96 protein-coding genes and 1 tRNA gene (1 of these 97 running past the window's edge) are annotated in these 115343 nt (G+C 30.6%); 24 read left to right on the forward strand and 73 right to left on the reverse strand.

Going from position 1 to position 115343, the window contains the following annotated elements:
• Nucleotides 1-58 precede the first annotated feature (58 nt).
• From CHB67_RS03490 to CHB67_RS03515, 6 genes are all read left to right on the forward strand, one after another.
• Nucleotides 59-808, forward strand: coding sequence for a polyphosphate polymerase domain-containing protein (locus CHB67_RS03490; RefSeq protein ID WP_089380365.1), 750 nt, complete (start codon nt 59-61; stop codon nt 806-808).
• A gap of 12 nt (nt 809-820) precedes the next feature.
• Nucleotides 821-1417 (forward strand): DUF4956 domain-containing protein, encoded by a 597-nt coding sequence (locus CHB67_RS03495; RefSeq protein ID WP_089380366.1) that lies wholly within the window; start codon nt 821-823, stop codon nt 1415-1417.
• Nucleotides 1418-1428: 11 nt separating this feature from the next.
• Nucleotides 1429-2130: a DUF2490 domain-containing protein gene (locus CHB67_RS03500; protein WP_089380367.1), complete on the forward strand. Its 702-nt coding sequence runs from the start codon at nt 1429-1431 to the stop codon at nt 2128-2130.
• Between the two features lie 217 nt (nt 2131-2347).
• Nucleotides 2348-3805: a CotH kinase family protein gene (locus tag CHB67_RS03505; protein WP_089380368.1), complete on the forward strand. Its 1458-nt coding sequence runs from the start codon at nt 2348-2350 to the stop codon at nt 3803-3805.
• A 95-nt stretch (nt 3806-3900) separates the two neighbouring features.
• A complete protein-coding gene (locus CHB67_RS03510; protein WP_089380369.1) occupies nt 3901-5013 on the forward strand; it encodes a sensor histidine kinase in 1113 nt (370 codons plus the stop codon).
• On the forward strand, nt 5010-5723 hold the full coding sequence (locus tag CHB67_RS03515; RefSeq protein ID WP_089380370.1) for a LytR/AlgR family response regulator transcription factor: 714 nt from the start codon (nt 5010-5012) through the stop codon (nt 5721-5723). Before CHB67_RS03510 ends, CHB67_RS03515 begins: the two co-directional genes overlap by 4 nt.
• 55 nt (nt 5724-5778) lie before the next feature.
• On the opposite strand, the gene CHB67_RS03520 is transcribed toward CHB67_RS03515, so the two are convergent.
• From CHB67_RS03520 to hflX, 7 genes are all read right to left on the reverse strand, one after another.
• Nucleotides 5779-6543, reverse strand: a complete 765-nt coding sequence (locus CHB67_RS03520; RefSeq protein ID WP_176461203.1) for a lamin tail domain-containing protein — start codon at nt 6541-6543, stop codon at nt 5779-5781.
• Nucleotides 6544-6554: 11 nt separating this feature from the next.
• Nucleotides 6555-7841 carry a hypothetical protein gene (locus tag CHB67_RS03525; protein ID WP_089380372.1) on the reverse strand — a complete coding sequence of 429 codons (1287 nt, stop codon included), beginning with the start codon at nt 7839-7841 and terminating at the stop codon, nt 6555-6557.
• Between the two features lie 5 nt (nt 7842-7846).
• Entirely contained in the window at nt 7847-9382 is a 1536-nt protein-coding gene (locus CHB67_RS03530) for a M14 family zinc carboxypeptidase (RefSeq protein ID WP_089380373.1), read from the reverse strand.
• Between the two features lie 2 nt (nt 9383-9384).
• Complete coding sequence (locus CHB67_RS03535) at nt 9385-10752, reverse strand: porin (RefSeq protein WP_089380374.1); 1368 nt, start codon at nt 10750-10752, stop codon at nt 9385-9387.
• A 20-nt stretch (nt 10753-10772) separates the two neighbouring features.
• Entirely contained in the window at nt 10773-11927 is a 1155-nt protein-coding gene (gene iadA, locus CHB67_RS03540) for a beta-aspartyl-peptidase (protein ID WP_089380375.1), read from the reverse strand.
• Between the two features lie 7 nt (nt 11928-11934).
• Nucleotides 11935-13299 carry a C4-dicarboxylate transporter DcuC gene (gene dcuC / locus CHB67_RS03545; RefSeq protein ID WP_089380376.1) on the reverse strand — a complete coding sequence of 455 codons (1365 nt, stop codon included), beginning with the start codon at nt 13297-13299 and terminating at the stop codon, nt 11935-11937.
• Nucleotides 13300-13440: 141 nt separating this feature from the next.
• Nucleotides 13441-14655 (reverse strand): GTPase HflX, encoded by a 1215-nt coding sequence (hflX, locus tag CHB67_RS03550; RefSeq protein ID WP_089380377.1) that lies wholly within the window; start codon nt 14653-14655, stop codon nt 13441-13443.
• 104 nt (nt 14656-14759) lie between these two features.
• Here hflX and CHB67_RS03555 point away from each other — a divergent pair, with 104 nt between their 5' ends.
• Nucleotides 14760-15731: an endonuclease/exonuclease/phosphatase family protein gene (locus tag CHB67_RS03555; protein ID WP_089380378.1), complete on the forward strand. Its 972-nt coding sequence runs from the start codon at nt 14760-14762 to the stop codon at nt 15729-15731.
• Nucleotides 15732-15774: 43 nt separating this feature from the next.
• Here the strand turns inward: CHB67_RS03555 and CHB67_RS03560 are convergent, their stop codons facing one another.
• The 6 genes from CHB67_RS03560 to CHB67_RS03585 form a co-directional block, all read right to left on the reverse strand.
• Nucleotides 15775-16107 carry a hypothetical protein gene (locus CHB67_RS03560; protein ID WP_089380379.1) on the reverse strand — a complete coding sequence of 111 codons (333 nt, stop codon included), beginning with the start codon at nt 16105-16107 and terminating at the stop codon, nt 15775-15777.
• A 231-nt stretch (nt 16108-16338) separates the two neighbouring features.
• Nucleotides 16339-16785, reverse strand: a complete 447-nt coding sequence (locus tag CHB67_RS03565; protein ID WP_089380380.1) for a hypothetical protein — start codon at nt 16783-16785, stop codon at nt 16339-16341.
• A 231-nt stretch (nt 16786-17016) separates the two neighbouring features.
• Nucleotides 17017-17343 carry a hypothetical protein gene (locus tag CHB67_RS03570; protein WP_089380381.1) on the reverse strand — a complete coding sequence of 109 codons (327 nt, stop codon included), beginning with the start codon at nt 17341-17343 and terminating at the stop codon, nt 17017-17019.
• A gap of 189 nt (nt 17344-17532) precedes the next feature.
• Nucleotides 17533-19599, reverse strand: coding sequence for a DUF5689 domain-containing protein (locus tag CHB67_RS03575; protein WP_089380382.1), 2067 nt, complete (start codon nt 19597-19599; stop codon nt 17533-17535).
• Nucleotides 19600-19611: 12 nt separating this feature from the next.
• Nucleotides 19612-22365, reverse strand: a complete 2754-nt coding sequence (locus tag CHB67_RS03580) for a TonB-dependent receptor (protein ID WP_089380661.1) — start codon at nt 22363-22365, stop codon at nt 19612-19614.
• Nucleotides 22366-22415: 50 nt separating this feature from the next.
• The gene (locus CHB67_RS03585) at nt 22416-25319 is read right to left on the reverse strand and encodes a lamin tail domain-containing protein (RefSeq protein WP_141119674.1); all 2904 of its coding nucleotides are present in this window, start codon (nt 25317-25319) and stop codon (nt 22416-22418) included.
• Nucleotides 25320-25496: 177 nt separating this feature from the next.
• Between CHB67_RS03585 and CHB67_RS03590 the strand changes: the two genes are divergently transcribed.
• Nucleotides 25497-26543 carry an endonuclease/exonuclease/phosphatase family protein gene (locus CHB67_RS03590; RefSeq protein WP_089380384.1) on the forward strand — a complete coding sequence of 349 codons (1047 nt, stop codon included), beginning with the start codon at nt 25497-25499 and terminating at the stop codon, nt 26541-26543.
• A gap of 110 nt (nt 26544-26653) precedes the next feature.
• Here CHB67_RS03590 and recJ read toward each other — a convergent pair whose 3' ends face one another.
• Entirely contained in the window at nt 26654-28351 is a 1698-nt protein-coding gene (recJ, locus tag CHB67_RS03595) for a single-stranded-DNA-specific exonuclease RecJ (RefSeq protein WP_089380385.1), read from the reverse strand.
• 150 nt (nt 28352-28501) lie between these two features.
• A complete protein-coding gene (locus CHB67_RS03600; protein ID WP_089380386.1) occupies nt 28502-28921 on the reverse strand; it encodes an OsmC family protein in 420 nt (139 codons plus the stop codon).
• A gap of 190 nt (nt 28922-29111) precedes the next feature.
• Between CHB67_RS03600 and CHB67_RS03605 the strand changes: the two genes are divergently transcribed.
• Genes CHB67_RS03605 through ppnP form a run of 5 tightly spaced genes read left to right on the forward strand, consistent with a single transcriptional unit; the run spans nt 29112 to nt 32445 of the window.
• A complete protein-coding gene (locus tag CHB67_RS03605; protein ID WP_089380387.1) occupies nt 29112-29690 on the forward strand; it encodes a hypothetical protein in 579 nt (192 codons plus the stop codon).
• A gap of 9 nt (nt 29691-29699) precedes the next feature.
• Complete coding sequence (locus CHB67_RS03610) at nt 29700-31343, forward strand: flotillin family protein (RefSeq protein ID WP_089380388.1); 1644 nt, start codon at nt 29700-29702, stop codon at nt 31341-31343.
• A gap of 57 nt (nt 31344-31400) precedes the next feature.
• Nucleotides 31401-31844: a hypothetical protein gene (locus tag CHB67_RS03615; protein WP_089380389.1), complete on the forward strand. Its 444-nt coding sequence runs from the start codon at nt 31401-31403 to the stop codon at nt 31842-31844.
• A 2-nt stretch (nt 31845-31846) separates the two neighbouring features.
• On the forward strand, nt 31847-32128 hold the full coding sequence (locus CHB67_RS03620; protein ID WP_089380390.1) for a hypothetical protein: 282 nt from the start codon (nt 31847-31849) through the stop codon (nt 32126-32128).
• A gap of 35 nt (nt 32129-32163) precedes the next feature.
• Nucleotides 32164-32445: a pyrimidine/purine nucleoside phosphorylase gene (ppnP, locus tag CHB67_RS03625; RefSeq protein ID WP_089380391.1), complete on the forward strand. Its 282-nt coding sequence runs from the start codon at nt 32164-32166 to the stop codon at nt 32443-32445.
• A gap of 136 nt (nt 32446-32581) precedes the next feature.
• Here the strand turns inward: ppnP and CHB67_RS03630 are convergent, their stop codons facing one another.
• The 4 genes from CHB67_RS03630 to CHB67_RS03645 all read right to left on the reverse strand — a co-directional run bounded on the left by CHB67_RS03630 (nt 32582) and on the right by CHB67_RS03645 (nt 37171).
• Nucleotides 32582-34711, reverse strand: coding sequence for a Tex family protein (locus CHB67_RS03630; RefSeq protein ID WP_089380392.1), 2130 nt, complete (start codon nt 34709-34711; stop codon nt 32582-32584).
• Between the two features lie 109 nt (nt 34712-34820).
• Entirely contained in the window at nt 34821-35882 is a 1062-nt protein-coding gene (locus CHB67_RS03635) for a hypothetical protein (protein ID WP_089380393.1), read from the reverse strand.
• A gap of 16 nt (nt 35883-35898) precedes the next feature.
• Nucleotides 35899-36621 carry a hypothetical protein gene (locus CHB67_RS03640; protein ID WP_089380394.1) on the reverse strand — a complete coding sequence of 241 codons (723 nt, stop codon included), beginning with the start codon at nt 36619-36621 and terminating at the stop codon, nt 35899-35901.
• On the reverse strand, nt 36608-37171 hold the full coding sequence (locus CHB67_RS03645; protein WP_317045687.1) for an RNA polymerase sigma factor: 564 nt from the start codon (nt 37169-37171) through the stop codon (nt 36608-36610). Before CHB67_RS03645 ends, CHB67_RS03640 begins: the two co-directional genes overlap by 14 nt.
• Nucleotides 37172-37353: 182 nt before the next feature.
• On the opposite strand from CHB67_RS03645, the gene CHB67_RS03650 reads away from it, so the two are divergent.
• A complete protein-coding gene (locus tag CHB67_RS03650) occupies nt 37354-37905 on the forward strand; it encodes a hypothetical protein (RefSeq protein WP_089380663.1) in 552 nt (183 codons plus the stop codon).
• 179 nt (nt 37906-38084) lie between these two features.
• Here the strand turns inward: CHB67_RS03650 and gdhA are convergent, their stop codons facing one another.
• From gdhA to metG, 3 genes are all read right to left on the reverse strand, one after another.
• Complete coding sequence (gene gdhA, locus CHB67_RS03655; protein WP_089380395.1) at nt 38085-39422, reverse strand: NADP-specific glutamate dehydrogenase; 1338 nt, start codon at nt 39420-39422, stop codon at nt 38085-38087.
• A 131-nt stretch (nt 39423-39553) separates the two neighbouring features.
• On the reverse strand, nt 39554-42598 hold the full coding sequence (locus CHB67_RS03660) for a PEP/pyruvate-binding domain-containing protein (RefSeq protein ID WP_245813414.1): 3045 nt from the start codon (nt 42596-42598) through the stop codon (nt 39554-39556).
• A 113-nt stretch (nt 42599-42711) separates the two neighbouring features.
• Nucleotides 42712-44769: a methionine--tRNA ligase gene (gene metG, locus CHB67_RS03665; RefSeq protein ID WP_089380397.1), complete on the reverse strand. Its 2058-nt coding sequence runs from the start codon at nt 44767-44769 to the stop codon at nt 42712-42714.
• A 101-nt stretch (nt 44770-44870) separates the two neighbouring features.
• Between metG and CHB67_RS03670 the strand changes: the two genes are divergently transcribed.
• The gene (locus CHB67_RS03670) at nt 44871-45764 is read left to right on the forward strand and encodes a S66 peptidase family protein (RefSeq protein ID WP_089380664.1); all 894 of its coding nucleotides are present in this window, start codon (nt 44871-44873) and stop codon (nt 45762-45764) included.
• 114 nt (nt 45765-45878) lie between these two features.
• On the forward strand, nt 45879-46238 hold the full coding sequence (locus tag CHB67_RS03675; RefSeq protein WP_089380665.1) for a YraN family protein: 360 nt from the start codon (nt 45879-45881) through the stop codon (nt 46236-46238).
• Here the strand turns inward: CHB67_RS03675 and CHB67_RS03680 are convergent.
• A complete protein-coding gene (locus CHB67_RS03680) occupies nt 46235-47581 on the reverse strand; it encodes a TlpA family protein disulfide reductase (RefSeq protein WP_089380398.1) in 1347 nt (448 codons plus the stop codon). The two genes, CHB67_RS03675 and CHB67_RS03680, sit on opposite strands and share 4 nt — an antisense overlap.
• A gap of 72 nt (nt 47582-47653) precedes the next feature.
• Nucleotides 47654-48007, reverse strand: a complete 354-nt coding sequence (locus tag CHB67_RS03685) for a hypothetical protein (RefSeq protein ID WP_089380399.1) — start codon at nt 48005-48007, stop codon at nt 47654-47656.
• 64 nt (nt 48008-48071) lie between these two features.
• On the opposite strand from CHB67_RS03685, the gene CHB67_RS03690 reads away from it, so the two are divergent.
• Both CHB67_RS03690 and CHB67_RS03695 read left to right on the forward strand, forming a co-directional pair.
• Nucleotides 48072-48590, forward strand: coding sequence for a CvpA family protein (locus tag CHB67_RS03690; protein WP_089380666.1), 519 nt, complete (start codon nt 48072-48074; stop codon nt 48588-48590).
• A 53-nt stretch (nt 48591-48643) separates the two neighbouring features.
• Nucleotides 48644-49759: a TlpA family protein disulfide reductase gene (locus CHB67_RS03695; protein ID WP_089380400.1), complete on the forward strand. Its 1116-nt coding sequence runs from the start codon at nt 48644-48646 to the stop codon at nt 49757-49759.
• A gap of 17 nt (nt 49760-49776) precedes the next feature.
• Here CHB67_RS03695 and CHB67_RS03700 read toward each other — a convergent pair whose 3' ends face one another.
• The 18 genes from CHB67_RS03700 to CHB67_RS03780 form a co-directional block, all read right to left on the reverse strand.
• Entirely contained in the window at nt 49777-50529 is a 753-nt protein-coding gene (locus CHB67_RS03700) for a tetratricopeptide repeat protein (RefSeq protein ID WP_089380401.1), read from the reverse strand.
• A gap of 1 nt (nt 50530) precedes the next feature.
• Entirely contained in the window at nt 50531-52297 is a 1767-nt protein-coding gene (locus tag CHB67_RS03705; protein WP_089380402.1) for a BatD family protein, read from the reverse strand.
• Between the two features lie 6 nt (nt 52298-52303).
• Nucleotides 52304-53101, reverse strand: coding sequence for a tetratricopeptide repeat protein (locus CHB67_RS03710; RefSeq protein ID WP_089380403.1), 798 nt, complete (start codon nt 53099-53101; stop codon nt 52304-52306).
• Nucleotides 53091-54140, reverse strand: a complete 1050-nt coding sequence (locus CHB67_RS03715; protein WP_089380404.1) for a VWA domain-containing protein — start codon at nt 54138-54140, stop codon at nt 53091-53093. Before CHB67_RS03715 ends, CHB67_RS03710 begins: the two co-directional genes overlap by 11 nt.
• 123 nt (nt 54141-54263) lie before the next feature.
• Nucleotides 54264-55268 (reverse strand): vWA domain-containing protein, encoded by a 1005-nt coding sequence (locus CHB67_RS03720; protein ID WP_089380405.1) that lies wholly within the window; start codon nt 55266-55268, stop codon nt 54264-54266.
• Nucleotides 55258-56187 carry a hypothetical protein gene (locus CHB67_RS03725; protein WP_089380667.1) on the reverse strand — a complete coding sequence of 310 codons (930 nt, stop codon included), beginning with the start codon at nt 56185-56187 and terminating at the stop codon, nt 55258-55260. Before CHB67_RS03725 ends, CHB67_RS03720 begins: the two co-directional genes overlap by 11 nt.
• Nucleotides 56188-56220: 33 nt before the next feature.
• On the reverse strand, nt 56221-57093 hold the full coding sequence (locus CHB67_RS03730; protein WP_089380406.1) for a DUF58 domain-containing protein: 873 nt from the start codon (nt 57091-57093) through the stop codon (nt 56221-56223).
• A gap of 85 nt (nt 57094-57178) precedes the next feature.
• Nucleotides 57179-58183, reverse strand: a complete 1005-nt coding sequence (locus tag CHB67_RS03735; protein ID WP_089380407.1) for an AAA family ATPase — start codon at nt 58181-58183, stop codon at nt 57179-57181.
• Nucleotides 58184-58298: 115 nt separating this feature from the next.
• Nucleotides 58299-59045 (reverse strand): UDP-2,3-diacylglucosamine diphosphatase, encoded by a 747-nt coding sequence (locus tag CHB67_RS03740; protein ID WP_089380408.1) that lies wholly within the window; start codon nt 59043-59045, stop codon nt 58299-58301.
• A 35-nt stretch (nt 59046-59080) separates the two neighbouring features.
• A complete protein-coding gene (locus tag CHB67_RS03745) occupies nt 59081-60715 on the reverse strand; it encodes a S41 family peptidase (protein WP_089380409.1) in 1635 nt (544 codons plus the stop codon).
• A complete protein-coding gene (locus CHB67_RS03750) occupies nt 60715-61140 on the reverse strand; it encodes a deoxycytidylate deaminase (RefSeq protein WP_089380410.1) in 426 nt (141 codons plus the stop codon). The genes CHB67_RS03745 and CHB67_RS03750 overlap by 1 nt, the downstream gene beginning before the upstream one ends.
• 55 nt (nt 61141-61195) lie before the next feature.
• Nucleotides 61196-61780, reverse strand: coding sequence for a HupE/UreJ family protein (locus tag CHB67_RS03755; protein ID WP_089380411.1), 585 nt, complete (start codon nt 61778-61780; stop codon nt 61196-61198).
• Nucleotides 61781-61831: 51 nt separating this feature from the next.
• Nucleotides 61832-63316, reverse strand: a complete 1485-nt coding sequence (locus tag CHB67_RS03760; protein ID WP_089380412.1) for an aminotransferase class V-fold PLP-dependent enzyme — start codon at nt 63314-63316, stop codon at nt 61832-61834.
• Between the two features lie 14 nt (nt 63317-63330).
• Nucleotides 63331-65295, reverse strand: coding sequence for a protein-disulfide reductase DsbD family protein (locus CHB67_RS03765; protein ID WP_089380413.1), 1965 nt, complete (start codon nt 65293-65295; stop codon nt 63331-63333).
• Nucleotides 65296-65645: 350 nt separating this feature from the next.
• Nucleotides 65646-66323 (reverse strand): response regulator, encoded by a 678-nt coding sequence (locus CHB67_RS03770; protein ID WP_089380414.1) that lies wholly within the window; start codon nt 66321-66323, stop codon nt 65646-65648.
• Nucleotides 66316-68361, reverse strand: a complete 2046-nt coding sequence (locus CHB67_RS03775; protein ID WP_089380415.1) for a tetratricopeptide repeat-containing sensor histidine kinase — start codon at nt 68359-68361, stop codon at nt 66316-66318. The genes CHB67_RS03770 and CHB67_RS03775 overlap by 8 nt, the downstream gene beginning before the upstream one ends.
• A 90-nt stretch (nt 68362-68451) precedes the next feature.
• A complete protein-coding gene (locus tag CHB67_RS17145) occupies nt 68452-68613 on the reverse strand; it encodes a hypothetical protein (RefSeq protein ID WP_176461204.1) in 162 nt (53 codons plus the stop codon).
• Nucleotides 68614-68836: 223 nt separating this feature from the next.
• Nucleotides 68837-69595: a LytR/AlgR family response regulator transcription factor gene (locus CHB67_RS03780; protein WP_245813416.1), complete on the reverse strand. Its 759-nt coding sequence runs from the start codon at nt 69593-69595 to the stop codon at nt 68837-68839.
• A gap of 204 nt (nt 69596-69799) precedes the next feature.
• Between CHB67_RS03780 and CHB67_RS17150 the strand changes: the two genes are divergently transcribed.
• Nucleotides 69800-69964, forward strand: coding sequence for a hypothetical protein (locus tag CHB67_RS17150; RefSeq protein ID WP_176461205.1), 165 nt, complete (start codon nt 69800-69802; stop codon nt 69962-69964).
• 348 nt (nt 69965-70312) lie between these two features.
• Here CHB67_RS17150 and CHB67_RS03785 read toward each other — a convergent pair whose 3' ends face one another.
• Nucleotides 70313-78049, reverse strand: a complete 7737-nt coding sequence (locus tag CHB67_RS03785) for a SusF/SusE family outer membrane protein (protein ID WP_141119675.1) — start codon at nt 78047-78049, stop codon at nt 70313-70315.
• 385 nt (nt 78050-78434) lie between these two features.
• Here CHB67_RS03785 and CHB67_RS03790 point away from each other — a divergent pair, with 385 nt between their 5' ends.
• Both CHB67_RS03790 and CHB67_RS03795 read left to right on the forward strand, forming a co-directional pair.
• Nucleotides 78435-81365, forward strand: a complete 2931-nt coding sequence (locus CHB67_RS03790) for a ligand-binding sensor domain-containing protein (protein ID WP_176461206.1) — start codon at nt 78435-78437, stop codon at nt 81363-81365.
• Nucleotides 81366-81405: 40 nt separating this feature from the next.
• Nucleotides 81406-82023, forward strand: coding sequence for a DNA-binding response regulator (locus CHB67_RS03795; protein WP_089380418.1), 618 nt, complete (start codon nt 81406-81408; stop codon nt 82021-82023).
• A gap of 452 nt (nt 82024-82475) precedes the next feature.
• Here the strand turns inward: CHB67_RS03795 and CHB67_RS03800 are convergent, their stop codons facing one another.
• From CHB67_RS03800 to CHB67_RS03900, 22 genes are all read right to left on the reverse strand, one after another.
• Nucleotides 82476-83000, reverse strand: coding sequence for a GNAT family N-acetyltransferase (locus tag CHB67_RS03800; protein WP_089380419.1), 525 nt, complete (start codon nt 82998-83000; stop codon nt 82476-82478).
• A gap of 28 nt (nt 83001-83028) precedes the next feature.
• Entirely contained in the window at nt 83029-85254 is a 2226-nt protein-coding gene (locus tag CHB67_RS03805; protein WP_217900249.1) for a CocE/NonD family hydrolase, read from the reverse strand.
• Nucleotides 85255-85286: 32 nt separating this feature from the next.
• Complete coding sequence (locus tag CHB67_RS03810; protein ID WP_089380420.1) at nt 85287-85907, reverse strand: hypothetical protein; 621 nt, start codon at nt 85905-85907, stop codon at nt 85287-85289.
• Between the two features lie 118 nt (nt 85908-86025).
• Complete coding sequence (locus CHB67_RS03815) at nt 86026-86751, reverse strand: LytR/AlgR family response regulator transcription factor (RefSeq protein WP_317045688.1); 726 nt, start codon at nt 86749-86751, stop codon at nt 86026-86028.
• On the reverse strand, nt 86735-87826 hold the full coding sequence (locus tag CHB67_RS03820) for a sensor histidine kinase (protein ID WP_089380421.1): 1092 nt from the start codon (nt 87824-87826) through the stop codon (nt 86735-86737). The genes CHB67_RS03815 and CHB67_RS03820 overlap by 17 nt, the downstream gene beginning before the upstream one ends.
• A gap of 193 nt (nt 87827-88019) precedes the next feature.
• Nucleotides 88020-88616 (reverse strand): hypothetical protein, encoded by a 597-nt coding sequence (locus CHB67_RS03825; RefSeq protein WP_089380422.1) that lies wholly within the window; start codon nt 88614-88616, stop codon nt 88020-88022.
• 118 nt (nt 88617-88734) lie between these two features.
• Complete coding sequence (locus CHB67_RS03830; protein WP_089380423.1) at nt 88735-89304, reverse strand: hypothetical protein; 570 nt, start codon at nt 89302-89304, stop codon at nt 88735-88737.
• A 21-nt stretch (nt 89305-89325) separates the two neighbouring features.
• Entirely contained in the window at nt 89326-89472 is a 147-nt protein-coding gene (locus tag CHB67_RS17155; protein ID WP_176461207.1) for a hypothetical protein, read from the reverse strand.
• Nucleotides 89473-89524: 52 nt separating this feature from the next.
• Complete coding sequence (locus tag CHB67_RS03835) at nt 89525-90226, reverse strand: hypothetical protein (RefSeq protein WP_089380424.1); 702 nt, start codon at nt 90224-90226, stop codon at nt 89525-89527.
• A gap of 11 nt (nt 90227-90237) precedes the next feature.
• On the reverse strand, nt 90238-90966 hold the full coding sequence (locus CHB67_RS03840) for an alpha/beta fold hydrolase (protein ID WP_317045692.1): 729 nt from the start codon (nt 90964-90966) through the stop codon (nt 90238-90240).
• Between the two features lie 144 nt (nt 90967-91110).
• Complete coding sequence (locus tag CHB67_RS03845) at nt 91111-91842, reverse strand: NAD(P)-dependent oxidoreductase (RefSeq protein WP_089380425.1); 732 nt, start codon at nt 91840-91842, stop codon at nt 91111-91113.
• 62 nt (nt 91843-91904) lie between these two features.
• Nucleotides 91905-92525: a CatB-related O-acetyltransferase gene (locus CHB67_RS03850; protein ID WP_089380426.1), complete on the reverse strand. Its 621-nt coding sequence runs from the start codon at nt 92523-92525 to the stop codon at nt 91905-91907.
• Between the two features lie 20 nt (nt 92526-92545).
• Nucleotides 92546-93424 carry a leucine-rich repeat domain-containing protein gene (locus CHB67_RS03855; protein WP_245813418.1) on the reverse strand — a complete coding sequence of 293 codons (879 nt, stop codon included), beginning with the start codon at nt 93422-93424 and terminating at the stop codon, nt 92546-92548.
• 801 nt (nt 93425-94225) lie between these two features.
• Nucleotides 94226-95317: an ImmA/IrrE family metallo-endopeptidase gene (locus CHB67_RS03860; RefSeq protein ID WP_089380428.1), complete on the reverse strand. Its 1092-nt coding sequence runs from the start codon at nt 95315-95317 to the stop codon at nt 94226-94228.
• Nucleotides 95318-95327: 10 nt separating this feature from the next.
• A complete protein-coding gene (locus tag CHB67_RS03865; RefSeq protein WP_089380429.1) occupies nt 95328-95660 on the reverse strand; it encodes a type II toxin-antitoxin system RelE/ParE family toxin in 333 nt (110 codons plus the stop codon).
• 111 nt (nt 95661-95771) lie between these two features.
• Nucleotides 95772-100070: a DEAD/DEAH box helicase gene (locus CHB67_RS03870; RefSeq protein ID WP_089380430.1), complete on the reverse strand. Its 4299-nt coding sequence runs from the start codon at nt 100068-100070 to the stop codon at nt 95772-95774.
• Nucleotides 100071-100896: 826 nt separating this feature from the next.
• Entirely contained in the window at nt 100897-102099 is a 1203-nt protein-coding gene (locus CHB67_RS03875) for a primase-helicase family protein (RefSeq protein WP_089380671.1), read from the reverse strand.
• Nucleotides 102083-102427: a hypothetical protein gene (locus CHB67_RS03880; RefSeq protein WP_089380431.1), complete on the reverse strand. Its 345-nt coding sequence runs from the start codon at nt 102425-102427 to the stop codon at nt 102083-102085. The genes CHB67_RS03875 and CHB67_RS03880 overlap by 17 nt, the downstream gene beginning before the upstream one ends.
• A 4-nt stretch (nt 102428-102431) precedes the next feature.
• Nucleotides 102432-102713 carry a helix-turn-helix domain-containing protein gene (locus tag CHB67_RS03885; protein ID WP_089380432.1) on the reverse strand — a complete coding sequence of 94 codons (282 nt, stop codon included), beginning with the start codon at nt 102711-102713 and terminating at the stop codon, nt 102432-102434.
• A gap of 136 nt (nt 102714-102849) precedes the next feature.
• A complete protein-coding gene (locus tag CHB67_RS03890; RefSeq protein ID WP_089380433.1) occupies nt 102850-103773 on the reverse strand; it encodes a DUF6617 family protein in 924 nt (307 codons plus the stop codon).
• A 3-nt stretch (nt 103774-103776) separates the two neighbouring features.
• Nucleotides 103777-104856 carry a tyrosine-type recombinase/integrase gene (locus CHB67_RS03895; RefSeq protein WP_089380434.1) on the reverse strand — a complete coding sequence of 360 codons (1080 nt, stop codon included), beginning with the start codon at nt 104854-104856 and terminating at the stop codon, nt 103777-103779.
• 145 nt (nt 104857-105001) lie between these two features.
• A tRNA-Leu gene (locus tag CHB67_RS03900) sits at nt 105002-105083 on the reverse strand.
• Between the two features lie 151 nt (nt 105084-105234).
• Here CHB67_RS03900 and CHB67_RS03905 point away from each other — a divergent pair.
• The 3 genes from CHB67_RS03905 (at nt 105235) to pth (ending at nt 107516) form a co-directional block, all read left to right on the forward strand.
• Nucleotides 105235-106176, forward strand: a complete 942-nt coding sequence (locus CHB67_RS03905; RefSeq protein ID WP_089380435.1) for a ribose-phosphate pyrophosphokinase — start codon at nt 105235-105237, stop codon at nt 106174-106176.
• A gap of 21 nt (nt 106177-106197) precedes the next feature.
• Nucleotides 106198-106809 (forward strand): 50S ribosomal protein L25/general stress protein Ctc, encoded by a 612-nt coding sequence (locus CHB67_RS03910; protein WP_089380436.1) that lies wholly within the window; start codon nt 106198-106200, stop codon nt 106807-106809.
• A gap of 77 nt (nt 106810-106886) precedes the next feature.
• Entirely contained in the window at nt 106887-107516 is a 630-nt protein-coding gene (gene pth, locus CHB67_RS03915) for an aminoacyl-tRNA hydrolase (RefSeq protein ID WP_176461219.1), read from the forward strand.
• 1 nt (nt 107517) lies between these two features.
• On the opposite strand, the gene CHB67_RS03920 is transcribed toward pth, so the two are convergent.
• The 8 genes from CHB67_RS03920 to CHB67_RS03955 form a co-directional block, all read right to left on the reverse strand.
• Entirely contained in the window at nt 107518-107970 is a 453-nt protein-coding gene (locus CHB67_RS03920) for a 6-pyruvoyl trahydropterin synthase family protein (RefSeq protein ID WP_089380437.1), read from the reverse strand.
• A 9-nt stretch (nt 107971-107979) separates the two neighbouring features.
• On the reverse strand, nt 107980-108162 hold the full coding sequence (locus CHB67_RS03925; RefSeq protein ID WP_089380438.1) for a hypothetical protein: 183 nt from the start codon (nt 108160-108162) through the stop codon (nt 107980-107982).
• A gap of 3 nt (nt 108163-108165) precedes the next feature.
• A complete protein-coding gene (locus tag CHB67_RS03930) occupies nt 108166-108921 on the reverse strand; it encodes an enoyl-CoA hydratase/isomerase family protein (RefSeq protein ID WP_089380439.1) in 756 nt (251 codons plus the stop codon).
• 12 nt (nt 108922-108933) lie between these two features.
• On the reverse strand, nt 108934-110268 hold the full coding sequence (locus tag CHB67_RS03935) for an MATE family efflux transporter (RefSeq protein ID WP_089380440.1): 1335 nt from the start codon (nt 110266-110268) through the stop codon (nt 108934-108936).
• Nucleotides 110261-110698 carry a GNAT family N-acetyltransferase gene (locus CHB67_RS03940; RefSeq protein WP_317045689.1) on the reverse strand — a complete coding sequence of 146 codons (438 nt, stop codon included), beginning with the start codon at nt 110696-110698 and terminating at the stop codon, nt 110261-110263. Before CHB67_RS03940 ends, CHB67_RS03935 begins: the two co-directional genes overlap by 8 nt.
• Nucleotides 110699-110783: 85 nt before the next feature.
• Nucleotides 110784-111632, reverse strand: a complete 849-nt coding sequence (locus CHB67_RS03945) for an alpha/beta hydrolase family protein (RefSeq protein ID WP_089380442.1) — start codon at nt 111630-111632, stop codon at nt 110784-110786.
• Between the two features lie 9 nt (nt 111633-111641).
• Nucleotides 111642-114377 carry a PD-(D/E)XK nuclease family protein gene (locus CHB67_RS03950; protein ID WP_089380443.1) on the reverse strand — a complete coding sequence of 912 codons (2736 nt, stop codon included), beginning with the start codon at nt 114375-114377 and terminating at the stop codon, nt 111642-111644.
• Nucleotides 114378-114452: 75 nt separating this feature from the next.
• Nucleotides 114453-115343: the 3' portion of an OmpA family protein gene (locus tag CHB67_RS03955; protein ID WP_089380444.1), read on the reverse strand. 525 nt of this gene lie beyond the right edge of the window; only the last 891 of its 1416 coding nucleotides appear in the window; its start codon lies off the right edge, out of view; the stop codon is at nt 114453-114455.

A 115343-nucleotide genomic window follows, 5' to 3' on the forward strand; every position in this document is an offset into this window, starting at 1 on the left:
ACCCAGTTCATTGATTTTATTTCTTTATAAACCTTAATCCTAGTTTCTTTACTTCACAATGAAACAACAAATAGCACAAATCGTAAATAACTTAGATCCTATTTCTTTAAACGAAATGGATGGAGTTTCATTAATGAAAAGAACCGACACAAAATTTATAATACATCAACAACAATTAATTGAAGTATTAAAAACGATTACCAATCAATATAAAGTTCTTGAAATTAATAAAAATAGATTGCTTACCTATTCATCATTATACTTTGACACTGAAAATAAAAAATTTTATCACGATCACCATAATGGTAAAGTAAATAGAACTAAAGTAAGAATGAGAAAATATATGGAATCTAATAGCTGTTTTCTTGAAATTAAACAAAAAGACGGTAAAGGAAAAACCACTAAATCTAGAATTCAAATAAAAGATTTTGAAACAGAACTATCACAAAATCTTGTAGAATTCATTAATAGTAAAACTTCAGAAAAATTCAACCTTAAACCAAGTATATGGAACAAATTTGACCGAATTACACTGGTAAACAAACATGCTATGGAACGACTTACCATCGATTTAAATCTAGAATTCAACATGGAGACTTCTTCAAAATCTTATAAGAATCTGGCAATTATTGAAGTAAAACAACAACGTTTTGACCGTACTTCACCAGTAGTAAAATCACTAAAAAAAATTGGTATAAACCCTTACAGCATGAGTAAATATTGCATTGGAATGACCAACATATATCCTGAATTAAAATACAATAGATTCAAAAGAAAAATAATAAAAATTAATAAAATAACAGCTTAAAACCAACACCCAATGGAATTCTTAGACATCCCCTTTTTTGATGATGATTTTTTTAAAATGATCTTTAGATTTACACTTAATTTTATATTCCTAACCGTTATCATTCGGTTTATATATTACCCAGATTCTAAAAGAAAAGATTACGTTTTCACCTATTATTTAATAAGTATCATTGTATTTTTCTTGTGCTTTACCCTTAAAAAATACGAAATGGATATTGGAATGGCACTGGGGCTTTTTGCAATTTTCGGAATCATTCGTTACCGAACAAATCCAGTTGACATTAAAGAAATGACCTATTTATTTGTAGTTATAGGTGTATCTATCATCAACTCATTAGCAAATAAAAAAATGAGTTATGCTGAAATTCTTACAGCCAATGCCGTTATTATTTTTGTTCTACTATTCATTGAAAAATACTGGGCTTTAAAACAAGTAGTTTCCAAATCGGTAATCTATGAAAACATTCAGAATATAAAACCTGAAAATTACCACCTTTTAAAAGACGATCTTGAAAAAAGAACAGGTTTAGAAATTAACAAAGTAAAAATTGGAGATGTAGATTTTTTAAAAGATACAGCCAAGGTAACTATCTTCTATTTTAATTAAACCCTTCAAAAATGAACAAAAAAACAGCACTTATAGCATTGGTTTTAACCCTTTTATTTTTCCAGAAAAACTATGCGCAAGAAGAAGACCTAAATGATTGGGAAAGTTGGAATTCAATAGGAATAAAATACAAATTAAACAAAAAATGGACCTTTGAATTAGAGCAACATGTTCGCTTAAAAGAAAACATTTCAGAGATAGACAAATACTTTACAGAGTTAGGTGCAAAATATAGTATTACCAAACAATTTAAAGTTGGCGCTGCTGCCAGATACATTTCTAAAAATGATAACACTGGAAATATTCAAGGCTATGAAGACTATTTTAGATTTCATTTAGACGCAATATACAAACATGAAATTCAGGATTTTACGTTAGAATACAGACTGAGATATCAAAATAAAAATGAATTAGGTGTAAGCTCTTCAGAAGGAGATTATGCCAATCAACATCTTCGTTTTAAAGCAAGCGTTGGTTATAATATTAAGAACTGGAAATTAGATCCAGAAGCCTCTGCTGAACTATTTAATCATTTTGAAAAAGGAGAAACAAACGGTTTTGACAAGTATAGAGTTACTATTGGAACCGAATACAACATGAAAAAATACGGAAAAGTTAAATTATACTATCGATACAAAAAGCAGCTAAATGAAACCTTTCCTGAAACCAAAAATATTATAGGGCTAAAATACACCTACACCATTAAAAAATAAATAAAATCAGTTGACAAAACAAACAGACTAAAACCTGTCATTCTGAATTTATTTCAGAATTTCATCATATACATATAATCAAATTTACTCACAGATAATGGCTATTAATAAAACCAATTGGTAGATAAAATAAGCTAGTTCATTGATTCCTTTTTCATGAAAAAAGTAAAACAAGTTATTTTGAATATTATTAAACACCTATTAAATTAAGAATCTTATGAAAAACCCACGTATTAAAATTTCAATCCTACTGTTCATAGCATCAGTATTTCTATTTATAAATTGTTCTAATGATGATGTTAGTACAAACGACTCAACAGACGATACAACAAATGAAACAGGAACAACTCCAGTTCTTGATGATTCTGATTTTGTTGCAACCGATTGGACTACGGAAACACACAGTAAAGATGCCGACCCTAATTTTACCGAAGTTTTTAGCAACACTGAAGTAAAACGATTAGATTTTGTTATTTCAGAAGCAAACTGGAATGTAATGTTAAACGATATGACCAATTTATACGGAACTTTTGGTGGTTCAAGTAACGGTTCTGGTGGTGGTCCTGGTGCGGGTGGCGGAACAAGTTTTTCTGATGAAGACCCTGTTTTTGTGCCAGGATCCGTTTTTTACAATGGTAAAGAATGGTATAAAGTAGGTTTGCGCTTCAAAGGAAACTCTAGCTTAAAAAGTTCTTGGGAATCAGGAACCTTAAAATTAGCTTTTAAATTAGATTTTGATGAATATGAAGATGATTATCCACAAATAAAAAATCAACGTTTTTATGGCTTTAAAAAGTTTAGCTTAAAAAATAATTATGCTGACAAATCTATGCTTAGAGAAAAAGTAGCTGCTGAAGTATTTAAAAACGCTGGTTTAGCAGTTTCAAATACGGCATTTTATACTTTGTATGTTGACCACGGAAATGGACCAGAATATTTTGGATTGTACACTTTGGTTGAAGAAGTTGATAATACGGTAATTAAAACTCAATTTTCTAGTAATGATGGTAACTTATACAAGCCCGAAGATTATGGATCAAGCTTTGCTTACGGAACTTTTAATGAAGATGGTTTTGAGAAAAAAACCAATGAAGATGAAGCAGACTGGACGGATATTAAAAATTTATTTACAGCCTTACATGCAACTACAAGAACAAGCGACCCAGCAACTTGGAGAACTAATTTAGAAGCCGTTTTAGATGTAGATAATTTTTTAAATTATTTAGCGGTAAACACGATTGTACAAAACTGGGATACCTACGGAAGAATGGAGCACAATTATTATTTATACAACAACCCAGATAACAACTTATTAACTTGGATTCCTTGGGATAATAATGAAGCGTTACAAGACGGAAAAAGAGAAGGTTCGTTAAACTTAAACTTCTCCGATCTTAGTAGTGACGATTGGCCATTAATTGAATATTTATACGAAGATGAGGTTTACAAAGCGAAGTACAACACTTATGTAAAAACAACAATTGACGGACCTTTTGAAACAAGTTCTATACAAGGCATTTACGATACCTACTCAAATTTAGTTGAACCTTATGCAACTACTGAAATACCTGGTTATACATTTTTAAATAGTAGTAGCGATTTTTATTCAGCAATCTCAACGCTTAAATCACATGCGTCAAGCCGTTCAACGGCTGTTCAAAACTATTTAGATTAGTTTAGTTTTAATATCTTTGTTTGTACTGCTTATTTTTTGGTATAAACAAAGATATTTTTTTGTTAAAATATAGATATGCTAGTAACACATAAAAAATGAAACTTATAAAAAAACATTACAATTTCACCTCTTTTGAACCTTTTATAATTATTGCTTTTTGGGCATTATTATTTACCTCTCCATTATTATTTGGACGCTTTGAAGAACAAATTGATTGGAACCACATTACGATAGTTTGGCTTAAATATGTACCACTATTGGCCGTTTTTTTTATAAACCGATTTGTTTTATTACCAAAATTATTTTTTGCGAAAAAAAAAGGCATTTACTTTATTGCTACAGGCTTAATTATAGTACTAACAACCTTAGCTTTTTATACTTTTGACAACAATTCTGGGCAATTACAACAAAATAATAGACCTGAAAGAGTTGAACGTTTTGATGCTCCAGAACCGCCACCAAGATTTTCAGAAAATAGACCGCCACCAAACAGGCAAAGACCTATAGGACCTAAACCAATTCCTGCATATGCTAATTTTTTAATTCTTGCATTTTTACTGGTTGGTTTTGATACTGGTCTACAAATATCCATGCGTTGGGCAAATTTGGAACAAGAAAAATTCAAACTTCAAAAGGAAAATGTAGAAAATCAATTGGCATTTTTAAAAAATCAAGTGAGTCCGCATTTTTTTATGAATACTTTAAATAACATTCATGCACTGGTTGATATAGATACTGAAGAAGCAAAAAATGCCATTATAAAATTATCAAATTTAATGCGTCATTTATTGTATGATTCCGAAGGGAAAACAAATCCTATTAAAAAAGAAATTGAATTTATTGAAAGTTATATTGAATTAATGCGCCTTCGTTTTAGCAATAAAGTTAAAATTAAGGTTGAAATTCCTTCAACAATACCCGATAAATCAATTCCTCCGTTACTGTTTACTTCCTTATTAGAAAATGCTTTTAAACACGGAATTAGTTACAAATCTGAATCTTTTATACATGTTTCTCTTTCTTTTACCGAAAAGAATTTGAATTTTGAAATTGAAAATAGTAATCATCCAAAAGTTGCTGAAGAAGCTTCTGGAATTGGCATAGAAAACACCAAAAAAAGATTAGATTTACTTTATAAAGACACGTATTCTTTTAATGTTATGGAAAACGAACAAACATTTAAGGTTCATTTAAATTTACCCATATGATTAAATGCATTGCCATAGACGACGAGCCTTTAGCTTTAAAACAAATTGAAAGCTATATACATAAAACACCTTTTTTAAAGCTTTTGGAAAGTTTTGAAAGTCCGCTTGAAGCAATTTCATATTTGCAAGAAACGGATGTGGCGCTTATGTTTGTTGATATAAATATGCCCGATTTAAATGGATTAGATTTTGTAAAATCGTTAGAAAATCCACCAAAAATAATTTTCACAACCGCTTATAGCGAATATGCTGTTGAAGGATTTAGAGTTGATGCCATTGATTATTTATTGAAACCTATTGATTATGCAACCTTTTTAAAAGCATCAAATAAAGCAAAATCTTGGTTTGATGTTCACGAAAAACAACCCGAACAACTACAAAGCAATGAAGATTTTTTATTCATTAAATCTGAATACAAAATAGTTCGTATAAAACTTGATGATATTAGATATATTGAAGGTATGCGTGAATATATTCGCATTCATTTAACCAATGAAAAACCAATTATGACGCTTTTAAGTATGAAGGCAATGGAAGCACAATTAGCTAACAAAAACTTTATGCGCGTACACCGATCTTATATTGTGAATTTGAACAAAATTACCACTATTGAACGCAACAGAATTGTTTTTGATAAAGTGTACATTCCGGTAAGCGACCTATACAAAGAGAAATTTCAACAATTTGTTGAAGGCAATTTTTTATCTTAATTACATTTTTTGTGGCTAAACTAGCGTAAAGCCACAAATTAATATCATATATAAATTAGAAACCTGTAAACAAACCAACGTTTGAGTAATCCCAAGCTCTATCATCAGTTAATATCCATTGAGAACTTACAGGATCTTCACCTTTAGATGTTACCCAATCTGTTGTAGGCTCTTTTGTATCTGATTTTCTCCAAAAAGTTCTATTCCGAACGTTTGTTTCACCTGCAACTGTCCAGTTAAAATTATTTCTTGAACTACTAGAACCTGAAGCTGTAATTCTAGCAACATTTGGATCACCAAAAACATCAATTATAGAATATGCTGTTCCACTTAAAGTGTATGCGCCTTCAGTATCTTTTTTCAATAAGGCAATAGCACTATTTCCACTTAACTGAAGCGGAATACTCGCATTGGCATTGGCAGAGCTTGTTGTTCCCCACTCAATATCACTTGGTACTTTTGTGGCATTGGCTATTGGTGAAGCTATTACATAAGCTGTATTTGCTTCTAACAATGCATCAAAAAGTAAAAAATTATTTTCATCAGAGAAATCCCAATCTGTTAAAGTGTCTTCATCAAAAACAGCATGATAGCCAATGGCATATTCCGATAAGTCTACCACGTCAGGTGTTCCGTTGTACAATTCAACATAATGGTTTCTATCTCCATCATCGGTGTTTACACCTGTTGAAATTTCTGAAATAATCATATCTGAGATACCAACCTCTGGTGGAATAATAGGTTCGTCAAAGCTAATTTCAGAAGAGCACCCTATTGCAAATACTATTGCAAATAATCCTATATATAATTTATTTTTCATGAGAGTAATTTTTAAAATATTAGTTGTACAGCTATGTTGGTTGACCATTTAGTTGTATTTCCTGTTTCATATTCATAATCTATGTAAGAAGTGTTTACACCAACTTTTAAGGCGTTGTTTTTAATAAATTGATTTACCCCAAATGTGTACCAATTTTGATTTTGAATGATAGAATCTTCTATATCAAATTCTGGCTTTATATTAGAATAGCGAAAATCAATTGCTAAACCTTTTTTAAATATATATGAAGCCTGTACATTATAAGCTTCACCTACACTATATTTAGTACTTGCCTCCTCTGCAGTTAATTGCACAGTAGCCAAACTATTTGAATATAAATTTTCACCCTTAATAGTTCCGTTCATATATTCACCAACTAACGAAAAACCATCTTTTTTCAACATAAAATCTACAATAAACTTTCTGTAATCGGCAAAAGTTTCCTCTCCATCTTCATCATAAATGCCTGCTACATTTTCAATTCCATTACCCATTAAATTATTGGTTTTTACATTGTAACTACCTGCTACACCAATAGCTAATTTCAGCTTTTCTTCTCGGTATAAATCGTGCGCTATGTATGCATTGTTCTTTTTAAAATCACCTAAAGGCATTATATCTAAACGACCACCATATTTAAAATCAGTATTATTTTGTTCATCAAAAAAAGCTTGACCATTACCTGTTGTTACCGACAACATTGGATAAATTCGGAAATTATTAATAGAGAAGTTTGTTTCTAAATAAATACCTCCTTCACGTGTAGCGCCTACAAAATTCTGCATTAATCCACCGTAAACAATCCCATCAGTAGAACTTCCTGAGATGCTTTGACTAAGGAATTGAGAAAACCGTTCATCAGCCATAGCTAAACGATTATTGGTATGCGTTTGTCGTTCCCCTAAAATAACTTTCATTCTTTTTTCCCAGAAAGACAAGCCTACATAAGCTTCTAAAATTCCAACTGTTCCTGTAAAATCACTTACAACACCCATTGTAAGATTATCATTGTAAAAAGAACCTGTTATTCCTAACCTAACTAAATTCATAGACATTCTTGAAGAAGTTTCTTTACTACTTCCATCATCAATACTGCTGAATTGTAAGCCAGACTGAACCGCTGCTAATATATTTAAGCTAGACGGTTGTTTGTTTCCGAAATTAATAAAAGTTCCTTCACCGTTTACATAAACAAATGTCGAATCTATTTTTTTGACTTTTTGGTCGTATAATTGTGCCTTTACATTTGTTGAGAAAACAAAAAGGGCGGCTATTGTAAGTATGAGTAGCTTTTGCATAATAATTATTTTATATTTTGTAATTGCAACAGTTGGTTTTTATTAATTCTAAATAATCCTATTAAATCTGTTCCTTTGATTTTTTTTAATGTTTTATTAGCCACCAAAGAGTTGCTAAGTTCGGGTTCTAAAAGATCCACTAATAAATTCCCCATTTTTTGTTTTGTGTTGATTATAATTGCTCCTGCTGGTAGTTTAAATGGTGTGGAAATTAAATAGGGTACATTTTTATTGTCTAATTTATACGCTTGTAACTCTAAAAGCGTTGGTTTAGCTAACTTACTCATTACAATTCCAGAATTTTGAAGCACCTCCACTACATGTTTATTTTTTGAAACTAAAACATAGCCTGCTGCCCTTTCTCTTGTTTTTACAGCTGTGTGTTTCAAATTATTCTTTGTTTCAAAATAAATAATTTCAGTTTCATTGGTACAGGTATTTACAAATCTATAAGATCCTTCAATTATTTCAGCATTTGATGAAACTACTATAGGTCGCATATTATTTATAGTAGCCTCGTTTGCATCTACTACTGTTTTTTTAATTTCATGGGCTTTCTTATTTACAATCGACAAATAAGAAGTTGCTGCTAAAAACGATGTTTCAATTCTTCTTTTTACCATTTTTTCTCTCTCAGTAACTCCTCGTAACTCCATTAAAATAGAAATTCTATTTTGTAATGCATAGTTTGTAGCACTTGATCTAGAGGAAATGGCTCCTAAGTTAAGGTGAAGGCTTTGCCCACTCCAAAATGTAGATGAATAGTTGGCAACAGTTCTATTGTTGTTTTTTAGAACCAATTTAGTTGGTTCAACAAAATCTGTTTCAATCATTTCTCTAATTCCAGGAGCTACATTCAAATTTCCTGTAAATAAAAACTGAGCATCAATTCCTGAAGTTAAACAATCATTCATTTCTTTGAAATCTTTTCTACTAGGATTAAACTCATGAAAATCTACTACCACTTGAGGATCAAATAAATTAATTGCATTTCTTAAGTTTACAGTCTCAGGAACACTTAACATGTTTAAATTTCTGTTGAGATCTGTACCATTATTTGAAGCTCTAGAATTAATACTGCGCCCATCAACATTAACAATAGGTAGTACTTGTAAAATTACTTTTTCTAGTAACTGTTTGTATTCATCTTTTTCAATTAATTCATGAATTAAATAAAGCAACCCATCTGAACTTATAGGCTCATTTCCGTGAACACCTGCAATATAAGTAACTCTTATTTTCTCAGCGTCTGGTATGTCATTTTTTAGAGATAACATAACCATAGGAATTTTTTTACCTCTTTGGGTTTCACCTATATTCGATATTTTTATAATATCAGGATGTTTTTCAGCCAGCACAGCTAAAAAGTTATTCGCATTTTTATAACTTGTATAAAATTTTTGAGCCTTTTGACCTTCTAAATACGGAACTGGAATTTCTTTATCTGGATCAGAAAAAAAGGTATCATAAATTGTTTTTTCTTCTTGAGCAAAAACAGTAAGCGATATAAAACATACGATTATTAAACTATATTTTTTCATAATTATAATTGTAATGTTAACATTATTTGGCCATAGAAAATACCTTTTGGTCCGTTAGGTTCTTGAACTATTCTGTTTTCTTGATAATCTATTTCAGCTTGAATTTTAAAATTATTCTTATTGAAATATTTAGTAGTAATTATAGAATATTCTTTATCTTGAGTTGCAAAATCCGCAGCATTTTCTTCAGGATCTAAAGTAGTGTACCTTGCGGCAAAAGACCAATTAGAAGGTAATACATACCCGGCTTGGATATTAAACCCACTCCCTGTATTTAACCTACTCATCACAGTATTTTCAATTTCTTCTGGAGTATCATTATAAGGAGCCCAATCACCATTTAATTTAAATTCTCCTGCAATTCCATCAGGAATATATGCTTGAGCTTTCACGTAGCTACCCATAGAATAAAATCCTTGGTATTTAAAGAAATATTCTAATGTGAATTTACCATAATCAGGTAGTAACTCATCTTCATTACTATCACCATAAATATATCTCCCTCCATTAGTTCCTTTTGCTGAAGTTGTACCTACATTATAACTATAAACACCACCAATAATTAATTTTGGTCTTTTTTCTCTATAAATATCTTCTACATAAAATTCACCACCTCCAGCAAATTTTCCAAAAGGAAAATAATCTAAACGAGCTCCGTATTTAAAGCCTCCGTAGTTTTTTTGCAAACTAGCATTACCATCTCCTGAAGTAATTGAAAGATAGGGCTTGATTAAATGATTGTTTTTAATAGAAACTTCTCCTTGATAACGAATCCCGTAGTCAAAAATAGCATCATAAGCACTTGAAATTAAACTCCTATCTATTAAACCTAGTAATTCCCCTTCAATTCGAACTTCTCTAGAGTCAACATAATCGGCTCTTAACCCAAAATTAAATCGATGTTTACCATTAGCTGATCGGTATTCTGCATAAGCATCTTGTAAAACATTATTAAATGATCTTGTACCGCTTGTGGCACTTTGAAATTTAGAAACTAAATTCAATCTAAGTCTAAAATAAACACGATTATCAAATAACGTTCCTGTCATTTTAAATCTTGCTCGTCTAACTCTAAATTGTGAATTTGTAGTTTCAAAATCATCTGCAGAATTAAAAATATATAGTAGCTGTATTGACTGTGCAAAATTAATTTTTGTGCTTTGTGAAATTAAAGTCAACCCATCACCTAAGTTATAGTTTTTCTTTAATCTTAGTCTATCTATTTCACCTGTGATATTTCCGCTTTCTTCTAAATCTATATATTCACCCTCTTCAGATTCTATATAATCATCCTCTTGTGCATTTGCACTTGTATAAAAGAGGATGCTTAATATAACAACAGCAATTGTTTTTATTTGAAATTTTTTCATACTGAATAGCAATTAATCGTCTAATTTAAAATATTTTCAAAATTTCCATACACAATAACTTCAGAATTTTTCATAAGTTGCTTTCCTCTTGAAAAAACATCGGTTAAATTTAAATCTGTATCAAAAACGCAAATATCTGCATCAAAACCAACTTTTACATGTCCTTTTTGTTTTAAAGCTAAGTTTTTTGCAGGATTTGAAGTGATTAGTTTAAACGCTTCTTCTATAGGTAATTTTCCTTCTTTAATTAATAATTTTACTTGCTCTAAATTTAAATGAATTGGTGCTTTTTTAAACCCAACTGTAGCACCATTAGCATCCATAATACCTATTCCTGCATTTCCATCACTACTAAAGGTCATATTATCAATTGAAACTCCTTTTTCCAAAGCATATAAAACAGATTTGTACGGATCGGTATATTTTGTTCCACCAGAAGTAATATCAATCATTCCTCCTAATTTAGCAAATTCAATTGCCTGTTCAAACAGAGGAAGCGTACGACCCACATGTGTTGGGCTAATATGCTCGATTGGAAACCCATGCTCTTTTACAATTTTTAATAAAATTTCCATTTTACTTGATAACGAACCAAGATGAATGTGTAAAATACCTTTTTTACCTGCAATCAATCCGCCAACTCTTACTTGCTTTAATTGTCGAAGCAAATCTGTTTCTAAAGGATAAGAGGATCGCTCATCACTAATAGCCACTTTACAACCCAAAACCTTATCAATAAAAATCATATCATCTTGTATTGATTCGGTAAAAGTAACCGCGTCTAATCCAAAATAACTGGTATAGATGTATGCTGATAAGCCTTCAGATTCTAAAGATTTGGATTTAGCGTATAAGGTTTTAATACTTCTGGCACTACCATCGGTTCCTAACAAACCTACTACGGTGGTTGTTCCACATTTAATAAATTCACTAAGCATAATTTCAGGAGTCATAGAACCAAAACCATGTTTACCACCAGCACCAATAATATGTACATGTTGATCTATTAAACCCGAAGTTACAATACTACCTTTTAAGTCTATTACTTCTGAAATGGTTTCCGTAATTTCAATACGATCTTCTATCGCTACAATTTTTTCACCTGCAAATAATATATCTTTTTTACCAATATAACTTGTTGAATAAATAGAAGCATTTTGTAATATTTTAAGCATAATTTTTTTATATAAAATGAGTAATAAGCATCACAATTATTGCGCAAACAAAAGGGATGGCATTTCTTTTAGCAATGTCAAAAGGAGAAACTTTAGCAATTTCGGAAGAGGCGAGCAAAACGCCTGATATTGGAGAAACAGTTCGCCCCATTGAAGCTGCATATTCCATAGGCAACACCATAGAAGTAGTTGAAATACCTAAATTACCTGTAATTTTAGGCACTAACGGACCAAATGCAAAGAAAGCTGCATTTCCACTCCCCATTAATATTGCTGCCATAAAAATCATTAGTGCCATAACAATACTGATACCAACACCACCTAAACCTAGACTTTGAGATGAATCTATTAAACCTTCAATAAACATTAAGCTAATTAATCCTTTTGCAAAAATTTCGGCAGCAATAATTAATGTAACTACCGATTTAAATATATTGCCCATTCCGTTAAAAAACAGTTGTAAATTTTGAAAAACAACCTTAATATCTCTGGTACGAATCAATTCAAAAACCAAGCCTACTATGACACAAAATATCATAACTGTGGTTGTTCCAACATCAACATCTGTTGTGAAAAAGTTAAAAACATCAGAAAAAAGTAATAATATAATTAGGGGTAAAATTGGAATTATTGCATAAATAAGTGGCACTTTAAGTTCTATCTCTTTCTCTTCTATATGCTTTATCTCAGGCGTAGAGTTCTTTCCATCGAAATATTTATTAACTATAAAAAAAACAATCATTAACGTTAAAGTTAATGGTAACATAAGCGGTATTTGTGAATCAAAAAAATGTGAAACGGAGTCTGTTCCAATTATTTGAGAAGATTTAGCGGTTATAACGGATGCAGGACCAACTCCAAAAGCCGTACAAGCAGTAATTACAGATACCGCAGATAAACGACTTACGCCTAAATTTACCATAATTGGAAATACGGAGGCCATTAACAACAATCCTAATCCTGCGGCTGAAGGAATACAAATAAATAAAAACTGGCCGATAGGAATTACTAATGAAGCTAATATATACGGGTATTTCTTAAAAAACGACAAAGGTTTTAGCGCTAAATACACCAAAGCATCTGACGCCCCTATTTTATCAATAAACGCTACAAAACCTCCAATAGCCATAATCATTAACCCAACACCGGCATTGGTTTCGCTAAAAGCAACCTTTACATATTCAAACAAATCAAAAAAACCACTGTTAGTAGATTTCTCTATAAATGGCATTTCAAAACCAAAAATATAGGAAATGCAAAGCATAAAAATACCACTAAAAAGCAGTACTGCATGTGGGTAAATTTTTTTCAATAATAGTTTTGCAACAATCACTATAAAAATGATTGAAATAATAGAACCAACTAAAACCATAAGCTTAAATATCTTAAAGTATAAGTTCTAAAAATAACTATTTTTTTTTAAGTATAGATTTCTTAATTAAATATAAAATACTTTAAGCCATTTAAGTAACTCTTTTCACTGTTAAAAACACTGCTATATCTAGTGTTTTTTTCAACTATCCTCTTCAGTATATTCTTCGTATAAAAAGTCGTTGTAAGGAAAACGAGTAATATGAATTTTCTTTACTTCTTCAAAAACCTTTACTCTAAAATCTTCTAAATTTTCTTTATTCAAGGCTGAAATAAAAATACAATTGTTATTTAATTTATTCATCCAAGTTTTTTCCCATTCAGCTAATGTAAAATGAACTTTTGTTTTTTCAGTAACTAAATCATCCTCATCAATGGTTTCATGTTGGTATGCATCAATTTTATTAAAAACCATCAAGGTAGGTTTATCTAAACTTTTAATTTCGTCTAAAATTTTATTTACCGAAGCAATATGATCTTCAAAATTAGGGTGCGAAATATCAACTACATGCAATAATAAATCTGCTTCACGAACCTCATCTAAAGTAGATTTAAACGACTCTACCAGCTGCGTTGGCAATTTTCTAATAAACCCAACGGTATCAGTTAATAAAAAAGGAATGTTTTTTATTACTACTTTCCTAACAGTAGTATCTAATGTTGCAAATAACTTGTTTTCAGCAAAAACATCACTTTTACTGACCACATTCATTAATGTAGATTTTCCAACATTTGTATAACCAACCAACGCAACACGCACCATTTTTCCACGGTTTTTACGTTGCACAGCCATCTGCTTATCAATAATCTTTAATTTCTTTTTAAGCAAGGTAATTTTATCTCGAATAATACGTCTATCCGTTTCAATTTCTGTTTCACCAGGTCCACGCATTCCAATTCCCCCTTTTTGACGTTCTAAATGCGTCCAAAGTCGGGTTAAACGTGGCAATAAATATTGACATTGCGCCAATTCAACTTGAGTTCTAGCATAACTAGTTTGCGCTCTACTTGCAAAAATATCAAGAATTAAATTGGTTCTATCTAATACCTTACAATCCAATACTTTTTCAATATTACGTAATTGAGATGATGATAGTTCATCATCAAAAATAGCCGTCTCAATATGATGCGCCTCCATATAAGCACGTACATCTTCCAACTTACCAGCACCAATAAAGGTTTTAGGGTTTGGCATTTCTAATTTTTGAGTAAATCGCTTTACTGCCTCACCGCCGGCTGTTAGTGTTAAAAATTCCAACTCATCTAAATATTCATTTGATTGTTGTTCATCTTGATGTTGAGTTACAACACCAATTAAAACCGCTTTTTCAGATGATACTTTTCTTTCTTCAATCATATTTTTTTAGCTTTTCGAAATACTTTTTCTTCAAGTATGGATACAAAGATACGAATACAATGTTTAATTCTAATTTCGTATTTTCGAGTTTTTAAAAATAATATATGTTTTCATATTTCAAATCTAAAGGGAAAAATAATCACGCTTATACAGTTGCTTTTTATAACCTTGAAAATTTATTCGACACGAAAAATGATCCAACTATTTTAGATGATGATTTTACACCTAAAGGAAAAAAAAATTGGAACCATAAACGTTATAATAACAAGGTTAAAAAACTAGGTCGCGTAATTTCACAATTAGGTTCTGAAAAATCTTTTCACTCACCTGCTATTGTTGGTGTTGTTGAAGTTGAAAATAAAACTGTTTTAGAAGATTTAGTACAAACAAATGCTTTAAGAAGTCATAATTATGGCTTTGTTCATTATGATTCACCCGACGAACGTGGTATTGATGTTGCCCTGTTGTATAAAAAGGAATTGTTTGAATTAATGAGTTCTGAAATTTTTCCGTTATATGTAAATGGAAGTAATGGAGAAAGAGATTACACCCGTGATATTTTATTGGTAAAAGGTAATTTAAACGGAGAGTTTATACACATTTTAGTAAACCATTGGCCTTCAAGAAGAAGTGGTTTTGATGAAACCGAAGAAAAGAGAATAAAAGCAGCTCAATTCGTGTATGAAATCGCTGAAAATATAACTACTGAAACTCCTAATTCTAAAATAATTATAATGGGAGATTTCAATGACGACCCTACAAGTACAAGTGTAAAAGATCATCTGGTAAATGACACTTTTTACAACCCTATGGAGCGCTTAATTAATACAGGAAACGGAACTTTAAATTACAGAGGCACCTGGCACTTATTTGATCAAATAATTTTTTCGAAGAATTTTTTCAATCTTGAAAAAGACACACACACATTTAAATATGCTGAAGTGTTTGACAAACATTTTTTAAAAGCATGGAAAGGAAAACACAAAGGAAATCCGTTTAGAACTTATGCTGGAAAATGGTATTTAGGAGGATTTAGTGATCATTTTCCCGTACATGTATATTTAAAGAAAAATTAGAAAAAAACTCAAACAATTAAGTTTGATTTTTTTTCTAATTCTTTTATGCAGCTTTTATTTTTAAAGGCACCGTATAAATTTTATCTCTTTCTCCAGGGTTTTTAAATTTCTTATGATTTAAATTTTCTCTGATATAATCAATAATTTCTCGGTCTTTACATCCCGCACATAAAACAACAATTTCCCCCTCTGAATTAAACGTAAATTTTATAACTACATTCATTTCACTAGTGATTGTAAAATCGGGTGTTTGTAACAATTTCACAAGTTCATTTCTCATTTGATTTTCAGGACCAACTAAAGTAGTTGAATTCATTGCAAATAAACTAGCAGTTCCAATAACGAAGGCAAAAGCCAATAATTTAAATTTTCTCATAATAAGTGATTTTAGTTTGTATCTCAAAATTATCAAGAAAACCTTTTCAAACCACTTTGAAACAAGCAGTTAACAAACAATTAACTACAGATTTTTTACAACATTATTTAAAAGAAATAATGTACATACCCTAAAAAGAGTCTGTTTTTAAAAAGAATCTAAAATTAGCATACTTTAATTTTTAGAATTTTAACTTAAATTATGTTAAAATGGATTTTATTTCAAAAAAAATTAGATAAGCGGCATAGGACCAATCGACATATTATTACTTGAAGTTCCAATAATTACACCAACAATTATAACTGCAATAACTATAGGACCCGCAATAGATATAACTCTTGATAATGTTTTATTGTACAAATATATTTCCTTTATCGTATGTTCGTTCAGTTTAATTTTAGCAATCTTACCATCTAAGGTGCACCCAACCATTAAAGTATCTAAACTTGTTGCAGCAGCAGAATTAATTTTAGTAATTCCATACAATTGCTCCTGTTTATAAATCAGCTTACAAAAAGCATACTTTTCATTATTCAATAAAACTACCCTCACTTTCTTTTCAGAAGAAACAGCTTCATTTATTGTTACATTTTGCTTATGATATACTTTACAACTTTGAAATAGTATTGACATAGCTATTGCAGTAGCTAAAAACCTAAAAAATACAGATGTTTTCATTTCTACAGAATAAAATCAAAGTTTAAAAAAAATACAATGTTAAAATAAAGGAGTGAAGTTTTGTTATTTTAACACCAATAGCATCAGAAGAAAGATTCTTCAGTAGTGTATTAAACTGACTATTAAGTTACTGAAAATAATAGAAATTTACAACTTTAATAAAGAAAACATAAAAGCAAAAAAAAGCTCAAACCTTAAAAGATTTGAGCTTTTATTACAATTTAAAAAAATCTACTTTATTACAATTGGCATTGTAAAATTTCTGTTAGCTCTTCCTGGATTTTCAAGTATTTTACTATTGATATTCTCGCGAATAAAAGCTAAAACTTCCTTATCTGTAGAACTTACTTTTTTTACTATAATTTCACCTGAAGTACTAAAAGTAAAAGTTACATTTACAGTAACCTGGTTATCAATCGTGTTAACAGAATGTTGAACTAATTCAATAATTTGTTGTCTAATTTCATCTTTTGAAACTTCTGGGTTTACTATGTTATTTGCAAATAAACTTGTTGTTCCTAATACGAAGGCAATTGCCAATAATTTAAATTTATTCATGGTTTGATGTTTAAAATTTTTACTTTGTTTTAATACTCAAATTTACTGTAAATTTATATTGAATTTCACCTTCTTGAATTTTTAAAAACTTTGAATCAAAAATTTAACAATTTTGCGTTATTCGTAAAATTAAAACGTTTTCGTTGATTAAATGTGTAATATTTAAGTGTTTTGATCTTTTAAATTATGTTATCTATAATTAGGAGAGAGGTCGTTTGGAGCATTTTTCGGCGTATTTGGGTAAGAAATCAACATATTATTTGCATTTGAAGAAACAATCCATTCATTTATATTGAAGCTATTATTAGCGTTATTTACATCTAACTTACGAACTGCACTTCCATCTAAATATTCCCAATTTGTTCCATTTCCATCTTCGCCAATTACACCAAAAATATCAATGGTTTTTCCTGAATTATCAATCAACTCATAAACATCGTCTCCATTTCCAGAAATATAGGTTGTTTCAATAGTTGGTGTAATTCCAAAAATAGTTGCAAAACCTGTATTGGCAATTATCACAAACCTTTTTGAAGGAATTTTAATTCCCGTTAAATCAACAGCAGTTCCAGAAACAGACGAAGCTCCGTTTACATATTTATTCAACTTCCAACCCGTTAAATTAATAGTAGCTGAACCCGCGTTGTACAATTCAACAAAACGAGATGTTGTACTATTTTTTGGATCTGCTACTTCTGTAATTAGAATATTGGGAATAATTACTGGGCAAATTTCATACTGTCCTGTAAACTGAACATCGTCAAGATATCTAATTTCAATGTTTGAATTTAAAATCCCTGTAATACTTCCTTTTCCTTCAGGAAATAATTCATTGGAAAACGTTGCATTTCCATTAGTAAAAACAGTTAACTTATTAGTTTCATTACAAGTTTCTATAGCTCTAATACCATCGTCCGTTCCTGTGAAGTAAGTAAATGCCGAACCCAATTCATTTTCAACCAATTGTACATTTAATACTTTTACCAAAATACTTTCTAATAACGGATTGTTAATTTCAGACAACGTTATTTCTTTTGGGTGCATTTGAAAATTTTCACCGGTATTATAAATATACGCACTAACTGCTTCCTCTTCAATTTCTGTAATTTCATCATTCTTTGGAAAACCAATAGTTAAAACATCATCATTTTCATTCATATATAATTTATTCAGCGTCACAAAAACTTTATCACCTATATTATAATGTTCAAATGACATTTCTTTTTCAATTAAGAGATGTATTCCTGCGGAAGGATTTTCAATAGCATCTTGAATAACAAGTTTACCCTCAAAATTACCTTGCTCATCACTTGAGACAACATAACCTTCAATAACATATTTAGTTTCCACGCCAAATTCTACCATTGAACCTGTATACATTTCTCGCACTTCTTTTATTGAAATTGTTGGTATTAATGCATTTGAATAATCGCAGCGATCTTCTGTTAAATTCACATCATCTACACTTCTAATGTAGAGTTGAAAATCATCGTAATAATTAGATAAAATTGCATTGATGGTTCCTTTTCCTTCAGGCAATAATTCATTTTTAAAATCGGCAAAACCACTATTTCTTAATTTGATATTATTTAACAAATTACAATCATTATTAAAACTTTCAAGTACTCTTTCAACCGTTGATGAGTTATCTAAATTCCCGTAGGATTGTCCCAATTCATTTGTTGCAAATTGCACATTTTCTAGTTGGATGAACATTTCTAAGAAATCTTCATTCAATTCTGAAATTTTCACCTTCTTCGGAACAATTTCAACCACTTCACATGAACGGGCTATGTAATTATTTACCTCAGTGAGCGGAATTCGAACAAGTTCTTTACCATTTGCTTTTCCTATTTGAAAACTTCCATAACTATAGCCAACCGCCAAGCCTTTTAATTTTACATATATTTTTCTACCCAAGTTGTACTTTGTGTACAAATCGGTTTTATCAATTGAAATTTTTATTGCTGCTGTTGGGTTTTCAGGTTTATCTTGAATAGAAAGTGTTTTGTAAATATTTCCAGCTTCATCGTTTGAAACTACATAACCTTCAATAACAACATCGGTTTCAATAACCGTAGCACCACCAAATCGGTACATTTCTTTTACCTGCTGAATAGTGTTTGTTACCCTAATTTCAGGCTCACTACATTCAATTGTTGGTGTTGAAAAATCCTGATCTTTTACACAGGCCGAAAAAAGACAAAATAAGAAGAGTAGTTTTAGGTATTTATAAATTGATTTAGTTGTTTTCATTGCTGTTTTTTTTTAAAATCGTGCGTATACATTTATGTAGTATGAAGTTTTATTTCCATACCAATATTTAGGTCCAAAAATAGGTTTGCTTAATTTTTTATCTTCCTTTAATTCTGGGTAATTGGCATTTCTAGATTGTTCAAATCCGCCAGTTTTAAACAACTCTCCAAAAACATTATTCACACCAATAAAAAATCCAATATACCTATGATTCACAAACCAAGATTTACCACCAACCATATTCACTAAAAAGGCATCGTCAAACTTTTCTTGTGTTAATAAAGAATTTACTTGCGTTTGCGTTACCTCAACACCTGTTTCATCATCCACAAAAGGAACTCCATCGTTATCTAAATAAAAATTATCCGTGCGCAATAAAGGTGAAATATCTAAATAATTATTTGTAAGCAAATTGGTGTTGATTTGAAACCACCAATACTTTGGATCTCTGTATTCAAAACCTAAAGAATAGGCTCGCTGTGGTGTTCCCGAAACACGGTAGTTTTTTAAATACGTTGTTCCAAAATCACTCTTTAAATCTAAAAAACTTTCAGACTGTAAATATAAATGCGGATTGTTATTGTACGTAAATTGTCCGAAAGAACCAGCCGCCAACACATTTATTGTTGAAGTAGCATGATATATTGCACTTAACTCAACGCCCATATTTAATTTATCAACTCCTGTCACAATTTCACTTACAAAATCGGCCTGATCACCAAGCAACCCTTCTGCAAAAAAGAAACCCGTTTCAACAGCATCGCTAAATTGTGTGTAAAACCCTGTAAGTCTTCCTTCTAATTTGGGCGAACGATATATATAGGAAATATCACCAGATACAATTTTTTCACTTTTTAAATCGGGAACTATATTGTTATTTACTCGTGCATTTGAAAATGAATTTCGAATGGTTGGAGCATTTGACAAATAACCCGCATTCAAATTCAATAAATGCCTACCCGTAAACTTATAAGTTATACCAGCTTTTGCGCTAACATCTGCAAATGAGGGTTGTTCACTTTTCCTTAAAGAATTATCAGGATATGTGCCGTTTTTATAAAAACCTTCTCTTTGATAATTGATGTTTTCAAAATTAACTCCTATAAAATAGTCAACCTTATTTCCTATATTTTGTAATTGTGCAAACGCTCCAAATACTGCGGCCTTTATATTGTAATTGTATTGAAATTTATCGCCTTCAAAAATAGCTCTATTCGGATTATTTAAATCGTTTTGACGTGCATCGCCTTGAGCGTACTGATCTAAATCTACAAATTCACTTCCACCTAACAAATCCAACATATTTCCGTAATTTTCTGAAGTTAAATTCCGATAAGAAATACCTGCGTTTAAACTTAACTTATCTGAAATATTTGTGTTTAAATTAGAGTTTATGGAAATTTGCGAATCATCAACCCTGTCTTCATACAAATAATACAAGGCGTTTCCTTTAGCTGTATTTACCTCATACAAATTAGTCCAATTTAACTGACCATTATTTATAAATTCTTGCTCGGATAAATAGGCATTCTCATAATCTAAATTATCCTGAAAACGCAAATAATTACTCGGTAAATATTTCCAATAAGTAGGGGCAGGATTTGGTGCATTAAAATATCCCAAGCGACTATTACCAATATGACCAAATTGATAAGAAACTGTAGTTTTTACCGAAGTTTTATTCACATCAAAAAAATGACTTAACATTACAACTGGCTCTACAATTTCTTTCATTCTTGAATTGCGCTTATCTCCTTGCTGATTTCCCCAATACGAATTGTACTGATACCCTTTTAAATCAAAAACTTCCTGTGTATTTGGTGACGATTTCCCACGGCGATTTGACGCAACAAAAGCAGTTAAGTTTAAACTATGATGACTATTTATTCGTTTTTCAATAGCTAAAAATCCAGACCACGAATTGTATGAAGTCCCTTCAAAATACCCCTCTTGTGCAAATCGATATGACGCCGATGCTACAAAAGCCCAGTTATTTGAGTTCAAACCAGAAGCATACGTTGCCATAACACGCCCCACATAACTTCTGTTGGCAGAAGAAATAGAAACTTTACTTCCTTGCTGATGGTTAGATGCGCGAGTACTAAAATTATTGGTTCCCAAAACACCCCCAAAAGCATACGTAGCTGGCGCTAGCCCGGTTGTAAATTCCTGATTTCGAAAAGCATCATTCAACCCACCCCAATTACTCCATTGCGGTCTTCCATCAAACAATTTATTCATTTCAACACCATTAATTAAAATAGATCCGTAACTAGAATCGTAGCCCCGAACTTTAAACCAAGCCTGACTAAAATTATAAGCTGCCGCGTTTAAATATACATCTTTTGAAGACTGAAATAATCCTGAAACGTAGGCTGAATTCTGATCATCTTCACCAGATAAATCATCATCTGATAATAAAATAACACTTCTATCTATAAAGGCATCGGTTGCCAATTCCAAATAAATAACACCCATATCATATTCCAGCCCCTCACTTAGTGTTACAGCAATATTTTGGGTGTCATACCCTTCAAAAACCAATTGCAAAACATAAGTCCCTTTTGAAATATTTTCAATTCTAAACTCACCATTACGATTTGTTTGGGTTGAAAAAAGGCTGTTTTTAATTTTCACAGAAACTCCCTCTAAAGGCATTTCTGAATTAGACGCTTGTATTGTTCCTTCTATAGAACTGTCTTGTTGTGCAGCTAACTTTAACGTACAAAACAACAAGAACATAGCAGCAATAACTATTGTTTTCATTTGCATTTTTTATCTTTTTCTATAACAACTTAAAAATAGCGACTCTTAAGTTATTTTTTTAATAACGTTTTTACAATAACCTGGTTGTTTGACAGTGTTACTTTTGCAAAATAAATTACACCTGTTACACGCTCCAAATTCACGGTTATTGACTTCTTTTTTTCTTGACTCTCAACTAAAGTTCTTCCTAATAAATCTATAATTTGAACATGCTCAATTACTAGATTTTTGGAAACTGAAAACTGTACATTTTCATCATCTAAATTTGAAATTAATAAGTTACTCAGCTGCTTTTCCTCCTCCACATGTAAAGTAATCTCATTTTTAAATTTAAGTTTAAAACGATTATTGAATACTCCTGTTTCAGAGCTAAATGTATAAGCCGATTCAGATAAATTATGTGTAAATCCTGTGAAAGTATCTTCTAAATAAATGGTATTTCCCTCTAAAAAATTCCCTTCAATTTTAGCAATTGCTATTTTATAAACAGGATTACTTTCAATAGAAGTATCAAACCCTAAAATCACTTCTTCATTTAAATTTAAACTATTGATCGACTTCCCTTGAATAGCAAATTTATGTATACTCTTTTCAATGGTTGAATAAATTACAGCGAAACTTCCTGTGGCTAAATTTCGAGTTGCGTCATAAAACGAAGTATCCAAATTATCTGTAGCCCCTTCAACATAACCCACTAACGTTTGACTAAACAAACCTCCTTCAGCCGTTAAATTAATCCACAATTTATTTGAAATGCTTTTACCTGTCTTTTTTACCTGTTTGTAAAATTGATTGTTATTTCCGCTTACACGCATTGTATTATTAAAGGTTACATTGCCCGATAACAAATTTCCCGAAACCATATTTGTTGCAGTTGCATTGTTTGAAAACGAAACAAAAAAACCTTGGCAAGAAGGGATAAATCTGTTCGGCGGCTGAGGATCACCACTAGCTGCAACCGAACCTGTTCCGTTAATTATGGCATAATCTGATTGCGAAAAATTATAGGCTTCATTTCCGTTAGTTGTATTTGAAGGCGCTGTATTTTGGGACCACAAATAAATGGCTCCACCTAAAACTCCCAAAGGATTCGAAATTGCATTGTACACATTTTCACTAAAAAAAGCATCAACATCAATGGCTGACGGATATGGATTTCCTATAAAATTACAATTACTATCATTTATCTCAGCATCATTTCTGTACACAGGAACAGTAATAATTCCATTGTTAAAGGCGCCCGTAAAAACACAAGAATACCGCTGACCTGCACCTGTAAATTTAGAAGCCGAATACGTAGCAGCATACCCTACACCTGGAATCATAATGTCATTTGAATTTGCATATTGCCAATCATCTCCATTATCATCAATATCATCTTGCCCAATTACGGCAGCATTATTATTGCCAGTTTCAGCATAAGTATCTAACCAATTTTGAGCATTAAACCAAAACCGCCTACTTTCAGGCGCATCAACAAGTGTATTACCGATGGTTGCAGCTTGTACAGGGCTACTCCAATAGGTATATTCATACCAAGAATTTATAGCTGCGGCTGTTTTTTGAACATACGAAGTGCCATTATCAACAACCTCAAAATTTGCCAAATTATTTATTTGAAGAAAGGAACCTTGTGTTTCAACAATTAAATCCCCTTTAACTTCAACCCCATTTTGAATTTCAAGGGTTGTTGAATTTCCAATTACTAAAGAAACATCAGCATTTACTTCTAAAAAACACGCCTCAAAACCACCATTAAGCGACGTATTATAGTTATTATTTAGAATAGCGGTTGTGTATTTATTAGGCGAACCATCGCTCCAATTTACCCCATTCCAAGAAGTGATTTTAGAAGAAGTGCAAACATATCCACAATCTCCAAAATGAAAACCTAAGCTTGAAACATCATCTTCAGCTAAAACCTCCCATTCCAAATCATCATAAACAAGCGCTGGGTGTTGAATATTATTTTTTCTTTTTAAACCCGTATCCTTTGCAAAATCTAAATCCTCACCAATAACACCTATCAAATCGATAATGTTTGTAGCATTTGACAAGGCTACAGCATCGTTTCCATTAAAAAACAATGTTGAACTTAACTGATTTGCAACAATTCCCAACGAAGCTAAATTGTGAGAAATTAAAAATACACCAAAAGGCTCAATATTTCCTACTAAATCAATCGTTGAAGCGTAATTATTTCCATTGGCATATATTTGTAAAACATACGTATTTGTAAGTGTAATTACTTGATTGGTTGGATTGTAAATTTCAATATATTTATTGTTTGAACTCCCTTCAACATATTCAGAAATAAAAAGTTCGGAACAATCATTATTTTCATCAGCTTCAAAAGTGAAATTTATTAAATTAAACGGACTTACACCACTTCCGCTACCATTCCAGTTTGAACTATTATTTACTTCCGAAAAATAAATAGCGGCTGTTTCTCCATCTCGAACTCCAAAATATTCACCATCATCACTACCAATTAATACGTAACTAGAAAAACCGCTAGGATATGTACCAATAGCTACCAAATCCTCTCCAACCGCATGTAAAAAAGTGGTTACACTTCCAACAGCAGCGCCCTGATATGCTAACAAACCATCTCCAGCATCAGCTAATTGAATATTTCCATCAGAAGTAATGCTAAAATCAGAAGCATTAGCAACATAAGAAATTACTTGGCCAGCAGCAATACCACTTAAAGGCGCAGTATACAAAACAGTACCTTCACCAGCACCAATTGAATTATTTCCAGCAGGCTCTTCATCCGTAAAATAAATTTGTGTACCAGCTTCTAAATCAACGAAAGTAACAAACACAAAATCTTCTGAAGGAGTATCTAAACCAATAATAGAAATGTCTCCTTCAGAAAGTGTGGTTTGCGCATAACCAACAAAAAAAGTGCACAGTAATATTACTGTACAATGTAGGTATTTATTATTCATAGCAATTATTAATAAACCCGCAATTTTTAACAATATTAGTATATTATTTAAATAAATCAAAATAAACACTGATTTTAAATACTTTAAGTTTTATTTTATTGAGATTTATTCAACCTATAAAATATTCAATCTAAAACATTGTTTGTAAATTAGCAGAAATAAAACCCATGCCTTTCTATGAAACGATTTTCTTTTCTATTGCTTTTACTACTTATTACAAGCAATGCTATTTTCAGCCAAAAACAATACGAAATAAGGACTGTTGCTTTTTATAATTTAGAAAACCTCTTTGATACTGAAAACGACACGTTAATTAACGATGAAGCGAGTCCAATTATGGAGATTAAAGAAGGAAGGGAAGCTATCTATGAAAAGAAACTAAAGAACATGGCAAAAGTAATTTCAGAAATTGGAATTGCAGAATCAAATAATAGTCCCGTAATTTTAGGCGTTGCTGAAGTTGAAAACAGAAAAATTTTGGAAGATTTGATTCAAACTGATGCTTTAAAAAATAGAAATTATGAAATTATTCATTATGATTCACCTGATTTAAGAGGAATTGATGTCGGTTTTTTATACCAGCCAGCATATTTCAAACCTACGCATAGTGAAACTTTTGAATTAAGGTTATGGGATGAAGATGGTAGACGAATTTACACGCGTGATCAGTTATTGGTGTCAGGATATTTAGATGATGAATTGGTTCATATTATTGTAAATCACTGGCCATCACGAAGAGGCGGTGAAGAAAAAAGCAGAAACAAACGTGAAAAAGCGGCTTATTTGAACACTGAAATTATAGCAAAAGTTAGAGAGAACGATCCCGATGCTAAAATTATAATTATGGGCGATTTAAACGATGACCCTACCAACTCTAGCTTAAAAACAGTTTTAAAAACAAAGTCGAAAAAAGCCGAAGTTAAAGAAGATGATATTTACAATCCTACGGAAGATATGTTTCGCCGCGGACAAAACACGTTGGTGTACAGAGACAACATCAATTTTTTCGACCAAATCATGTTTACATCACCTTTACTTGAAACAAAAAGAGATTATTCGTCTTATAAAATGTATAAGGTAATTGTTTTTAATCCGCAATACTTAACTACACAATCAGGGAAATACAAAGGCTATCCACACCGAAGTTTTGCTGGACCAAATTTTATCGATGGCTACAGCGATCATTATCCGGTTTATATGTATTTAATTAGAGAAAACAAGTAGTGATTAAAATAAAAATTATTTATACTCGTTTAACCGCATTCAGTATAACAATTACGATGTGTCATTCTCATTCTGACGGAAGTACTCCAATATTTACTGGCAATAAACTGTTATTCTTCTTTTAAATCCTTCAGTAGTAATTGTAAGGATGTATTTCCATTCCAATGATTTTCATCAATATTAAAAACAGCTTTAAAAGCTTGTTCTTTCTGAATTATTTCATACTTGTCTCCCATACTAAAACCAATAGCGTTGTATGTTTTTTGATTGGCACCTTCAATAATATTTAATTTTAAATGCGTTTGATCGGTACCTACCTTTTTACCAAAACCATTATCTCGCAAACCTGAAGCCATAAAAGCAGGGCGCATATTTTGAGGTCCAAAAGGTGCTAGCTGATTCATAATTCTAAAAAACTTTGGGGTGATTTCAAACAAACTAATTTCGGCATCAATAGAAATTTCAGGAGTTCGCAATGCTGAAGGTAAGGTTTCTTTTACTACTTCTTCAAATTTCGCCTTAAATTTAGGGTAATTTTCTTCTGTCAAAGTTAAACCAGCAGCATATTTATGTCCGCCAAATTGCTCAATAAATTCCGAACATTGTTCCAACGCATTGTACACATCAAATCCTTTAACTGAACGCGCCGAAGCAGCTAATTTATCACCACTTTTAGTAAAAACTAAGGTTGGTTTGTAATACGTTTCTATCAATCTAGAAGCCACAATACCAATAACACCTTTATGCCAAGTTTCAGCATAAACAACCGTTGCATGGTTTTGTTGCTCATTATTTTCTGTAATTTGTTGTAAAGCTTCATGGGTAATTGTTTTATCTAATTCTTTTCGATCGTTATTATTTTTTTCTATTTCTGAAGCAAATTTTACGGCCGAATCAAAATCGAGTTCGGTTAATAATTCTACCGCATAATTTCCATGTTTAATCCTTCCTGCGGCATTTATTCTTGGTGCAATAATAAAAACAACATCGGTAATGGTTAGCTCTTTTTTGTCTAACTGATGAATCATAGCTTTTATACCATTTCTTGGATTGGAATTTATGACTTGCAAACCATAATGCGCTAGCACTCTATTTTCACCCGTTATAGGAACAATATCAGCTGCAATGGCTGTTGCTACCAAATCTAAATACGAAACTAAATCGTCAATTGTTTCCCCTCTTTTTTCAGCTAAAGCCTGAATCAATTTAAAGCCAACACCGCAACCACACAATTCTTTATAAGGATATTCACAATCTTCACGTTTTGGATCTAACACCGCAACCGCATCAGGGATTTCGTTCCCTGGTCTATGGTGATCACAAATAATAAAATCGATGCCTTTTTCTTTGGCATACGCAACTTTATCAATGGCTTTTATTCCGCAGTCTAAAGCTACAATTAATGAAATATCATTGTCCTCAGCAAAATCAATTCCTTTGTACGAAACACCATAACCTTCGGCATATCTGTCTGGAATATAGGTGGCAATTGCTGGGTGAATTGTTTTTAAATACGAACTCATTAACGAAACCGAAGTGGTTCCGTCCACATCATAATCGCCATACACCATAATGTTTTCATTGTTGGCAATTGCCAACTCAATTCGAGCCACCGCTTTATCCATATCTTTCATTAAGTACGGATTGTGCAAATCGTTTAAATTAGGACGAAAAAAGGCTTTTGCACTATCAAAAGAATCAATTCCACGTTGCACTAATAACTTAGCCAATGTAAAATCAATCCCTAATTCTTTTGCTAAATTTGAAGTAATTTCAGGGTTTGTTTCAGGTTTTAATTTCCAACGCATTTTTATAGCTTTTTCCTCAAAAATAGGAATATTTTTAAATTCTGAAATTATTTAGCTCAATTGTTTTTACAGCAATTGTCATTTCTGCTTTCGCAGAAATGACAATAATTTATTTTAATAAACCAATAACTAGCAGCTAAAAACCACCTACTAATCTTCTATATATAAAATCTCGGTAGTAACTTCAGCAAACTGACGGAACATTTCCATAACACCACAATATCTATCAACCGATAAATTTACTGCTTTTTCAATTTTATCTTTTTTGAAGTCACTTCCGTAAAAACGGTAAATAACGTGTACTTTATCGTAATATTTAGGGTGCTCTTCAGTTAAATTTGCCACAACTTCAATTTTAAAATCTTTAACTTCAGCACGCATTTTTTTCAGTAATGAAGCTATATCCATTCCTGAACATCCTGCCAATGAGGTTAACATCATTGCCTTTGGGCGCAAACCTTTTCCTTGTCCACCAACTTCTTCCGCAGCATCAATCATTACATTTCCTTCAGGAGCAACGGATTCAAAAAGCATTTGTCCTTTCCAACTTAATTCTATCTTGTTTGTCATACTATTTTTTTTAATTGAATTACAAATTTAAAAGTTTTTTAATGGTATTAGCGTAACAATTTTCACAAATAAACAACTTATGATTAAAAGCTTTTTGCTGATTGAAATAAAACTAAAAATTAATGACAATTTCATCTTCTATTTTTTTTAGAATTAGTATATTCGATAGCTTCATTTAATAATTGCAATTATGATGGATTTTTTTGACGGAATGTCAACCCTAGAACAAATTTACTGGATTATAGCCCTTATTGGGTCATTCATTTTTTTAATCATTTTTATCGTTACTTTTATTGGCGGCGGCGATGCTGATATGGAAGCCGATGCCGATGATTTTGAAGCTGATGATGGCGGTGTTGGATTTCAGTTTTTCACTTTTAAAGGTCTTGTTGGTTTTTTTACCATATTTGGTTGGACAGGTGTTACTTGCTTAGATAACAACCTACCCACGTCTGCAACTTTAATAATTTCTGTACTTGCTGGTGCTGTAATGATGTTTTTAACATCGTTACTATTTTATTGGATGCATAAATTAGCCGAATCGGGAACCTTAAATATAAAAAATGCTGTTGGAGTTGTTTGCGAAGTGTATTTGCCAATTGGAGCTAAACGTTCTAACATGGGAAAAGTGCAAATTAAAGTGCAAGGTAGTTTGCGTGAATTAGAAGCAATTACCGACGAAGAAGAAGATTTAAAAACTGGTGCAATGGTAAAAGTTACCAAAATTGTTAGTGCCGAAATATTACTTGTTGAAAAATTATCTAAATAAAAATAACCTATGAATTTACTTACATTATTACCCTTACAATCAGGGCTAACTGGCGTTTACATTGTTGGAGCTGCCATTTTTATTCTTGTCGTTTTCTTCTTTTCTATGATAAGAAGGTACAAACGTTGTCCGTCAGACAGAATTTTAGTTGTTTACGGAAAAACTGGAGGCGGAAAATCTGCTAAATGTGTTCACGGTGGTGCTGCATTTATTTGGCCAATTATTCAGGATTATGAATTTTTAGATTTAACTCCAATGTCTATTGAAGTTAATTTAACAAACGCTTTAAGTAAACAAAACATTCGTGTAAATGTACCATCGCGTTTTACCATTGGTATTTCAACAGAACCAAGCGTTATGCAAAATGCAGCAGAACGTTTATTAGGTTTAAGCTTAGATGCTGTTCAAGATTTAGCGCAAGAAATTATTTTTGGTCAGTTACGTTTGGTAGTTGCATCTATGGATATTGAAGAAATTAATTCAGATCGAGATAAATTTTTATCGCACATAACACACAGTGTTGAGGCAGAGTTAAAAAAAGTAGGTTTAAAATTAATCAACGTAAATATTACCGATATTCATGATGAATCGGGTTATATTGAAGCTTTAGGTAAAGAAGCTGCAGCAAAAGCAATTAATGACGCTAAAATTACTGTTGCTCAAAAAGTTAGAGATGGTTCTATTGGTGAAGCCGAAGCGCACCAAGATCAACGTGTAAGAGTTGCCTATGCCTTAGCAAAAGCAAAAATTGGGGAGGCCGAAGCAAACCAAACTGAGCGTGTACAAGTAGCTGATAAAATTGCAACCGCAAAAATTGGTGAAGCTAACGCCGACCAAAAAGAACGTATTCAAACAGCCGATGCAAATGCTAAAGCAAAAATTGGTGAGGCCGAAGCTAAACAAGTTGAACGTGTTAAAACTGCTGTTGCAAATGCAAAAGCTATTGAAGGAGAAAACCTTTCTAAAATTGAAATTGCAGAATCTGACGCCTTAAGACGTGAACGTGAAGCTGAAGCGTCAAAACGCGCCATTGCTTCTGAAAAAGTACAAGCTGCAAAAGCATTAGAAGAAGCTTATGCTGCTGAAAAAATAGCCGAAGAAGCAAGAGCAAAACGTAAAGAAGCTGAACAATTGGCTGATATTGTGGTACCTGCGCAAATAGATAAGCAAAAAGTTGAAATTGATGCTGAAGCACAAGCTGAGCAAATTAGACGTATTGCAAAAGGTGAAGCAGATGCAATTTTCATGAAAAAAGAAGCTGAAGCAAAAGGTATTTTTGAAATTTTAACAAAACAAGCACAAGGTTTAGACGAAATTGTAAAAGCTTCTGGAAACGATGCTCAAAACGCAGCATTGTTACTAATTGCAGACAAGTTACCTGAACTAGTTAAAACACAAGCCGAAGCTATTAAAAACATTAAAATAGATAAAGTTACTGTTTGGGAAAACGGCAGCGGAGGCAAAGATGGTAAAACATCAACTTCAAACTTTATTTCAGGAATGTATAAAGCAATGCCACCTTTACAAGAAATGTTTAATATGGCTGGTATGCAATTGCCAGAATATTTAAAAGGTAAAAATGTTGAAGATGTAATTTCGGAGGTAGAATTACCTGAGACCCCTTCAAAAGAAGAAGAAAAAGAAGGTGAATAATAACAACAAAAAAAGGCAGATTTTAATTAAAACCTGCCTTTTTTTGTTTTTAATGTTATGAGAAAATTTAGATTACTTATTGTTTTTTTTGCAGTACTAGGGTGTAAAATCAACGAATGTGAGGATATTGCTTGTTTTACACCTCCACCTAATTTTGCTTTTGAATTAGTTGATAAAACAACAGGGGAAAACTTATTTACAAATGAGACTTTAAAAAGTAGTGATATTGAAGTTGTAAATGAAAATAATGAAAAAATTACATTTAAATTTATTTCTGAAAACAATATAAATATTATTGATTTACCTGAAATTGGTTGGAATCTAGACCTACACACTTACACAATAACTGTAGAACCTACCGTTGAGTTTCATCTTGAATTGGAGATGGAAGAAAAACATGAAAACTGCTGTACTTTCTTTAAAGTAATTACTTTTAACATTTCTAATTACACCTACGAACAATCTAGTACAACTGATATTTACTCGATCAAAATAGATTAATTATGAGTTTTGGTGGTCATGTAAATGATATGATAAATAGAGTAAAGCAAAACGCTGCTCTAAAAAATGCACGCCGTGTAAAATTTAAAGGCGGCAACGATTACACTAAAACAAAAAACATAAAAACCGAGTACAGTTTTCCTAAACTATCAAAAGAAGAACTTAAAGCCTTAAAATTAAAAGTTCAAGAAGAAGCAAAACAAGAAAAGATAAAAAGATTGAAATTTTGGGGATTTATAACAATAATTGTTCTCTTGTTATTATTGTTTTTTATTAATTATTGAAGTTATATATTAGCGAAAAATATAAAAAATCCAATATGATTTCGATAAACGAATATTTCAATAGCACTGTAAAATCTTTAGGATACACTTCAGCAAAAGGAAAATCTAGTGTGGGTGTAATGGAACCTGGCGAATACGAATTTGGAACTTCAACACATGAAACAATGCTTGTTATTGAAGGTGAATTAATTGCTCAATTACCTAACCAAACCGAATGGAAGAGTTACCAAGCTGGTGAAAAGTTTGAAGTTGAAGCAAACACCAGTTTTAAAGTAAAATCTGTTGGGCAAACGTCTTATTTGTGTCAATATAAATAAACAAAAACTTTAAACATACATTATAAGCGTTAGCGATAGAGCGGCATGTTTGAGCTCTTTTTTTGTTGTTTTCACTACTAAAAAAAGCGAGTAGTGATAGCGCGACCTGAAAGGTAACGCCCAAAAAACACAACTACTATTTGATATTTTTCATAGATAATTGAATGCGTTTACGTGCCACATCAACCTCTAAAACCCTAACAATTACCTGCTGATGCAAGCTTACAATTTCGCTTACATCGCTCACAAATTTATCGGCTAAATTTGAAACATGTACCAAACCACTTTCTTTAATCCCGATGTCTACAAAACAGCCAAAATTGGTGATATTATTTACAATTCCGGGTAATAATTGCCCCTCGTGTAAATCGGTTATGGTTCTAATATTTTGATTGAATGTAAATACTTTTGCTGATTCTCGGGGATCTAAACCTGGTTTTTCTAACTCTGAAATAATATCTTTTAGCGTTGGTAAACCAACGGTTGCTGAAGTATATTTTTCAAGTGCTATTTTTTGAAGCACGGCTTTGTTACCTATTAAATCGGAAACTGAACATTTTTCATCCTTTGCCATTTTAGAAATTACACTATAGCTTTCAGGATGCACCGCAGAATCATCTAACGGATTTTTAGCGTTTTTAATACGTAAAAAACCTGCGCCTTGTTCGTAAGCTTTGTTTCCTAAGCGTGGCACTTTTTTAATCTCGTTTCTAGATGTAAAAGCACCGTTTTCATCTCTATATTTTACAATATTTTCAGCCAATTTTGGACCAATACCAGACACATAACTCAACAACGAAACACTTGCGGTGTTGATGTTTACACCCACCGAATTTACGCAACTTTCAACAACGGTATCTAACGAATTTTTTAGCTTGGCTTGGTCCACATCGTGCTGGTATTGCCCAACTCCAATAGATTTCGCATCAATCTTTACCAATTCAGCCAACGGATCGGCCAAACGTCGACCAATTGAAACCGAACCACGCACCGTAACATCGTAATTAGGAAACTCATCACGCGCAATTTTTGATGCTGAATAAATACTTGCACCAGCTTCACTCACCACAAAAACGGCCACATCTTTGTTAAATCGCATTTTACGAATAAGCTGTTCTGTTTCACGTGAAGCAGTTCCGTTTCCAATGGCAATGGCTTCAATTTTATAAGCATTAACCAACGAATTTATTTTTTTCATAGCACCAATGGAATCGTTTTTTGGAGCGTGTGGATAAATAGTTTCGTTATACTCTAAACCGCCTTGTGCATTTAAACAAACCACTTTACAACCAGTTCTAAAACCTGGGTCTATGGCCAAAATATTTTTTTCGCCCAATGGGGCTCCCAACAACAATTGCTGCAAATTTTTTGCAAAAACTTTGATAGCACCTTCATCTGCTTTTTCTTTTGAACTGTTTAAAATTTCATTTGATAAAGCAGGAAATAACAACCGCTTGTAAGCGTCTTTAATGGCTAATTTTAGTTGCTGAGAACAGGCGTTGTTAGAACAAATAATTCTATCTTCCATTTTATCCAACGCACGTTCATTATCTATTTCAATTTTTACACGAATAAAACCTTCTTTTTCCGCTCTTAAAATGGCTAAAAACCGGTGAGACGGACAACGATTTAAACTCTCAGACCATTCAAAATAATCTCTAAATTTTTGTGCTTTTTCATCCTCTTTTTTAGCTTTAACTACTTTGGTGTTTATGGTTGCAAATTTCTCTAACTGATAGCGAATATTATTACGAATATCAGTTCGTTCATTAATCCATTCAGCAATTATAAAACGTGCGGCTTCCAAAGCGGCTTCTTCGGTTTCAACTTCATTAGTTATATATTTTGAAGCTGTATATTCCAAATCGTTTACACGCTGACTCATTATCATTTTTGCCAACGGTTCTAATCCGTTTTTACGTGCAGTTTCAGCCTTTGTCTTCCGTTTTTTCTTATATGGAAGATAGATGTCTTCTAAAACTCTTAAATCTGTTATTGCCTCAATTTTTTGTTTTAATTCTGAAGTTAAAACTTCTTGTTCTTCTAAAGCTTTTAAAATGGCTTTTTTTCGTTTTTCTAACTCTTCAAATTGTGCTTTATATGTTACAATACTACCAATTTGAACTTCGTCTAAATTTCCTGTACGCTCTTTTCTATAACGCGAAATAAACGGAATGGTACAATCTTCGTTTAACAATTCAATAGTATTCTCTATACCTTTTGAAGGAAGGTTGGTTTGTGATTTTATAAAGTTGAGTAGTTGCATGGTTGAATTTTGAGTGCTGCAAAGATATTATTTCACAAAGTAATAAAATCAAAAAAACCAATGAAATTAATTGCATTGGTTTTTAAAAATATTGAACAAAAAATAGTTTTTACAAGTCAAACCTCAGTCCTAAAGAAATGTTGTTTTGTTTTGCATTTGGATCGTTAAAAATAGTATTTAAATCATATTTACAGTACAACGAAATATCATCAACACCAATATAACTGCTTAACCCATAGATAAAATTGGAAGTATTGTAACTCTTTTTAATTTTCTCTTTTTGCTTTGATCCATCTTCAGAGTATTTTAATTTTTGACGTGTTCCTAAATTAAATCCGGCATAACCTCCAATACCAAATTTAAATTGTTTTCGTGTTGAATATCTAAAATAATTTTTGCGATCAATTTTTTTAGAAGGCCCAAATTCAAAATGAATAGGAAACACTAAATTATCCATACGAAGTTTCGATTTTGTAATGTTTGTTGGAAAATCTTCTAATACGGTATATGCTCCATTTTGAACAAAATATTGATTATCGGTAGGATTTAAACCGTTAAACGTAAATGAAAATCCGTATCTAAAACGCACTGCATTTGAATTTTGTAACAATCGTGTAGACCAAACCCAACCCATTTCAAAATATTTACTTTTTCCTACTTTGTAAGGCGACTTGTCAAAAGATTGTCCTTCAATAATTGCATTATTCAACCCAAAAGAAATCAATAAATTTGAAAAGGTTCTTTTGTCGTAAATTCTTTTTTTACCAGTATAATTTATGGCAACCATAGTACCATCATCTCCATCAAAATCAAAAAGAGTAAGTTCAACTTTTTCAACTGAATTTTCATTAACATTATTATCGCTGCGCTTTATTAAGGCTACTGAATTGTCAATAATTGCTAATTTATTTTCAATATTTAACGCGTGTATTTCTGCAGCTTCCTCTTTTAATTTTGTAGCTTCTGCTTCTGAAATTTCACCATTATTGTAGCGTGTATTTATGGCGAGTACTTCTTTTTTTAAAGCCTCTTTTTCCTCTTTAATAACACGTTCCTTTTTTTGATTAATTTGTGCTTCTTTTTCTGAAGTTGGTTTTGTTTCTTGTGCAAATAAAGGTTGACACAAAAACGCCTGACTTAACAATAAGCCTATAAATAGTATTCTTTTCATAATTGTTTGTTTTAAATTAATTTCCTCGATCTGTAATTATAACTTTTCGGGGAGCTTTTAAGGTGTTTACAATAGTTTCAACTAATTTTTCTTTAAAATCTTTGTCTAAATCATCTTCAACTTCAGTTAAAAGAGCTTGAGCGCTCACTGTTCTTTTAGCTAAAAGCTGACGATTTACACGCAATTTAATTGTTGAATTTTTTAATAATTGATCTACTTCAGTATTCAAAATTTCTTCTTCTGAAGGCTGCTCAACTACCAAAATTTCTTCGGTTTTAATTTCAACCTGCTCTAATTTTTTATCAATTTCTTCTGAAATTAAAATTTCATTTTCGATTTTAGTTAAAGCTGTAAATTCCGTTTTTGTAGTACTTGTTTTTGGGTAATTAGTTGGTTTATTTTTTTGAATAGGTTGTGGAATTACTACCTCTTTTTTAACAGGTGTTTCAGCAACTCTAATTTCTGGCTCTAGCTTAGTTTTTTCTATATTTTTAAACTCTTTTTTAATTGTTGGCGCTGCAATAACAGGAGCTTCAACAGTTTGTTTTTTGGATTTAAAAAAGTATAAACCTACAGAAATAAGTACTATAATGATGGCTACATATTTTAAAAAACCCCATTTATTTCGCTTTTGTACAGTTTCCTGTTCGGTCAATTTTTTACTTAGCTGTTCCCAAGAATTTTTAGAAGGAACCAAGCTTCTTTTTTGTAGCTCGTCTCTTAACTTATGTTGTTCCATGATGCCTTTTTTTATTATTGGAAATCATTTTTTGCAATGCCTTCCTTGCTCTTGATAGTTGTGTTTTTGAAGTTCCTTCTGAAATTTGCAGCATTTCAGCAATTTCAAAATGTTTATATCCTTCAATAACATACAAGTTAAAAACTACCTTACTACCTGTAGGTAATTCGTTAATATATAGCTGTAAATCTTCTACAGCTATTGTTTGTTCAACTTCATTTTCAACAATGGTTTCATAATTTTCTATTTCGTTGGTAAGCGTTAATTCTTTTTTTGTTCTTAAATACGAAATACTTTCCCAAACCATTATTTTTCGAATCCAACCCTCAAAGCTACCTTCATTAGAAAACTGATGTAGTTTTGTAAAAACTTTAAAAAATCCGTTCAACATTACTTCTTCACTTTGCTGAAGATCTTTAATATAGTACGCACATAAACCCAACATTTTTGGTGCATATTTATCGTACAACAATTTTTGAGCCTTTCTATTATGCTTTAGCGATTGCTTTATTAATTGTGAATCGTTATGTAGTTTTATGACTTTCAACATGCTTTTTTAAAGGCCTCTCATGTATAAAGACGCGTTAAAATTTAAAATGGTTGACAAAGGGGTACTTTTTATTTCAATTTTTTTTAAAGCAAACAAGTTACTTATTTCATTTTTGAATTTATAAATTATTTTAATTCGTGATTGGTTTAATTATTGATACAATTAAGGCTTTAAAAAAACTTATGAAAAAATTAGTAGTTACCTTATTTTTATGTGGAATCACATTAGTTATTAAAGCACAAGATGCAAGTGTAGAAAAGTCAATATTTGGTGTTCAAACAGGATTATTTGGTGTTTGGGTGCATAACGAAGTTCGATTATCGGATAAGTTTGTATTGCGATGCGAAATAGGTTTAGATAGTGGGATTCACAACGATGATTTTTTGATGGCTCCTGGAATATCTGTAGAGCCAAAATTTTATTACAATTTAAATAAGCGTTTGTCTAAATCAAAAGAAATTACAGGAAACAGTGGTAATTTTTTATCGCTAAAAACAAGTTTTCACCCAGATTGGTTTATCATTTCAGAATCTGATAATTACAATGTTTCCAATCAAATATCCATTGTTCCAACTTGGGGAATGCGACGAAATATTGGTAAACATTTTAATTATGAGCTTGGATTTGGAATTGGGTGGTTACACGAGTTTGCTGAAACTATAAATAATTTTAAATTCGAAGCCAATAATGAAGCTGCTATTAATTTACATACAAGAATTGGGTATCGCTTTTAAGTTGAAAATTATTAAAGAACGTCATTCTGAACTTGATTCAGAATCTCATCATACTAATAACCAATGAGAATAAGAACCTGAAAAGAGTTCAGGCTGACGAAAATTACACCATAAAAAAACAGTCACAAAATATTTTGTGACTGTTTTTTATCTCGAATAAATTACGATTTATCTCAAATTTAAATTACTCCAAGATCTAGCATGGCATCGGCAACTTTTATAAATCCAGCAATATTTGCACCTTTTACATAGTTTACATATCCATCTTCTTCGGTTCCATATTTTTCACAAGCCACGTGAATTGAAGACATAATTTGATGTAGTTTAGCATCAACCTCTTCTTTTGTCCAGTTTATTTTCATAGCGTTTTGAGACATTTCTAATCCTGAAACACCTACACCACCTGCATTTGCAGCTTTTCCTGGAGCAAACGGAATTTTATTGTTATGAAAAACGTCAATCGCTTCAGGAGTACAACCCATATTTGAAACTTCAGCAACATATTGTACACCATTTGCAACTAAAAGTGCAGCATCTTCACCATTCAATTCATTTTGAATTGCTGAAGGCATTGCGATATCACATTTTACTTCCCAAGGTTTTTTACCAGGGAAGAATTCTGCTTCTGGAAATTCTTCAACATACGGCGAAACAATGTCGTTATTTGAAGCTCTTAAAGCCAATAAATAATCTATTTTTTCTTCATCTAAACCATCTTTATCGTACACATAACCATCAGGACCTGATATTGTCACAACTTTACCACCCAATTCTGTTACTTTTAAAGCAACACCCCAAGTTACATTTCCAAAACCTGAGCAACATACTGTTTTTCCTTTAAAGGTATCGTTCTGAGCTTTCAACATATCATTGGTAAAATAAGTGGCTCCAAAACCTGTAGCTTCTGGTCGTATTAAACTTCCACCCCAGTTTAAACCTTTACCGGTTAAAACACCTGAGTTTTCCATTTGTAGTTTTTTATACATTCCGTACATAAAACCAATTTCTCTACCTCCAGTTCCAATATCACCCGCAGGCACATCGGTACTTGGTCCAATTACACGCCACAGCTCTAGCATAAAAGCTTGACAAAAACGCATAATTTCAGCATCTGATTTTCCTTTAGGGTTGAAATCTGAGCCTCCTTTACCACCACCCATTGGCAATGTTGTTAATGCATTTTTAAAGATTTGTTCGAAACCTAAAAATTTCAAAATACTTAAATTCACACTTGGATGTAAACGAATACCTCCTTTGTATGGACCTATTGCATTGTTAAACTGTACTCTATGCCCTAAATTTACATGTACGCTTCCTTCATCATCAACCCAAGAAATTCTAAAGGTTAAAATACGATCAGGTTCTACCAAGCGTTCAATAATTTTGGCTGCTTCGTATTGTGGATTTTCGTTATAGATTGTTTCAATAGACTCTAATACTTCTTGCACTGCTTGTAAGTATTCTTTTTCCCCTGGATGTTTCGTTTCAAGGTTCGTTAGTATCTCATGTACATTCATATTTATATAATTAATGGCTATTAAAATTTAATATTATTTAATTTTAATCAAAAATAATCAAATTAATTACAATATTCACAAAATTAAGAGGTGAATTTTTTCAAATCTGTTACTTTTATTACTTTCAAAATTTACATAAATCCATCAGGAGGTAAGTCATCTACCAATTCCTCTAAAGAAGCTCCTGTTTTTTTCGGATGAATGCCTTCTTTATAAATTACTGCTTTGTTATTTTTACCTTCAATAATAACACTTAAAGGCTCTTTAAAACGAATATGTTTTACATAGGTATCTTCAAAAACAGCTTCTTGTGCATTTAAATAATCTAGGTCTAAAAAACCATCATTTATAAAAGGGTTAATGGTTAAATAACCTACTTTAAATGATGTTAAATTTTGAAAGAAATGTGTTCCCTGACTTGGATCAATTCTAAAATCGTTTAAACCAGCTTCCACAATTATTTTTGCTGAAGAAATTTGCGGCCAAATAACAGGGATTCCTAACCACGGATCGCTTGAACCCCATCTTCCTGGACCAACTAAAATATATTGACTTTCAGTAGCACTAAACATTTTGTTTATTTTCTCTACTGAAGTTGCTATATCTCTTGTATTTGCAGCATTAAAAGTTGATGGTTTTACATATACAAAATCGTAAATATGCTCATATTTTCCATTTCCTAAAGCCGATTCGGAATAAATAATTGCTTCACTTTGTTTAAAATTGCTTGGAATTTTACTCTGATTATCATTGCTTTCAACAATAGGCCTGATTTGTAAAAAACTAAACTCCTTTGGCTCTCCTTTAGGAACATCTAAATTTACCGCAAATTCCATTTCAATAGGATTTCTCATTTCACGCTGACTTATACGCAATAAATCTTGTAAAATTTCAGGTAATGGAAAAGTGTTGTATTTTAACACATGGTCAAATGTAATTACACGTATTCCATCGTGCATTACACCTGGTTTAATTACATTGTTTTGTAAATCGTAGGTTGAAGCTACAAATTTTAGTGACCCATGTTTTTCAGCTTTACGAATGCTAATTTTCTTTTTATTAATGGCTTCAGAAGTTGACGTTTGATAACTCTCTGGATTCATATCTAATCCATAAAAATACTGCTGTGTATCGCGCTGTGTTGACCCTGGAGATGAAAGTTGCAATACTTTTTTAGGATGATAGGGTGAAAAACGCAATACTTTTCCGCCACCAACAATAATCTCACCCAAACCAACAGCAATGTTCGCAATACCTTCATTAGGTTTTTCGTTTCCTATGGGGTAAAAATTGATTGAACGTGCAACCCCTGAAATATTAGGATAGTAAACATCACCGTATTGCTTACCAATTACTTCTTGTAAAATTACCGCCATTTTACTTTCTTCAATGGTATGTGATGTTGCTTTTAAATAAATTTTACTTGCACTAAAAAAAGAAGATGCAATAACCGATTTAACGGCATTACAAACCATCTTTAGCATTTCTTTCTCTTCAGTATTTGGTAACATATATGTTGCAAAAATACCTGCAAATGGCTGGTAATGTGAATCTTCTAAAACACTAGAAGATCTTACCGCTATAGGACATTTAGTGACTTTTAAAAAAGCTTCAATATCTTCAACAACCCAATTTGGTAACGGCTTAGAAATAAATTTCTTTAAAATTTCTTCATCGTTGCTACACTTGTCAACAAAGCGAATTAATTCATGAGTTTCAACAAACTCATCAAAAACATCGGTGCTTAAAACAACCGTTCTAGGGATTGAAATTTTAACATCTTTGTATTGTTGACGTAATTTGTGCTGTTTTAAAAAGGAATCAATAAATGCTAAACCTCTACCTTTTCCACCTAAAGACCCATCTCCAATTCTGGCAAATCCTAAATATTCATCGTATTTATTTTTGTTGAATTTTGAAATAATTCCTCGGGCTCTAAAACCTCTATATGCTTTTATAGCTTTAATTAAATAGGTTCTTGCTTGTTCAGGATCATCAAAATCGTCATATTCAACTTTACTAAACAAATTAGCTAACGGAAATAAAACCCTTGATTTTAACCATTTTGAATACTCACTTCGTTTGGCATGATACGCTATACAATCGGTAGTTACAACGCTTAATGCCTTTTGAAAAGTAGTTAAATCTTTAGCTACCACAAGTACTTTCATTTGAACTGGATCCCAAAATTCAAAATCTCCAAATGAAAAGTATTGATTGATGTAGTTTTTAATTTCTTCTTCTAATGTTTGCGTATGCTTGTATAAAAATTTCCCTTTTAATTCAAGCGCATATTTTTCGTTATTGCTATCTGAAGACTGAATTAAAAATGGAAAATACCGCTTAAAACTTCTCACATATTTTAAAAAATGAAATCCTGCTTTTGCATCTCGTTTTCCTTCTCTAAAATAAGACACATCAGAAATTACACCTAAAAGATTGCTTTTGTATTGTTTAAATAAATGCAAACCTTCTTCATAATTGGTAGCCAATAAAATTTTTGGGCGACCTCTCATTAACATCATTGTTCGGTGCGCATTTAACCCTTCCGACATAAAAGAACGGGTTTGGTTTAGTAGAATTTTATAAAAAATAGGCAAATATTTTGAATAGAACTTTAGTGAATCTTCCACCAATAAAATTGCTTTTACACCAATTTCATTGATGTCTTTTTCGGCATTCATTCTATCTTCGGTTAATTTTATAATCGCTAAAATAATATCTGCGTTTCCATTCCAATGAAAAACATAATCAATATTCCCTGAGCTTTCACTACTTATTTTTTCTCTTAATTGGGTTGAATAATGACTAATGGCCGCAATTGGAACATTAGGAAAAGCTTCCTTAATTTCTTTTGAAGTTTCAACAGTTTTAAAATCACCAATATCTAACCACGTAATTACCAAATCAATTTTATTGGCTTCCATCGCTTTAATGGCACTTTTGGCCGAATTTGCATGCTCAAAGCTTGGTGGGTAACGAAGGTTTAGCGCGGTGTATTCATTAAAAATACGTTCATCAATTCTACCGTCTTCCTCTAGCATATAGTAATCGTAGTTTGAGCAAACTATTAGAATTCTATAAATTCGTTTTTGCATTAATTGCTCAAATGCAACGTCTTCAAATTCATACGATTTTAAATCGGGTAGCGGATTTTTATTCATTATTGAAGTCATTTATTTCCTATGCAAGATATAATTTTTAATAAATTTAAGAAGATTAATTGTAGATATAAAAAAAAGGACCGCAAATTGCAGTCCTTTTTTAAGTATTTTGTAAATATGTTATTTTAACTCACTTGCTCTCCATTAGCTACTGAATCATTTGCTGGTTCAATAAATGCTAGTTTGCCATCAGGAGTATCCGTCATTAAAATCATTCCTTGACTTTCAACACCACGTAATTTTCTTGGAGCTAAATTTACCAAAACAGTGACTTTTTGTCCAATAATGTCTTCAGGCTTAAAACTCTCTGCAATCCCTGAAACAATAGTACGCACATCAATACCAACATCAACTTTTAGCTGTAATAATTTCTTAGTTTTTGGCACTTTTACAGCTTCTAAAATAGTTCCAACTCGCATATCCAACTTCGTAAAATCATCAAATTCAATGGTTTCTTTTTGTGGTTCTACTACTTTATTTTCAGCTTCGTTTGCTAATTTTGTTGCTTCTAACTTATCTAATTGCATTTGAATTTCAGCATCTTCAATTTTCGCAAACAACAATTCAGCTTTTCCTATTTTATGATTTGCTGCAATTAATTCAGTACTTTCTTTAATTGCTTCCCAAGAAATTTCTTCTGAAATATTTAAAATTCCTTTTAATTTATTTGCAGTAAAAGGTAAAAACGGTTCAGCAACAACCGATAAGCCTGTTGCAATTTGCAATGCAACATACATAATGGTTTTTACGCGTTCAGAATCTGTTTTTATTTGTTTCCAAGGTTCTTCATCAGCCAAATATTTATTACCTAATCGCGCTAAATTCATTAACTCTTGCGATGCTTCTCTAAAACGGTAACGCTCTATTGAGCTAGCAATTATTGAAGGAAATTTTTGTAACTTTTCTAAAGTTTCATTATCAATAGCACTAAACTCATTTGGTTCAGGAACAATTCCATCGTAATATTTATTGGTAAGTACTACAACACGGTTTATAAAGTTCCCAAAAATGGCAACCAATTCGTTATTATTTCTTGCCTGAAAATCTTTCCACGTAAAATCGTTGTCCTTCGTTTCAGGAGCATTTGCTGTTAGCGCATAACGCAACACATCTTGCTTTCCTGGAAAATCTTCTAAATATTCATGCAACCAAACCGCCCAATTTTTAGAAGTCGAAATTTTATTTCCTTCTAAATTTAAAAACTCGTTTGCTGGTACATTTTCAGGTAAAATATAACTTCCTTCAGCTTTTAACATCGCCGGGAAAATAATACAGTGAAATACAATATTGTCTTTACCAATAAAATGAACCAATTTGGTGTCTTCATCTTTCCAATATGGTTCCCAATCTTTTCCTTCGCGTGCTGCCCATTCTTTGGTTGATGAAATATAGCCAATAGGCGCATCAAACCAAACGTACAATACTTTACCTTCTCCACCTTCAACAGGCACCGGAATTCCCCAATCTAAATCGCGTGTTACGGCTCTTGGTTTTAAACCGTCATCTAACCACGATTTTACTTGCCCTAGTACGTTTGTTTTCCAATCGTTTTTATGTCCGTTAACAATCCACTCGCGCAACCATTGCTCGTATTTATCTAATGGCAAATACCAGTGTTTTGTTACTTTGGTTGTTGGTGTATTTCCTGTAATTGCAGATTTTGGGTTGATTAAATCTGTTGCATTATGACTAGTACCACAGTGCTCGCATTGATCTCCATAACTTTCTTCGTTCCCACATTTTGGGCACGTTCCAACCACAAAGCGATCTGCTAAAAATTGATTCGCTTCCTCATCATATAATTGCTCAGTAGATTCTTCAATAAACTTCCCTTCATCATATAATTTCTTGAAAAATTCTGAAGCTGTATCGTGATGAATTTTCGCCGAAGTACGCGAATAATTATCAAATGAAATTCCAAAATCACTAAACGATTGCTTAATAATTACGTGGTATTTATCTACAATATCTTGAGGAGTAACACCTTCCTTTTTTGCTTTTAAAGTAATTGGCACACCGTGCTCATCAGATCCACAAATGTACAATACATCGTTACCTGTGTTTCTTAAATAGCGTGCGTAAATATCGGCTGGGACATAAACACCTGCTAAATGACCAATATGAACTGGTCCGTTAGTATAAGGTAATGCTGCCGTTATGGTATATCTTTTTGAATTGCTCATCAATATAAATTTTGAAAGTGCAAAAATACGGATTGTTTGTTAGAAAAGTGAATAGTTGTTTCGGTTTTCGTAATTTGCAAGTTGATTTAGTTAATTTAAAGATGATTCAACCCACATATTTACAAAAAAACGATACTGTTGCCATTGTTTCAACAGCTAGAAAAATTTCTTTACCTGAAATTCAACCAGCAATTGAGTTGCTTAAAAGTTGGGGATTAAAAGTAGTTGTAGGAGAAACTATTGGTTTTGAAGAACATCAATTTGCAGGAACTGATGCGCAGCGCACCGCTGATTTTCAAAAAATGTTAGACAATCAAAAAATTAAAGCAATTTGGTGTGCTCGTGGCGGTTATGGAACGGTGCGAATTATTGATAAATTAGATTTTACTGAATTCAAAAAGAACCCAAAATGGATGATTGGTTATTCAGATATTACCGTTTTGCACAATCACATTCACAATTTGGGTTTTCAAACATTGCACGCAACAATGCCTTTAGATGTTGAAAAAAACCAAAAAAAAGCATTAAATTCCTTGAAAAAAAGTTTGTTTGGAAAACCTATTTCGTATGAAATAAATGCTTCCGAAGAAAATAAAACAGGTAAAACCGAAGGTATTTTAGTCGGTGGAAATTTATCGATGTTGTATAGTTTATTAGGAAGTGAAACCAGTATAAAAACCGACGGAAAAATTTTATTTATTGAAGATTTAGATGAGTATTTATACCATATAGATCGTATGCTTATGAACTTAAAAAGAAACGGGTATTTCAACCATTTAAAAGGTTTAGTTGTTGGTGGAATGACCGATATGCACGACAATGCCATTCCGTTTGGAAAAAATGCAAAAAAAATTATTTTAGATATTGTTTCGGAGTTTAATTTCCCTATTGTTTTTGATTTTCCTGCAGGGCATTTGAAAGATAATAGGGCCTTAGTTTTTGGAAGAAAAGTTGAGTTAGAAGTTAGTGAGGAGAAAACCTCAATTAAATTTTAATTTAAAGTGATTTAAATATTGTTATACTGAACTTGTTTCAAGATATCATTACAAATTAAGAAACATGATAAGATGCTGAAACAAGTTCAGCATGACGATTATAAAAACAAAAAAATGGCTACACACAACGAATTAGGTGAAAAAGGTGAACAACTCGCTGTTGAATTTCTTCAAAAAGAAGGCTATACAATTTTAGAGCGAAATTGGCGATTTAAAAAGGCTGAAGTAGATATTATTGTCCAAAAAGAAGAAGTTTTAGCCGCAGTAGAAGTTAAAACCCGAACTTCAAATTATTTTGGAAATCCACAAGATTTTATAAACCAAAAAAAAATTCAATTATTGGTTGAAGCTATGAATGAATATGTAATTTCTAGAGATCTAGATGTTGAAGTACGTTTTGATATTGTAGCTATCATTCAAAATAAAAACACCACCCAAATTGAACATTTGGAAGATGCCTTTTTACATTTTTAGTTTCCAAAATATGCTTTTACATCAGTAATATAGTCGGGTTTCGCAATTATATTTTTGTTAGCATCTAAAATAAAATAGGTAGGTGTACTTACAATTTCATAATCTTTTGCAATTGCGTTTTCCCATTTTCCTTCACCAAATACATTGGTCCAGTTTTTAAATTTTTCATTATAAACATCAAAACCTAATGTATCTTTTTCAAGCGCCACATCAATAACGTGTATGTTTGATTTATCTTTCAAATACTCATATAAATCTGGCACTTCAACAACACAATGCGAACAGCTTGTACTCCAAAAAACCAACACATACGTTTTAGCCTTATCTATAGCATACAAACTTTTTGTAGTTCCTTTTTCTTCCCAAGTAAAATTTGGTGCTTTTTTTCCAATAGCTAATTTCACGCTTTTAAGAATATTTTCAATATCCTTTTCATTTTTAACCGATTCAGGAAGTTTATTGTAAAAATCAGCAATCAAAAAATCTACTATTTCAACATTCTCATCTTGAGCAAATGAATAAAGTAAGGTAGTGAGAGTAGCTGCTTTTAAGCTTTCATTTTCTGTTATTTTAGCCATTACCTCGTTAATTGCATTTTTATGCAACACGCTTTGTACAGCGCTATCATCAGACACATTTAAATACAATACATAATTTAAAACCGACTCACTTATAATAGCTGAATGTTGCAAATAAGCATCTTCAAAATCTATATAATCAAAAAAATGACTTTTTAAACTATTTAGGTATTCTTGTGGACTTTCAATCAAAGCATTGTTATAATATTTACGGCTTGCTTTTATATAATGCAATGCTAGTTTATTTGCTGCTTTTGTTTCAATTTCTTGTTGAATTTTTTGATAGGTTACCAATGTACTTTTATATAATTCTTCAGAATTCAAACGTTCATTAGCGTTGGTTAAGTTAAAATAAGAATATTGCAGCGAATCTAACTGTTCCTGTAAAGCGTACGTTTTAGTTAAAAAATCTTCATACACTATATTTTCTTCGGAAGTTAAAAACTGTAAGGTTTCAATACTTTTATTTGGGTCGAATTTCAATTCAACATCTTCGTTGTTATAAATAAAATCAACAATGCTATTATTGTCCATTTTGTAACGCAATCTGTACATTCCTTCAGAAGCATTTTCAGGTATTTTAAATTCAAAAACACCATTATTTATGGGTACATTTTGAACATAATTTTGCTTTGAACCTTGTATTTTATACAAAGCTACCCAAGTAACATCGGCATCAACAGGGCTCATAGTTCCCTTAATTGTATGTTGACTTTGACCTATAGTTGCAATAAAAAATAAAATGATGGTGAGTTTTTTTAGCATCACGATTTTTTTAATAATTAATATCCTTTTAAAAATATGTCTTTTTATGCTTTCGCTTTAAGAAAACAATCTTTAAATTAACTCCTGCTGTTTAAAATAAAGCACAATAGATTCTTTCATTAAAACGGTTTGTTCTCCTGGTTTTAAAATAGGTAATTCTTCTACAACTTTATAATGCGGCCAACCTTCATCATCAAAAAAATCGAATTCATAATAGCCAAAAGGCTCTAATAAACGGCAAATTGCAATGTGCATTAAATTTACTTTATCATCCTTTTTAAACTCAATAGCGCCTTTTCCTAATTCCTGCACACCTATTAAATAAATAATAGCATCTAAATTTAACTGCTCGCCTTCTCCAAATTTAGCAGCAAGTATGGCTACTATTTGTTCCCAATCTTCTTTTAATTGTTGATCTCTTGACATTTGATTTTTTTAGTTAGGCAACAAATATACAAATCCATTCATGTATATTTACAAAAACAATTATATGAATACGTTTGATATTATTTTAGCAGCACTCTTAATATTTGGATTTGTTAGAGGATTATTAAAAGGCTTATTTGTTGAAGTTGCTTCGCTTGTAGCTTTAGTTGCCGGAATTTACGGCGCTATTCACTTCTCCTTTTTTGTTGGAGACTATTTAAAAGACTACGTTTCTTGGGAAGAACGCTATATTACCATAGTTTCGTTTGCCATTACATTTGCTATTATTGTTTTAGTAATTGCATTATTAGGTAAAGCACTTACAAAAATAGCCGATTTTGCAGCGTTAGGACTGTTAAATAAAATTTTGGGAGGCGTATTTGGTGCACTTAAAATTGGACTTATTTTAAGTATTGTGCTTATTGTTTTTACAAAATTAAACGATACTATTCCGTTTATTTCTGATGAACAAAAAGACGATTCCATTTTATATGAACCCGTGAAAGATTTAGCACCTACCTTGTTTCCTGGCTTTTTAAAAGTTGTAGAAGATGAAGCTAAAGATATAGATGTTTCGGTTTAAAGTTTGTTAGTTTTTGTTTTTTCAACGTCTAAAAGTTTATAAAAAATTAACCAATGTTGAAAAAAAACCTTTTTTATACCTTTTTAGCCATCGCTTTTGTTTTAGTAGTAAACTGTGCTCCAAAAGAAACACCAACTTCCTCAATTTCAGGAACTATTGAAAATCTGGAGAAAAACTATGTAATCCTTTCAAAAGTTATAGATATCCAACAAAAAACAACAACCGTATTAGATACCATTTTAATTGATAAAAGTGGCAAATTTCAAATTAATAATCTTGAAACTCCTAACATTTACAACTTAACTTTTAACCATAAAAAAACTATTCAATTAGCTATTGACAACAACCAAACAGTTGAAATTAAAGGCACAAATTTAGACAGTTTAATTATTAGTGGATCAAAAGATACTGCGCTTTTATTGGCTTATGAGAACTTCAGAAAAGAATCGTTGAACCGTTTGGTTTATTCGGTTCGAAAAGAAATTTCAAACCATAAAAAGGAAAAAGCTTCCGAAGAAAAAATTGCAACATTAAGAAGCTTAGAAATTGAAAACTACAATAAACATTTAGTTGAATTAACTGTTTTTATTGAAGAAAAAATGGGAACATCTATTGCTATTTACCCAACTTCAATTCGGTGGAATGGCGAAAATTTAGCAGCGTACACTACAATTGTTTCAAATTTTAAAGCTACGCATCCTACTTCTGAAATCACTTCAAAATTAGAAAAACGGATAGCTCTGCTACAAAAAACAACCGTTGGAAGTATCGTTTCTAACATTAAAATGCCAACAAAAGAAGGAACTTTAATTGAACTTAATAACATAAAAGGAACTTACACCTTGATTGATTTTTGGGCTAGTTGGTGTCCACCTTGCAGATCTGAAAGTAAGATACTTTCTGAATTATACAATACATATAAATCGAAAGGTTTTGAAATTTATGGTATCTCTTTAGATGCTAAAAAACAACGTTGGTTAGATGCTTTAGAAAAAGACAACAGAGTATGGCCAAATGTTTCAACTGTTGAAGGTTTTAATACACCTGTTGCTATTGAGTATGGAATTACGGCGTTGCCAACCAATTTTATAATAGATGCTGAAGGAAAAATTGTAGCCTCAAATATGCACGGAGAACACTTAAAAAAGTTTGTTGAAGTTTTGTTTTAGAACAAAACCTGTTAGGCTTAAATCTCTTTTAATTCTTGGTCATTTATCCAGCCCACTTTACCATCGGCTATTTTTATTTTTTTCCAATTATCTAATTCGTCTAAAATAATCACTTTTGTGCCTTCGTGTAATTCAAAAACCTCTTCGCTTGAAGGTGTTGGTGCGTTCTTTATTTCTGCTTTTGTAGCAAAAATTATAGCCACTCTATTTTTTTGAACAGTTTCATAATTTTGAAATGCAAAAAACACACTTACAAGCATTACAAACACCGCAAAAATAGTGGTATTGAAGTACAATAATTTCTTTCTAGTTCCTCCTGAAAAATGATATAACAAAAATAAAAATGAAGCTAAAAATGAAGCTATAACTGCAATTAACGCCCACGTATCAAAAGGTAATTTTTGAATTACGTTTATTGAAAATCGTTGCAATACTGTTTTTGGTAATTCTTCAATAACATCAATCGTCATTCTTTTTGCAAAAGCTAAATTAAATGCGGCATCTTCATTTGCTGGATTTAACTTCAACGCTTTTTCATAATAAAAGATCGCCGGAGCTACTTTATTTAATTTATAGTAGGTGTTTCCTAAATTAAAATATAAATCGCTCGACTCTAATCCTTGTTCTTCAATAGCTAAATATACCCCTAATGCACGCTCGTAATTAGCTTCCTTATAAAATGTATTAGCTTCAGCAAATAACTTCTCTGGAGCCTGCGAAAAAGCACCTAAACTTAAAAACAACAACACTATTAAAACAACATGCTTCATCTTATAAATATTTGTCAATTTTAGTTATTACTTCTTTTGCTTTTTCTAATTCTTGCGTCATTTTTACATTGGTGGTTGGTGTGTATCGTGCAAAATCACAATCGTTTAACACCGCCATAAACTCTTCAATAGTTGAAAGTTCAACCCCTTTATTTTGTAAAATTTCAGTAATTTTTTCTTTTGAAATATCAGACGTTTCTACATGTAATTTCGCTTTTAAGAAATTGTGTAATGCTTTTTCTAAAGCTATGTAAAATGCTTCTTGATTTCCTAATTGTTTTTTAGCTTGGGATAAATATTTACGCGCCAATCTATCGGCCTTTCTAATTTTATTTCCAAATACGTCTCCTGCTCTTTTTGCTCGTCTTCTTCCAATAAAAATCCCAATTGGAATGGCTAAAAATGGCAATAACAGTAATAACCAAAATTGTTTTGAGTGTAAAAATTCCTTTTTTTGTTTTGTTTCAAACGTGCTTTTTAAAGCAATAAATCTAAAATTATTATCGTTGGCAACTACTTGCTGTTTTGTGATAAAACTTGAATCGGCATTTGTTGTTGGAATTTCTTTTCCTTCTAACACATCCACAATAATAGGATCAATGTTTACCGTTTTATATTGCTTTTCTTTTGGGTTGAAGTAAGAAAAACTAACTGCTGGTATTTTATATTTTCCTTTGTATTGTGGAACCACAGTGTAGGTGTCTGAAATACTTCCTCGTAAACCGCTTAAAGATGTTACTACTTTCTCTTTATGCTCTGGCGTATAAACTTCTAATTCAGCAGGGGTAGTTATTTTTGGGATTTCAAATAATTTTAAATTTCCACGTCCTGAAACTTCCACAACAATTTGAGCTGCATCGTTTGCTTTTAATTGATTTTTATTTGTTGCTACCTTAAAATCAAATTCTCCAACGGCACCTGTAAAGTCAATTGGTTTTCCTTCAATAGGTAAGGCTTGTACATTTACATTTCTTACCAAAGATTGTGCTGAATAACTAATATTTTTAGTAATCATATTCCCAAAAAAGTCACCTCTTCCTGTTGGAATACCTACGGAAAAGTCCATTTTCATAGGTTCAATAATCAGTTTTCCTTCTCTCTGCGGAATTAAAACTGCTTTTTTCAACACTATATACCGGTAACTTTCTCCATTATACGTACCTTTTTGAACGTTTATTTCTTTTACTTCAATATCTTGATTCCAAAAACCATTGTACTGTGGCGACTCACTTACACGCCAATCGTTTACGCTAATATTTTCGCTTACATACAGCTTATAAACCACATAAATACCTTCGCCAACATAAGGTTTCATATTAGAAACCTCAGCCACTAAATGAATGTTTTGCTGGGCAACATATTGCGGATTATTAGGATCTTTTGGAATTTCAACTTCTTTGGTAACGGTGATTTTAACTGGATTTGAGCTAATGGTTTTATCCTTATACTCAATCTTCGCAGATCCAATGGTAAATTCACCTACTTTTGTAGGTTCAACAATATAAACATACGATTGAGAATAGCTTGTTTTTCCATTGATCCAAGATTGATTAACGGAAGAACTTGGACCGCCAACAACTTTAAAATTAGCAAAAGATGGCGGTTTAAAATTATCGGCACCTTGCTTATTTACTGTAAACTGAATTTTAAATCGTTGATTAACGCCCAGCTTACTTTTACTCACAGAAGTCGTAAACTCAATTTGAGCAAACATTACTTGTGTTACAAACACTAAAATACTTAGTATGAAAAACTTTTTAAATTTCATTTTTAATTACCAGTCTTTTTCTTGTTTAATTTTTTTGCCTTGCGCTTTTTGTTCGTTTAATTTTTTCTGAGTTTTATTTTCCTCGTTATTCATGGCATCTAATAACTGTTTCATTTGCTCAGGCGATAGTTGGTTTGGCCTAGGTTTTTGATCTTTTTGATCTTCTTTTTTATCTTCCTGATTCTTTTGTTGATCACTTTTATCGTCTTCCTTATCCTCTCCTTTATCTTTATCTTTTTGATCTTCTTTCTTTTCGTCGTCTCCGCCTTCTTTATCTTTCTGATCTTTGTTTTTATCGTCTTTATTATCCTTGTTGTCTTTGTTATCTTTATTGTCCTTATTATCTTGATTTTGTTGTTCTAACAACTCTTGCGCCATTGCTAAATTATAGCGCGTTTCTTCGTCTTTTGAATTATTTCTTAAAGAATTCTTAAAGGCAGCAACAGCTTTATCATATTGTTTTTCCTTCATAAAAGAATTTCCCATATTATGATATGCTTCGGCTTTGCTCATTTTATCTGGCGCTGTTTTTTCTAAAATTTCAAATTGTGCAACCGCCTCTTTATTTCGGTCTTGTTGATAAATGGCATTTCCTAAATTATACGATGCTTTTGGATAATTTGGATTTTTTGACAACGCTTTTTTATAAGCAATTTCAGCATCTCCAAACTTTAACTGATTGTACAATTTGTTTCCTTCTCTTACATCTTCTCTTGCTTCACGTTCTAATTTTTCTTGATTTTTCTCTTGAGAAAAACCCATACAAGTAAAAAACAAAAACGCTATGAATAAACTATTTCTCATTCTTTTCAGTTTGATTAAATAAATTTAATTTTTGAACCCATTTTGTTTTCTTTTCTAATAACAAAACATCTATTACTAAAAACAATAGTGCAAAACCAATAAACCATTGAAATTGGTCTTTATAATCTGCAAATTGTTTGGTTTCGAACTCACTTTTTTCAGCTTTCACTAGCAAGTCTTCAACTATGTCAATTGTCTCTTGTGTTTTATTCCCGTTGATGTATTTTCCATTCCCTTCATCAGCGATGGTTTGCAACATTGAAGGATTCATTTTAGTTATTACAACTTCGCCTTTATTGTCCTTTTTATAAGAAATGACTGTTCCGTTTTCTTTGATTGGAATTGGACCTCCATTTTCAGTTCCAACACCAATGGTGTAAATTTTAATTCCTTGTTCAACGGCATCTTTCGCCAAACTTGTGGTACTTTCTTCGTGGTCTTCACCGTCTGAAACTATAAATAAAAACCTATTTGTTTGTTCATCATTATCAAAGTAAGTCATTCCTCTTCCAATAGCATCATTAATGGCTGTTCCTTGACTTGAAACCATATCAGGATCTGCATTTTGTAAAAACATTTTTGCAGCAGCGTGATCCGTTGTTATTGGTAATAATGGATATGAATTTCCGGCATAAATAATAATTCCAATTCTATCACTTCCTAATTTCTCAATAATTCGGGTAATAATTTGTTTTGATTTATCCAATCTGCTCGGCGCAATATCTTCGGCCAACATACTTTTTGAAACATCTAACGCAAATACAATATCAACTCCTTGACGTTTTACAGTTTCTAACTTTGTACCCATTTTTGGGTTTGTTAATGAAATAACTAAGAATGCCAATCCTACACAAATAACTATAATTTTTAAGAACGATTTAAACGTTGATTGTTCTGGACTTAATTTTTGAATTAACTCGCTATTTGCAAATTTTTTCTGTGTTCTTTTTTTCCACCAAAACACCAACAAAAACAGTACAAATACTACTGGAATAATTGCTGAGTAAATAAAATATGTTGGTTCTTCTATTTGATACATTTTTTTTGGTTTAAAGGTTTAAGGGTTAAAAAGTGTAATTGTTATCTGCTTATTTATGCTTTTCGTAAAGCATTTAACGTTCGATATATTTTACCTATTTCAATCCTTAATTTTTCAACTTCATTATATAAAACTTTTAAATATGGTGTTTCTTAATGCCACTTCAAGCAAAATAAATAAGCCTGCTAAAATAACTAGCATTCTATATCTTTCTTGATAATTGTAATATTTAAATTCTTCTATTTCTGTTTTTTCTAATTTGTTAATTTCTTCGTAAATAGCTTTCAGTTTGGTATTATCTGTTGCTCTAAAATATTTCCCTTCGGTTTCTTTGGCTATGTATTTCAATAAATCTTCGTCAATTTCAACTGGAGAACTTCTAAATAATAGCTTTCCTGTTTGGGGGTCTTTTGCATACGGAAAAGAAGCCGTTCCGTTGGTTCCTAGACCAATAGTGTATACTTTAATATCTAAACCAACTGCCAATTCAGTAGCTGTTTTTGGATCTACAAAACCGGTATTATTTACACCATCGGTTAATAAAATAATTACCTTACTTTTTGCTTTACTTTCTTTTAATCGGTTTACTGCAGAACCTAAACCCATTCCAATGGCAGTTCCACCATCAAGATCTCCCCATTTAATTTCAGAAATGGTATTCCTTACAATTCTTTTATCGCTTGTAATTGGTGTTTGCGTAAAACTTTCTCCTGCATATACCACAATTCCTATTCTATCATTTGGACGTTGATTTACAAACTCATTGGCTACTTTTTTCAATGCTTCCAATCGGTTTGGTTTTAAATCGCGTGCCAACATACTTGCCGAAACATCAATTGCCATTACAATATCAATTCCTTTATTTGTTTTTGTACGCGAACTTACCGATACGTTTCTTGGACGCGCCAACGCAACAATTAGTAACGACAAAGCAACCAACCTAAAAACATACAATAGCGGCTTTAATTTTGAAACTATTGAAGGTTTTGCTTGAAAACCTTTTGTACTTGCTATTGTTAATGCTGCACTGTTGGTATTACGTGTTAAAAAATACCAGATTGCTAATAACGGAATTAGCACTAGCAACCATAAAAAACCCGGATTTAAAAATTCAAAATTACTCCCCATCTTTTTCTTCTTCTTTTATAGGTTCTTCCTCTTTAACAGGCTTTAAACTCTGTAAAATTCGTTCTGAAATATTTCTATGCCCTCTAATTTCTTCTACAATTGGTTTCGATTTTGCAAACTTCACCAAATCGGCACTTTGTAATACTTCTTTTAACTCTGCAATGGTTTCTTTTGAAATGCCTAATTTACTAGATTCGTTAAAATCGTTGATAGTCTCAATTAACTCATTTGTGGTTGATTCTAATGCTGGAATTTTAATATCCTTTTCTATATATGTTCTTACAATATCTGTTAATTCCGAATAGTAAATTTTAACCTTATTTTGTTTCAACAACTCTTTTTCATCTAATTCTTTTAAACGTTGTAGCGCTTCCTGAATTGGTTCAACATATACAACTGGTGCAGCTTTTTTCACTTTCTTTCTAAAAACGAAGTATAAAATAACCGCGATAATTAAAAAGATTGGAATTAACCACCAAAATAAATGTTTGTAGTCATCAAAGGTTTTAGGTTCTCTTTGAATGGATTTAATAGGAAACATTTTTTGCTTTGTGGTATCTACTTTTACCGTAGTTACATTAATTAGCAAAGAATCTATTAAAAATGGTTTGTTGTTGATTAAAACGCTTTGCTTCGGAATTAAATATTTACCGCTGTCAAAACTTGTTAGTAAATAGCGTTTTTCGAATCTATTTTTTAAGGTATCAACTGGCAACATTTCAACAACCTCAACCTTCCCTAAACTATCTAAATTTAATTTTGGAAACATAATATCTCCGCTTGCTGCTACCGATATTTTATATTGAATTTGTTCTCCAATTTTAATATTGGTAGTGTCTACTTCCATTGAAACTGGGTTTTCTTGCGAAAAACCAACCCAACTAACAAAACATACTATATAAACTAGAAATTTCTTCATTGTTATTTTCTTCAATTCTTTCAAATTCATCATCTATCTTGCTCCTTTGTGTTTAAAATAGCCTAATAGTTTTTTCACATAACTTTCGTCAATTCGAGAACTTATGGTTCCTGACCCACTATGACTAAATGATTTTTCGAAATAATCAACTGATTGTAAATAATGCGCTTTATAGGCGTTTCTAACACTTTTTGAAGCGGTATTTACCAACATAGTTTTACCTGTTTCGGCATCTAACATAGGCACCATTCCTAAATTTGGAATAGCAGCGTCATGTTTATCAAATACTCTAATTCCGGTAACGTCATGTTTTCTACCTACTATTTTTAACGTATGCTCGTAGTGCGTATCCATAAAATCTGAAAGCACAAAAACAATGGCTTTCTTTTTCATTACTTGTGATAAAAACTTTAGCGCATTGTTGACACTTGTTTTTGAACTTTTTGGCTTGAACTCAATTAATTCTCTAATAATTCGAAGTACGTGGCTTTTTCCTTTTTTTGGTGGAATAAATAATTCTATTTCATCCGAAAACAATAACAAACCAACTTTATCATTATTTTGAGTTGCTGAAAATGCTAAAGTTGCTGCTATTTCGGTTATGGTATCTCGTTTAAATTGTTGTTGTGTCCCAAACATTTCTGAACCTGAAATATCAACCATTAACATCATTGTTAATTCTCGTTCTTCTTCAAAAACTTTTATATAAGGTTCATTATAACGTGCTGTTACATTCCAATCAATAGCTCTAACATCATCTCCATATTGGTATTGTCGTACTTCAGAAAAAGTCATACCTCGTCCTTTAAACGAACTGTGGTATTCGCCTGAAAAAATATGATCAGACAAACGACGTGTCTTAATCTCTATTTTACGAACTTTTTTTAGTATTTCTTTGGTATCCATTGTTTAAAGTTTACAGTATTCAATTGCAGTATTCAGTTGTTCAGTTTTTAAAAAACTGCCAACTGCGGCTATTCACTGTGAACTACTAAGGTACTTCTACTTGATTTACTATTTGATTGATAATGTCTTCTGAGGTTACATTTTCAGCTTCCGCTTCGTAGGTAATTCCAATACGGTGACGTAAAACATCATGCACAACTGCACGTACATCTTCAGGAATTACATATCCTCTTCGTTTTATAAATGCATAACATTTTGCTGCCATAGCTAAGTTTATACTTCCACGAGGAGATGATCCAAAGCTTATTAAACCTTTTAAATCTGGTAAGTTATATTTTTCAGGATAACGTGTTGCGAAAATAATATCTAAAATATATTTCTCAATTTTCTCATCCATATAAACTTCCTTAACAGCGCTTCTAGCTCTGTTAATTTGTTCTATAGAAGCTACCGCATTTACTGTTCCAAAACTTCCTGATAAATTAGCACGCATTATTAATTGCTCTTCTGCAATTTTTGGGTAATCAATCACTGTTTTCAGCATAAAACGGTCTACTTGCGCTTCTGGTAAAGGATATGTTCCTTCTTGCTCTACAGGGTTTTGAGTTGCCATTACTAAAAAAGGCTCGTCTAACTTAAAAGTAGTATCTCCAATAGTAATTTGGCGCTCTTGCATTGCTTCTAACAAAGCTGATTGTACTTTTGCTGGTGCACGGTTAATCTCATCAGCTAATACAAAGTTTGCGAAAATAGGCCCTTTTTTTATGGTGAAATCGTTGTCTTTTACACTGTAAATCATAGTTCCAACAACATCGGCTGGCAATAAATCGGGTGTAAATTGAATTCTGCTAAAATCACCTTGAACTGCTTTTGCCAAAGTGTTAATAGCTAGTGTTTTTGCTAATCCGGGAACCCCTTCTAACAAAATATGTCCGTTCCCTAATAAACCAATAAGCAAACGCTCAATCATGTGCTTTTGACCAACAATTACCTTGTTCATCTCCATCACCAATAAATCTACAAATGCGCTTTCTTTTTCAATCTTCTCATTGATAGCTTTAATATCTACCGAAACATTATTTTCAATCATTTTGTTTTTTTTTAACCGCGTGAATTTAATACACTTTTTTAGAGCATGCAAATAGCACAAATATTTTTTAAAACGTTGTTAAAAATTGGTTAAAAAATGAAGTAAATAGTGAGGTTTAGCAGGTTTTTAACACCAATTGCTTACCTTCAAAAACAGCGTAGGTAAAATAGCTTACCCAATCGCCTGTATTTATGTATTTTGAGTTGTTTGAGATTGAAATTTCTAGTGGTAAGTGTCGGTGTCCGAAAATAAAAAAATCGTAGTGTTTTTCGGTCAGTTTCTTTTTACAATACAACACAAGCCATTCATTTTCTTCACCCAAAAACTTTACATCGTCATCTCCTGAAATTAATTTATTTTTTACTGATAAATATTGTGCTAAAGAAAGCCCAATATCTGGATGTAACCAACGGTACAACCATTTTGAAAAAGGATTGGTAAACACTTTTTTCATGCGTTTATAACCTTTATCTCCCGGACCTAAACCATCTCCGTGACCTATTAAAAAAGTTTTATTGTTAAAGGTAAATTCTTTAGGGTGAAAATATACAGGAATATTTAACTCAGTTTCAAAATAATCACGCATCCATAAATCATGATTTCCTACAAAAAAATAAATTTGAATACCGCTATCTTTCAACTCGGCTAATTTTCCTAAAACCCGCACAAAACCCTTAGGTACTGCTTTTTTGTATTCAAACCAAAAATCGAAAAGATCGCCTAATAAAAAAAGAATTTCGGCATCTTGTTTAATTTCGTTTAACCAGTTAACGAATTTTTGCTCTCGAATTTTACTTTTTTCAACAGTAGGCGCACCAAAATGTTGATCGGATGCGAAATATATTTTCTTTTTAATTTCCAAAGTATAATGGATTCTTTAGGCTTCTTTAAGCAAAACTACTCTTTATTTTTTTCGTTTTCTAATTCTAACACTTTTAAAACCATATTATCATTGGTTAGAGTAATCATAAAAAAACCTGTATCATCAAATAAATTACGAGCTATAAATGCATTTAAATAGCGCTTTAAATTTTCTTTTTCATTTGGAGACATTGGAACATTTAAATCTAATTGATTTACATACTTATTAAAAACCTTGTTATCAGTATCAAAATTTTGAACAAAATCTTTTAACTTCCAAGTTTGCATTTTTTCTCTATTGCTATCAATGTATTTAAATGTAAAATCGTTTAACCCACCATGCAATTTATTACTATATGTGTTTAACGTATCAATTGGTACAAAAACATCAGGAATAATACCTCCACCACCGTATACAATTTTACCTTTTGGCGTTGTGTATTTTAATGAATCGTTTACTTTTATGCTGTCTCTTGAAATTAATTCTCCGTTATGAATTCTTTCAACATAATCATTTCCGTAAGCATTTGGAGTTTCGTTGCTGTATGGTTTTTGAATAGATCTTCCTGTTGGAGTATAATAGCGAGATGTTGTTAAACGCACCGCAGAACCATCACCTAAATCCATTTCTTGTTGCACTAATCCTTTCCCAAACGAACGACGACCAACAATGGTTCCTTTATCATTATCTTGAAGTGCACCTGCCACAATTTCACTTGCTGAAGCTGAATTTTGATCAATTAAAACATATACATTTCCATCTTCAAAACTTCCACGTTGTGTTGCAAAAGATCTATCAACTTGACCTCTCTTATTTTTAGTGAAAACAATTAATTTTCCATCTTCTAAAAATTCATCAACAATACTGTTTGCGATATCCATAAAACCTCCAGGGTTCCCTCTTAAATCAAGCACCAAAGAAGTCATTCCTTTAGAAATAAGTTCTTCTAAACCTTCTTTAAACTCGTTGTAAGTAGTTCTTGCAAATCGCTCTACTTTAATATAACCTAATGAAGAATTGATCATAAAATGAGCTGAAACACTTTTTAAAGGAACTTCACCACGAACAATAGGGAATTGAATTACCTCATCATTGGTACGACGATAAACCGACACATTTACATTTGTTTCGGGCTCTCCTTTTAATGATTTTAAAATAGCTGCACTAATTTTCCTATCGGCTAGAATGGTTCCTTCTTCATTCTCAAGTACACCTGCTTTTTTTAATAATTTTTTTCCGAAGAGCGTATCGTTATCTGCTGAAAGAATTCGATCTCCTGCTTTAATTCCTGCTTTTTCACTAGGACCACCTTCAATTACACTATTAACGGCAATTGAATCTTGATACATTAAAAACGAAACACCAATACCTACAAATTTACCTTGCATATTTTCGGTAACTTGTTGTAAATCTTCTTTTGGAATATATACAGAATGTGGATCTAATTTTACCAGCATATTTGTAATAGCTCCGTCTAATAACTCATCGGTATCAACTTCATCAACATAATCGTAATTAATATAATTGATTAGTCTTTTAATTTTAGCTTCTTTATTATTAGAGCTAAATAAAACCGATTTATTATTAAAATTTAAATTACTTCCAATAAAAACTCCTAAAGCTACTGCTACACCTATAAAAAATGGAAAATATACTGTTGCTTTTTTCATTATAAATTTTTCAAATAAGTTAACTCTACACCCGCTTTTTTCAAAAAGTCAATTCCTGTAGTATCTTTATATTCATTGGCATAAACAACTCGTTTTATTCCTGATTGATGAATTAGCTTGCTACACTCTTTACAAGGCGATAGTGTAATATATAAGGTTGCTCCTTTACAAGATTGTGTGGAAGCTGCTACTTTTAAAATTGCATTTGCTTCTGCATGTAAAACATACCATTTTGTATAGTTTTCATCATCTTCACAGCAGTTTTCAAAACCCGATGGAGTTCCATTATAACCATCAGAAATAATCATTCGGTCTTTTACAATTAAGGCTCCCACTTGTTTCCTATCGCAATACGATAATTTTGCCCACTCTAACGCCATTCTCATATAGGCTGTATCGTACTTTAATTGTTTTTTCTTTTTCATTTTTTTGATATTGCTACGAAAATAGTAAGATTCTTATAATTACACCGTTAAAAATTTACCAAATCCAGTTATTAATTAACATTGGAATAGTTACACCAATTACTATTGAAGAAATAATTAGTATCCAATCGCGCTTTGAAAAACGAAATATTGTTTGAAAAATAAATCCTAAAAGTAAGATTAAAATTACAATAACTACCTGAGCTAATTCAACCCCTAAAGCAAACTCTAACAGTGGAATTAATTTTGTGGTTGAAGAACCAATTAACATTTTAAAGTACCCTGAAAATCCTAAACCATGAATCAACCCAAAAAATAATGCAAAAAATAAATTGGTATTTGTTTTGGTATCTTTTGACGCTGTTTTAGCATAAAAAATATTCACCAATGCTGTTACAAATATGGTTAATGGAATTAAAAATTCTATCCAAACTTTACTAACTGAAACTACATTATACGCTGCTAGCACTAAAGAAATAGTATGGCCAATTGTAAAGAGTGTAATTAGCCAAAATATTTTCTTCCAGTTTTTAAAATCATATACTACAGTTAGGGCAATTAAAAAAAGTACGTGATCATATGCTCTCCAGTCTAAAACGTGAAAAAAGCCTTCTTTTACAAAAAAGATTAAATTATCCATGGGGGTTTAAATTAAGTTGCTCAAATATAGAAAATGTTAGTTATTCAAGGATTACTGAAACCAATTATTTACAATAGCTAGCTCAATTGGCTTTGCAGTTTTATGTATAAATTCGTTTTTAGCAGCAGCATACTCGTAATCCTTTCCCCATTCTTCATAATTTTCTGCAACTTGTTTTATGCTTTCGCAAACATATAAAACTTCTTCATTAGTAATTGTTGGGTGAATAGACATACGAATCCAACCTGGGCGCTCGGTTAAGCAACCTTCAACAATTTGTTTTTCTATATCTTTTGAAGTTTTTTGATCTACGTGCAATAAAAAATGTCCGTAAGTTCCAGCACAAGAACAACCTCCACGTGTTTGCACCCCAAAACGATCATTCAACAATTTCACAATTAAATTGTAGTGTACTTTTTCAATAAAAAAAGAAAAAATTCCTAAACGATCTTTGTGCTGTTCGGCTAAGATTTTAAGGTTTGGTATGTGCTGTAATTTTTCAAAAACAATTTCATTAATCTCGTGCTCTCTATCCAATATATTTTGAACACCCATTTTATCTTTTAACTGAATAGCCAACGCAATTTTAATACTTTGTAAAAATCCGGGTGTACCGCCATCTTCACGTGTTTCAATATCATCAATATAATCGTGATCTCCCCAAGGGTTTGTGTAATTTACAGTACCACCTCCTGGGTTGTCAGGTATCATATTCTTATACAATTTTTTATTAAATACAAGCACTCCTGAAGTACCTGGCCCACCTAAAAATTTATGCGGAGAAAAGAAAACAGCATCTAAATAAGCCGTTTCATCTTCAGGATGCATATTTATATCAACATACGGTGCTGAACACGCAAAATCAACAAAACAAAGTCCGCCATATTCGTGAATAATTTTAGCAATTTGATGATAATCAGTTCTAATTCCTGTTACATTTGAACACGATGTTACTGAAGCAATTTTAATAGGACGCTCTTTGTGTTCTTCTAGTAATTTTTTAAAACTTTCAAAACAAATTAAACCAGACTCTTCACAAGGAATTATAGCTACATCGGCAATAGTTTCTAACCAAGAAGTTTGGTTAGAGTGATGTTCCATGTGCGAAATAAAAACAATTGGTTTTAATTCTTTTGGCACATTTGTAAATTCCTTTAAATTTTCAGCAACCTTTAAACCTAAAATACGTTGAAACTTATTTACAACGCCTGTCATTCCTGTTCCGTCAGTTATCAAAACATCATCAGCACCTGCATTTACATGTGCTTTAATAATGCTTCTAGCTTTGTGGTAAGCCATTGTCATTGCAGAGCCTGTAATAGAAGTTTCGGTATGAGTATTTGCAACAAAAGGACCAAAATCATTCAGCAATTTTTCTTCAATAGGTCTGTATAATCTTCCACTTGCGGTCCAATCGGTATAAATAATATCTTTTGTTCCACAAGGAGATTCAAAAGAAGCATTAACACCTACAATGTTTTTTCTGAACTGCTGAAAGTAGTTTTCTAAATCTGATTTATTTTCTAAAATACTCATTACAATTAATCAATTTATTTAAAGTTTGAAATACCCTCTTTTAACCATTCATGGTATTCATCAACATTAGGAGTATAAGCCGCTGGTTCATTTAAATTTTCTTCATTTAAATCCATTAACACATAAAACGGTTGTGCGTTTGCGCCAAATTTTAAGGTTTGTAATTCGCTCCACTTTTGACCAATATATTTTAACTTTTTCCCCGGACGCAATTTTGAATCTATCACTTCATTATTTGGCAATGGTCTTTTATCATCAACATATAAAGAAATTAACACTACTTCATTTCTTAAAATTGGTAAAATTTTATCTTTTGCCCACACGTTTTGTTCCATTTTTCTACAATTTACACAAGCGTGCCCCGTAAAATCGAGCATAATAGGTTTGTTTACTTTTTTGGCATACGCAACACCTAAATCGTAATCGTTAAAAGCTAAAATATTATGCGGTGGCATTAAATGCGCACCTTCAGGAATTTCAGCATGCGCATCTCCAATTTCTAAACCATCACTTAATTTTGTAAATCCAACACCGTAAGGCGATTCACTGTAATGTTGCGCTGGCGGAAATGCACTTATTAAATTTAATGGCGCCCCCCAAAGTCCAGGTAACATATACAATGTAAATGTTAAGGACAACAATCCTAAACTTAATCTTCCTACGGAAATATGTGTTAATGGAGAATCATGTGGCAATTGTATTTTTCCGAAGAGATACAGCGCCAAAACTCCAAAAATAGCAATCCAAATAGCAATAAACACTTCGCGTTCTAACCAATGTAATTGCAGCACCAAATCGGCGTTTGATAAAAATTTAAATGCCAGGGCTAATTCTAAAAATCCTAAAACTACTTTTACTGTATTTAACCATCCACCAGATTTTGGTAACGAATTTAACCATCCTGGGAATGCCGCAAATAATGCAAATGGAATTGCCAAGGCTAATGAAAACCCTAACATTCCAATAATTGGTCCTACCTGATTTCCACCGGCAGCAGCTTCAACCAATAAAGTACCAACAATTGGCCCTGTACACGAAAATGAAACAATTGCTAAAGCTAATGCCATAAAGAAGATTCCAATCATTCCACCTCTATCAGCTTGCGCATCAACTTTGGTTCCCCAAGAGCTTGGTAATGTAATTTCGAAAGCACCTAAGAATGAAACTGCAAAAACAATTAACAATAAAAAGAATACTACATTAAACCAAACATTTGTTGATAGCGCATTTAACGCATCAGCACCAAAAATTGCACTTACTAAAGACCCTAACAACACGTAAATAATAACAATTGATAAGCCGTAAATAATTGCATTTTTAATACCTTGAGCCTTGCTCTTACTTTGTTTTGTGAAAAAGCTAACAGTCATAGGAATCATAGGGAAAACGCACGGTGTTAACAATGCTGCAAACCCTGAAAAAAAGGCGATGATAAAAATCCCCAACAAACTTCTGTCTGAAGATTTCTTTTTTTCTTGTTTTACAACTGTATCGGTTTTTGCCTTATTATCGCTCGTTATAATTCCATTTTTTGAAATTGAAAACTCTAAATCAATAAAAGTTGGTGGTAAACAGTTGGAATCGTCGCACACCATAAATTCAACTTCACCTACAATTAAAGCACCTTCAGCATTCAATAATTTTATACGTTGTTTAAAAGTAGCACTGTTTTCAAAATATTTAATTTTCATATTAAAAACAGAATCGTCAACTGTATGCCCTTCTTCTTCGGAAGTTTCTCCTATTAACTCAAAATCTTCTGAAGCTGTAAACGCAAAAGATGTTGCAATTGGACCATCTTCAGGTACATTTTGAGAGTACAAATGCCAGTTGGATTCTATGCTTGCATTTATGAGTAAATTATATTCGGTATCTGAAATTTTTTCAGTTGAAGTTGACCATTTTACAGGTTCATGAATTTGTGCAGTACTTACCGTACTAATAACTACACTAAATAGCAGTAAAAATAAATTTTTCATAAAACTTATGTACATTTTGAAAGTTGTCAAAATTAATCAATAATAGTCAATCAGTCGTAATTTAATTCAAATACCCTCACTTGCGTTTTGTTAAAATTTTCACAATTAAGCCTTACTAACAATTAAATTACAACCAGCAAATGAACATAAATGGTGCGCCATTCACAATAACTATTTTATAAAATAGGGTTTTACCTTACAAAATTTAGGCTGTTTCCATAAACATTGCACCCTGCACTAAAATAAGCTTATTAGCGTTTTTTTATAATCGTATTTCGTAATATATTTGAAGTATCTATAGGAATAATTATAACCCCAAAGACTTCTTTATAGTAAAAAAAGGATTCATTTTAAATGAATCCTTTTTCTTTTGCTTTCAATATTAATTCTCTATCATCATTCTCTTTAACTTCAAAAAGAACTTTTAACTGTTTTTTCCTTTTTTCGAGCCCTGTCATAGACATTGGAATAATTGAAGGAAGATCTTTCATTTTTGTTCCAATTGACATTTCATATAGCAATTGGCGATCAATTTTATCTAATTTATAATCGCTTGAAGATTGTTTTCTAAACAATTCTAAAACAGATTTACTATAATAAGGAGTATCAGCTAAAATTGATTTTATAGAGGTAACTAACTCGTTTTTATTTACATCATTTTTAATTAAAAAACCATCAGGATTTACATTTTTTAAAATGACTTGAATACGGTAATTATCGTTGAATGTTGTGGCAATAATAATTTTGCATGTTGGTAAAACTTGCCTAATTTTCACACCAATATCTTCACCCGACAAAAATTTACCATCAGACGAAGGAGGTAAGGATATATCTAAAAATACAATATCTATACCGTTTGTTTTAGCAGCTTTATTAATTTCTTCAATTGCATCATCGCAATTATTTACAATTGAAATATCAAACTCAACATCTATATTTTCTGAGCTTATAAAATCAAAGGCACTTTTATAAGCATCAGCTATGATTGGGTGATCATCAACTATTAATACATTATAAATTTTACTCATAATTAGGTTTTTGTAATGGAGACGAAACAAATATAGTAGTTCCTTTGGTAATTTTAGAATTTATCTTAAAAATTCCATTAATATTATTTGTTCGTGACACCATATTTTTTAGCCCAATTCCTTTTCGCTTATTTTTCAGGTTAAAACCTCGTCCGTTATCAGTAATTTTCAGGTTGATATTACTCTCTTCTAATTCAATACTTATTGTTATTTGTGTTGCATTGGCATATTTAATAATATTTTGCAATGCCTCTTGAATAATTCTGTAGTAATTAATTTTTATCTCATCACTAATATCATCCCAATGTATATTGCTGTCGAAGTTGGACGTATATTTAAACTCCCCTAAACTACTTTTCTGTTGAATTAATTCTTCAATAATGGTAAAGAAATCTTCTTTTGAGGATAAAATTTCATTTTTAAGTTCATGTGAAATGGTTCTAATTTCTTTTTCAATATTTTGAAGTTCATCAATATACGACTGATGTTTTTCAATAGTTCCATCGTCTCCTTTTATATCTAAAAAACCTAAACCTAAACGGGTTCCAAATATTTTACCCAACACACCATCATGCAAATCTGCAGAAATCCGATGCCGCTCTTTCATTCGCCCTTCTTCTAATTTAGATTGCTGTTTTAGCATTAAAGAGAAAATCTCTTGATTGGTTTTTTGCTGTTCTTTTTCAAAAACCAACTCTTTATTTTTTGCTGTTTGAACTCTTAAAAAATAAGCAAACGAAAGTATTGCAATTACAAAAACAGCACCAATTGAAATTAAAATACGCTCTTCGGATAACTTTTCAGTTTCCTCAATATATTCATCTGTTTCAAATTTAATTCGTGTAAACTTATTTCTTGTTTTTCTTTCCTCAATTTGAAGGCTGTCATTTAAATGTACATATTCCGCTAAATAAATATTGGCCTCTTGTTTGTTAACCTTTGAAAGTAATAATAAGGTTTCTAATTTATCACGATTGTTATCTACCTGTTCAGCTAAATCATAAGCTTCAGTTGCTAATTCAACCGCTTTTACAGTATCAAATTTAGCCGCATAAAACTCAGATAAATGACGATTACTAATTACAACACCTGAAATATTTTTAAGGCTATCTCTAATATTTAATGCATATTTAAATTCATTTTCAACATTAGCTGTATCTGCATTTAAAAACTTGGTATAAGCTATATTGTCTTTTAAACGCGCATAAAAGTTTAGATCACGCACCTTTAAGTCACTATTATTTAAGGCTTTTTCAAAACTTTCAATAGCCGATTCATAATTGCGTTGTTTTTGATATACCAAGCCAATATTGCTTAAACTCCCTTCCTTATAATTCCTCTTATTTTCGACCTTTTCTAAATACTCTAATGCCTTGTTATGGTAATAAATAGACCGATCATATTCATCCAAATTATTATAAACAATCCCTAAATAATTATAACATCTGTATAAATTCAAATTTCGATCTAGCTTTTTATAAATAGCAATAGCTTCAATCATAGAGATTTCACTCCCAGTATAATCTTTAATCCGTCCTTGAATAAAGCCCAAGTTATACAACATGTTCGCTGTGTATAATTCATGATGTACCGATTTGAAACTTTCATAAGCTTTATGAAAATGGTAATAGGCACTATCAATCACTTCCTTTTCTTGATAATACATTCCATAACTCCAATGCGCATCGCCTGTTTTAAATGTATCTTGAAGCTTGACCGCCAAGTTGAGATTCTCTAAATTTACTTTTTTAAATAAAGGGTCGTTATTTAACAATTCAGCTTCTATCGCTATTTCTGAAAAGTAATGGCTTCTTAAAGAATCAGATGTTTTTGATTGCGCAGCTTCAAAAGCCTTTTCCAAGGCTTTTTTACGCTCTTCTAAGGTTAACTTCCTGCTTTTTGATTGGGCTAACCAAATTTCAGTACTGTCTTTTTTTGAAATAACTTTATTCTTTTCTTCCACAACTTTAGTACAACCTAAAATAACTAGGAATCCTAATATGACATAAAAAAATTTAGAAGCTGGAACTATTTTCAAAATGGTTATTTTTACAAAACAAAACTACTAAAAAAAGCCTTACACACATGTGAAAGGCTTTTTAGTTTAATAAAGTATGTATTATCTAATTTATTCTCTAGATCTAATTAGGTCAGCAGTACTTTCTTCTCCTGTTGCTTGTACGTTTTCAACTGAGTACAATTCATCGTCTTCAGCAGTTGAAGTAGCAGAACAAGAAGTTAATAAAGTTGCGAATAAAAAGAATGCGAAGATAAATTTGAATGTTTTCATAATAGTTAGGGTTGTAAAATTATACAATATGTTTTTTAATTTGTTAAATCGTTTCTAAAATTTAAACTGCTAAATTTTTTTAGTTTTTTTGCTAAAAATTGTTGCTTTGTTGTTTAAATCTGAAGCTAAATTAGGACATATTTTTAGGTGTAACTACCTATTATTACATTCTTTAGTAAAAGCATACTGTTTATAAGTAAAACCTTACTATTTGAAAGGAAGATTAATTTAAAGATTGGTAAGAATACTCAGAAAGTGCTTTATTCATACTTTCAATATTACCTATATAAGTTTTGGTAAAAGGTACTTCGTAATCATTTCTTTTTATAGTACATGTAAATTTACCATATTGTATTCTAGAAACAAAATTTTTGTTAATAATATAACTTTTATGAATTCTATGGAAATTATTTGGAAGTATCTCTTCAAAAGTTTTAAGTGTTTTAAAAGCACTAATAATATTTCCGTCGTTCATATAAAAGTCGGTTGTATTATTATCAGCTTTCAAAAATAGTATTTCATCTGTTTTTAAGTATTGATAATCTTTGTATGATTTTAAACAGATATTTTTTCGTGATTGGGCTGGAATTTTCTTCAGCACTTTTAAAACTGACTTTCTTATTTCTAATTCAGGCAAAGGACTTAATAAGAAATCAAAAAAACCATTCTTTATCACATCATACACCAAATCTTTAGATGCTGAAATGGCAATAAAAACTGGAAAGTCATCATTAAACAAATTTAACTCTTGCGCAAATTTGAAAGAATTTTCAATTACATTGTCAATATTAAAAAAAACTAAATCGGGAGTTTCTTTTAAAATAATGTTCATGGCTTCATCGTAATCACTAGAAACGCCAATGCAGTTAAATTCATAGTAGTCTTCCAAAACATTTTTAATGCTTTGAACAGAATCTTGGTCGGTATCAATTATAAAATAGTTTCGCATAATAGTTGGAGGGGACAAATATAGTTTTTTCAAAAATACTAAAGTTTCATCAAAAAACTGTGTGGTTTATCCTTCCTTTTTTTACGGGTAAACCCACCAAAAACAAGCATATAATGAGTAATTTTACTACTATTCTTTAAAAGAAATTATATTTTCTATACTATTTCATTAAAATCTTGAGAATTAAACAGTTAAATTATTTTACTTACTAATTACACAAGTACAGTTAATTAAATTATGAAAAAAGAAAATTCTAAATACAATAAAGCAACTAAGAAAATGAATAATGAAACCCCTAATAGTACTTCTTTGAATTTAAATAATTCAGAAAGTACTCCAAAGCCACAAAACAACTACCCAAGCGATATCCAAAGTTTGTTTGAGCGTTTAGGTCTTATATAATGTTTATCTCCTCTTTTTTAAATTTTTTAAAAAGCTGACAATAATACAATTATTAGCTTTAAACCTATACTTTAAGTGGGAAGTACTAATACTCACATTTTTTTAAACCAACTCTTTAAAACCGCCTTACATCTAAATAATAAGGGAGTTTATGATTTTTTTTAATAAAAGTATCATTACAACATTAAAAAAATAGGACATTTTAAAATGTATTAGAAATGCCCTATCTAAACTAAATTCAAAAAATATTTTCTAATCTTTTATCAATCTTATATATTCGGTTTTATATGATTGAGTTACTTTTACCGTGTAAACTCCAGAGGATAATCGCTCACCAAATTGGTAATTTTAATTCGTACCTCCTTTTATTATTTGAATAGTTTGTGTTTTTTTACCAATTGTTACCCGTAACCAATATATGGTTCCGCTAGCTTGTGATAGATTAGTGGTACTATCACTTATTAAATTTATTCCATTTGCATAAAAATTAATTCCGGTATCTGATTGATCAAAGTATAATAAACTTACTGATACTGTCGCTAAATCTGTAGCTTCAGAAAATGAAATATTAATTACATCTGTAAATGGTACTGGATAAACTGTTAATTTTAATTTACCAAAACTAAGACCTATTGAACTAATAGAACTATCTGTAATTTCAACTTCCGTTATACTAGTGGCTTCATTTCCTCCAGCATCTGTTACTGTTAATGTAACCTCATAAACGCCTGGCATTGTAAATGTTGCTGGATCTATAGTCATCAATTGAATATCACAATTATCAGAAGATCCGTCATTAATGTCTTCAGGGGTTAAATTTACAGTCCCAGAAGCATCATTTAAATCATAGGTTAAAGATCTTAAAGATTTAGCTGTTGGAGCTATTATATCTTCTACTGTTACTTGTGCTGATTTCCTTGCAGAATGCCCTTCTAAATCAGTTATCGTTAATTCCACCTCATTTACCCCTAAATCACTACAGTTAAATGTTGTTTTATTCACACTATACACTAAATTTTTAGTTGGTGTTGCATTGTCATAAGAACCATTATCTATCGCTACAGCACTTATACTTGCAACTCCTTTTGCGTCTAATTGCACAGTTATATTTTGCGTATTGACTACTGGAGGCAAGCAATCACCTGTGACACTATATAAAGTAGCACTATCTTTATCCCAATTTAAAAAATCAGCTGTATCATCATCAACACCAATACAAACTAGATTGTTATTTTTTGCATCAAAATTTGTAATAATGGTATTTGTTCCATTTCTCATATCTAGTTCAATCAATTGATTATCACTTAAATTCACAGTTGCTAATTGATCTAAACCTGTCGCATCAACTTGAGTCATTAAATTGAATGAAATATCTAAATCAACTAAATTTGTCAAGTCATTTAAGTTTATCAAACTTATAAGATTGTTATTTGCAATTAGTGAGTTAAACACCTTTGCGCTACTTATGGTTAATTCACTTAATTTATTGTATGAAATATCAAGAGCTGTTAATGCTGTGTTTTGACTTAAATCAATAGTCGCGATATTATTTAACGATGCATTTAACTGTGTCAATCCTTTACTATTTCCTAGAGGTAAATTGGCAATTGAATTATTTGAACAATTCAATGCAATTAAATTTACAAACGACTCAATACCAGTTAAATCTGAAATGTTTGCTCCTGAAACGTCTAAATTTTCAATTAATAAAGCATCACTTAATAAAATATTTCCATTCACACCGTTTGTATCCAAACCACCTAAAGCCAACTCAAAATTCTCATCTGGAATTAAAACAACTTCAGGTTCACCTTTACAATTTAAACTTAATTGCACCCCTAAATCTAAGCCCCAATTAACATAAGGGGCTAATGTAATGTCGTCATTATCGGCTGTGATACATGTTAACAGATTAGATGTAGCGTTCATAGTTGCCATATTAGAATTAAAACCATTAGCTACATTTAAATCGGTTAATTGGTTGTTCGAAATTTGCAAATCGACCAAAGCAAGATTTCCAGAAACATCTAAACTTCCTAGTTGATTGTTATTGATTCTTAAATGCTGAATATTAGCAGCTTTTGCAGCATTAAAATTTGTAAGTGAATTGTCATTTAGTAATAACCATTCCAAACTTGGTAGCAATGTTGCATTAAATCTATTGATTCCTGTTCCCGATAAATTTAAGGAAGTTAGCGTAAGCAACTCAACAGCTGGGAAAGTCATATTTAATCCCGTATTGTATTGCGCATCAATTCTAGCCAATGCAAGATTTGTTGATACGTTTAACGCTGTTAATGAATTGTTATTTACTCTTAAATCTTTTAAATTAACGTTTGAATAAATAACTAAATCAGTAATCGCATTATTATAAGCATATAAAGTTTCTAGTAGCATGTTTTGACTAACATTTAATACGCCAGAAATGTTGTTGCGCATAACACCTAACGTTGTTAAGTTTATATTACTTTGAACATTTATAGATGTTAAAACATTATCATTCAACCAAAGCACTTCTAATAGCGTAAGGTTTGAAACATCAATGTCTTCAATTAAACTATTTGTAACTTGTAAAGTAGTTAAATTTACAAAAGCCTCAATTCCAGTGATATCACTAATTTGACCAGGCACGTTTATAAGATCTTGATTCGCAAAAGCAGATGAATCAAAATTTGGATTTGTTAAATTTAAAGTTCCCACTGCTTCGGCATCTTCTCTTAGTATTTTACCATTCAAAAATCCGTCTGAATCAATATTTAATTCTAATAAATATAATTCAAAATTCTCATCTGGAATATTTACAAAATCACCACAATCCGTACTAAATGACTTTCCTGAATCTAACATTGGTTGTGAAATTTCAGTAAGAGTAACACCATCAGCATTAATACAAGTTAGATTGGGAGTGTTTTCAGTATTAAAAAATTCTATATTGATATTATTTTCGTTTCGCATATCCAAACTTGCAAGTTGTATATTGTTATCAATATTAAGAGCTGTTAATATTGGATTGTTTGACACATCTAATAATGTTAACTTGTTATTGGGTATAACAAGTTGAAACAGTTCTGTAGCAAAACTAAAATCTATTTTCTCTATTTGGTTATTTGCCAAAACAACTTCTGTGAGCTTCGTATTATTATATAAATCTAACTCTGTTAATTCATTTGTTGGCAAACTTAAAAATGTTAGTTCTGTATTATTAGAAAGATCTAAACTTTTAAACTTGTTGTTATAAGCCTCAAAATAGGTTAACTTATTGTTTTGAGAGAGATCTATCGTCTCCGTAAATAGATTTGTTCCCAATTCCAGTCGGTTCAATTCAAAATTATTTGTAAGATCTATATTTGATAATTGATTATTTTGTGCTGAAAGCCAAGTTAGATTTACATTATTAGTTAAGTCTAAAGATGTTAGGTTATTTTGCCATATTAGAAGTGTATGCATATCAATCAAGGAAGAAGAATCAAAGGAACTAATTTGATTTCCTCCAGCAGAAACCCGCTGTAATTTTGTGTTATTACTAAGATCTAGTGCCTTTAACTGATTGTAATACACCCATAATTTGAGTAACTCAGTATTTTGCGATACATTTATTTTTGTTAATTGATTATCGCCTGCCTGTAATTCAGTAATATTAACAAAAGCTTCAATACCTGTTAAGTCACTTATTTGTCTTCCGCTAACCCCCAAACGCCCCACTTGTGCTTCTGCATCAGCTCTTGAAATTAAATGATTCAACGCATCATCGGTATCAATACCTTGGTCTAACAGCGCTTGTTCAAAATTCTCATCTGGGATATAAACGAAACCACAATCAGAATTAAATGTTTTTCCGTTTGAATAATCAATCATTAATTGAGATTGTATATCATCTGTAGTTATACACATTAAATCAGGCATGTCTCGAACATCAAAACCAGTTACATTTATATTATTTCCGTTTCTTATATTTAAATAAGTTAAATTACTGCTACCTCTTACTCTTACATCACTTAAATTTGTGTTTTTTGAAAGGTCTAGTCCTGTTAGGTTGCCCCATCTTGCATAAATTTTCCACAAGTTTATGTTTTTTGAAACATCTAAGGTTGTAATTAAAGTATTATCAATAAATAATTCTTCCAAATTAATATTACTACTAACATCTAAAGTTGGCAAATTTGGGTTACGCATAACTCCAAATCTTTTTAAGACAGTATTATTTGATACATCAATACTTTCAAGCTGATTATCGCCTAAAAACAGTTCTTCTAAAAGGACATTATTTGAAATATCTATCGATGAAAGTGCTCCATATCCTAATTGCAAATTTGTTACATTTACAAAGGCCTCAATCCCTGTTAAATCATCAATCTTTCCGGTTACATTTGTAATTAAAGAATTTGCAAAGCCCGAGGAAGGGTCGAATAATGGATTCGTTAAATTTAAGCTGTTTACAGCTTCTGCATCGGTTTTAGATAATAATTGGTTTACTAATCCATCTGTATCAACACCAATATCTACTAGCGATTGCTCAAAATTAACATCTGGAATATAAACTGTACCGCAGTCATTACTAAAACTAATTCCTGCATCAGTTACGGCTTTCCAAAAATATTTATCAGTAAAATAACTAGCAGTCTCATCGTCTACTGTAATGCATAAAAGATTTGGTAAATTCAACAATTCAGAATATGTTACATTATGGTTATTCCCATTCTTAATAGACAAGTACGTAAGTGGATTATTTGATACTCCATATAAATTTAAATTAGTATTTACATCTAAGTTTAAACCTGTAATATTATTATTACTACACCAAAGACCTTTTAAGGCCAAATTTTTACTAACATCAATACTGCTAAGATTATTATCATGACAACCCAATATTTCCAGCGTTGAATTTTGACTAACATCTAAATTAGAAATTTGATTCCAACCACACTCCAATTTAGTTAAGGCTAAATTTTTGGAAATATCTAAATTTGTTAATTGATTTCCTTGACATTCTAAAACCTCTAAATTGGTAAAAGCATCAAGACCTGTAAGGTCTTTAATTTTTGTAGTTATTGTAACTCTTGGATCAGCGCCTACATTTGTTGTACCATCAGGCAGTAGTGGAAAATTAGCAATTATTGCAGAAGTATTTTCAGCATCAACTCTTGAAATCAAATGATTAATTATCCCATCTGTATCTATTTCTAATTCTATTAAGGCTTGTTCAAAGCTCTCATCTATGATATATACCATACGGCAATCTTCATTCAATCTACCATCTGAAAATGCAGTCATATTCTCATGCACATTCGCATCAGCTGTAATACAACTTAGTTTTGACGTACCACTCACAATGAAATTATCCATATTTACATTGTTTCCGTTTTCCACATTTAAATAGGATAGCTCTAAGTTATCCTGAACTCTTAATTGATTTAAACTTCTATTTTTTGAAAGATTTAAACCTGTAAGATTCGTTTCCCAAGCCCATAATCTTTCCAAGTTTAAATTTTTCGAAAAATCAATAGAAGTTATTGGGTTTTGGTGAATCTCTAATCCAATAAGATTGCTGTTATTTGAAAGATCTAACGCTGTTATATTGTTCTGTCCTAACCACAATTCTTCTAATAACGGATTGTTAGACGTGTTTAACGATTCTAATTGATTCGTCCAAGCCCATAATTCTCTTAATTTTTGATTATTGCTTATATCTAAACTAGTCAATTCATTAGCACCAGCTTGTAACACTTCTAATTCAGTATTGCTGCTTAAATCTATTTCAGATATGGGATTAGAATAAATGATTAAATGATTTAAATTCTTAAACGCAGATAACCCTGTTAGATCTGTTATTTCTTTACCACCTAAGTTTAAATATGTGATATTGTGAACTTCTACCCTTAGCACATCACCGGTTTCACCATTGGTATCAATGCCCGCATTAATTAATGCAAGTTCAAAATTTGGGTCTGGAATTGGAACGACATCATTACATCCATCTTCACTATAAAATGTATTGTTTTCTTTGGCCCAATCTGATGGGATATTATTTACCAAACCTGCATCAACTTGAATACAGGATAAATTATAATTAAATCTAACATCAAAAGAATAAGGCCACCATTCTGGAGCTGCAAAATTCAAATTATTCCCATTCTCAATATTTATACTGTATAAATCGTTCCCATTAGCCCTTAAAAAAGTTAAATTAGGATTGTTAGAAGCGTCTAATGAAGTTAAATTATTATTGGCAATGGATAATTCCATAAGTAGCGGGTTGCTACTTATATCAATGGCTTCCAACTGATTTTGTGAAATGTGTAAATACACTAAACTTGGACAATTCTTTAAATTAATCGAAGTTACAGGATTGTTATTAATCCATATCCCATTTAAATTTGTATGGGTATTTAACTGTAACTCAGTTAAATTATTATTGTTGCAAAACAGTTGTTCTAGATTCACAAAATATTTAATCCCAGTAACATCATTAATTCCTTTGTCAACGATATTAAGCGAATAAATATTTTCAGCATCTATCTGAGATATTTGACCATTCACGGTTTCATCTGTATCTAACCCTAATTCAATTAAAGCAGCTTCAAAAATTGGATCTGGGATAGCAACACTACCACTACAATTGTTGCTAATAGCAACTGCAGGATCAAGGTTTAAATTAGAATTATCTGCATTCTCATCATCAACCGTGATACAAGACAAACTTGGTAAATTTTGCATTGTTGAATAAACAATATTTTTGTTGTTTCCGTTTTTTATGGATAGACTTGTTAATGGATTATCAGAAAAACCATACACTTTTAAGTTCGTGTTCGCATCTACATTTAAACTTGTAATATTATTATTTGTAAACCAAATACCTTCTAGTAATAAATTTTGACTGACATCTAATTCTGACAGATTATTATTTGCACAACCAATGGTCTTTAATACTTTATTTTGACTTAAATCTAATGCTGTAAATTGATTGCTTTCACATTCTAAAATTGATAATACCGAATTTTTGGTAACATCAAGATTTGCAAGTTGGTTCCTTTGACAGTATAAATCTTCTAAACTTGAAAATGCTTCAATTCCAATTAAACTAGTAATTCCTAAATCATTTACGTTTAGATTTGTAACACCTTCAACACTGCTTTTTAATGTTAAATGGTTCATCACACCATCACCCATACTTGATGGGTCACCTATTAAAACCTCATCTCCATTAGCAGTGTGCGTTTCTAAATAGGCTTCAAAATTAGTGTCCGGAATGGATACAACATTTTGGCTGATAAGTTTATACGTCCAAAACACACCCGAACCAGCTTCAATTGAAAGCGTCATTACATTGTCATTTTCGGAAAACACAACATTGTAGGTAATAGATTCTGGAACATTAGTAAATTCAGTTAAACTCCCTTCATTAGTGGCTTTAGGTAATCCTAAATAAGCACCTTGACCATTTATAGTGATTGTTCCTGCTATTTCATCATAGCTATAAGTTGCTGTTACGGTACCATTATGAGGTGCTTTGGGCGCACCGCATTGCCCGTTTGGTTCTGCGCCACCTTGCCATGGCTCTAGCCATGTTTCTTCCCCTAAAATATTTTGAAAAGAGCCATCCAAATTAAATACATATTCATCATCAAAATAGCATGCTCTATCTATTAATGTCTGCTCATCATTTGACCACCATTGATCTGAGCCTTCCGTTGGTCCAACTTTTAAGGCCCCAGCTTCAGATGCAATTTTCCAAGCCCTGACTAACAAAAATTCAAAAGGTTCTAAGGTATAAGTTTGTGTATTTAAATTTAAGCTGACGCTATAATAACCTGCTGAAACAGGAATATTTGCTCCACCGGCTTCTAAAGAACCATCAATACCGTTATCACCATAATTATTCGCCCAATCATTGTTTTCTCTAAACTTAACTTCACCATCAGTGAATTCAACAGTTGCCTCCCAAATATCTAAATCAACATTAAAAGTCATTGGAATATCGGGTCCACCCCAACCATTTGGAGTCGCAGAACCTACAATCCCCCAGCCCTGGGAGAAAGAAAAATTTACACATAAAATAAATGCGAAAAAGAGTAGCAATCTTTTCATAATAAGATAGTTTTAGTTAGTAGTTATATCCATGCCTTTTTGAACATAATAATTCAAAAAGGCAGGTTTAAAAATAATTTGTGGGGCAATTATTTTGATTTTAATTAGTTGGTGGGGCAATAAAAAATGGATAGCAATTTCCCTCTATACAAACATAACATCAACTATTGACAAAGTAAATACCAAATTGTTGGTATATTTTGTATCCCTAATTTTACTATCTTAAGGCCGTGTTATTTTCAATACTCCTTTTGAATACTCCTATTATTTTATGAACAGATTTGTCCTAATATATTTTGCGATCTTTATTAATTGTTTAAGTTCTCAAACAATTAAGCCCATAGACACGCTGCATGTGAACTACATTGGTCAAGAACATGGCCTTTTGCAACTTAATGTAAAAGATATGGCGCTTGATGAATTAGGTTATTTATGGGCTGGAACAGAAGATGGTTTACATCGATTTAATGGTTACGAGTTTAAGACTTATTTACACAATCCGTTAGACAGTAGCTCTATAAAAGATGACCATGTAAGAGGATTGCTTTTTACAAAAGATACGCTTTGGGTTGCTACAAACTCGAAGGGTATTTTGGGATTTGTCCCTTCTGAAAATCGATTTTTTAGTATCAAAAAAAATGAAAATATAGATTTAAACATCAGTTATAAAATAATGCCTCTTGATGAAAAAGAATTACTCTTTTCTGTTAAAAACAATTTAATTCTTTTTAACAGGCCTGCTAAAAACAGTAAAATAATTAAGTTGCCAGAAACAACGAAAGATAGTTATATTTCGGCCATTTTAAAAATAGACATTAACAACTATTGGTTAGCAAACACTACTGGAATTTTAATACTTAATACCAAAACTTATGATGTTCAAAAAACAACCACTCTAGAAGGTGAAAATATCAAATGCTTTTATAAAAACAACAATAACATATATATAGGAACTGAAAATGGATTGTTTATTTATAACATTTTAAATCAACAAATTAGTAAAACACCACTTACATTTTCAATTAATTGCTTTAATAAATTACAGGAAAATCAATTTTACATAGGCTCAGACAAAGGATTGTTTTTATATGATATTTTGGAAGAAAGTATCACCCCTTTTGTTTTAAAAATAAACGAAAATAAACTTCAAGAAAAAATTGACATAAACCAAATTATAAATGACGAAAAAGGGAACTTATGGTTTGGCTCAGATGGTGAAGGATTGTATCATTACAATTCTTTTCAAAAAAAGTTTAATACCATAAAACTTTCATTAAAAGAATATCCATTAATGAATAATATAAGTTCTTTTCAATTTTTAAAAGGAAAAGATTCTACTTTATGGATTGGAACCAAATATGGTATTGTAAAATATTTTCATAAAAACAAAAATTTTAAACTTTATGCTACAGAGGGAGACCCTTTAATTTATGCCATTACAAAAGATAAAAACAATACTATTTGGGGCGGTGGTTTTACAACCGGTTTATTGAAATATGATGCTAATACTGATTCATTCATTAAAATTCAAAACACGAAAAATAATTTACCTGATGATGATATTGTAGATATTATACCTATTGATAACAATACTCTTTGGGTTGCTACCTGGGCTGGAGGAATTCACAAATTTGACATTAAAAACGAAAACTTTGAAGAAGTTTTTATTAATGGTAAAAGAATTAATAGAGCCAGGACCTCTTTAATAGATTCCAAAAAAAATATTTGGTTAGGAACTGACCAAGGTGTATTTAAAATATCTAAATCTGGTATTATTCAAAACTATAACGAAGAAGGTGCATTAGACCAAAAATTAAGTGGAAATAGGGTTTTTAATATTAAAGAAGATTACAACGGAAATATTTGGATAGGCACGAATACGGGCTTGACAAAATTAGATATTCAACAGCATAAAACAACTCTTTTCTATAAACAAAAAGGGTTACCTAATGATTTTATATATTCTATTTTAATAGCTAAAAACAATGATATATGGGTAAGTACAAATTATGGAATTTCTGTTTTAAACACCGAAACAAATAAATTTAAAAACTATACAACTAGTGATGGTTTACAAAACAATGAATTCAACGGGAAAGCTGGCTATAAAGATCAACATGACAACTTTTACTTTGGTGGAATTTCTGGGATAAATATTTTTAAAGCTACTAATATTAAGGAAAACCAAAATATCCCTGAGATCTACATAGAATCTGTTGATTTGTTCAACGAACCACTACAAAAAAATGAATTATATAAGAACGTGCTAGCATTTAAAAGTGATGAAAACGTACTTACTTTTAACTTTTCAGCCCTGAACTATTTAAATCCAGAAAAATGCAGTTATACCTATATGATGGAAGGTTTTGATAATGATTGGCGACCTATAACGAACTCTAGAAATACTACATATACCAACTTAAACCCAGGCAAATACACATTTAAAGTGAAAGCCAGTAATGATGTTGGTGTTTGGAATGATGTCCCAGCAACTATAGCTATTGTTATCATCCCTCCTTGGTATCAAACCACGCTATTTAGATTTAGTTTTGTCATACTTTTTTTACTGAGTGGTATCTCTTTTTATTTCTACAAAACTACTAGACTTAAGAGAGACAAACTAAAATTAGAAAAAATAGTTACTCAAAGAACACAAGAGATATTAGGTAAAAATGAAGCCTTAAAATTAGCCTACAATAAGTCAGAAAAACAGCGAGATAGCATTAAATTTTTAATGAGAGAGTTAACACATCGTGTAAAAAACAATCTTCAAATCATTTCAAGCTTATTGAATATTCAGGCCAATACATCAGACAATAAAGAAGCTATTGACGCTTTAAAGATTGCTAAAAACAGAATTTTAGCAATTGCACATCTTGAAAGTAAAATGACAATTGAGAAAGAAACTATAAAAATTGACGAATTTATTAAGGAATTGTCTCAAAGTATCATAACAGCACTTTCAGATGATGAAAAACTGAATTTCACTGTTATTTATGACTTAGCTGATGTGTACATTAAAAAAGTAAACACCGTTATGATAGGTTTAATATTGAATGAATTAATTACCAATACTACAAAATATGCATTTGATGATTTTAAGCCAGAAAATAAATTAAGTATTAGTTGTAAATTTAACAAAACCACTTTAAGACTGATTATTAGTGATAATGGTAAAGGATATTCACTTCAAAAAGATGTACTCCCAAAATCTCTAGGAATTGAATTGGTAACTGAAATGGTGAATCAATTAAATGCCACAATTACCATAAACTCAACAAAAGGCACAGAAAACATTATTGAAATTCCAATATAATTATTAACTTACTCATTATTTTTTAGCAACTCTCCTTTAGATGATTGAAATTTTACTTATTGAAGATGAATTTATTATTGCAAAAGATATTAAAGTTTTATTAAGTAAGAACAACTTTGCTTTAGTACACTATGCTAGAAATTACGATTCTGCATTAGATTTATTTGTAAAAAATTCTTACGATTTAATTATATCTGACATTAACCTAAATGGCAAAAAAGACGGTATTGAAATCATTACTGAATTTAGCAAAATAAAAAAAGTACCTGTAGTGTATTTAACAGCATATTCTGACTTAGATTTTATTAAACGTGCTGAAAGAACAATGCCATTTGCTTATATTTTAAAGCCCTTCAATAATAACCAGCTAAAAACAACAATAAATTTAGCTTTATTAAACTTTAATAAACAATCAATTAAAATCTCAGAAAATGAAGAAAATACATCTAAATTAGAGCTTTTAACAATTCGAGAAAAAGAAGTACTTATTACTTTATCTTCTGGAAAAATAACTAAGGAAATTGCAGAAGAACTAAATATTTCTAATCATACAGTAGAGCAACATAAAAAAAATATTAGAAAAAAATTAAATCTTACAACTGTTGGAGAGTTGATAAATTTTACAATCTCAACTCAGTTATTGAAATTATTTAAATAAAATTTTAAATCAGTTTACTTTTTGCTGATGATTTATGTCTCAATCACTTATAAACTTTAAAAAACAAAAAACCTGTTAATCAAATAATTAACAGGTTTTATAGTACCTCGAGTGGGTACTTTTTTATATATCTATATTTCTGTTTATCAGTCTTTTATACTTATTCAAATACCATATTAGTACCATTTAATTGAAAGAAAAGAGATTGTTTATTTCTTGAGAATAACACTCAAAATTTTCTGAATTATTATTTTTTTAACTATAAATAAATCGTCGCCAAACTCTACCAAAATATCAATTTCAATCTGGAATGTCGTTTTTTCATAATTCTAAGATATTTGTTTTTAGTTAAACAGTCTTAAAATACTGTCCAAGTAAATGTAGTAACTCCAGTTTAGGAGTATGCTTTTTTATAGCCATACTATTTTGGTTTTTATTTGTGTATGAAATGATTAGAATTTGAAAATAATAGGGTGGCATTTTCTAATGAATAGATCAACTTCTTTTGAAGTTATTTGGTTTGGGTATGACATTAGTAATAACGGTAATGGAGGCTCGTTTATTTTTGCATTAGGAACTTCATAAGGATGTTGATTAAGTTTAAACCCAATTCTTTCGTAAAACTTAATTCTTCGCTGATTAGTACTTGATGTAGGTAATTCAACTTCTAGTAAAATTGGTTTGCTATTATCATTAATAAACTCATTGAGAATTAATTTCCCATAGCCTTTATTTCTTTGTTCTGCAGATGTTGCAAAATGGTCTATATATTTTAGGGTTTCAAAATCCCACCATAAAATAAAACCAATGAATTGATTTTCATTAATTACAACTTCAAAATGATACTTGCTATTTTTTAAAACAGAAATTTGGTCATCCAATATTCTTCTTTCTTCAAAAGGAAATGCCTCTTCGTATAGCTGCCAAGCTTCTTGGAAATAAGTATCCGAAATATTTCTTAGTCTAATTAAGTTCATTGAGTTACTATTTACGAATCTATATATACTATTCCTTTGTGAAATTCCATATAGGTAAAGAAATACTACTATTGCCTGTAAAGGTTATTTTTAACGGAACTTCAGCATCTGTTATACTTTCTGCATTTACATCTTTACCCGTTCCATAATTAAGTTGTGCATTGTTGTTTTTATTTACATTTACAATAACTACAAACCGACTTCCTTTTTTTATTTTCTTACTAATTAATTTAGAATTACTGAATGAAACTTGAGTCATTTCATTTGGCGTTAATAAATTTCTATGCTCTTTATCTTTTGCATAACTAGCTCTACCAATATAATAGCTTAAATGAAAATATTTTCCTTCTGGAGTTAGTTGGTATAAAATAACAGAATAATCTACATCTTTTTTATTAATTGAAAGCTCAAGGTTTCCTAAAAAAGATCCATTTATAATTACATCTTCATTTAATTCTTCAGATTTAAAAATTAAACCGTCTTTTAAGTTGATGTTGTCTTTTTCTAAAGGCCAAGGATAATACTCAGTATTATTCATATTTTCTCGATCTTTAAAATCAACAGTCATTTCAATTTTAGAAGAATTAGCTTTCGATTTTAAAGCATAAAAATTATCTGTTTTTGTAGCGCTTAAATGAAACGTTAATGTATCATTGGTCATGGCACTTAAACTCGGTTTGTGCATCCAAGTATCTGTATCCATTACCTGAAAATTTACTTTATCTTTTAAAATACTAGGTTTTTCTTTTCCATTTAAAATGTAATCAAACCATTGATAAATAATATCTTCTTCAATGTTTATCAATGCAACTTTGTCTAATTTATAATTTCTTAAGCTTTCTTCTGGTTTTGTTTGTGCAGTCCAATGATCATATGGTCCAACCAATAAGTAATGATTTGGATTTTTCGCATATTTATGATGTTCATTGTAATAATACATTGCCCCTCTTTGTGAGTCATCATAATAACCTGTAATTGTTAAAATAGGAATGTTAATTTTTGCAAACTCTTTTTTGTATGGAATCATTTTTTTCCAATAATCATCATAACTAGGATGTTGCATATATGTGTTCCATAATTTATTTACTTGCCCATCTAAACTATCTAACTTATTAAATGCAACTCCGGTTTTGTACCAAGTATTTTTTAAGGCATTCCAACGATTAAAATCATTTGAAGCCTTAAAGTCTAAAAACTTATTATTGGTTACATAAAAATTCCAAGAGTACGAATAATTGTGTAGTACATTGTTTTCCATCGGATAATCAATCCCTGGAGCAATAGCCACCATTGGAACAATGGTTTTTAATGCTGGATGCACTTTGTGTTTCATAGAAGCCCATTGTGTAAAACCATTATAACTACCACCAAACATGGCTACTTTTTGGTTTGACCAAGATTGTTTACTAATCCAATCAATTACTTCATAAACATCTGTGTTTTCATATTCAAGAGGCTTTATTTCACTTTTACTCAATCTTTTTCCTCTTGTATTAGCTATAACTCCAATATAGCCTTTAGATGCTGATAACATTGCAGCAGCTTCATTGGTTCCTGTGTAAATAGAAAAAGCTAATATGGCAGATATTTTTTTGGTTATATTTCCTTTTCTTTGAACTAAAACTATAGAGACTTCTGCCCCATCTTTCATTGGAATTACAATACTATCATTTACAACATATCTACGTTTATGATCTTGTTTTATTTCTTCAAAGAAAATAGCTCTGGTTGATGAAAATACAATACTTAAAAAATATTTTTTCACCAAATTCTTGGCTGTTGATTGTGATATATTTTCAGATTTAATAGCATTATATGTATTTTTAAAATTACTAATATAATAATCTGTAGGATCTCTAATTACCAATGCTTTATCTAAATTGATAACTTGTGTATCATTAGAGTTATCTAAGTACTTTCTATAAGATTTTCTAAAACTTTCTTTAAAGTTATCAGAAAACTTAGCCTCTACATAATGCATGTATATATCTAAATACTGTCTTTGATCAATAGGTGTTTCTTTTATTCTTTTTTTTACAGTAACCAATGCATCACTATAATTACCTCTAATTAACTGGAATTTAAATAAGTCTAATTCTGATAAATTTTGAGTGTCACATAATACAGCTAATTGTTGCATCTGATCTGCAAGTGCTACCGAATCTGATAGGTTTACTTTCTTAAATGGCAATTCTTGTCCAAAAGAAGCAATACTAATAGCTGTAAAAAATAATAACAGGATTGATTTTCTCATTGTTTTTGTTTGAAAATTAACAGTAAACTATGTTAATTATTACTTGAGTTTGAATACTTTATTAATTCCTCTACATACAAAAAGTCGTCTTGAGTTTGAGTCATTTTAATAAAGTTTTTTACTTCTGGAGCGTACAACCAAACTTCATTTGCTTTTGCGCTGTAACCTCTTGAATTTGAAATTGTTCCTTTGTATTCTATTGTGTAAGCCATAAATGTTCCTCCTTCTACCGTTTCTTCTTTAAATGATAAAACTTCAACATTTTGGCTTTGTTTTCCTGTGGTACCATCTTGACTTGTCCAATTCTTTTCATATTTCCATTTTTCACCAACTTTTAAAGGCCATTTATATTTTGGTGTTTCGCTTTCTTCTGGTTTTACAATGTCTGATACTGGAATTGTGTCATTTTCAATTAACATATATAAAACACCATCTTCACTAACTATTTTTCTGGTATCTTTTCCATCTGAACGAACCACGCCTTCCGTTGTTACGCCTTTATATTTCCAAATCCATTTTTCTCCAACTGAATAATCTGTAACCGTTGGTTGCTTTGTTGTAATTGAAGTGTTCTCATCGCAAGAAAACACCAGTGATATTAATCCTAAATAGATAAGTTTAGTTATATATATTGATGCTTTAAAATGATTCATAATCTTTATTGTTTATAATTATAACACAAATAAAAGGTATCTGTCTCTATCAAAAAAGGAAAAGTACAAGAGCGTAAATAAATGCAAATGAACGTTAGAAAACTATAAGGTTATTTCTTTATAAACTATTCCAGTTTTTAAACTTAACAGATTGCCTGCTAGACACTTCTATTTTTTCTCCAGTAGTTAATATAATTTGCAATTTATTATTGAAGTATGGGTGAATCTCTTTGATGTAATGTATGTTAATTATTTGACTTCGATTAACTCTAAAAAAGACTTTAGGGTCTAATTTCTCTGCTAATAAATTTAAAGAACGCTTAATCATCGCTTTATCTGAACCAAAATAAAGGCGTGCATAATTTTCTAAAGATTCAATAAAATGAATATTCGTTAAAGGAATAAAATAACATTTTTCACCATCTTTTATAAATATCTTTTGATGCATTGGCAGGGTTGTTGGTTCCGATATTACCCTTTTAGATAATTCTACCTTGACCTTCTCAATAGTTTTAGAAAAACGTTCATCTCTCAAAGGCTTTACTAAATAATCTAGAGCATTCATCTCAAAAGCTTTTACAGCATATTGATCATAAGCTGTTGTAAAAACGACGTCTGGTACATTTGTTAATTCTTCCAATAAATCAAATCCAGATTTACCTGGCATGTGAATATCTAAAAATAAAATATCTGGTTTTAATTCTTCAATTAAAGATATTGCCTCATCTACATGACTTGCTTCTCCAATAATTTCAAACTCTTGATGTTTTTCTAATGCGCGTTTTACTTCTTCTCTTGCTAAACGTTCATCATCAATGATTATGGTTTTATATCTTTTCATCATCTATATTCATTGGAATTATTATTTCAGCACAGACTAGGTCATTATCAATCTCTTTTAAACTAAACCTAGCCTCACCTTTATATTGAATCTCTAATCGTTTTTTTAAGTTTTCTAAACCCAATCCAACACTTTTATTTTTATTAATTTTTCCAGGATTCTCAACTGTAATATAAATATTGTTATCCATCTTTTTAATTTTCAAGAAAATAATGCCACCACCAACTTTTAAGTCGATTCCATGTTTAATAGCGTTTTCTACTAACAACTGAATACTTAACGTAGGAATCTTATAATTAATGAGGTCGTTATCAATATTGGTTTTTAGTTGAAGTCGTTCTTCAAAGCGCATTTTTTCTAATTCAATATAATCATAAACTAAAGAAAGTTCATTTTTAATACTTATTAAATCTTTGTCTTTTTCATATAATGATGAACGCAACAAATCTGATAATAAATCAATGGCTCTTCTTGCAACCTTAGGGTTTTCTATCACTAATGATTTAATAGAATTTAAGGAGTTGAATAAAAAATGTGGATTTAATTGAGCCGATAAATTATCTAACTGGGCTTGTTTAACTATAATAGATAATTGAGAGTTTTCTTTGGCTGTAACCACTTCTTTTTGGTAATAATGATATAAGTGATACGCTAAAATCCAGATAGACATTAATCTTAACCCTGTTAGTAATATTGGATCCCAGTAAATAATAGATTTTAATAAATTTTCATCCTCGCCTGCAATGATAGTCCAGTAGGTATACCATTTTAAATTGTTTATTACTACATATAAAACAGCTAATATAAGTATAGCAGGCACTAAACGGATTAGTAATTTTTTTATAGGTAAGCTACTCCATTTTGCTTTTAGGGCAAATCGTCTGTACATATGTGTTAAAAATATTCCTATAAAAATGTCTAATGCATAATTTAGTAACGTATAAAAAGCTCCATAATTATCTCTTGTATATACTGTATATGCCCAATAAATAGAAACGATACTCCATCCTAATAATTGACATCTCCAATAGAGAGAAATTGGAATATTACTTTCAATTTTTTTTCTACTTATATCCATTCTTTACAAAGGAACAAATTTCTTTTAAACATGGAAAGGAAAAGTACATGTACGTAGAAAAGAAGGTTTAAGTGTTCTTTAAAATGTTAAAATTGATCTTCTCTTTAAATTTTTAAAAATAAAAATCCATTTATCGAAATGACAAATGGATTTTCTTATACCAATTTTTGATAAAGCAAATGTTACCCATAAATTATTCATCCGCCTTTTCAAATACATAGCCGAAAGTATATTCTCCTATGTATGCTGCATTTGAAAAAACCATTCTATCGTCAGTAAGTTCAACCAAACGAAAAGCATCTTGATCACATTTTGTAAATGTTCCTTCGGTACCATTCTCGTCTACTATGTTTTCAATGCTACAGCTCTTTAAAATCAATGTAGTTTCAACGACATCTATTCCGTTAAATTTATAGGGCACGTACAACAACTTGCCTTCAAAACGCTCTGCCTCGCTAAAGGTGTCAAAACAACGAATTTCACCAAGTTCAATTATAATATCTTCTACACTTTCGTATGTTGTTGAAGTTGATGCCGAAACCGTAAACGTGTCATCTGCAACACATGTGTTGTTCAATAGGTTTGGATGATCTTTATATTTTTCAGGAAGAATTACTTCTGTTAATTTCCAAGATTTCTCGGAACCACCATGTAGTTTAATTAATTCTTCTTTTGTAAAATCTGTAACCGCTGTTTTAGTGAATTGATCGTCGTTGTCAGTATCGCAACTTGCAATTACTGAAAATAAACAAAGGGCAATAATTAGTTTTGTAATCTTGTAGTTTTTCATTTTTTTCTATTGTTAAAATTATACTAGTTAAATTTTAGTTTATTAAATATGAATGGGTATTAGCAAATCATATGCCAAAAATCAGTGAATGTTCCTTATTTTTATATTAGTTATCTCCTTAATTGGTAAAGCCTTTTTTCTTGATTAATTTAACACCAAGGAATATTAAGATCACTAATAAAATCATAAAAAATATACTTGTTGAAATACTTTTTATAACAGAAAACAGACTAGTTACATTAACTGTGGTTTCTGTAATTTCAGGAAAACTCTTCAGCATTATAATAATTCCGATATTTTCAAGATAATCTGCAATTCCTGCTATCACAGGTAAAAAGCACAAGTAAATATATGATGTATTAATTTTGTTAAGTTTCTTTAGAAAATATGCTATTAGTAAGCAATAGGAAATTCCAAAAAGTAATGGATAAACCATATCCGCGGGTATTTGGCTGGTTAGATAAGTTTTACGCCCATTCTCTCCAAGAGTTCTGAACAATTGGTTTACATAATTAAAATCATACCCTATTGGCATCATATCTAATAATTTCATTCCTTTGGAAAACCCCATTATTTTTGGAATTGTTACGCTTAACATAATAGCATAAACTACATTGGTTAGAATGAAAAGTCCTAAAACCTTTTTACCTGATATATGTCGCTCTATGATTATTTTAAATTTCTCCACTTTTAATATAACTTTTATCTTTTATTTGTATTCATAATTATAAACAACAACAGGATTTCCATAATGACTTTCTTCCATTTTAATTGGATAATTTTGCGCATCATATTCATAGGTTCTTTTAAGAACTTCTGAATAACAAGAAGTACAATTTTTATACTCTAATACCATTGGATTGTTTTTTAAGTATGAAAAATCATATTGATTGTTTCTAAAGAAAATATCAATTCCATAAAAATGCAGAATCGCTAAAATAATCAATAAAACGCTCTAAATAACTAGCAGTAAGTTGTCCATAAAATGGATTTGGGCTTGTATCATATAAAATTTCATAATCGTGTAAAAGTTGATTATCTAATTTGAAATCTTTAGCATGAATCATATTTCCATTGGCATCATAATCAAAAGTAGAGTAACCATCAGCTCTTGATAATTTAGTCACCAATCCATTAGAATTTGTATCTAAAATAATTGCTATATTTGACTTTACATTAATTATTCCTTCAACAAAAACTTTATTATCTACATATCTTAATGTATAGTCATGTAAATAACGATCTTTTGTTTTGTATGCAATTATTCTATTATTACTATCATAAGAATATTCATATTTAGTAATATTTGTTTTATTTTCTATAGTACTAATAGCATTACTGCATTTATAATTATAGTTTAACTGTGCTTCAGTATCAAAAGTATAATTATTTACACTACTTAATAAATTATAAGTATTATAGGTATACTCATAATTTCTAATTGAAGGTAACGGTCCTGTTTGTGTTGTTGTTAATCTTTTTATAAATCTATTTACTACTATTGTGTAATTTTCTCCAGTGCATTCCGTGACATCATCTATTTCATCTTCTGAACACGAAACAAATAAAATTGACGTAATTAGTAGTACTTTAATTGATAATTTCATCATTTTCGTTTAATTTATTTTTTGATGATTTCTACTATTTTCTTATTGTCTGATCTACTTTGTACATGTTTAGATTGTTCAAGTAATAGTGTTGTATTTTTTAATGATGGAAATATTTTTTTAGCACGCTTTATCATCTTCTCACTAGGAAACATTAAGTCATTTTTTGCAGCAATTATAGTTATTGGTGTTTTTATAGGTTTGGCTGCTTGTGTTTTAATAACGGGCACAGGTGTAAAATCCATTTTAAAATGCAAGAATACTTTGGAGAGGAATTGTATTGCAAACTCATCTCTTTCAGTAAACAGTTCATTTAAAAAACGCTCTACATACTTTATTTTTTGCGATTTTATATAGCGTTTCATAGGTATGAATACTTTTAATAGCGCTTTTAAGGGATTTCCATTTACAAGATATGCAGGAGCTGTTAAAAACACTTCTTTTACATTTTCATCCTTAAACTCTAAAGCCTTTAAAATAACCAAGCCACCTAATGAAAACCCAGCAAGAGTTACATTTTTTAACTTTAAAATAGCAATCACTTCGTGCAACCACTTACCGTAATCTTCATTTTTAATTGACAATCGCGTTTCTGTACTTTTATTAGGTTGTGCCAATACATCAACTGCAAAAACTTGAAAATGAGACTCTAAACCTGAATAAGTTTCTAAAGCAATAGGCGCGCAGCCATTTGAACCATGAACAATTAATATTGGTGGTTTTGATGCATCACCGGTAATAATTAAATTGGTTTTACCAAAAGAGGTTTAAACTTCTTTATATTGGTAATCTATATTTAAATCCTTTAGTTTTTCATCATAAAGGTTTAAAATTTCAGACTTTCCAGTATCAGACTTATATAATGTTTCCATTTTATGCTTTTAGAATTAATCTTTTTTCGATTTGCTATAGATTACTGGCATTTGTCCTTTCCATTTAGCCCATAAGTTGTTATCATTGATTAGACTAGCCATAAAGTGACCAACATTTATACGACTAACTTTACCTGCATTAAAAATGGCACTTCTTGTAGGTGAAGTGTGTATCTCATAACTGGTAACATCTTTCTCATTAATTAAACTGTCTGGTCTCACTGCAACCCATTCAATAAAATCATTGTTTTGACCAATTTGAGCCCTTAAATAATCTGCGGCTTTTTCGTTATCTACATGTGGAGGCAATAACAAACGAAGAAGACCAATAACACATTTTTGAGCAAAAGAGATAGGCTCATTTAAATCGCGATTTCTATTTCCTGTAGTATTCATTAAAACATACTTTATTGGTTTTCTTGGATTGTTTGATTTTATGGCACTGCATAATCGTTGAGTAGCATCTGTAACAAGTCTTCTTGGTTGCCCGTAAACTCCTTTCCAAGTTAAATTGTGACCAAGGCAAGAAGCTACTGCATGACAATCTTTAACAATTTCAATCATTTCTATATCACTTAATTCTAATACACTCGCAGATATAATTTGAATCGAATCATTATCCCTCCATAATTCAGGTAATTTTTTAGGAGATCTTACAATTACTTTTACTTTATGTTTTTGAATAAGAAGTTGTTCAACTAATTTACTTCCTGTTGCACCATTTGCTCCTACTACTAAAACTATCATGTTATTATATTTTTTTTCTTAATGACCGGTATATTTTTTTTTATTACACTCATTAAAATTATTTATTGCAGTTGTTCAATATTATCATCTGTTAAATTTCCAACATTAGCTGTTATTTTCTCTATACTCCAATTCCACCATTTCAATTCTAAAATTTTTTCAATGTTTTTTTTAGGAAAACGTTTTTTAATTTCAGCTGCTGGACTTCCACCTACAATTGTATACGGTGCTACATCTTTAATTACTGTTGAATTTGTTGCAATTATAGCTCCATCTCCAATTTTCACTCCTGCCATAATTGTTGCATTGTATCCAAGCCAAACATCGTTTCCGATAAGAATATCACCTTTGTTTGGATAAAGTTTTCCTTCCATTGCTTTTTCCCATCCATTTCCAAATATGGCAAAAGGGTAGGTTGATAATGAATCTGTAAGATGGTTGGCTCCATTCATAACGAATTTAACTCCTGAAGCTATCATACAAAATTTTCCAATTACTAATTTATCACCAGTAAAGTCAAAATGATATTTTACATTCTTTTCAAAATTCTCAACATTTTCAAAATCATCATAATACGTATAATCTCCAACTATAATATTTGGGTTTTTAATTATGTTTTTCAAAAAACAGAGTCTTTTATAATTATCAAGTGGAAACTTATTGTTCTTATCAGGTCCTATCATTTGTTTATGTTTTAGTAAAATCAATTACAGTTAATATTTAATTCTTGATAATCAGATTTCATAATATATGGATTTTGACTATTCTGAATTTTAATACAAGTTAAATCAGGATTTCTATCCAATCTTACATCTACCAATTCTAGGTTGTTGCTCACATCGAGACTGGTTAGTGAATTACTTGAAATATATAGATGAGTTAAACTAGTATTACTTTCAAGATCAATATATTGAAGTTTATTTCCAGCAATTAATAAGGTTTCCAATGCTATATTGGTACTAAAGTCTACTGTTTCAAGTTTATTAAGTGGCATATAAATGTTTCTTAGATTTACAGCTCCATTTGTATTTATCGATTTCAATTCATTATGACTAATGTGTAAAACCTCTAATGATTCATTATGAATATTAAATTCTTTCAAGTAATTCCATGACAAATCCAATTCTTTTAAATTTGTCATATCTGCGAGTCCACTAATAGCGTTAAATGAGTTAAATCCATTTGACTGAAGATCTACAAAAACTAAATTTGTATTGTTGCTTAGATCAATATTGGTTAAATAATTTCCAAGCATATTTAAAGTATCTAACTTTATATTATTACTTAAATCAATAGTTTCTATTTTTTGGTTAGCCGCGGACAGTAGCGTAAGGTTTACAAACCCCTCAATGCCAGTTAAATTACTAATTTCACCAAAATTATCGAAAAGGTTTAAATCTAAAATACTTACTGTCTCGGCATCAGACTTTAACATTTGTTGATTAACAATACCGTCTGAGTCTATACCTTGCTCAATTAATTTAGTTTCAAAATGATTATCTGGAATACTCAAATAAGCAGTCCTTTCAATTTCATCTTCGTTGCTTTGGCAAGATGCAAAGACACAAAGTGTCAGTAGCATTATTATGTATATTATTTTTATACTTTTCATCTTAGATTTAGTTTTTTTTAGGATCTTTTGATATAAGACTTCTTTATAATTAAATTGTTACAGTTTTTATTTTCAATCAACAATTACTCTGCAGCAGTTTTCCCCAATTTAGGAGATGTTTAGAATAGACTTTTTGTTGATATTTATACTTATTTCCGATTCAAAGAAAAAAAATATTCATCCATAAAAAAACAGAAAGTACAGAAGCGCAGATAAAAACTATTGAACGTTAAAATAATGTATACGTTAACACTTTTATAAGCTAATCCAATTTTTAAACTTCATAGACTGTGGGCTAGAAAACTCTTTTTAACTACCCAAGTAAAAGGTAATCTACCGATTAATTTTAAAATGCTAGTTTTTAACAATATTGAAAAATCACATTTTCAATCAAAAACAGAGTCTGAACAGGATTCGATTATATTACTAAATACGTTAATCTTATAAAGATTATTAAAAAATAAAAACCTGATAGTCTTTTAACTATCAGGTTTAACATGCGCCTCGAGCGGGCACTTTTAATCAACTTAAATACGCTGATTTACAAATATTTAACAAACAACAAGTACCATATTAGCACCGTAAACATCATTTTTATGGGAAAGATAAAACTCTATATTCTGACAATCTACCAATAAAAAATTTGACTATTCATCAAAAAAAAAGCCTAGAGCAAATGTCTAGGCTAAATATATTTTTTTTGAGTGCAACACTAAAGCGTAATGAATAGCTAGGCACTTTTGTGTGATACAAAAATCCAAGATTTATTCTCTATGAGCAAAAATCAATTGAATTAAATAAATTATTCCCCAATCCAAAGGGAACTAATTTTAAATATTGCAACCGTCCAATTATAATGGCTGGATGCGTATTAAACTTTTCAGCATAATTAATAATATCACCCTCACTTAATCTTCGATTAGATAATATTTCTGCTTCTTGCTCTTTGCTTAATAATAAATTTGCAGAAAACTTATTTGCTTCTTCTTCATAGATTTGATTTTCTCCATCATACTTAATATTTTCAATTGCAATATATTTCTTCCCATGAAGCAAAATATGTCCTATTTCATGAAAGAATGTAAACCAAAATATATCATTCCTTTTATATCTCCCACTTAATTGAATTAGAGGAATATCACCCAACCATCTTGTTGAACCATGAATTGGTGCTTTTGGCAAGCAGGGCGTATGTACCACTTTTAAACCAACACCCATACATAAATTCTGAATTTGACTAAAAAAATCATTTGGTTGAAATGCCATAATCATTTTTAATTCTGGAAGTAGTTTTATTAGCTTTTTTTTATCAAATTTAGGCACATCTAATTTACAAGACTCTATCTCTCCTTGTCTTAACCAAGCTGCAATAGCACCTGAATTTTCATTATTTTTTAATGAAATTCTGAAATTTACTAACAATTTTTGATGATGATAAAAATCATAATAACCTTTTATGTTAGACACTCCAAAATAATTATACAAATTAATAACCTTAACTTCTTTTTTAAGCGTTGGTTCAACCCAACCCAATGAAGCCATTTTGGCGTAAGGAAAAGTTTTAATCCATTCAATCCCTTCTTCTATTGTTTTTTTATATTCAACTCTTGCTAAATATTCGTCATAAGTTCTTTGCCTGTTAATCCAAAAATGTGCAGGAATTTTTAATACTTGCTCAAATAAAATTGCCATTTCAGGTGTAATTCCACTTTTACCATTTAAAACATCAGATATTGTTTTTTCGGGTTTACCAGTTCTAACAGCAAATTCTTTTGAACCCATTTGTTTTTCTCCCAAAATTTCAACTAAAGTTGTGCCGGGGTGTGAAACAGTTTGAGGGTAATATTGTGTGGTAGTAGTCATTTTTCCTTTTTTAGTGATAATCTTCAATTTCTATTATTTCAACTCCTTTTATCTCAATCCATAAATATTGACCGTCTTCATTGGTAGGGATTGGGTCTTCGTGAGGTTCAAAAATTAATCTATGAGGATGAACTAAGTTACAAGCCCATTGCCCTTTTCTATTGCCAACTAATTCATGGTATTTGCCTGGTAAATATCTAACATCTTCTAAAGTTTGTGAAGCTTCTAATTCATCAAGTCGTTGTTTAAATAGTAAAGCTTCACGCTTTCCTAATTTTCTTTCAGCCAACCTATCATCATTAGCGTACTTTTTTAATTTGTTATCGTCAAATGTAATTTTCATGCAAATATAAATATTTTTATTAACACTAAATGTTAATAATTTTTATTTTTTTGTTAAATTTTATTTTGTCCGTTCAAACATTTCTGATAAAGTTGAACATCTATTTACTTCTTAATTTTCATGAATAATATTAATGTTTTCCGTTGGAAAACCAATATTTCTTAAATCGTGTATTCGCTCTATAGAAGTGCCCTTTTTCTTAATTTTATATAACCAACTATACAAAACTTTAAACTCTTCATCCTTTTGATTTACCCTGAAATGACCATACTTTTTGAAGTGTTTTTCTAATTGATTTACCCTTAACCCCCAACGGTTATCACGAGGGTTCCAAACCACACCCAAATCATTCAGTAACTCCTCTCTCTCTTCACTTAAATAATAAGTTTTACCATTTGCGTTTTTCCCATATTTAAATAACCTTTGTTCATTCAACCATTTCCCTAATCTTTTATAAACTGGACTTACTTGGGAAACATTTGTATCTCCAAATTTTTCTTTATATATTTTTAATTGTAATAACATATCAAACCAACCATCATCATCTGGAGAACCTGTATTCTCAGGATGCCAATTAAAATTTATATTGTTAAATTTTAATATTTTCCCTTTTGTTAATTTACCTTTCTTATTATTACCTCGTTGAATTAATGTCCAATTATATAATGTCCTGTTTTCATCTGTTTTCTTATAATTTGAATGCCCATTCTTATCAAAAAAAGCTTTTAATTCTAAATAATGATTATTCCAAGTGTTAGATCTAAAATCAAACTCAAATTCAATCAACTTTAACTTCTCAATTTTATCATTATCTAGCTCATTGTTTCTATATAAATTGCGCTGGCTATTTACGAAATTAGCTAAACTCCTATCTTCATAGCTTCTAGGTACATTACAGTTGCCATTTTTCAATTTATAATCAATTAATTTAAGATACTTATTTTTCCAAGTTTCAGAATTACCCCTTACATGTGTCTTTTTTACTTTTGGGTTTGTTTCATGTTCAAATTTCTTACCCCTAAAATCTAGATCAAATGAATAGCCTATTTCTAATAACCTGCTTTTTCTTTCCGAAGTTATACGTCCTAATTTATTAAATCTTTTTTGTTCTTGAAGCCAACTTCTTAAGGGTTTGTATTGTTCTTGTTTATTCGGTATGAGAAACGTTTTAAACTTTAAATGAAAATCTTTAAACTCTTCAAATTTTTCATTCCAATCATTTTCTGATTTAATTGGGTCTTCAAATTTATTCCCTCTATAATTAAGCTCAAAAGAAAAACCAATTGACTTTAATAGTTTAATTTTACTTTTATCTAATTTCTTCTTTTTATAAATATTTTTTTGGTATTGTAACCACGACCTTAAAGGCATTAAATCCTTCTTAGAATTAGGAATATGAAAAGTATTATTCGATTTATAATAGTCTTCTAGTTTTCTTAAATTAACCATCCAAGTCTCATCAATCTTTTTGTTAATTGAATTAATTGAAGGTTCTACAATCGTATTTATTTTGTTTTTCTTTGTTCCTTTTCTTTTTGAGCCTGATTTACCTAAAGATTTTTTTCTCTTAAAATTAAAATGTATTTTCTCTAATAATTCTCTTCTAACTTTAGTTAAACCATCCTGTTTCTCCCTCATCCTATAACACCAATGATAGAGATCTAAATTATCAGATTGTTTTGGACTTGAATGACCATGTTGTTCAAAATAAGTTTTCAACTCATCATAATGACCTTCCCAATTCAACCTCCCTGCAGATTTCTTAAAACCAAGCCCTATTAACTTATTAATCTGCTCCTTTGTTAAAGTACCTGCACTATGTTTAACAGAGCCATCCTCTTGAGTAACCCCGTTATTAAGTATCGTTCTATATCTATTTGTCCATTTTGCAAACTTAGGAAAGTCATCACTACCAGCTTGAACCATAGTATGTCCATACTTTAACTTAAACTCTTCTAATCTTTTAATAAATTTCTCAAAAACGCCACCTCTTCCTTCCCACTTGAAATTTAACTCATTTAATAAATCAATTCTCTCTTGTGAAATTCTATTAAGCTTTTTATTTCGTCTCTGAGAAACAACCCACGTTCCAAGTTGTTTATCTTTAGAATATTTTGCAGGCACATCACAATTACCAAATTCTGTATGATAATCTAATAATCTATCAAAGGTGCTCAGCCATATTTCATCTACATCTGTTATCTCTTTGAAAGATTCACTTTTCCAATCAAATCCAATTTCATTTAACCTTTCTTTCTTTTTTGAGTCAAGTTTGTTACCTCTATTATACCTTCTAAGCTCAGACATCCAATTATGTAATTTTGGATGATCTAATTTTGAAACATTAAGATTATTATTTTCTTTTTTAAAACTTATTAATTGTAAAAATCTCACTTCCCATAAAGTTCTAGTTTTTTCAATTATTTCATCAAAAAGAACATTTTTTAATTTATTCTCTAACCCATCTAACTTAATTACTCTTTCAGTTTCACCGCCTGAAAAATCTATTTCAATTTTAGAGTTTCCTTTTTTACCTTTCTCAAAAGCTATCGTGTCTATGTATGCTTGTAAACGCTCATCTTGATCACAAAGAGAACGAACAACTTGTATTAAATGATTAAATATGGGCTTTCGCTTAATTTCAGCTTCTAAATTTTCTTCAATATGATGGAATATTGGAACTACAATGTACCCCATCGTTTTATTATTTATTTTACTAATTCTTAATGCTCTCCCTGATGCTTGAACAATATCTATTTTAGACGTTTTTGGATCACAGAAATAAATTAAATCAATTGCAGGAACATCTACACCCTCTGTTAAACACCTAGCATTTGATACAATTCCTCTTTTACTTTTTTTAAATTCATTTAAAACCCTAGCACGATAAGTAGTTGATTGCTTCCCTTCAACATGTTTTGAGAAAATTTCATTAAAAAACAGACTATGTCTTTCAGAAAATTCTTTCGCAAAAGCAACTTTTGAATGAAAAGATAACGCATGAAAGGCATTATATTTTTTCATTACCAGTTCCAAAGCAAAATTATGAGCCAAATCAGTTGCGGAATAATCACCTAAATAATTTTGACGGTCTATAAATTCTTTAATCTGTTTATCTGTAACACCAATTCCAATAATTTTATAATCTACTAATATATCCTGCTCAATAGCCTCTCCAAAAGTCATTCTAAAAGCCTCTTCTCCATAAATACTAGAATTACTCATGTCACAAAGCAATTCATAATCACCACCTAATTTAGCCTTAAAACTTGTGGAAACTACTTTTGGAGTAGCTGTCATGTAGAGCCTTTTTTTACTTGGAATTTTATCGTTATAATGAACTAATGTGAAAATGCTTTTATTTTTACTTCCAGTGGTTCTATGAGCTTCATCACATATTATTAAATCAAAACTAAATTTTTCTTTTTCTTCGCAGGCTTCTTGAATAACTTTAAGTGACTGATAAGTTGAGAAAATAACTTTACTTCCTTTTTCATTAATAAAGTTACTAACAATTATAGGATCTGTCGAAACTAAACCGCTTATTTCGTAAGTATGAACTATTACGCTATCAGGCCTATATTTATCAATATCTTTTTCTGAACAAACACACATATATTTATAATCCGTACTTCTCTGTTCAGCCCAATCATTTTTAATTTGTTTAAGTAAAGCTAGTGATGGCACCAAAACTAAAATAGTCTTATATTTTAATTCTTCTTTAATCCATAATGCTGTTAACGTTTTACCTGCTCCACAGGGTAATATCAATTGCCCCCTATCATTATTTTCTAAATGTTTTACAACTTCATTTATAGCCTTCAATTGGTGTTCTTGAGGAACGTATTTTTTAATTTCCTTAGGTTGTTCTCCTAAAGCTAAAAGCAAAATATTTTTAAAGACTTCAGGTTTAATATCAATTAAAGCATCATAAACAAAATGTGAATATTTATCAAAACTCTTAGCAACACCAGTAACATCAGCAGCATTTGAAAAAACAATAACTTTTTGACATAAAGTACCCGAAGCTAAGACATTTGCAATTTTATCACCTGACCAACTTAATTTTTTCAGCTCATCATTTTTAAATTTACATTGTACAGCATGATAATCATCATTTGTACTTTGTAAAAGCAAATCGATTCCGTGATCTACAGATGGTAAATTCAGTTTTTTACGAATATCTATCGGAATATCATCATAAAGCCAAACTTTCTTATAATCTGATTTAACCTTAGTTTCAGCTAAAAAATAATATTTAGTAAAATATTCAAATATTTTACCTGCTGTTGTCTTCTTTTTCGTTGTTTCAGTTTGGGAAGTATTGAATTTCTCTAACTTAAATTTTAAACCCTCCCAATTTTCAACACCTTTTAATATTTCTATTAATGCTTGGTTATAACTATCCATTCTTGAAGTATGATTAATAAAGGGTTGCAATTTTTACCGACTAAATTAAGGATAATTGAGTTATGATTAAAATATGAATGACTATTTAAAATGAGTTTAATTAATTGCCACCTGTTTCAATAAGAACAAACTGGCTAAAAACGACAAATAACATTAAAATTAAAGAATAAGTTAGGAATTTATTGTCTTCATAGCCAGTTGGCAAATTAGTAGCAACTGGCTTAAACTTATGCTAAAACCATTTATTTCAACTCTCTTTAATAAAAACATAAGATTGTTACCCATTGCAACTGTAATAACATAGAAACATTTTTATTTTCTCTCTAATTGGTTTGCAGTATGAGACAAGACAAGACAAGACAAGACAAGACAAGACAAGACAAAAATTAATAAAACCCTTGATACCATTAGCTAAACGACACCTTACAACACAAGACAAAAGCACGACAAAACCGTAGATAAGTATTTACAAATGTTTTAACATAACCTTTTAGTTACAATTATTACTTCACACCTCTAATTAGAAAATTTCTTAAAATTGCAATACATAGCCCATCAGGAGTTCTAAAATAAAAGCTCCCAAATTAATGAGAGCTTTAAAAGTTTACATAAAAAATGTTGTTGAATTGTTGATTACTACCCTAAACACCTAAAAACTAGACTCATCCTAATCAACAAGAAATCAACAAAGTGTCAACAAATACAATATTATCATTTTTTTTATAAAACATCTCCTGCTAATGTTGACGAGATGTTGATCTAATGTTTTGATGTATTTCACTGATTTAAAACACATTACGACACTAATCAACAAATCAACATGAATTTAGTCTTTTATAAAATCTTCTTTTTTAAATGAGAAGTATCTCCCTTTAAGTTTTAATTCTTCAACAAAATGAGAATTACTATTTGGTAGAATTGATAAATAATACTTGGAATATGACCCATTTTTACTTTTAATGTTAAAATAGCTCTTTAAAACTTCGGAAACTTTTGAAGTAGAAGCTCTTACATTATTTTTTGATAAAATTTCAACTAAATCACTTAAAGAATATTTTAATTCATCAACATCATATTTATAAAAATCATCAATTAAAATTTCTTCAATTTCTTTATTTAAATAGGTTGTATTTCCTTTTACCAATCTTGAAAGAGCCTTTGTAAAAATTTGCTCTTTCGTAAACCACATTCTTGTTTTTTTAGCAGATTTAATCCTTCTTTCATTTAAAAAACACATAAAATAAGGCAACTCTTTTTCAAGGTCATTCAAAAGATTAGGATTTTCATCTGCATCAGGCAATGATGGAACTTTACGAACCCAGTACCTGATTTCATCTTTATCAACAATTATAAAGTTCTCTTCATTATTAGAGCAAAGAATAAATTTTCCAAAGAAAAAACTTTCCACCTTATCAACTCCTTTTGATTCGGTTTTATAACTAACAGCAGTTGCAAGGTTTTTTATTCGTTCACTATCTTCTTTTTTATCCAATAAAACTTCATCAACCGAAACAATTAATTTTGAAGCCCAATCAGAGTTAAAACGACTTCTAAAGTCTTCATTTTTATTAATGGTCATATTACCTTGAAAAACCAATTTTAACCAATTTAAAAAAGTGGTTTTACCTGTTTTACGCTCTTCACTTACCAAACATAAAATTGGAAGTACTTGTGTTGGATGTTTCCAAAGTATGGTTAAATAATCTAAACCTAAATCATATTGCTCATTAAAAATATGTTTTAAAAATGCTTTCGTTTTAGGAAAATCACCCATTAAAAATTGATGTTCAATCTTTTCATACCTGTTATAATAGCCTTGAATTTGTTGTTTATAATCTGTATGAGAAGGAATTAAACAAAAGCCATCATACTTTTCAATTTCCTGTAAATAATCCTTGCCCTCATCAGTAACAATTTCACTTTTATTCCACTTTAACAAAGCACTATAAGTGTCACCACTAAAAAGGGGGACTAACCCCTTTTTGTAGTAATCTGTCCCTATCCTTAAATAACTATTTTCCTTTTTCATTTTCATCAATTTTAATTATTCGAATCAAAGCTCTTTTTGACTCTTTACTTTCTTTAAAATCAAACTGAATATTGTAACCTGTCAAAGAATTATCTATTTTATATAACCGATCCATTTCATTTTGAATTTTCAACCATTCAAATCGAACATTGACTTTCACTAATCTTATTAGCATTTCATTTTTTTCAATTAAGGTTTCAATTGATTTACAGAAGACATAATTTTTATTATTACTAATCTGCATTCTATATAAATCAGCTATTAATTTTTCTAAATGATCTACTATATCATTCGAATAATCTTCACCTAGGTTCTTCAAATTATTCATATACCTACCTTCTTTTAGTTAATGAATATTTTGTTGCTTCACGCTGTAATTCATCCATTGATGATTGTCGGTTTCGCAATAACCATTGGTCAAGTTCTTCTCTTTTAAAGAATATTAGCTTCCCTTCTGGTTTGTAAAATGCTATGTTACTTGAAGAAGTATGTTTGTACATTTTACTTTTTGAAATTGAGCAATACTTACATGCTTCGTCAAAAGACAAGACTGCTTTTTGAAGAAATAGATTATTATTTATTTCTTCTAATTTATTTAAAATGATTTGATCCATTTTTTAATGGTGTTAAAATTAAAAATGGAATAGCGCTATTCCGTTACCATTTTGATAACAGTGCAAATATTTAAAATAGGCAATAAAAGGAAAGTGTCTTATTAACTATAGATTAACTTGTTAATAGAATTTAACTTTATTTCACTTTTTGAAGTATATGGTTTATTTCATTTATTAATAAATCCACCTCTTGTTCTCCAATTTTATTAATAAATGATTTTTTACTATTTGATAGATTTTTTTGCTTAAGCTCTCTATCCGTACATGAAATAAATAATTTTGATTTTTCAATATTCGTGAAATTTAATTTTTTAAAAGCAAAATTTAATTCCCACAATAAATAAGCTGCAACCTCTGTATTACAAAAAAAATAAATTTTTGATTTGTGCTTTTTGTTTTTAAATAAAAAAACATTCTCAAAATCCTCAATACTAGTTCGCTTTTCATCAATAAAACTAACTGTTAAATCTTCATAAACATTTTTAAATATTGCCTTATATTTTGCTGAAATTTCAAAATCAAATAAATTTTCTTCAACCGCATAATGATTAGGGTATAATTCCCTATGATATTTCTTAAAAATTTCACCTCCTTCACTAAAAGCAGCGTTTCTAATAATTTTAAATTCTGTAAGATCTTTCAATTCAAACATCATTTTATAAACAGTTGACCAATTTGAATACCAAGAATACAAAGTTTGAGAAGCTTCAGAAATAGCAATTTCTTCTATATAAATTTCTATTTCAACTTCCTTTAACCCAATTTTCAATTTTTCATAAGCAGGGATGATATGTTTTAAATACAATCTATTTGGGTTTGACTCTTGCACTAACTCACTTCTTCGTTTATAGATTGAGTACAATCTATAAAAAGGTTCATCATTAATTTTTAACTCGCCTCTTTTTCCAGTTAAAGTAGAAGTACACCAATCATAAACAAAATCATGAGCATCTCCCTCTTTTAAAGACCGTTTATAGAAGCTTTGAATTTCATTAATATACTCTTCTAAATATTGATTAAAATATTTTTCATAAATAGAGTGATAATCTTTTTCTTTCATTTTTTAAAAATTTATATCTGGCAAGTTATCTATGGCTTCATCTTTTAAATTTTCTATGTAATTCAAGTATTTAATAGTACTTTTTGTAGAAGTATGCCCCATTGCATCTGCAACAGTTTTTAAATTAGCCCCATATTGAAGTAACTGAGTTGCAAAAGTATGTCTTGCACAATAGAAAGTAATATGCTTTTCAATCTTAGCTCTTTCAACCCAGTTTTTTATACACTTGTTAATAGCATTTGTAGATAACGAATTATTTTTATCGTTTACCAACTTAAAAATATGAGCACTTTTAGATTGCTTCTCTCCAATTAATTTTAGCAAACCTTCTTTTAACTTAATTTCAACTTTTTGTTTTGTCTTTTCACGATTTGTAACCAATTTACCATTTATAACATTTTTCCACGTCAATACTTTTATTTCAGCCAACCCCAAACCTGTGTAACAAGCAAATAAAAAAGCCTTTTTAGTTTCTTCATTTCCACATTTAGTTTTAACCAAAGTTTTTAATTCATCAGTTGTTAGAATTTGTTTCTTTAAAACACCTTCCCCAACTGTTTTTCTAAACTTAATTTCTTTTGTTGGGTTGTTAATGAGTAAACCTTTTAATTCAGCACTTTTTAATATTTTTTTAAATCTTGTAAAATAATTATGAGGTGTTTCACCAGTTAATCCACATTCGTCAGTTAAATAATCTTTATAGCCATACATCATGGTAGGTGTTAATTGTAATATCGCTAAATTATTATCATTAACATTTTCTTTAAAATAATTCAAAGATGCTTGTATCATTCTAACATCTTTCTTCTTATAATTTTTAATATAGTCATTTGCAAAATCAAAGAAGTTAACACCTTTTAGGTGTTTTGGAACGTAAGAAGTGCTTTCGGTAAGTAATTCAATCTCCCTATTAGACCGCATTAACTCTGCTAAATTCTTTTTGTCAGCCTTAATTTGTTTTGTATCTGTTGGAAAAATCTTAATGTCTAAGAAATCGTAATATCTTTTACCATTATGATTAATATCTAAAAAATACTTAATAGCGCCTTTACTTTGCGTTCTCGTTCTTAAATTAACACTCATAGCAATCAAATTTTAGTACCATATCAGTACCAAATATATGAAAAAAAGAACCAAAAAAGGGAAATTAGCAAAAACTTTTATTGATCTAAACTGTTGATTTACAGCTGTCTAAGCTTTTATTAATTTCCCTTAATATCTAATCTAGTACCTCGAGTGGGAATCGAACCCACACTCCCGAAAGAACTGGATTTTGAATCCAGCGCGTCTACCAGTTCCGCCATCGAGGCATTTCTAAATTGGAATGCAAATTTATAATTTTTTTTCATCTAAAACACAAAAACTTTACTAAGTTGTTTAATTCCTACTTAAATAATTTTAAATTTGCACCCAACAAACAACAACACAAAGAAAATCTAATAATTAACACAACTAGAAAAAATGCAAAATAATCAATTAGCTCCTAAAATATTTGCTTGTAGACAAAGCAGAGTATTGGCTGAAAAAATCGCTGAAAGTTACGGTCTTCCACTAGGAAATGTAATAATTTCAAACTTTAGCGATGGAGAATTTCAACCTGCTTTGGTTGAATCGGTAAGAGGTAGACGCGTATTTATTATAGGTTCTACTTTTCCTAATTCAGACAATTTAATGGAACTTCTGTTAATGTTAGACGCTGCTAAAAGAGCTTCCGCAAGACATATTACAGCTGTAATCCCTTATTTTGGATGGGCAAGACAAGACCGAAAAGACAGACCTCGTGTAGCAATTGGCGCTAAATTAGTGGCTAATTTAATTCAAGCTGCTGGCGCAACTAGAATTATGACGATGGATTTACATGCAGATCAAATTCAAGGATTTTTTGAAAAACCTGTTGACCACTTATATGCATCTACAGTGTTTTTACCTTACATCAATAAATTAGGATTAGACAATATTACTGTAGCTTCTCCAGATATGGGTGGATCTAAACGTGCGTATGCTTATTCTAGATATTTAGAAAGTGATGTAGTAATTTGCTATAAAGAACGTATCAAAGCTAACGAAATTGATTCTATGGAATTAATTGGAAACGTAAAAGGTCGTAATGTAATTTTAGTTGACGATATGATTGATACAGGTGGTACACTTGCAAAAGCTGCTGATGTAATGATGGAAAAAGGAGCCATAAGTGTTCGCGCTATATGTACGCACCCAATATTATCAGGCGGAGCTTATGATAAAATTGAAAACTCAAAACTTACAGAATTAATTGTTACAGACACAATTCCTTTAAAAAGAGAGAGTTCTAAAATAAAAGTTGTATCTTGCGCGCCTTTGTTCGCAGATGTAATGCATAAGGTTCAAGATAACCGATCTATCAGCGGACAATTTTTAATGTAAATAATTAATAAATAAATAAAAATGAAATCAATTACAATCAAAGGATCTCAAAGAGAAAGCGTGGGCAAAGTAAGTACTAAAGCCTTACGTAATGCTGGAAAGGTACCTTGCGTATTATACGGAGGGGATAAACCATTACACTTTTCAGCTGACGAAGTATCGTTCAAAAAATTAGTGTATACCGCTAACGTATATACTGCAACGATTGAAGTAGAAGGGGCAACATATCATGCAATTTTGCAAGATATTCAGTTTCACCCAGTTTCTGACAAAATTTTACACGTTGACTTTTACCAATTATTTGATGATAAATTGGTAACTATGAATATACCTGTAGTATTAGTTGGAACTTCTCCAGGTGTAATTAATGGTGGTTCTTTACGTTTTGCAATGCGTAAATTAAGTGTAAGAGCTTTACCTGCTGATTTACCTGATTTTATCAATGCTGATATTTCTAAATTAAAAATTGGAAGTAAATTAATCGTTTCTGAATTAGCAGATGATAAATTCTCAATTCTACATCCTGAAAACTCTGTAGTTGTTCAAGTTAGAACTTCTAGAAGTGCTGTTGCATCTGATGATGATGAAGAAGAAGGTGAAGAAGGAGCAACTGAAGAAGCTGCTGCTGAATAATTCAACTTTAATAAAAGTATTTAAAAGCGTTGCATATTTGCAACGCTTTTTCTTTTTAGTACTTTTGCAGCATGCAAATATTCGAATTCATTAAAAAATTATTCGGTTCAAAAAAAGAAAAGGAAACTACAGAAGAGCTTATGAAAAAATTCTTAATTGTTGGTTTAGGGAATATTGGTGCAACATATGATGATACACGTCATAATATTGGTTTTAAAATTTTAGATGAAATAGCCTCTAAAGAAAATGCTGCTTTTGAAAGTCAAAAATTAGGAAGCATTGCAAAGTTCAGGTTTAAAGGAAGAACTTTTATACTTTTAAAGCCTTCAACTTATATGAATTTAAGTGGAAAGGCTGTTAAATATTGGATGACTAAAGAAAATATTCCGCTAGAAAATGTATTGATTATTTGCGATGATTTAAACTTAAACTTTGGTGCTATTAGAGTAAAAGCGAAAGGAAGTGATGGAGGTCACAACGGTTTAAAAGATATAAATGCTGTGTTGCAAACTCAAAAATACGCGCGCTTTAGATTTGGCGTTGGAGATGAGTTTTCTAAAGGTCGACAAGTAGATTATGTTTTAGGAAAATGGAATGAAGACGAATTCAAACTATTACCTGAACGCCTAGAAAAAGCACACGAACTTGTAAAATCATTTGGTACTGCTGGTTTAAATAATACGATGAATTCCTTCAACGGAACATAAATTACAAATTATCGCTTGCAAACCACTCTGCATGTGATGTACCAGTTTCTTGTAGTTTTAATGAGTGTAATTGAATAGTTTCAGGCAAACGATTTTTTATTTTTTCAGCAAAATCTATCAACATCATTTCACTGGTTGGCTGATAATTTACTAAAATAACATTATGTCCACGTTTTTCCAATTCTGCAGCTAATTCAACATGTGGCGTGTTTTTATTAAAAACAGTAGCGTGATCAAATTTATCTACAATTTCAGATAACACAATTTTCTTTAAATCACCAAAATCTATCACCATTCCAAATTTCACATTTGAAGTATCACTAATTGGCGTTCCAATTACTGTAACAGATAATTTATAGCTATGCCCGTGTACATTTTTACATTTTCCGTCGTAACCATATAATGCATGGCCAGTTTCAAAATCAAACTGCTTTGTTATTCTAATATTACTCATACTTATAAATTAATCGTCTAAATCTTTTCTGTTTTTCGCCTTATGGTACACAAAATAAGCAATCGCTACTAAAAACACAAAAGGTAAATAAGTACCAATAACAACACCTATTTCGTAGCCGCTATCAGGTGCATTTTTCATTTTTTCTTCAATATCTACCTGCTGTAATAATGCAATAAAACTTGCTAACATGTGTTACTTTTTAAATTTTTGAAGTGCTTTTTTTGTTGCCTCAGACAAAACCAAATTACCGCTAATTTCGGCACGTTTATTTAACAATATGTCCCAATCCTCAGTTCCTTCCCAAAAGGTCTTTTTTAAAGCTACTAATGCTTCAGCATTATATGTTGAAAGTTTTAAAGCTAAATTTTCAACTTCAGTATCCATTTCATTTATGGAATTAAATACACTTGCAAACAACCCTTTTTCTTTTGCCCAATACGCCGTTTTCCAACTAGTAGCATCTAAAGCTAATTCAGAAAATGATGCAATACCTATTTTACGCGTTACGGCAGGTTCAATAACAAACGGTCCAATACCAATAGTTAATTCTGAAAGTTTTATAGCAGCTTGTTCTGTGGCAAAACAATAATCACAAGCAGCAGCTATACCAACTCCACCACCAACAGCTTTCCCTTGTACACGCCCAATAATTATTTTTGAACAGTTTCGCATCGCATTTAGTACGTTTGCAAAACCTAAAAAGAATTGTTTCCCTTCTTCAAAATTAGAAATAGCAACCAGTTCATCAAAAGAAGCACCAGCACAAAAAGCTTTTTCTTTTTCACTTTTTAAAACAATTATATGAACTTCTGGGTTTGAACTAAGCTCTTTAAATTCAGCAGCTAGCCTAGCTAATAATTCACTTGGAAACGAATTACTAGCAGGGTGAAAAAACTCAACCGTTGCAATATTATTTTGAATATGCGTATATAAACTTCCGTTACTCATAAGAGTTCAAAGTTACGTGTTTTTATGCAAATATTTTCGTCTAAATTTCACAACCAAAATTCCAGATCGCAATAACATCCAAACCGTAAAAGCAATCCAAATGGCATATAATTTTAAGTCAAAATAATCACCAATTAACAATGCAGGAATAAAACCTAAAAAAGTAGCCACAATTAATAAATTTCTTAACGTAACTGCTTCTGCCAATCCTTTAAAAATACCATCAAAAACAAACGCTACAGCATTTATAGGTTGCATTAATAGTACAATCCAAAAAACTCCGTAAAACGATTCTAACACAAATGCATCTTTTGAAAATAGCAGTCCAATTTCATGATAAAACAATCCACAAATTGAAGCTAATAATACGGCAATAACAATGGAATATCGACTTAATTTAATACTTAGCTTCCACATTGTTTCGTAGTTTTTTTCTCCCAATAATTTTCCTGAAACAATGTTACCAACACTTGCATATCCATCAATAAAAAAAGCAAAAAACAACCAAATTTGAAAAGCGATGGTTTGTGCTGCAATATAATTTTGACCATATTTTGTTGCGTACGAATTAGCTAAATACAAAGCCACATTTAAAGACATTGCTCTAATAATAAGGTTGAAGCTAATAGCTAATAAGTTTTTAATTTCTTTATTGAATTTAAATGTAAATTTCAAATTAAAAGGTGTTTTGTTTAACAATAATCCCAAAGCTAAAATTGCCATTACTCCTTGAGCTATTACACTTGCCCATGCAGCCCCTTTTACGTTCATAGGAGCTATAAATCCTTCAATTCCGTAAACCAATGCAAAGTCTAACCCAATATTTAAACAAGCACCAACAATACTTATAACCATAGGCCAAAAGGTGTTTTGTAAGCCTCTAAAAACACCAAATACTGAAAACACAAACAACGTTAAAGGAAAACCAATAGCTCTAATTTTGTAATAATCTACGGCATAATTTAAAATAAGTCCATCAGCATTGTACAACTTAAAAATTTGCTCGGTAAAAAAAATGGTTACTACATAAATAACAACACTTAAAAATAGATTGATAGCTATAATTTGCGCCGGTAAGGTTGCAATTTCATCTAATTTTTTTGCACCTAAATACTTTGCTACAATTGCTGAAATTGCTGAACGTGTTTGGGCCAAAATCCAAACCAATGCTGAAATAAATGAACCTGCAATACCAACCGCAGCCAAAGCTTCAGTAGGATTTACTTGAATATTTCCAACAATTGCGGTATCTGTTATTGAAAGTAAAGGTTCTGCAATTCCAGAAATAATAGCCGGAATGGCTAATTTATTTATTCCTTTAAAAGTAATATTTGATTCTTTATACATTCACTATTTTTTCGAAACAATAAAAAGGATACTCACTTTGCTTTGGAAAATAAATACTTCCTAATTGCTTATAATTTTGTTGTTTATAAAATTTCTGATTTCGTTTATTTTGACTAAAAGTGTCTAATCTAATTGAAATAAATTTGTGTTGTTTAGCATAATTTTCAGCAAAACTCATTAATTTTTGAGCATATCCTTTCCCTTGAAATTCAGGATGAACTGCCAAACGGTGAATGTATAAATTTTGATCGTTTTTAGTCAACCATTTTATATCTTTATATTCTGCATCTTCAATATCAGTTAGAACAATCAAACCAATAATTTTATCATCAACTTCTAACTTCCAAAGCTGCTGTAATTCAATATCATTTTGAAGTACTTCTTTTGATGGGTACAATTCATTCCATTGATAAATTTTCTTATCAATCATGTGTTTTGCACAACACTTTGTTATTGCTAACAAATCATTTAAATCTGATATAATTGCTCTTTTAATCATCAAATTATAAATAACATTATTTTTTTATAAAATCTACACTGTAGTTTACTACTTCAGCTAAATGAACAGGCATTTTAGCAGCAGTCCAAGGTTGCGTGCAACCTAGCGGATGATTCATTCCTTCCACTACTATCAATTCACTTTTTGGATTCCAACGGTGTAAATTTTCTGCCTCATTGGTTTTTACAACATCATCTAATTCACCTTGAATGATCAAATGCGGAATGCTTAAATTAGTAACTGCATTTTTAATGGTCAATCGTTCTTCATTTTCTTTGAAGTTGGTATAAAACTGAAAATAATGCGGCATTTGCTGTTTTGTTCTTGCGTTTTCAATGTACGAAACTCCTTCTTTTTCCCAATATTGAAGAATTTTTTCATCCTTTGGAAAACGAGCGCCAAAATCTGAAACACCAGCCCAAGAAATTACTTTTGAAATTTTATTATTTTCAGCAGCTTTTAACGTTACAATTCCACCACCACGAGAATGCCCAATTAAGGTAATATTTTCAAAATCAGCTTCATTTTCAAAGTCTGAATTACTGATTAGCCAATTAATTACCGTTTCTAAATCGTCTAATTCTAAAGTAAAATTATTTTGACCAAAAGCTTCTAAATCTGGAAAATCAATTGGGTTTTCAGTGGTACCGCCATTGTGTGAAAAATTAAATTTTACAAAAAATAAATCTTGCTTCATAAATTCTTCCGCAGCTAAATTCCAAGCACCCCAATCTTTATAACCTTTATAGCCATGACAAAAAATAACTACTGGTTTTTTAGTATTGGTTTCTTTATAAAATAAATCGGTTAAAATTGGTTTATTATGGTACTTACTTTTTACAATGGTATTGCGTATTGAACTCATATTTTTTATTTAAAATGGTAAATCTTGATTTTGCTTAAACGGTAATTCTGGATTCAAAATTTCTACAATTAACTTTTTAATTTCTAACATAAAATCTGCAATTCGTTCTTCAGAAACATGATTATCCTGACCTCTTGATGCTGAAAAATTCATTTTCATAAAGCCTGCTCTTAAATTTTTGAATGAAATAATTCCGCTTTCTAATTCGTTAAATTCATTGTTTGAAGTTTGTAAAAACATATAAGCATACAACATTACTTGCATTGCTTTGGTATATTTATAATCTTCACTTATAACACTAAAATCGGTCATTTTTAATTGACCACTTTCAACCTTGCCTGTTTTATAATCTATAATTCTGGTTACACCGTCTAACTCATCTACACGGTCTACAATCCCTCTTAATTTAATAGGAAAATCAACTCCTTCAATAACTATTTCACAGTTTAGTTTTCCTTCTAAAGCAATTATTTTCAATTCCTTTTTCTGGTTCAGGATCTGTAACTCTTGATTTAAAAAACGATCAATATAACTTTTACTTACTTCAAAAATTAACTTGTTTTTCCCGGTTTGAATATTTCCTTTAAAATAATGTTTTTCAAAATAAGTATTCAATAAAGGAATGGTACTTTTTTGCATTGCTGCAATATTATCTTTGGTTAAAAACTTACCAATAAAGGGTTTGTACATATGCTCTAAAACATCATGAATTACTGACCCCATTGTATTTGCAGCAATGGTTTCTTCAACCTCATCATCTTCTCTAATACCCAATACTTTTTGCTCGTAAAAACTAATCGGATTGTATATGTAATTTGCCAATGCCGATGGCGAAATACCAGCTGTAAAAACTTCTTTTAATTTTTGAATTATTGCTGGCGTTTTTTCAACTTCTAAAAGTTTGGTTTCTACTGGTTGCACTTTTGGACTTATAATGGTTTTTATGATTGCTGGATTGTTGATTTCTAACTGGGTTAAAAAACGACTTTTTTCACCTGAACCATAACCGTCAGTTTCTGTATTGTAAATTAAATAAATGTTTTTTGCTCTTTGTAATAATCGTTGAAAATGATACGAAAAAATGGCATCTTTTTCTTGATACGTTGGTAAATCAAAATATTTTTTCACATCGTAAGGTATAAACGAAAACTCATTTTTTCCTCCTGGTAAAATCCCTTCGTTTACTGAAGTTATTACAACGGTATCAAAATCTAAAGCACGGGTTTCTAACATTCCCATTAACTGTAAACCTCGCAACGGCTCACCTTGAAATGATAATTTTTCATTTTGTAGTAATTGACCGTAAAACAAGGTTAAAGTTTTTAAATTTTCAATATGATTATACGTTGTGTTTAATGTTTCTAATTGTTGAAAAACATTGTAAAAACGGAATAAATATTCCTTTTCAACACCTTCAACAAAAGGTTTTAAGGCATTTATCAACGCACTACATTGCGCTATAATTTTATTGGTATCTGTTGACAAACTAAATAATGAAAATACAATTGAAAGTTCAGATTGCTCTTCTTTTGAAATCCCATTTTTTAAATTTTCAAGCGTTAAAAATATGCGGTTTTCCTTATTTATTTTTGAAATTATTTTTTGAAGTTTTTCTGTATATAATTTATTTAAAAAGGGGTCATTTAATAAACTCAACACATCTTTATAATAAAACTCGGTAGTTTTTTTATTGAATTTTAGTTGGTTTAAATGCATTTTAAACAACTTGTTAAACAAACCTGCTAATGGCATATCTTTTAATGGATATCCCATGGTAATATTAATATTATTTATGTTGCTTGGTAAAGAATTTAAGGTTAATGTTAATAAATTTTCATCGGCTAACACTAACGCTGTTTTACTAAAATTATCAAATTTTGATAACAATTCTCCAGCATATTTAATTTGGGTAATGTTTTTGGGTGCACCAATTAAATGAATATTTTGTGCTTGATTAAAACTGTTTTCAGCCCATAAAAACTCGTTTTCTTTATAATAAAGCCATTCCGATTTATATTTTCTTAAAAAAACTCCAGCTTCATTTGATTTCTTAAAAAAACGTTCATTAGCATCCCAATAAACGGTTGCTATGCCGTTATTTAATAATTCCTGAAAAATGTATTCTTCCGCTTTATTTAACGCATTAAACCCAATAAAAACAATCTTTTTATCAGAATTACTATTGATATAAAATTCTAAATTCTCGGTTGCTTCTTTATAAATTAAACCTTGATATCCAACTTTATTTGTTTTTAAGCTATCATACAAAGCGCTGTACAAAACATTTAAATTTTCAAAAAAATGCAAATAATTGACTGCTAATTTACTTGGCTTTTTTTCTTGAAACCATTTATCTAGTTTTTTAATATCCTTTAAATTTTCAAAAAAATCTTTGGTGTTTACTAAATAACAATCAATATCATTAAAATCATGCAAAGCTATTGTTGCCCATTGTGAAAATGCTTCAAAAGACTCTAAATTATCCTTTGGAATAGTAGCTTTGTAAATAGAATAAAATTCAAAAAGAAGTTGGGTGTTATCAATTAAATGAAGATCGGCCAATTCTTGAATGTAATTTTCAATACTTTCAATCTTTGGAAGAAAAGCTGTTGTTGAAATTTTAGTTAATAACTCCTCTTTTAAAAACACACAAGCACGTTGACTTGGAAGCACAAATGTTACTTCGTTCAAATTTTTGTGGTTCTTTAAAACTTCTTCAACTACATTTGAAATAAATGAATTCATATAACTTTTTTAGATGATAAAAATAAAAAAGCCATTTCGATTGAAATGACTTTTTTAAAAGTATTTTTTCCTTTTTTAATTTGTGATTTTAATTTCAACTCTTCTATTTAAAGCTCTTCCTTCAGGAGTAGCATTGCTTGCAATTGGATACAATTCTCCAAAACCTTTCACTGATAAATTTAACTGATTCACACCTTTAAAAATTAAATAATTTAATACTGTATTCACTCTTTTTACTGAAAGCCTATAGTTTGTATCGGTAGAACCAACATTATCGGTATAACCTTCAATTCTATATTTTAATTGACCGTTTTGTTTCATTAATTCAGCCATTTCATCTAATTTAACTTTGTATTCTGGGTAAATAACATCTGATGCATTCTTAAATAAAATACTACTCGCTAATTCATTTAATGTAGCAGCTAATTCTTCTTTAACTATTGGGCAACCATTATTGGATTTTAACCCCGGTTCAAGTTTGCATTTATCTATATTATCTGGAACACCATCTCCATCAGTATCTATATCTGGGCAACCATTTCTTGAACCTGACCCAGCAACTGTTGGACAAGCGTCACGCGGATCAATAATACCATCTCCATCTGTATCAGGACACCCCTTAAATTCAGGTTTTCCTTTAATGGTACTACAAAGATCATCTTTATCCAATACACCATCATCATCTGTATCAAGACAGCCATTTAATGCTACAACTCCAAAAACATCAGGGCATTCATCTAAAGAATCGGGCACACCGTCATTATCTGAATCTGGACAACCATCAAACTCCTTTAAACCATATATTTCAGGACATTTATCTTTGTGATCATCAATTCCGTCATTATCTCCATCATAAGCACCAAATTTATAAATAATACTTGCTGAATGTTGAAAATGCCTGTAAGAACCATCATTAAAAAAATACTTAAGCATTGATTGCACTCTAAGCCCCAAACCTTTATAAAT

It is taken from the genome of Lutibacter agarilyticus (genome assembly GCF_900188235.1).
Lineage (GTDB): Bacteria > Bacteroidota > Bacteroidia > Flavobacteriales > Flavobacteriaceae > Lutibacter > Lutibacter agarilyticus.

Bases quoted from the DNA above. Each gene is read 5' to 3' on its own strand.
- CHB67_RS03490 (WP_089380365.1), top strand. From the start codon at position 59: ATGAAACAACAAATAGCACAAATCGTAAATAACTTAGATCCTATTTCT.
- CHB67_RS03495 (WP_089380366.1), top strand. From the start codon at position 821: ATGGAATTCTTAGACATCCCCTTTTTTGATGATGATTTTTTTAAAATG.
- CHB67_RS03500 (WP_089380367.1), top strand. From the start codon at position 1,429: ATGAACAAAAAAACAGCACTTATAGCATTGGTTTTAACCCTTTTATTT.
- CHB67_RS03505 (WP_089380368.1), top strand. From the start codon at position 2,348: ATGAAAAACCCACGTATTAAAATTTCAATCCTACTGTTCATAGCATCA.
- CHB67_RS03510 (WP_089380369.1), top strand. From the start codon at position 3,901: ATGAAACTTATAAAAAAACATTACAATTTCACCTCTTTTGAACCTTTT.
- CHB67_RS03515 (WP_089380370.1), top strand. From the start codon at position 5,010: ATGATTAAATGCATTGCCATAGACGACGAGCCTTTAGCTTTAAAACAA.
- CHB67_RS03520 (WP_176461203.1), bottom strand. From the start codon at position 6,543: ATGAAAAATAAATTATATATAGGATTATTTGCAATAGTATTTGCAATA.
- CHB67_RS03525 (WP_089380372.1), bottom strand. From the start codon at position 7,841: ATGCAAAAGCTACTCATACTTACAATAGCCGCCCTTTTTGTTTTCTCA.
- CHB67_RS03530 (WP_089380373.1), bottom strand. From the start codon at position 9,382: ATGAAAAAATATAGTTTAATAATCGTATGTTTTATATCGCTTACTGTT.
- CHB67_RS03535 (WP_089380374.1), bottom strand. From the start codon at position 10,752: ATGAAAAAATTTCAAATAAAAACAATTGCTGTTGTTATATTAAGCATC.
- iadA (WP_089380375.1), bottom strand. From the start codon at position 11,927: ATGCTTAAAATATTACAAAATGCTTCTATTTATTCAACAAGTTATATT.
- dcuC (WP_089380376.1), bottom strand. From the start codon at position 13,299: ATGGTTTTAGTTGGTTCTATTATTTCAATCATTTTTATAGTGATTGTT.
- hflX (WP_089380377.1), bottom strand. From the start codon at position 14,655: ATGATTGAAGAAAGAAAAGTATCATCTGAAAAAGCGGTTTTAATTGGT.
- CHB67_RS03555 (WP_089380378.1), top strand. From the start codon at position 14,760: ATGTTTTCATATTTCAAATCTAAAGGGAAAAATAATCACGCTTATACA.
- CHB67_RS03560 (WP_089380379.1), bottom strand. From the start codon at position 16,107: ATGAGAAAATTTAAATTATTGGCTTTTGCCTTCGTTATTGGAACTGCT.
- CHB67_RS03565 (WP_089380380.1), bottom strand. From the start codon at position 16,785: ATGAAAACATCTGTATTTTTTAGGTTTTTAGCTACTGCAATAGCTATG.
- CHB67_RS03570 (WP_089380381.1), bottom strand. From the start codon at position 17,343: ATGAATAAATTTAAATTATTGGCAATTGCCTTCGTATTAGGAACAACA.
- CHB67_RS03575 (WP_089380382.1), bottom strand. From the start codon at position 19,599: ATGAAAACAACTAAATCAATTTATAAATACCTAAAACTACTCTTCTTA.
- CHB67_RS03580 (WP_089380661.1), bottom strand. From the start codon at position 22,365: ATGAAAACAATAGTTATTGCTGCTATGTTCTTGTTGTTTTGTACGTTA.
- CHB67_RS03585 (WP_141119674.1), bottom strand. From the start codon at position 25,319: ATGAATAATAAATACCTACATTGTACAGTAATATTACTGTGCACTTTT.
- CHB67_RS03590 (WP_089380384.1), top strand. From the start codon at position 25,497: ATGAAACGATTTTCTTTTCTATTGCTTTTACTACTTATTACAAGCAAT.
- recJ (WP_089380385.1), bottom strand. From the start codon at position 28,351: ATGCGTTGGAAATTAAAACCTGAAACAAACCCTGAAATTACTTCAAAT.
- CHB67_RS03600 (WP_089380386.1), bottom strand. From the start codon at position 28,921: ATGACAAACAAGATAGAATTAAGTTGGAAAGGACAAATGCTTTTTGAA.
- CHB67_RS03605 (WP_089380387.1), top strand. From the start codon at position 29,112: ATGATGGATTTTTTTGACGGAATGTCAACCCTAGAACAAATTTACTGG.
- CHB67_RS03610 (WP_089380388.1), top strand. From the start codon at position 29,700: ATGAATTTACTTACATTATTACCCTTACAATCAGGGCTAACTGGCGTT.
- CHB67_RS03615 (WP_089380389.1), top strand. From the start codon at position 31,401: ATGAGAAAATTTAGATTACTTATTGTTTTTTTTGCAGTACTAGGGTGT.
- CHB67_RS03620 (WP_089380390.1), top strand. From the start codon at position 31,847: ATGAGTTTTGGTGGTCATGTAAATGATATGATAAATAGAGTAAAGCAA.
- ppnP (WP_089380391.1), top strand. From the start codon at position 32,164: ATGATTTCGATAAACGAATATTTCAATAGCACTGTAAAATCTTTAGGA.
- CHB67_RS03630 (WP_089380392.1), bottom strand. From the start codon at position 34,711: ATGCAACTACTCAACTTTATAAAATCACAAACCAACCTTCCTTCAAAA.
- CHB67_RS03635 (WP_089380393.1), bottom strand. From the start codon at position 35,882: ATGAAAAGAATACTATTTATAGGCTTATTGTTAAGTCAGGCGTTTTTG.
- CHB67_RS03640 (WP_089380394.1), bottom strand. From the start codon at position 36,621: ATGGAACAACATAAGTTAAGAGACGAGCTACAAAAAAGAAGCTTGGTT.
- CHB67_RS03645 (WP_317045687.1), bottom strand. From the start codon at position 37,171: ATGTTGAAAGTCATAAAACTACATAACGATTCACAATTAATAAAGCAA.
- CHB67_RS03650 (WP_089380663.1), top strand. From the start codon at position 37,354: ATGAAAAAATTAGTAGTTACCTTATTTTTATGTGGAATCACATTAGTT.
- gdhA (WP_089380395.1), bottom strand. From the start codon at position 39,422: ATGAATGTACATGAGATACTAACGAACCTTGAAACGAAACATCCAGGG.
- CHB67_RS03660 (WP_245813414.1), bottom strand. From the start codon at position 42,598: ATGACTTCAATAATGAATAAAAATCCGCTACCCGATTTAAAATCGTAT.
- metG (WP_089380397.1), bottom strand. From the start codon at position 44,769: ATGAGCAATTCAAAAAGATATACCATAACGGCAGCATTACCTTATACT.
- CHB67_RS03670 (WP_089380664.1), top strand. From the start codon at position 44,871: ATGATTCAACCCACATATTTACAAAAAAACGATACTGTTGCCATTGTT.
- CHB67_RS03675 (WP_089380665.1), top strand. From the start codon at position 45,879: ATGGCTACACACAACGAATTAGGTGAAAAAGGTGAACAACTCGCTGTT.
- CHB67_RS03680 (WP_089380398.1), bottom strand. From the start codon at position 47,581: ATGCTAAAAAAACTCACCATCATTTTATTTTTTATTGCAACTATAGGT.
- CHB67_RS03685 (WP_089380399.1), bottom strand. From the start codon at position 48,007: ATGTCAAGAGATCAACAATTAAAAGAAGATTGGGAACAAATAGTAGCC.
- CHB67_RS03690 (WP_089380666.1), top strand. From the start codon at position 48,072: ATGAATACGTTTGATATTATTTTAGCAGCACTCTTAATATTTGGATTT.
- CHB67_RS03695 (WP_089380400.1), top strand. From the start codon at position 48,644: ATGTTGAAAAAAAACCTTTTTTATACCTTTTTAGCCATCGCTTTTGTT.
- CHB67_RS03700 (WP_089380401.1), bottom strand. From the start codon at position 50,529: ATGAAGCATGTTGTTTTAATAGTGTTGTTGTTTTTAAGTTTAGGTGCT.
- CHB67_RS03705 (WP_089380402.1), bottom strand. From the start codon at position 52,297: ATGAAATTTAAAAAGTTTTTCATACTAAGTATTTTAGTGTTTGTAACA.
- CHB67_RS03710 (WP_089380403.1), bottom strand. From the start codon at position 53,101: ATGAGAAATAGTTTATTCATAGCGTTTTTGTTTTTTACTTGTATGGGT.
- CHB67_RS03715 (WP_089380404.1), bottom strand. From the start codon at position 54,140: ATGTATCAAATAGAAGAACCAACATATTTTATTTACTCAGCAATTATT.
- CHB67_RS03720 (WP_089380405.1), bottom strand. From the start codon at position 55,268: ATGGGGAGTAATTTTGAATTTTTAAATCCGGGTTTTTTATGGTTGCTA.
- CHB67_RS03725 (WP_089380667.1), bottom strand. From the start codon at position 56,187: ATGAAGAAATTTCTAGTTTATATAGTATGTTTTGTTAGTTGGGTTGGT.
- CHB67_RS03730 (WP_089380406.1), bottom strand. From the start codon at position 57,093: ATGGATACCAAAGAAATACTAAAAAAAGTTCGTAAAATAGAGATTAAG.
- CHB67_RS03735 (WP_089380407.1), bottom strand. From the start codon at position 58,183: ATGATTGAAAATAATGTTTCGGTAGATATTAAAGCTATCAATGAGAAG.
- CHB67_RS03745 (WP_089380409.1), bottom strand. From the start codon at position 60,715: ATGAAAAAAGCAACAGTATATTTTCCATTTTTTATAGGTGTAGCAGTA.
- CHB67_RS03750 (WP_089380410.1), bottom strand. From the start codon at position 61,140: ATGAAAAAGAAAAAACAATTAAAGTACGATACAGCCTATATGAGAATG.
- CHB67_RS03755 (WP_089380411.1), bottom strand. From the start codon at position 61,780: ATGGATAATTTAATCTTTTTTGTAAAAGAAGGCTTTTTTCACGTTTTA.
- CHB67_RS03760 (WP_089380412.1), bottom strand. From the start codon at position 63,316: ATGAGTATTTTAGAAAATAAATCAGATTTAGAAAACTACTTTCAGCAG.
- CHB67_RS03765 (WP_089380413.1), bottom strand. From the start codon at position 65,295: ATGAAAAATTTATTTTTACTGCTATTTAGTGTAGTTATTAGTACGGTA.
- CHB67_RS03770 (WP_089380414.1), bottom strand. From the start codon at position 66,323: ATGAGTAAAATTTATAATGTATTAATAGTTGATGATCACCCAATCATA.
- CHB67_RS17145 (WP_176461204.1), bottom strand. From the start codon at position 68,613: ATGAAAACATTCAAATTTATCTTCGCATTCTTTTTATTCGCAACTTTA.
- CHB67_RS17150 (WP_176461205.1), top strand. From the start codon at position 69,800: ATGAAAAAAGAAAATTCTAAATACAATAAAGCAACTAAGAAAATGAAT.
- CHB67_RS03785 (WP_141119675.1), bottom strand. From the start codon at position 78,049: ATGAAAAGATTGCTACTCTTTTTCGCATTTATTTTATGTGTAAATTTT.
- CHB67_RS03795 (WP_089380418.1), top strand. From the start codon at position 81,406: ATGATTGAAATTTTACTTATTGAAGATGAATTTATTATTGCAAAAGAT.
- CHB67_RS03800 (WP_089380419.1), bottom strand. From the start codon at position 83,000: ATGAACTTAATTAGACTAAGAAATATTTCGGATACTTATTTCCAAGAA.
- CHB67_RS03805 (WP_217900249.1), bottom strand. From the start codon at position 85,254: ATGAGAAAATCAATCCTGTTATTATTTTTTACAGCTATTAGTATTGCT.
- CHB67_RS03810 (WP_089380420.1), bottom strand. From the start codon at position 85,907: ATGAATCATTTTAAAGCATCAATATATATAACTAAACTTATCTATTTA.
- CHB67_RS03815 (WP_317045688.1), bottom strand. From the start codon at position 86,751: ATGATGAAAAGATATAAAACCATAATCATTGATGATGAACGTTTAGCA.
- CHB67_RS03820 (WP_089380421.1), bottom strand. From the start codon at position 87,826: ATGGATATAAGTAGAAAAAAAATTGAAAGTAATATTCCAATTTCTCTC.
- CHB67_RS03825 (WP_089380422.1), bottom strand. From the start codon at position 88,616: ATGAAAAACTACAAGATTACAAAACTAATTATTGCCCTTTGTTTATTT.
- CHB67_RS17155 (WP_176461207.1), bottom strand. From the start codon at position 89,472: ATGGTATTAGAGTATAAAAATTGTACTTCTTGTTATTCAGAAGTTCTT.
- CHB67_RS03835 (WP_089380424.1), bottom strand. From the start codon at position 90,226: ATGATGAAATTATCAATTAAAGTACTACTAATTACGTCAATTTTATTT.
- CHB67_RS03845 (WP_089380425.1), bottom strand. From the start codon at position 91,842: ATGATAGTTTTAGTAGTAGGAGCAAATGGTGCAACAGGAAGTAAATTA.
- CHB67_RS03850 (WP_089380426.1), bottom strand. From the start codon at position 92,525: ATGATAGGACCTGATAAGAACAATAAGTTTCCACTTGATAATTATAAA.
- CHB67_RS03855 (WP_245813418.1), bottom strand. From the start codon at position 93,424: ATGCTACTGACACTTTGTGTCTTTGCATCTTGCCAAAGCAACGAAGAT.
- CHB67_RS03860 (WP_089380428.1), bottom strand. From the start codon at position 95,317: ATGACTACTACCACACAATATTACCCTCAAACTGTTTCACACCCCGGC.
- CHB67_RS03865 (WP_089380429.1), bottom strand. From the start codon at position 95,660: ATGAAAATTACATTTGACGATAACAAATTAAAAAAGTACGCTAATGAT.
- CHB67_RS03870 (WP_089380430.1), bottom strand. From the start codon at position 100,070: ATGGATAGTTATAACCAAGCATTAATAGAAATATTAAAAGGTGTTGAA.
- CHB67_RS03875 (WP_089380671.1), bottom strand. From the start codon at position 102,099: ATGAAAAAGGAAAATAGTTATTTAAGGATAGGGACAGATTACTACAAA.
- CHB67_RS03880 (WP_089380431.1), bottom strand. From the start codon at position 102,427: ATGAATAATTTGAAGAACCTAGGTGAAGATTATTCGAATGATATAGTA.
- CHB67_RS03885 (WP_089380432.1), bottom strand. From the start codon at position 102,713: ATGGATCAAATCATTTTAAATAAATTAGAAGAAATAAATAATAATCTA.
- CHB67_RS03890 (WP_089380433.1), bottom strand. From the start codon at position 103,773: ATGAAAGAAAAAGATTATCACTCTATTTATGAAAAATATTTTAATCAA.
- CHB67_RS03895 (WP_089380434.1), bottom strand. From the start codon at position 104,856: ATGAGTGTTAATTTAAGAACGAGAACGCAAAGTAAAGGCGCTATTAAG.
- CHB67_RS03905 (WP_089380435.1), top strand. From the start codon at position 105,235: ATGCAAAATAATCAATTAGCTCCTAAAATATTTGCTTGTAGACAAAGC.
- CHB67_RS03910 (WP_089380436.1), top strand. From the start codon at position 106,198: ATGAAATCAATTACAATCAAAGGATCTCAAAGAGAAAGCGTGGGCAAA.
- CHB67_RS03920 (WP_089380437.1), bottom strand. From the start codon at position 107,970: ATGAGTAATATTAGAATAACAAAGCAGTTTGATTTTGAAACTGGCCAT.
- CHB67_RS03925 (WP_089380438.1), bottom strand. From the start codon at position 108,162: ATGTTAGCAAGTTTTATTGCATTATTACAGCAGGTAGATATTGAAGAA.
- CHB67_RS03930 (WP_089380439.1), bottom strand. From the start codon at position 108,921: ATGAGTAACGGAAGTTTATATACGCATATTCAAAATAATATTGCAACG.
- CHB67_RS03935 (WP_089380440.1), bottom strand. From the start codon at position 110,268: ATGTATAAAGAATCAAATATTACTTTTAAAGGAATAAATAAATTAGCC.
- CHB67_RS03940 (WP_317045689.1), bottom strand. From the start codon at position 110,698: ATGATTGATAAGAAAATTTATCAATGGAATGAATTGTACCCATCAAAA.
- CHB67_RS03945 (WP_089380442.1), bottom strand. From the start codon at position 111,632: ATGAGTTCAATACGCAATACCATTGTAAAAAGTAAGTACCATAATAAA.
- CHB67_RS03950 (WP_089380443.1), bottom strand. From the start codon at position 114,377: ATGAATTCATTTATTTCAAATGTAGTTGAAGAAGTTTTAAAGAACCAC.